General features: G+C 72.8%; 100 protein-coding genes, 3 tRNA genes, 1 other RNA gene, 4 pseudogenes and 1 riboswitch (2 of these 109 running past the window's edge). Of the genes and pseudogenes, 66 read left to right on the top strand and 42 right to left on the bottom strand.

The annotated features are described in order from the left end of the window. Both lepA and hemW read left to right on the top strand, forming a co-directional pair. Positions 1–384 (top strand): annotated as a pseudogene (gene lepA, locus BN3788_RS14560) (translation elongation factor 4); it begins 1,444 nt to the left of the window's first position. Between the two features lie 6 nt (positions 385–390). Beyond that, a complete protein-coding gene (hemW, locus tag BN3788_RS14565) occupies positions 391–1,623 on the top strand; it encodes a radical SAM family heme chaperone HemW (RefSeq protein WP_066587702.1) in 1,233 nt (410 codons plus the stop codon). Here hemW and BN3788_RS14570 read toward each other — a convergent pair. The 3 genes from BN3788_RS14570 to BN3788_RS14580 all read right to left on the bottom strand — a co-directional run bounded on the left by BN3788_RS14570 (position 1,613) and on the right by BN3788_RS14580 (position 3,259). Further along, positions 1,613–2,200 (bottom strand): dihydrofolate reductase family protein, encoded by a 588-nt coding sequence (locus BN3788_RS14570; protein WP_066587705.1) that lies wholly within the window; start codon positions 2,198–2,200, stop codon positions 1,613–1,615. The genes hemW and BN3788_RS14570 overlap by 11 nt on opposite strands. Before the next feature lie 215 nt (positions 2,201–2,415). Then, positions 2,416–2,751, bottom strand: a complete 336-nt coding sequence (locus tag BN3788_RS14575; protein WP_066587707.1) for a DUF4870 domain-containing protein — start codon at positions 2,749–2,751, stop codon at positions 2,416–2,418. A gap of 115 nt (positions 2,752–2,866) precedes the next feature. Continuing rightward, entirely contained in the window at positions 2,867–3,259 is a 393-nt protein-coding gene (locus BN3788_RS14580) for a DUF4870 domain-containing protein (protein WP_066587708.1), read from the bottom strand. Between the two features lie 353 nt (positions 3,260–3,612). Here BN3788_RS14580 and BN3788_RS14585 point away from each other — a divergent pair, with 353 nt between their 5' ends. Then, a complete protein-coding gene (locus tag BN3788_RS14585; protein WP_066587709.1) occupies positions 3,613–4,278 on the top strand; it encodes a hypothetical protein in 666 nt (221 codons plus the stop codon). A 22-nt stretch (positions 4,279–4,300) separates the two neighbouring features. Here the strand turns inward: BN3788_RS14585 and BN3788_RS14590 are convergent, their stop codons facing one another. After that, positions 4,301–5,164: a DUF3097 domain-containing protein gene (locus BN3788_RS14590; protein WP_066587710.1), complete on the bottom strand. Its 864-nt coding sequence runs from the start codon at positions 5,162–5,164 to the stop codon at positions 4,301–4,303. Between the two features lie 63 nt (positions 5,165–5,227). Here BN3788_RS14590 and BN3788_RS14595 point away from each other — a divergent pair, with 63 nt between their 5' ends. From BN3788_RS14595 to BN3788_RS14705, 23 genes are all read left to right on the top strand, one after another. Beyond that, positions 5,228–6,688 carry an MFS transporter gene (locus tag BN3788_RS14595; protein WP_066587716.1) on the top strand — a complete coding sequence of 487 codons (1,461 nt, stop codon included), beginning with the start codon at positions 5,228–5,230 and terminating at the stop codon, positions 6,686–6,688. A gap of 60 nt (positions 6,689–6,748) precedes the next feature. Continuing rightward, on the top strand, positions 6,749–7,771 hold the full coding sequence (gene hrcA, locus BN3788_RS14600; RefSeq protein WP_066587718.1) for a heat-inducible transcriptional repressor HrcA: 1,023 nt from the start codon (positions 6,749–6,751) through the stop codon (positions 7,769–7,771). A gap of 45 nt (positions 7,772–7,816) precedes the next feature. Beyond that, a complete protein-coding gene (dnaJ, locus tag BN3788_RS14605) occupies positions 7,817–8,941 on the top strand; it encodes a molecular chaperone DnaJ (RefSeq protein ID WP_066587721.1) in 1,125 nt (374 codons plus the stop codon). A gap of 1 nt (position 8,942) precedes the next feature. Then, the gene (locus tag BN3788_RS14610; RefSeq protein WP_066587722.1) at positions 8,943–9,722 is read left to right on the top strand and encodes a 16S rRNA (uracil(1498)-N(3))-methyltransferase; all 780 of its coding nucleotides are present in this window, start codon (positions 8,943–8,945) and stop codon (positions 9,720–9,722) included. Between the two features lie 108 nt (positions 9,723–9,830). Continuing rightward, a complete protein-coding gene (locus BN3788_RS14615; RefSeq protein ID WP_066587724.1) occupies positions 9,831–10,832 on the top strand; it encodes a PhoH family protein in 1,002 nt (333 codons plus the stop codon). After that, positions 10,829–11,281: an rRNA maturation RNase YbeY gene (gene ybeY / locus BN3788_RS14620; protein ID WP_066587727.1), complete on the top strand. Its 453-nt coding sequence runs from the start codon at positions 10,829–10,831 to the stop codon at positions 11,279–11,281. The genes BN3788_RS14615 and ybeY overlap by 4 nt, the downstream gene beginning before the upstream one ends. Further along, the gene (locus tag BN3788_RS14625) at positions 11,278–12,561 is read left to right on the top strand and encodes a hemolysin family protein (RefSeq protein WP_066587729.1); all 1,284 of its coding nucleotides are present in this window, start codon (positions 11,278–11,280) and stop codon (positions 12,559–12,561) included. Before ybeY ends, BN3788_RS14625 begins: the two co-directional genes overlap by 4 nt. 16 nt (positions 12,562–12,577) lie before the next feature. Continuing rightward, a complete protein-coding gene (gene era / locus BN3788_RS14630) occupies positions 12,578–13,489 on the top strand; it encodes a GTPase Era (RefSeq protein WP_108723863.1) in 912 nt (303 codons plus the stop codon). A 64-nt stretch (positions 13,490–13,553) separates the two neighbouring features. Then, positions 13,554–15,050: an alpha/beta hydrolase family protein gene (locus tag BN3788_RS14635; protein ID WP_066587740.1), complete on the top strand. Its 1,497-nt coding sequence runs from the start codon at positions 13,554–13,556 to the stop codon at positions 15,048–15,050. Positions 15,051–15,196: 146 nt separating this feature from the next. Then, complete coding sequence (locus BN3788_RS14640; protein WP_234346669.1) at positions 15,197–15,982, top strand: PP2C family protein-serine/threonine phosphatase; 786 nt, start codon at positions 15,197–15,199, stop codon at positions 15,980–15,982. 2 nt (positions 15,983–15,984) lie between these two features. Beyond that, on the top strand, positions 15,985–17,481 hold the full coding sequence (locus BN3788_RS14645; RefSeq protein WP_066587744.1) for an FHA domain-containing protein: 1,497 nt from the start codon (positions 15,985–15,987) through the stop codon (positions 17,479–17,481). Then, positions 17,478–19,079, top strand: a complete 1,602-nt coding sequence (locus BN3788_RS14650) for a serine/threonine-protein kinase (protein WP_066587746.1) — start codon at positions 17,478–17,480, stop codon at positions 19,077–19,079. Before BN3788_RS14645 ends, BN3788_RS14650 begins: the two co-directional genes overlap by 4 nt. Next, positions 19,076–25,114, top strand: a complete 6,039-nt coding sequence (locus BN3788_RS14655) for an Ig-like domain-containing protein (protein WP_066587753.1) — start codon at positions 19,076–19,078, stop codon at positions 25,112–25,114. The genes BN3788_RS14650 and BN3788_RS14655 overlap by 4 nt, the downstream gene beginning before the upstream one ends. A 70-nt stretch (positions 25,115–25,184) precedes the next feature. After that, positions 25,185–26,141 (top strand): AAA family ATPase, encoded by a 957-nt coding sequence (locus BN3788_RS14660; RefSeq protein ID WP_066587756.1) that lies wholly within the window; start codon positions 25,185–25,187, stop codon positions 26,139–26,141. A 2-nt stretch (positions 26,142–26,143) separates the two neighbouring features. Continuing rightward, positions 26,144–27,289, top strand: a complete 1,146-nt coding sequence (locus BN3788_RS14665) for a DUF58 domain-containing protein (protein WP_108723864.1) — start codon at positions 26,144–26,146, stop codon at positions 27,287–27,289. Continuing rightward, on the top strand, positions 27,286–29,685 hold the full coding sequence (locus tag BN3788_RS14670; RefSeq protein WP_082812954.1) for a transglutaminaseTgpA domain-containing protein: 2,400 nt from the start codon (positions 27,286–27,288) through the stop codon (positions 29,683–29,685). The genes BN3788_RS14665 and BN3788_RS14670 overlap by 4 nt, the downstream gene beginning before the upstream one ends. Further along, positions 29,682–31,034 (top strand): RDD family protein, encoded by a 1,353-nt coding sequence (locus tag BN3788_RS14675; RefSeq protein WP_066587759.1) that lies wholly within the window; start codon positions 29,682–29,684, stop codon positions 31,032–31,034. The genes BN3788_RS14670 and BN3788_RS14675 overlap by 4 nt, the downstream gene beginning before the upstream one ends. Before the next feature lie 9 nt (positions 31,035–31,043). Then, entirely contained in the window at positions 31,044–32,504 is a 1,461-nt protein-coding gene (locus tag BN3788_RS14680) for an outer membrane protein assembly factor BamB family protein (RefSeq protein ID WP_082812955.1), read from the top strand. Between the two features lie 173 nt (positions 32,505–32,677). Beyond that, a complete protein-coding gene (gene leuA / locus BN3788_RS14685; protein WP_066587768.1) occupies positions 32,678–34,423 on the top strand; it encodes a 2-isopropylmalate synthase in 1,746 nt (581 codons plus the stop codon). Between the two features lie 179 nt (positions 34,424–34,602). Next, the gene (locus BN3788_RS14690; RefSeq protein ID WP_147525137.1) at positions 34,603–36,198 is read left to right on the top strand and encodes a GGDEF domain-containing protein; all 1,596 of its coding nucleotides are present in this window, start codon (positions 34,603–34,605) and stop codon (positions 36,196–36,198) included. Between the two features lie 7 nt (positions 36,199–36,205). Next, positions 36,206–36,937 (top strand): DNA repair protein RecO, encoded by a 732-nt coding sequence (gene recO, locus BN3788_RS14695; protein WP_066587772.1) that lies wholly within the window; start codon positions 36,206–36,208, stop codon positions 36,935–36,937. Next, a complete protein-coding gene (locus BN3788_RS14700) occupies positions 36,937–37,710 on the top strand; it encodes an isoprenyl transferase (protein ID WP_066587775.1) in 774 nt (257 codons plus the stop codon). The genes recO and BN3788_RS14700 overlap by 1 nt, the downstream gene beginning before the upstream one ends. A 66-nt stretch (positions 37,711–37,776) precedes the next feature. Then, a complete protein-coding gene (locus tag BN3788_RS14705; RefSeq protein ID WP_066587777.1) occupies positions 37,777–38,133 on the top strand; it encodes a VOC family protein in 357 nt (118 codons plus the stop codon). A gap of 36 nt (positions 38,134–38,169) precedes the next feature. Here BN3788_RS14705 and BN3788_RS14710 read toward each other — a convergent pair whose 3' ends face one another. From BN3788_RS14710 to BN3788_RS14725, 4 genes are read right to left on the bottom strand one after another with little or no spacing between them, the layout of a single operon-like run. After that, positions 38,170–38,760, bottom strand: coding sequence for a DedA family protein (locus BN3788_RS14710; protein ID WP_066587779.1), 591 nt, complete (start codon positions 38,758–38,760; stop codon positions 38,170–38,172). 44 nt (positions 38,761–38,804) lie between these two features. Next, positions 38,805–39,725, bottom strand: a complete 921-nt coding sequence (locus tag BN3788_RS14715) for a metal ABC transporter permease (RefSeq protein ID WP_066587781.1) — start codon at positions 39,723–39,725, stop codon at positions 38,805–38,807. Next, positions 39,722–40,540, bottom strand: coding sequence for a metal ABC transporter ATP-binding protein (locus BN3788_RS14720; RefSeq protein ID WP_066587783.1), 819 nt, complete (start codon positions 40,538–40,540; stop codon positions 39,722–39,724). The genes BN3788_RS14715 and BN3788_RS14720 overlap by 4 nt, the downstream gene beginning before the upstream one ends. Then, a complete protein-coding gene (locus BN3788_RS14725) occupies positions 40,537–41,505 on the bottom strand; it encodes a metal ABC transporter substrate-binding protein (RefSeq protein ID WP_066589459.1) in 969 nt (322 codons plus the stop codon). The genes BN3788_RS14720 and BN3788_RS14725 overlap by 4 nt, the downstream gene beginning before the upstream one ends. Before the next feature lie 139 nt (positions 41,506–41,644). Here BN3788_RS14725 and BN3788_RS14730 point away from each other — a divergent pair, with 139 nt between their 5' ends. From BN3788_RS14730 to BN3788_RS14740, 3 genes are all read left to right on the top strand, one after another. Beyond that, positions 41,645–43,027 (top strand): glycine--tRNA ligase, encoded by a 1,383-nt coding sequence (locus BN3788_RS14730; RefSeq protein WP_066587785.1) that lies wholly within the window; start codon positions 41,645–41,647, stop codon positions 43,025–43,027. Positions 43,028–43,098: 71 nt separating this feature from the next. Continuing rightward, a complete protein-coding gene (locus BN3788_RS14735; protein WP_066587786.1) occupies positions 43,099–43,638 on the top strand; it encodes a DinB family protein in 540 nt (179 codons plus the stop codon). Positions 43,639–43,644: 6 nt separating this feature from the next. Then, positions 43,645–44,904, top strand: coding sequence for a YibE/F family protein (locus BN3788_RS14740; protein WP_082812956.1), 1,260 nt, complete (start codon positions 43,645–43,647; stop codon positions 44,902–44,904). On the opposite strand, the gene BN3788_RS14745 is transcribed toward BN3788_RS14740, so the two are convergent. Next, on the bottom strand, positions 44,788–46,077 hold the full coding sequence (locus BN3788_RS14745; RefSeq protein ID WP_234346670.1) for a YibE/F family protein: 1,290 nt from the start codon (positions 46,075–46,077) through the stop codon (positions 44,788–44,790). The two genes, BN3788_RS14740 and BN3788_RS14745, sit on opposite strands and share 117 nt — an antisense overlap. A gap of 74 nt (positions 46,078–46,151) precedes the next feature. On the opposite strand from BN3788_RS14745, the gene dusB reads away from it, so the two are divergent. Beyond that, positions 46,152–47,351 (top strand): tRNA dihydrouridine synthase DusB, encoded by a 1,200-nt coding sequence (gene dusB, locus BN3788_RS14750; RefSeq protein WP_066587788.1) that lies wholly within the window; start codon positions 46,152–46,154, stop codon positions 47,349–47,351. Positions 47,352–47,391: 40 nt separating this feature from the next. On the opposite strand, the gene BN3788_RS14755 is transcribed toward dusB, so the two are convergent. The 3 genes from BN3788_RS14755 to BN3788_RS14765 all read right to left on the bottom strand — a co-directional run bounded on the left by BN3788_RS14755 (position 47,392) and on the right by BN3788_RS14765 (position 51,449). Continuing rightward, positions 47,392–48,387, bottom strand: coding sequence for a LacI family DNA-binding transcriptional regulator (locus BN3788_RS14755; RefSeq protein ID WP_066587794.1), 996 nt, complete (start codon positions 48,385–48,387; stop codon positions 47,392–47,394). Between the two features lie 151 nt (positions 48,388–48,538). Then, positions 48,539–50,278 carry a glycoside hydrolase family 13 protein gene (locus BN3788_RS14760; RefSeq protein ID WP_390620153.1) on the bottom strand — a complete coding sequence of 580 codons (1,740 nt, stop codon included), beginning with the start codon at positions 50,276–50,278 and terminating at the stop codon, positions 48,539–48,541. A gap of 88 nt (positions 50,279–50,366) precedes the next feature. Further along, entirely contained in the window at positions 50,367–51,449 is a 1,083-nt protein-coding gene (locus tag BN3788_RS14765) for a LacI family DNA-binding transcriptional regulator (protein WP_066587795.1), read from the bottom strand. Between the two features lie 188 nt (positions 51,450–51,637). On the opposite strand from BN3788_RS14765, the gene BN3788_RS14770 reads away from it, so the two are divergent. The 6 genes from BN3788_RS14770 (at position 51,638) to dnaG (ending at position 60,786) form a co-directional block, all read left to right on the top strand. After that, on the top strand, positions 51,638–52,855 hold the full coding sequence (locus BN3788_RS14770) for a sugar ABC transporter substrate-binding protein (RefSeq protein WP_066589464.1): 1,218 nt from the start codon (positions 51,638–51,640) through the stop codon (positions 52,853–52,855). Positions 52,856–52,979: 124 nt separating this feature from the next. After that, entirely contained in the window at positions 52,980–54,623 is a 1,644-nt protein-coding gene (locus tag BN3788_RS14775) for an ABC transporter permease subunit (protein ID WP_082812959.1), read from the top strand. Between the two features lies 1 nt (position 54,624). Continuing rightward, entirely contained in the window at positions 54,625–55,536 is a 912-nt protein-coding gene (locus BN3788_RS14780) for a sugar ABC transporter permease (protein ID WP_066587797.1), read from the top strand. A gap of 3 nt (positions 55,537–55,539) precedes the next feature. Continuing rightward, positions 55,540–57,393 carry a glycoside hydrolase family 13 protein gene (locus BN3788_RS14785; protein WP_066587798.1) on the top strand — a complete coding sequence of 618 codons (1,854 nt, stop codon included), beginning with the start codon at positions 55,540–55,542 and terminating at the stop codon, positions 57,391–57,393. A 76-nt stretch (positions 57,394–57,469) separates the two neighbouring features. Continuing rightward, the gene (locus BN3788_RS14790) at positions 57,470–58,744 is read left to right on the top strand and encodes a deoxyguanosinetriphosphate triphosphohydrolase (RefSeq protein ID WP_066587799.1); all 1,275 of its coding nucleotides are present in this window, start codon (positions 57,470–57,472) and stop codon (positions 58,742–58,744) included. Positions 58,745–58,797: 53 nt separating this feature from the next. Further along, the gene (gene dnaG, locus BN3788_RS14795; protein ID WP_066587800.1) at positions 58,798–60,786 is read left to right on the top strand and encodes a DNA primase; all 1,989 of its coding nucleotides are present in this window, start codon (positions 58,798–58,800) and stop codon (positions 60,784–60,786) included. 43 nt (positions 60,787–60,829) lie between these two features. Here the strand turns inward: dnaG and BN3788_RS14800 are convergent, their stop codons facing one another. From BN3788_RS14800 to BN3788_RS14815, 4 genes are all read right to left on the bottom strand, one after another. Continuing rightward, on the bottom strand, positions 60,830–61,627 hold the full coding sequence (locus BN3788_RS14800; RefSeq protein ID WP_187138393.1) for a transglutaminase-like domain-containing protein: 798 nt from the start codon (positions 61,625–61,627) through the stop codon (positions 60,830–60,832). A gap of 147 nt (positions 61,628–61,774) precedes the next feature. Next, positions 61,775–61,957 carry a hypothetical protein gene (locus BN3788_RS14805; protein ID WP_066587802.1) on the bottom strand — a complete coding sequence of 61 codons (183 nt, stop codon included), beginning with the start codon at positions 61,955–61,957 and terminating at the stop codon, positions 61,775–61,777. A gap of 221 nt (positions 61,958–62,178) precedes the next feature. Next, complete coding sequence (locus tag BN3788_RS14810) at positions 62,179–62,460, bottom strand: hypothetical protein (protein WP_066587803.1); 282 nt, start codon at positions 62,458–62,460, stop codon at positions 62,179–62,181. A 641-nt stretch (positions 62,461–63,101) separates the two neighbouring features. Then, positions 63,102–63,770: a hypothetical protein gene (locus BN3788_RS14815; protein ID WP_147525138.1), complete on the bottom strand. Its 669-nt coding sequence runs from the start codon at positions 63,768–63,770 to the stop codon at positions 63,102–63,104. 573 nt (positions 63,771–64,343) lie between these two features. On the opposite strand from BN3788_RS14815, the gene BN3788_RS14825 reads away from it, so the two are divergent. Further along, positions 64,344–65,006, top strand: a complete 663-nt coding sequence (locus BN3788_RS14825; protein ID WP_066587809.1) for a hypothetical protein — start codon at positions 64,344–64,346, stop codon at positions 65,004–65,006. Between the two features lie 74 nt (positions 65,007–65,080). On the opposite strand, the gene BN3788_RS14830 is transcribed toward BN3788_RS14825, so the two are convergent. Further along, positions 65,081–65,153: transfer RNA gene (locus BN3788_RS14830), tRNA-Asn, on the bottom strand. Between the two features lie 91 nt (positions 65,154–65,244). Continuing rightward, complete coding sequence (locus BN3788_RS14835) at positions 65,245–65,754, bottom strand: hypothetical protein (RefSeq protein WP_066587814.1); 510 nt, start codon at positions 65,752–65,754, stop codon at positions 65,245–65,247. A gap of 89 nt (positions 65,755–65,843) precedes the next feature. Here BN3788_RS14835 and BN3788_RS14840 point away from each other — a divergent pair. Then, positions 65,844–65,917, top strand: a tRNA-Ile gene (locus BN3788_RS14840). A 326-nt stretch (positions 65,918–66,243) separates the two neighbouring features. Then, positions 66,244–66,318, top strand: a riboswitch (cyclic di-GMP riboswitch). A gap of 59 nt (positions 66,319–66,377) precedes the next feature. Beyond that, the gene (locus BN3788_RS14845) at positions 66,378–66,566 is read left to right on the top strand and encodes a BldC family transcriptional regulator (RefSeq protein WP_108723892.1); all 189 of its coding nucleotides are present in this window, start codon (positions 66,378–66,380) and stop codon (positions 66,564–66,566) included. A 75-nt stretch (positions 66,567–66,641) separates the two neighbouring features. Here the strand turns inward: BN3788_RS14845 and BN3788_RS14850 are convergent, their stop codons facing one another. From BN3788_RS14850 to BN3788_RS14860, 3 genes are read right to left on the bottom strand one after another with little or no spacing between them, the layout of a single operon-like run. After that, positions 66,642–67,247, bottom strand: a complete 606-nt coding sequence (locus BN3788_RS14850) for a TetR/AcrR family transcriptional regulator (RefSeq protein WP_082812960.1) — start codon at positions 67,245–67,247, stop codon at positions 66,642–66,644. A gap of 13 nt (positions 67,248–67,260) precedes the next feature. Next, entirely contained in the window at positions 67,261–69,396 is a 2,136-nt protein-coding gene (locus tag BN3788_RS14855) for a YhgE/Pip domain-containing protein (protein ID WP_066587818.1), read from the bottom strand. Positions 69,397–69,445: 49 nt separating this feature from the next. Then, positions 69,446–70,243 (bottom strand): AAA family ATPase, encoded by a 798-nt coding sequence (locus tag BN3788_RS14860; protein WP_187138394.1) that lies wholly within the window; start codon positions 70,241–70,243, stop codon positions 69,446–69,448. 192 nt (positions 70,244–70,435) lie between these two features. Here BN3788_RS14860 and def point away from each other — a divergent pair, with 192 nt between their 5' ends. Beyond that, on the top strand, positions 70,436–70,924 hold the full coding sequence (gene def, locus BN3788_RS14865) for a peptide deformylase (protein WP_066587820.1): 489 nt from the start codon (positions 70,436–70,438) through the stop codon (positions 70,922–70,924). A gap of 163 nt (positions 70,925–71,087) precedes the next feature. Next, positions 71,088–71,588, top strand: a complete 501-nt coding sequence (locus BN3788_RS14870) for a DUF3145 domain-containing protein (protein WP_066587822.1) — start codon at positions 71,088–71,090, stop codon at positions 71,586–71,588. Between the two features lie 69 nt (positions 71,589–71,657). Here BN3788_RS14870 and BN3788_RS14875 read toward each other — a convergent pair whose 3' ends face one another. From BN3788_RS14875 to BN3788_RS14895, 5 genes are all read right to left on the bottom strand, one after another. After that, complete coding sequence (locus tag BN3788_RS14875; RefSeq protein WP_066587825.1) at positions 71,658–72,902, bottom strand: beta-ketoacyl-[acyl-carrier-protein] synthase family protein; 1,245 nt, start codon at positions 72,900–72,902, stop codon at positions 71,658–71,660. Positions 72,903–73,014: 112 nt separating this feature from the next. Continuing rightward, positions 73,015–73,263 carry an acyl carrier protein gene (locus tag BN3788_RS14880; RefSeq protein WP_066587827.1) on the bottom strand — a complete coding sequence of 83 codons (249 nt, stop codon included), beginning with the start codon at positions 73,261–73,263 and terminating at the stop codon, positions 73,015–73,017. Between the two features lie 76 nt (positions 73,264–73,339). Further along, complete coding sequence (locus BN3788_RS14885; RefSeq protein ID WP_066587831.1) at positions 73,340–74,344, bottom strand: beta-ketoacyl-ACP synthase III; 1,005 nt, start codon at positions 74,342–74,344, stop codon at positions 73,340–73,342. Further along, positions 74,341–75,321, bottom strand: a complete 981-nt coding sequence (locus BN3788_RS14890; RefSeq protein WP_066587834.1) for an ACP S-malonyltransferase — start codon at positions 75,319–75,321, stop codon at positions 74,341–74,343. The genes BN3788_RS14885 and BN3788_RS14890 overlap by 4 nt, the downstream gene beginning before the upstream one ends. Before the next feature lie 107 nt (positions 75,322–75,428). Beyond that, positions 75,429–76,691, bottom strand: a complete 1,263-nt coding sequence (locus BN3788_RS14895) for a PucR family transcriptional regulator (protein ID WP_082812961.1) — start codon at positions 76,689–76,691, stop codon at positions 75,429–75,431. Between the two features lie 242 nt (positions 76,692–76,933). Here BN3788_RS14895 and BN3788_RS14900 point away from each other — a divergent pair, with 242 nt between their 5' ends. Next, positions 76,934–77,497: a hypothetical protein gene (locus tag BN3788_RS14900; RefSeq protein WP_108723866.1), complete on the top strand. Its 564-nt coding sequence runs from the start codon at positions 76,934–76,936 to the stop codon at positions 77,495–77,497. A 98-nt stretch (positions 77,498–77,595) separates the two neighbouring features. Here the strand turns inward: BN3788_RS14900 and aceE are convergent, their stop codons facing one another. Further along, a complete protein-coding gene (aceE, locus tag BN3788_RS14905) occupies positions 77,596–80,340 on the bottom strand; it encodes a pyruvate dehydrogenase (acetyl-transferring), homodimeric type (RefSeq protein ID WP_066587838.1) in 2,745 nt (914 codons plus the stop codon). Positions 80,341–80,641: 301 nt separating this feature from the next. Here aceE and BN3788_RS14910 point away from each other — a divergent pair, with 301 nt between their 5' ends. The 7 genes from BN3788_RS14910 (at position 80,642) to BN3788_RS14940 (ending at position 85,799) form a co-directional block, all read left to right on the top strand. Beyond that, a complete protein-coding gene (locus BN3788_RS14910; protein ID WP_066587841.1) occupies positions 80,642–81,064 on the top strand; it encodes a DUF3052 domain-containing protein in 423 nt (140 codons plus the stop codon). Positions 81,065–81,066: 2 nt separating this feature from the next. Next, a complete protein-coding gene (locus BN3788_RS14915) occupies positions 81,067–81,540 on the top strand; it encodes a peroxiredoxin (protein ID WP_066587845.1) in 474 nt (157 codons plus the stop codon). A 61-nt stretch (positions 81,541–81,601) separates the two neighbouring features. Further along, positions 81,602–81,675: transfer RNA gene (locus BN3788_RS14920), tRNA-Val, on the top strand. 63 nt (positions 81,676–81,738) lie between these two features. Beyond that, a complete protein-coding gene (locus BN3788_RS14925) occupies positions 81,739–82,563 on the top strand; it encodes an MOSC domain-containing protein (RefSeq protein WP_066587847.1) in 825 nt (274 codons plus the stop codon). A gap of 64 nt (positions 82,564–82,627) precedes the next feature. Next, positions 82,628–83,848: a Nif3-like dinuclear metal center hexameric protein gene (locus tag BN3788_RS14930; RefSeq protein ID WP_066587849.1), complete on the top strand. Its 1,221-nt coding sequence runs from the start codon at positions 82,628–82,630 to the stop codon at positions 83,846–83,848. Further along, a complete protein-coding gene (locus BN3788_RS14935) occupies positions 83,845–84,585 on the top strand; it encodes a zinc ribbon domain-containing protein (protein ID WP_066587851.1) in 741 nt (246 codons plus the stop codon). The genes BN3788_RS14930 and BN3788_RS14935 overlap by 4 nt, the downstream gene beginning before the upstream one ends. Further along, a complete protein-coding gene (locus BN3788_RS14940; RefSeq protein ID WP_066587852.1) occupies positions 84,585–85,799 on the top strand; it encodes a bifunctional RNase H/acid phosphatase in 1,215 nt (404 codons plus the stop codon). Before BN3788_RS14935 ends, BN3788_RS14940 begins: the two co-directional genes overlap by 1 nt. Positions 85,800–85,842: 43 nt before the next feature. On the opposite strand, the gene BN3788_RS14945 is transcribed toward BN3788_RS14940, so the two are convergent. After that, entirely contained in the window at positions 85,843–86,619 is a 777-nt protein-coding gene (locus BN3788_RS14945; RefSeq protein WP_066587854.1) for a YaaA family protein, read from the bottom strand. A gap of 95 nt (positions 86,620–86,714) precedes the next feature. Between BN3788_RS14945 and rnpB the strand changes: the two genes are divergently transcribed. The 3 genes from rnpB to BN3788_RS14960 all read left to right on the top strand — a co-directional run bounded on the left by rnpB (position 86,715) and on the right by BN3788_RS14960 (position 88,214). Beyond that, positions 86,715–87,098, top strand: an RNA gene (gene rnpB, locus BN3788_RS14950) — RNase P RNA component class A. 104 nt (positions 87,099–87,202) lie between these two features. Next, positions 87,203–87,760 carry an isochorismatase family protein gene (locus tag BN3788_RS14955; protein WP_066587856.1) on the top strand — a complete coding sequence of 186 codons (558 nt, stop codon included), beginning with the start codon at positions 87,203–87,205 and terminating at the stop codon, positions 87,758–87,760. Between the two features lie 61 nt (positions 87,761–87,821). Continuing rightward, positions 87,822–88,214, top strand: coding sequence for a RidA family protein (locus tag BN3788_RS14960; RefSeq protein ID WP_066587858.1), 393 nt, complete (start codon positions 87,822–87,824; stop codon positions 88,212–88,214). Between the two features lie 3 nt (positions 88,215–88,217). Here the strand turns inward: BN3788_RS14960 and BN3788_RS14965 are convergent, their stop codons facing one another. After that, complete coding sequence (locus BN3788_RS14965) at positions 88,218–88,628, bottom strand: VOC family protein (protein WP_066587860.1); 411 nt, start codon at positions 88,626–88,628, stop codon at positions 88,218–88,220. Between the two features lie 111 nt (positions 88,629–88,739). Here BN3788_RS14965 and BN3788_RS14970 point away from each other — a divergent pair, with 111 nt between their 5' ends. Beyond that, positions 88,740–89,252, top strand: coding sequence for a hypothetical protein (locus BN3788_RS14970; RefSeq protein ID WP_066587865.1), 513 nt, complete (start codon positions 88,740–88,742; stop codon positions 89,250–89,252). Positions 89,253–89,386: 134 nt separating this feature from the next. After that, positions 89,387–89,566: an Rv0909 family putative TA system antitoxin gene (locus BN3788_RS14975; RefSeq protein ID WP_066587867.1), complete on the top strand. Its 180-nt coding sequence runs from the start codon at positions 89,387–89,389 to the stop codon at positions 89,564–89,566. 65 nt (positions 89,567–89,631) lie between these two features. On the opposite strand, the gene BN3788_RS14980 is transcribed toward BN3788_RS14975, so the two are convergent. The 3 genes from BN3788_RS14980 to map all read right to left on the bottom strand — a co-directional run bounded on the left by BN3788_RS14980 (position 89,632) and on the right by map (position 92,372). Next, complete coding sequence (locus BN3788_RS14980; RefSeq protein WP_066587869.1) at positions 89,632–90,420, bottom strand: MBL fold metallo-hydrolase; 789 nt, start codon at positions 90,418–90,420, stop codon at positions 89,632–89,634. 243 nt (positions 90,421–90,663) lie between these two features. Then, positions 90,664–91,503, bottom strand: a complete 840-nt coding sequence (ppgK, locus tag BN3788_RS14985) for a polyphosphate--glucose phosphotransferase (protein ID WP_082812963.1) — start codon at positions 91,501–91,503, stop codon at positions 90,664–90,666. After that, positions 91,500–92,372: a type I methionyl aminopeptidase gene (gene map, locus BN3788_RS14990; protein ID WP_390620154.1), complete on the bottom strand. Its 873-nt coding sequence runs from the start codon at positions 92,370–92,372 to the stop codon at positions 91,500–91,502. The genes ppgK and map overlap by 4 nt, the downstream gene beginning before the upstream one ends. Before the next feature lie 56 nt (positions 92,373–92,428). On the opposite strand from map, the gene BN3788_RS14995 reads away from it, so the two are divergent. Then, positions 92,429–92,608, top strand: a complete 180-nt coding sequence (locus BN3788_RS14995; RefSeq protein ID WP_066589488.1) for a hypothetical protein — start codon at positions 92,429–92,431, stop codon at positions 92,606–92,608. Between the two features lie 37 nt (positions 92,609–92,645). Here the strand turns inward: BN3788_RS14995 and panB are convergent, their stop codons facing one another. Continuing rightward, a complete protein-coding gene (panB, locus tag BN3788_RS15000; RefSeq protein WP_066587875.1) occupies positions 92,646–93,458 on the bottom strand; it encodes a 3-methyl-2-oxobutanoate hydroxymethyltransferase in 813 nt (270 codons plus the stop codon). 71 nt (positions 93,459–93,529) lie between these two features. Beyond that, positions 93,530–95,182 (bottom strand): NAD+ synthase, encoded by a 1,653-nt coding sequence (locus BN3788_RS15005; RefSeq protein ID WP_066587878.1) that lies wholly within the window; start codon positions 95,180–95,182, stop codon positions 93,530–93,532. A 97-nt stretch (positions 95,183–95,279) separates the two neighbouring features. On the opposite strand from BN3788_RS15005, the gene glnA reads away from it, so the two are divergent. Continuing rightward, positions 95,280–96,617 carry a type I glutamate--ammonia ligase gene (gene glnA, locus BN3788_RS15010; protein WP_066587880.1) on the top strand — a complete coding sequence of 446 codons (1,338 nt, stop codon included), beginning with the start codon at positions 95,280–95,282 and terminating at the stop codon, positions 96,615–96,617. Positions 96,618–96,648: 31 nt separating this feature from the next. Continuing rightward, positions 96,649–99,687 carry a bifunctional [glutamine synthetase] adenylyltransferase/[glutamine synthetase]-adenylyl-L-tyrosine phosphorylase gene (locus tag BN3788_RS15015; RefSeq protein WP_066587883.1) on the top strand — a complete coding sequence of 1,013 codons (3,039 nt, stop codon included), beginning with the start codon at positions 96,649–96,651 and terminating at the stop codon, positions 99,685–99,687. A 37-nt stretch (positions 99,688–99,724) separates the two neighbouring features. Here BN3788_RS15015 and BN3788_RS15020 read toward each other — a convergent pair whose 3' ends face one another. Both BN3788_RS15020 and BN3788_RS15025 read right to left on the bottom strand, forming a co-directional pair. Further along, complete coding sequence (locus BN3788_RS15020; protein WP_066587886.1) at positions 99,725–100,948, bottom strand: AI-2E family transporter; 1,224 nt, start codon at positions 100,946–100,948, stop codon at positions 99,725–99,727. 95 nt (positions 100,949–101,043) lie between these two features. Beyond that, a complete protein-coding gene (locus BN3788_RS15025) occupies positions 101,044–102,201 on the bottom strand; it encodes an AI-2E family transporter (RefSeq protein ID WP_082812964.1) in 1,158 nt (385 codons plus the stop codon). 209 nt (positions 102,202–102,410) lie between these two features. Here BN3788_RS15025 and BN3788_RS15030 point away from each other — a divergent pair, with 209 nt between their 5' ends. Together BN3788_RS15030 and BN3788_RS15035 are read left to right on the top strand one after the other, a co-directional pair. Beyond that, positions 102,411–103,610, top strand: coding sequence for a methyl-accepting chemotaxis protein (locus tag BN3788_RS15030; RefSeq protein ID WP_082812965.1), 1,200 nt, complete (start codon positions 102,411–102,413; stop codon positions 103,608–103,610). A 117-nt stretch (positions 103,611–103,727) separates the two neighbouring features. Beyond that, on the top strand, positions 103,728–104,273 hold the full coding sequence (locus tag BN3788_RS15035) for a hypothetical protein (RefSeq protein ID WP_147525139.1): 546 nt from the start codon (positions 103,728–103,730) through the stop codon (positions 104,271–104,273). 18 nt (positions 104,274–104,291) lie between these two features. On the opposite strand, the gene BN3788_RS15040 is transcribed toward BN3788_RS15035, so the two are convergent. From BN3788_RS15040 to BN3788_RS20215, 4 genes and pseudogenes are all read right to left on the bottom strand, one after another. Then, positions 104,292–105,209 (bottom strand): universal stress protein, encoded by a 918-nt coding sequence (locus BN3788_RS15040; protein WP_159066906.1) that lies wholly within the window; start codon positions 105,207–105,209, stop codon positions 104,292–104,294. A 123-nt stretch (positions 105,210–105,332) separates the two neighbouring features. Beyond that, positions 105,333–106,850 carry a DUF4153 domain-containing protein gene (locus BN3788_RS15045; RefSeq protein WP_234346672.1) on the bottom strand — a complete coding sequence of 506 codons (1,518 nt, stop codon included), beginning with the start codon at positions 106,848–106,850 and terminating at the stop codon, positions 105,333–105,335. Between the two features lie 196 nt (positions 106,851–107,046). Then, positions 107,047–107,415: a GAP family protein gene (locus BN3788_RS20010; protein ID WP_066587902.1), complete on the bottom strand. Its 369-nt coding sequence runs from the start codon at positions 107,413–107,415 to the stop codon at positions 107,047–107,049. A gap of 88 nt (positions 107,416–107,503) precedes the next feature. Continuing rightward, positions 107,504–107,938, bottom strand: a pseudogene (locus BN3788_RS20215) (hypothetical protein); the annotation flags it as partial. On the opposite strand from BN3788_RS20215, the gene BN3788_RS15055 reads away from it, so the two are divergent. The 6 genes and pseudogenes from BN3788_RS15055 to BN3788_RS18760 form a co-directional block, all read left to right on the top strand. After that, positions 107,937–108,512, top strand: a complete 576-nt coding sequence (locus BN3788_RS15055; RefSeq protein WP_066587903.1) for a GNAT family N-acetyltransferase — start codon at positions 107,937–107,939, stop codon at positions 108,510–108,512. The pseudogene BN3788_RS20215 and the gene BN3788_RS15055 overlap by 2 nt on opposite strands. 140 nt (positions 108,513–108,652) lie before the next feature. Then, on the top strand, positions 108,653–109,789 hold the full coding sequence (locus BN3788_RS15060; protein ID WP_234346673.1) for a YihY/virulence factor BrkB family protein: 1,137 nt from the start codon (positions 108,653–108,655) through the stop codon (positions 109,787–109,789). A gap of 45 nt (positions 109,790–109,834) precedes the next feature. Next, the gene (locus BN3788_RS15065) at positions 109,835–111,064 is read left to right on the top strand and encodes an alcohol dehydrogenase catalytic domain-containing protein (protein WP_066587904.1); all 1,230 of its coding nucleotides are present in this window, start codon (positions 109,835–109,837) and stop codon (positions 111,062–111,064) included. Positions 111,065–111,115: 51 nt separating this feature from the next. Beyond that, on the top strand, positions 111,116–111,361 hold the full coding sequence (locus BN3788_RS15070) for an acyl carrier protein (RefSeq protein ID WP_066587906.1): 246 nt from the start codon (positions 111,116–111,118) through the stop codon (positions 111,359–111,361). A gap of 167 nt (positions 111,362–111,528) precedes the next feature. Then, positions 111,529–112,566: an NAD-dependent epimerase/dehydratase family protein gene (locus BN3788_RS15075; RefSeq protein ID WP_082812966.1), complete on the top strand. Its 1,038-nt coding sequence runs from the start codon at positions 111,529–111,531 to the stop codon at positions 112,564–112,566. Positions 112,567–112,568: 2 nt separating this feature from the next. Next, positions 112,569–112,685: pseudogene (locus BN3788_RS18760) on the top strand (3-hydroxyacyl-CoA dehydrogenase NAD-binding domain-containing protein); the annotation flags it as partial. Between the two features lie 29 nt (positions 112,686–112,714). On the opposite strand, the pseudogene BN3788_RS15080 reads toward BN3788_RS18760, so the two are convergent. Beyond that, positions 112,715–114,037, bottom strand: a pseudogene (locus tag BN3788_RS15080) (carbamoyltransferase family protein); the annotation flags it as partial. A 127-nt stretch (positions 114,038–114,164) separates the two neighbouring features. Here BN3788_RS15080 and BN3788_RS15085 point away from each other — a divergent pair. After that, on the top strand, positions 114,165–114,818 hold the full coding sequence (locus BN3788_RS15085; RefSeq protein WP_199824794.1) for a glycosyltransferase: 654 nt from the start codon (positions 114,165–114,167) through the stop codon (positions 114,816–114,818). 235 nt (positions 114,819–115,053) lie between these two features. Here BN3788_RS15085 and BN3788_RS15090 read toward each other — a convergent pair whose 3' ends face one another. Next, positions 115,054–115,343, bottom strand: partial view of a DUF6766 family protein gene (locus BN3788_RS15090; RefSeq protein ID WP_066587910.1) — the final stretch only. It continues 391 nt past the right edge of the window; the window shows 290 of its 681 coding nt (coding positions 392–681); its start codon lies beyond the right edge, outside the window; the stop codon is at positions 115,054–115,056.

A 115,343-nucleotide genomic window follows, 5' to 3' on the forward strand; every position in this document is an offset into this window, starting at 1 on the left:
GCTGCCGACCTGGTCAAGGTCGACATCCTGCTGCAGGGCGAGCAGGTCGACGCGTTCAGCGCCATCGTCCACAAGGACAAGGCCTACGCGTACGGCGTCATGATGACGGGCAAGCTCAAGGACCTGATCCCGCGCCAGCAGTTCGAGGTGCCGATCCAGGCCGCCGTCGGCGCGCGGGTGATCGCGCGCGAGACGATCCGCGCGATCCGCAAGGACGTGCTGGCCAAGTGCTACGGCGGCGACATCTCCCGTAAGCGCAAGCTCCTCGAGAAGCAGAAGGAGGGCAAGAAGCGCATGAAGACCATTGGTCGCGTGGACGTCCCCCAGGAGGCGTTCATCGCCGCGCTCACCTCGCAGCAGACGGAGACCAAGGACAAGAAGTGATCGCCCGTGCCACCTGCTCTTCCTGACGGCGACACCCCGCCGGACGACGGCGCCCTGCCGGCCTCAGCGGCCGTGGGCGCGCAGGACCGGGCGTTCGGGGTGTACCTGCACGTGCCGTTCTGCACGGTGCGCTGCGGGTACTGCGACTTCAACACGTACACCGCCACGGAGCTCGGCGGCGGCGCGAGCCAGGCGTCCTACGCCGAGACGGCGCTGCGCGAGATCGAGCTGGGCGGCCGCGTACTGGCCGGGCTGCCCGGGCGTCCGGTGTCCACGGTGTTCGTCGGCGGCGGCACCCCGACGGTGCTCCCTCCCGGCGACCTGGCCCGCATGCTCGACGGAGTGCGCTCCACGTGGGGGCTGGCGCCGGGCGCCGAGGTGACCACCGAGGCGAACCCCGACTCGGTGACCCCCGAGTCGCTGGCCGCGCTCGCGGCGGCGGGCTTCACCCGCGTGTCCTTCGGGATGCAGTCGGCGGTGCCCCATGTGCTCGCGACGCTGGAGCGCACGCATGACCCGGCGCGGATCCCGGACGTGGTCCGCTGGGCGCGCGAGGCGGGGCTCAAGGTGTCCCTCGACCTCATCTACGGCACTCCCGGCGAGTCCCTCGACGACTGGCGGGCCAGCGTGGAGGCCGCCCTGGCGACGGGGGTCGACCACGTCTCGGCGTACGCCCTCGTGGTGGAGGCCGGCACGAAGATGGCCGTGCAGGTGCGGCGCGGGCTCCTGGACCTGCCCTCGGAGGACGACCAGGCGGCGAAGTACGAGGTGGCCGACGACCTGCTCACCGCCGCTGGGCTGCGCTGGTACGAGGTGAGCAACTGGGCGCGCACCGACGCCGACCGCTGCCATCACAACCTGGCCTACTGGCGCGGCGACGACTGGTGGGGCATCGGCCCCGGAGCGCACAGCCATGTGGGCGGCGTGCGGTGGTGGAACGTCAAGCACCCGCGCGCGTACGCGACGCGGCTCGAGGCAGGGCTCAGCCCGGCGGCGGGCCGTGAGGTCGTCGCGGGCGAGTCGGCTCAGCTCGAGCGGGTCATGCTGGGCGTGCGCCTCGCGGAGGGGCTGCCCCTGGAGGACTTGAGCGCGTCCGCCCGGTCGGCTGTGGCCGGCCTGGTGGCTGACGGGCTGCTCGACGGCGCGGCGGCGGTGGGCGCACGCGGCCCCCGGCGGGCGCTGCTGACCCGGCGCGGCCGGCTGCTGGCCGACGCGGTGGTCCGGGCGCTCACGGACTAGGGCGCGCCTCCTCGTCCACGCGCGTGGGCCGGTATCGCACGGCGACCGCCCCCGACGCGAACTCCTGGCGGTCCACGAGCTCGAGCTGGATGCGCTCGCGCAGACCGGCGAGCAACGTCGGCCCGTGCCCGGTGAGGACCGGCTGCACCAGGAACTCGTACTCGTCGATCAGTCCCAGGTCTGCCAGCGCCAGGGGGAGCGTCACGCCTCCCACCCACAGACCCTCGCCTGGCTCCTCCTTGAGCCGTTGAACCGCCGACCCCACGTCGCCTCGCACCAGCTCGGCATTCCAGTCGACGCCGTCCAGCGTGCTGGAGACGACGTGCTTCTCCGCCCGGTCGATGGCCTCAGCGAAGGGGATCTGCCACTCATCCATCCAGTCGGGCCACGTGCCCGAGGCCGGCTTCCGCCACGCCGACTCCATCATCTCGTAGGTCACCCGGCCGAAGAGCAGGGCGTCGGCTCGCTCCATCTCAGCGGTCCAGTACCGCATGGACTCCTCGTCCGGGGGGAGCCCTGCCTCGTGATGGCAGCAGCCGTCGAGCGTGACGTTGATCGAGTATCGAAGTGGTCTCATCTCGTTGCCCCCTTGATGCGCCCCGCGCTCATCGGACCGTGCGTCGATGCACGGCGCCACGTCGCCTGCCGGCTCAGGGTCGACGACGAATGCCGCCTACGCTGCCCGACGCGGTAGTGGCCGTCCAGTGCAATCGCCATCGATGTGGCGACGGCGCGGGTCCTCCGGGACAGGAAGCGCTGTGGGCCCCCACCGATCGGCGGGGGCCCACAGGCTCAGGAGACCAGGCGGATGTTCACCGGGTAGCGGTACCACTGGTACCGGTTGGCGGCGACGGCCGCGAGGATCATGAAGACGAAGCCGGTGATGCTGACGCCCGCGACCAGCGGGCTGCCGAAGCCGAGGGTCACCATCGCGATCACGATCGATACCGCGTACGCGATGGCCAGGGTGATCTGGAAGTTCAGCGCCTCCTTGGCCTGGTTCTCCAGGTAGGGGCCGCGGCCCTTGAAGACGAGCCAGACCACGAGCGGGGCGATGAACCCGAGGACGATGCCGCCCAGGTGGGCGAGGATCGCCCAGGTCCGCTCCTCGTCGGGGCGCAGGGGGATGGGGCCGTAGTGTGGGCTGAGGCCATGACTTGTAAGAAGATGGGCACTCCGGGGTCGGTCGCGGCTAGGCTCGTGGGCGGCGTCGGATGTGTATAAGGGATCGGCTGGGGGGCGCTCATCGGACCAGTGTCAGGGAGAAGGGGTAGTGGTAGCGGTCGCCACGCTGCACCGCCACGAACGCCAGGATCGAGAACACCAGGCTGAGGATGCCCAGCGCGATCTGGCCGAGGAAGCCCGCCAGCCCGATGAGGGGCATCTGGCCGACGACCCAGCACACCACGAGGCCGATGAGCAGGGTGAGCTGGAAGTTCAGCGCGACCTTCGCCTCGACGGCGATGTGGTTGCTGCGGTCCCGGTACACCAGCCAGATGACCAGCGCCGGGAGCCACCCGATGAACAGGTAGGCGAAGATGCCGCCCAGGTGGGCGAGGGCCGACCAGGTGCGCGCCTCGCTCTCCGAGACGCCTCGGGGGGTGGCCTGCGGCGGTGGGGGATAGTCGCTCGTCATGGTTGCTCCTGCGGTGGCCGGGCGGTCCGGCGTCGGGGGGATCGGGGGCCGTGCGCACCCGGCGCGAGGACTCTACCGAGAGGGCCGCGCCGACGCGGGCGGTTCGTCACGGTGTGGGCGCCTCACGCGGCCGGGCACGACCCGACCGGGCACGACCTCAGGACTCGGCGTACGTTGAGGAACCCGGACGGATCGCTTCCCGGGCCCGTTGCCACGATCCGGCGAGACCACCCGGAGGCCGACGTTGAGCGAGAACACCCCGAGCACCCCGGACGAGACCCCCGCCGACGAGCCGGGGACCCACCGCCCGCGCGGGCAGCCAACCGGGCTACGGCGGCCCCCCACCGCCGACGGTGGGCGACGCGTACGTGTGGGGCTGGCGCTCGTTCGGCGCGAACCTCGGCCCCATCCTCGTCACGGTGATCGCCTACCTGGCCCTGGGCCTGCTGATCTCGATCCTGTGGAACGTGGCGATCTCTATCGGCGACGTCGGGGTCGATTGGAGGGACTACCGCGGGATCGGCGTGGTGGGCGGAGTGGGCGCGTACCTCAGCAGCCTGCTGCTGACGCTCATCGTGCTGTTCGTGACGTATGTGCTGCAGGCGGCGATCGTGCGCGGGGCGCTGGCGATCAGCTACGGGGAGCGGCTCGAGCTGCGCACGATGTTCTCGTTCCCGAGCCTCGGCGACGTGCTGCTCGCGGCGCTGCTGGTGAGCGTGCTGACGTCCCTCGGGTCGTTGGTGTGCGGCATCGGCGCCGTCATCGTGTGGTTCTTCCTGCAGTTCACGCTGTTCTTCGTCATCGACGTGCGGCAGAACGCCATCGACGGCCTGCGCTCGAGCGCGCGGCTCATCACCAAGAACGCCTCGACGATGGTGCTGTTCACCCTCGCGGCGCTGCTGACCCTGCTGATCGGGGCCCTGCTGTGCGGAGTGGGCCTGGTCGTGGCGATCCCGCTGGTGGTCCTCGCGCAGACCTACCTGTACCGGCGGCTGCTCGGCGAGCCGGTCGCGGGCTGACCAGGTCGCGCGGCCCAGGAGGTCAGGGCGCCGTCACGAAGTCGATGAGCTCCTCGACGCAGCCCAGCAGGGACGGCTCGAGGTCGGCGTAGGACCGCACCGACCGAAGGATGCGCTGCCATCCCCGGGCGACGTCGGCCTGCTCCTCCGCGGGCCAGCCCAGCTCGCGCAGGATGCCGAGCTTCCACTCGGTGCCGCGCTCGATGACCGGCCACGCGCGGAGCCCGATCCGCTCGGGGCGCACCGCCTGCCACACGTCGATGTACGGGTGGCCCAGCACCAGCACGGTGCCGGCGGGGACAGTGCGCAGCGCGGCGTCGGCGATCCGCCGCTCCTTGGAGCCGGGCACCAGGTGGTCGACCAGCACGCCCACCCGGCGCCCCGGCTCGGGCGCGAAGTCGGCGAGGGCGTCGGCGAGGTTGTCCACCCCGTCGAGCAGCTCGACCACGACGCCCTCGAGGCGGAGGTCGTCGCCCCACACCTTCTCGACGAGCTCGGCGTCGTGCTTGCCCTCGACCCACAGGCGGCTGCCGCGGGCCACCCGGGCCTGGGCGCCGTGCACCGCCACGGAGCCAGAGGCCGTGCGGGTCGGGCGCGTGGCGGCGCGTGCTGTGACGGGCGCGGTCAGCTCGACGGGCGCGCCATCGACCCAGAACCCCGGGCCGAGCGGGAATGTGCGGGTGCGGCCCTTGCGGTCCTCGAGCACGACGACGTGCTGGCCGCCGGACTTCTCGACCCGGACCACGGCGCCCACCCATCCGGTGGTGACCTCCTCGACGACCAGGCCGAGCTCGGCGGCCTGCGGCGTCGAGGCGCGCGGAGCGCGGTGGTGGGCCGAGCGCTGGGTGCTCGCGAGGACGTCCTGGCCATAGCGGTCGTGAGTCACGCGCTGAGCCTACGGGCGCTGCGGGGCGCTGTGCCGTGCGACCCGTTGTGGTGCACTGGGCGAGTGACGCCCCCTGCCGCCGGCGAGTTCGTGCCGGACCCCCGCCGATGGCGCGCCCTGCAGGTGTGCCTGGCTATCGGCTTCATGACGATGCTCGACGTCTCGATCGTCAACGTGGCGCTGCCGTCCATTGACGCGGCGCTCGGCGCGAGCTCGAGCCAGTTGCAGCTCGTCGTGGCCGGCTACACCCTCGCCTTCGGGCTGGCCCTGGTCCCGGCGGGCCGGTGGGGCGACGCGCGCGGCAGGCGCCGGTTGATGATCGCGGGGCTGGGCGGCTTCGCGCTGACGAGCCTGGGCGCGGGGCTGGCGCCGACGGGTGGCGCGCTCGCCGTCATGCGGCTGCTGCAGGGGCTCAGCGCGGGGGTGCTGAACCCGCAGATCACCGGGCTGATCCAGGAGCTGTTCCGAGGCCCAGAACGGGCCCGCGCGTTCGGGGCGTTCGGGGCGACGATCGGGATCTCCACGGCGATCGGCCCGCTGCTCGGCGGGGTGATCATCCAGGTCGCCGGGAGCGAGACGGGGTGGCGGTGGGTGTTCATCGTCAATGTGCCCGTCATGGCCGTGGTGCTGCCGCTGGCCTTGCGGTGGCTGCCGCGCACACGGCCGCACGGCGCCCCGCGGTCCGACCCCGTCGGGCTGGCGCTGATCGGGCTGACCACTGTCGCGCTGATGCTGCCCCTGGTGACCACCACCGGCCTGGGCGACGACCCCGCGCGCTGGTGGTGGTGGGCCGTGGCCGCGGTGGTGGGGACGGCCGCCGTCGTCTGGGAGCGCCGCTACCAGCGGCTCACCGGCGCCGCGGTGCTCGACCCCGCGGTGCTGGGCCAGCCCTCGTTCCGCAACGGCGCGCTGCTGGGCTTCGCCTACTTCGCGGGCTTCACCGCCATCTTCCTGGTGATCACGCTCTACCTGCAGAGCATCCTGGGGTACACCGCACTGCAGGCGGGGCTCGTCGGCATGCCGTTCGCCATCGCCTCCGCCGTCTCGGCGGCGCTGTCCGGGCGGCTGGTGGTGCGGCACGGGCGGCGCCTCGTGGTGGTGGGCCTAGTCCTGGTGCTCCTGGGCCTGGCCGGGACCGACCTGGCGTTCCGCACACTCGACGCGTCGACTGTCGGTTGGGTGGTGGCCGCCACGCAGCTCGTCACGGGCGCCGGCAGCGGCCTGGTGATCGCCCCGAACCAGACCCTCACGCTCGAACGGGCCCCGGTGGGCTCGGCGGGCGTGGCGGCGAGCATGCTGCAGCTCGGCCAGCGCGTCGGCTCCGCGCTCGGTGTGGCGGTGAACGTCGCCGTGTTCTACGCCACGCTCGCCGCGGGCGGATCGGGCGGCCTCGCTGTGGGGCGCGCGCTGATGGTCACGTCTGCGCTGGTGGCGGCTGCGCTGGTGGTCGCGGTGCTGGACCTGCGCACACGCTCTGCGGGCGCCTCGGAGAGGGGCGGTCCACCGGCTCCGGCGACCGCGTAGAATTGGCACTCGTGCCCCAGGAGTGCTACCCCTGCCACCCGCGAGGCGCCCGGAGGTGAGATGAACGAGGACCGTCGGCTCGACGTGCTGCGCGCGATCGTCGAGGACTACGTCGCCACGCGTGAGCCTGTCGGCTCCCGTGCGCTCGCGGACCGGCATGCGCTCGGCGTCTCGCCCGCGACCATCCGCAACGACATGGCCGTGCTGGAGGAGGGCGGGTACATCGCCCAGCCGCACACGTCGGCCGGGCGGGTGCCCACCGACAAGGGCTACCGCCTCTTCGTCGACCGCCTGTCCACCGTCAAGCCGCTCTCCAGCCCGGAGAAGCGCGCGATCCAGGGCTTCCTCGACGAGGCCGTCGACCTCGACGACGTCGTGGACCGTGCCGTGCGGCTGCTCGCGCAGCTCACCCAGCAGGTCGCGGTGGTGCAGTACCCGTCGCTGCGCCGGTCGTCGCTGCGGCACCTCGAGCTGGTGCCGGTGGGGGAGCGCCACCTGCTCGTCGTCATCATCACGGACAACGGGCGCGTCGAGCAGCGCACCCTCGAGCTCGAGGCCCCCGCCGACGAGGCTGTGGTCGCCCGGCTCCGGATCCGGCTGAACATCGCCGCCGCCGGCCACCGGCTCGCGGAACTCGACGACGTGCTGTCCCAGCTCCCGGACGCGTTCGCGCCCGGTGACGAGAAGCTCGTGCGGGCCGTCGTCAGCGTCGTCGAGGACACCCTCGCCGAGGAGAGCGAGGAGCGCATCGTGCTGTCCGGCGCCGCGAACCTCGCGCGTGCCGGGGGCGCGGACTTCGCGCACACGATCGGCCCCGTCCTCGAGGCGCTCGAGGAACAAGTGGTGCTGCTGCGGCTGTTGGGGGAGATGGCCGAGGACGCCGAGGCGGTCTCGGTGCGGATCGGCCGTGAGACCCAGCACGAGGGCCTGGTCGAGACCAGCTTCGTCACCACGGGCTACGGCGCCGACGGGGCCTCGGTGGCGCGGATCGGCTCGATCGGGCCGCTGCGCATGGACTACCCGGGGACGATGGCGTCGGTGCGCGCGGTCGCGCGCTATCTCTCACGCATCCTGGCCGGCTGACGCCTGGCCGACAGACATCCTCCCGCCTCCCACAGAAAGCGATCAGTGAGCGACTACTACGAGATCCTCGGTGTGCCGCGTGACGCGAGCCCCGAGCAGATCAAGAAGGCCTACCGGCGGCTCGCGCGCGAGCACCACCCGGACGTCGCGGGCGAGGGCGCCGGTGAGGACAGGTTCAAGGAGGTCTCGCGCGCCTACGAGGTGCTGTCGAACCCCGAGAAGCGCCGGATGTACGACCTGGGCTCCGACCCGTCGTCGCCCGGCGGCGGCATGGGCGGCGGCTTCGGCTTCCAGGACATCTTCGAGACGTTCTTCGGCGCCGCGGCCGGGCAGAGCGCGCAGCGGGGCCCGATCCCGCGCGCGCGCCGCGGCCAGGACGCGCTGGTGCGCCTCGAGATCGACCTCGCGGAGGCCACATTCGGCTCGCACCGCGACGTGCAGGTGGACACGGCCGTGCTGTGCCCCACCTGCTCGGGCAGCTGCTGCCGCCCGGGCACGTCGCCGCGCACCTGTGACGTCTGCGGCGGGCGCGGCAGCGTGCAGCGCGTCGCGCGCTCGTTCCTCGGCCAGGTCATGACGTCCCAGCCCTGCGCCGCGTGCCACGGCTTCGGCACCGTCATCCCCGAGCCCTGCCCGGAGTGCTCGGGCGAGGGCCGGGTGCGCTCGCGCCGGACGCTCGAGGTCGACATCCCCGCAGGCGTGGACACGGGCACCCGGATCAAGCTCACCGGCCAGGGCGAGGTCGGCCCCGCCGGCGGCCCCGCGGGCGACGTGTACCTGGAGATCCGGGAGCGCAAGCACGACACGTTCGTGCGGCGCGGCGACGACCTGCATTGCACGCTGCAGGTGCCGATGACCGCCGCGGCGCTCGGCACGATGCTCACGCTCGACACCCTGGACGGCCCGCGCGAGGTGGATCTGCGCCCCGGCACCCAGCCGGCACAGGTGGTCACGCTCAAGGGCCTGGGCGTCGGGCGGCTGCACGTGGGCGGGCGCGGTGACCTGCACGTGCACGTCGACGTCAAGGTGCCCACCGACCTCGACGACGAGCAGGCGGACCTGCTGCGCCAGCTCGCGACGGCCCGCAACGAGGAGCGTCCGGACACCCGGCTCGCCTCCGCGCACTCGGGCGTCTTCGCCAAGCTCCGCGAGAAGCTCGCGGGGCGCTGAGGTGAGCGCACCGGTCTTCCTGGCCTCGCCAGGCGCGCTCGACGACGTCGCCCCCGGGGGCGTGTACGTGCTGGAGGGCGCCGAGGCGCGCCATGCGGGCGTGGTCCAGCGGCGGTCCGCCGGGGAGCGGGTCGACGTGGTCGACTGCGCCGGGGTGCGCCTCGAGTGCTCCGTCGCCGCCGTGGGCGGCGAGGGCGTGCGCCTGGACGTGCTCGACGTGGTGCGCGAGCCCGCCTCCGACGTGCGGCTGGTGCTGGTGCAGGCGCTCGCCAAGGGCGACCGCGACGAGATGGCGATCGAGGCCGCGACCGAGGTGGGCGTCGACGCGGTGCTGCCGTGGCAGGCCGAGCGCTCCGTGGTGGTGTGGCGCGGCGACCGCGCCGCCAAGAGCCGCGCCCGGTGGCTCGGCACGGTGCGCGCCGCCGCGAAGCAGTCACGCCGGGCCCGGGTCCCTGACGTCGGCCTGGCGGTCGACGGGCGCGGCCTGGCCGCGCGCGTCGACGAGGTCGTGGCCGCCGGGGGAGTCGCCCTGGTGCTGCACGAGGAGGCCAGCGCGCCGATCGCCGACGTGCGGCTGCCGCAGCCCGCGGCGCCGGATGGCCCCGCGCCCGAGGTGCTGGTGGTGGTCGGCCCCGAGGGCGGGATCTCCGCCCGCGAGCTCGAGGCACTGCTCGCGGCGGGCGCCAGTGCCGTGCGGCTCGGCCCGCATGTGCTGCGCACCTCCACGGCCGGCCCGGTCGCGCTGGCGCTGCTGGCGCAGCGGCTCGGGCGCTGGGGCTGACCTCAGCCTGGGCGCACGTCGAGCCGTGCGCCGCTCGGTAGGATGGAGGGGTCAGCCGTCACGACAGATCGTCACGACAGAAGGAGCGCAGCGGCGCAAGCCGAGCACATGGCCGAGAGCACATCCGCACCGCGCGCGACCACTGCGGCCGGCGCGCGGGTCGAGCACCGGATCACCATCCCACCCGCCGTGTCGATGGTCGAGCTCCTCGGGCTCCGGGACGAGGTGCTGCGCGCCATCGAGCAGGGCTTCACGACCGTCGACATCCACGTCCGGGGCAACGAGGTCACGATGGCCGGCCCCGCCGGCGACGTCGCGATGGTCGCGCGACTGGTCGACGAGCTGGCCGAGATGGCGCTCAGCGGCACCCCGCTCACCCCCGACGTGGTGACGCGCACCGTCGAGATGCTGACCGCCGGCGCCGTGGGCCGCCCGGCCGACATCCTCTCCTTCAACATCCTGTCCTCGCGCGGCCGCACGATCCGCCCCAAGACGGCGGGGCAGAAGGACTACGTCGACGCCATCGACAGGAACACCGTGACGTTCGGCATCGGCCCCGCGGGCACCGGCAAGACGTACCTCGCGATGGCCAAGGCCGTGCAGGCCCTGCAGGCGCGCGCCGTCACCCGGATCGTGCTGACCCGGCCCGCCGTCGAGGCGGGGGAGCGGCTCGGCTTCCTGCCGGGGACCCTGAACGACAAGATCGACCCGTACCTGCGCCCGCTGTACGACGCGCTGCACGACATGATCGACCCCGAGTCGATCCCCCGGCTGATCGAGGCCGGCACCATCGAGGTGGCGCCGCTCGCGTACATGCGCGGGCGCACCCTCAACGACTCCTTCATCATCCTCGACGAGGCGCAGAACACCTCCACCGAGCAGATGAAGATGTTCCTCACCCGCCTGGGCTTCGGCTCCAAGGTGGTGGTCACGGGAGACGTGACCCAGGTCGACCTGCCCGCCGCGACGGCCTCCGGGCTGCGCACGGTCGAGTCGGTCCTCGCCGACGTGGACGACGTCGAGTTCTGCCGGTTGACGTCGTCGGACGTGGTGCGTCACCGGCTTGTCAGCGACATCATCGACGCGTACGCGCGCTGGGACAGGTCATGAGCATCGAGGTCAACAACGAGTCCGGCGCCGAGGTCGACGAGGCGGAGTTCGCCGCGCTCGCCCGCTACGTGCTGGACGCCATGCACGTCCACCCCCAGACGGACCTGTCCATCCTGCTCGTCGGCACGGACGTCATGTCCGAGCTGCACGTGCAGTGGATGGACGAGCCCGGCCCCACCGACGTCCTGTCGTTCCCGATGGACGAGCTGCGGCCGGGGCGCGAGGGCGAGCAGACGCCCGCCGGGCTGCTCGGCGACGTGGTGCTGTGCCCCGAGGTGGCCGCCGAGCAGGCGCGCGTCGCCGGGCACTCCACCGCCGAGGAGCTGCTGCTGCTGACCACGCACGGGATCCTGCACCTGCTGGGCTACGACCACGCCGAGCCCGAGGAGGAGAAGGAGATGTTCGCGCTGCAACGCCAGCTCCTCCTGACGTTCCTGGCCGGTCGATGACGCAGCCGCCCATCGGGCTGCTGGTCACCCTCGCCCTCGTCGGGATCGTGCTGGCGGCCGCGCTGAGCGCCAGCGAGGTGGCAGTGCTGCGGGTCACGCGCGCCGCGGTCGCGGAGCTCTACACCACCCGGCACGCCGCGGCGGACCGGGTGCGCAGGCTCGTCGAGCACCCCGTGCGCGTCTCGTCGTCGGCGGCGTTCGTGCGACTGCTCGGCGAGATGACGGCCACCGTGTGCCTCACGCTGATCGTCGCGTCCACCGGCTGGCCCTGGTACGTGGTGCTGGTCGTCGCCGGGGTGCTGTGCGCGCTCGTGGCGTACCTGCTGGTGCGGGTGAGCCCGCGCACGCTCGGCCGCCAGCATCCCGTGACGGTGCTGGTGGCGTTCTCGCGGCTGCTGCTGGTGGTCTCCGCGCTGGTCGGCGGCTTCGCGCGCGCGGCGCCGTCGGGCCGGACCGTCGAGGCCGAGGACGAGCTGCGCGACATGGTGCAGCGGGTCAGCGAGTCGGAGGTCATCGAGGAGGACGAGCGCGACATGTTCCGCTCCGTGCTCGAGCTCGGCGACACCCTCACCCGCGAGGTGATGGTGCCGCGCACCGACATGCTCACCACCGGCGCCGACACCACGCTGCGCAAGGCCCAGTCCCTGCTGCTCCGCTCCGGCTACTCCCGGGTGCCGGTGGTCGGCGACTCGGTGGACGACCTGCGGGGCGTGCTGTACCTCAAGGACGTCGTCCGGCGCCTCGCGGACGAGCCGCAGGCCGCCTCGGCGCCCGCCGCGTCGATCGCCCGGCCGCCGGTGTTCGTCCCCGAGTCCAAGCCGGTCGACGAGCTGCTGCGCGAGATGCAGGCCGGCTCGTCGCACATCGCGATCGTCGTCGACGAGTACGGCGGCATCGCCGGGCTCGTGACCATCGAGGACGCGCTCGAGGAGATCGTCGGCGAGCTGACCGACGAGCACGACCGCTCCGGGCCGGTGGTCGAGGAGCTGGGCGACGGCGTGATCCGGGTCCCGGCCCGCCTCGGCAAGGACGAGCTGGGCGAGCTGTTCGGGCTGGAGGTCGAGGACGATGACGTCGACACCGCCGGCGGGCTGCTCGCCAAGGCACTCGGCAAGGTCCCGCTGCCCGGCTCGGTGGGCGAGATCCACGGCCTGCACCTGGTCGCCGAGCAGGCCGGCGGGCGGCGCAAGCAGATCATGACGATCCTCGCCAGCCGCATCGCACGAGACGACGAGCCCGACGAGGCCGACGACCATGACGACTTCCCCTCACGACGCTGACACTGGAGCCACCCGAATGACCTTCCGCTCAGGATTCGCCTGCTTCGTCGGGCGACCGAACGCCGGCAAGTCCACCCTCACCAACGCGCTCGTCGGCCACAAGGTCGCGATCACGTCCGGCCGCCCGCAGACCACCCGGCACACCGTGCGCGGCATCGTCCACCGTGACGACGCCCAGCTCATCCTGGTGGACACCCCGGGCCTGCACCGCCCGCGCACCCTGCTGGGCGAGCGGCTCAACGCCCTCGTCCGGGACACCCTCACCGAGGTCGACGTGGTGGGCTTCTGCCTGCCGTCCGACCAGAAGGTCGGGCCGGGCGACCGGTTCATCGCCGAGCAGCTGCACGAGCTGGCACAGGGGCCGGGCAAGACGCCTGTCGTCGCGATCGCCACCAAGGCGGACCTGGTGGGCAAGCAGCGCCTCGCCGAGCACCTGCTCGCGATCTCCCAGCTCGGCGACTGGGCGGACATCGTGCCCGTCTCCGCCGAGTCCGGGTACCAGGTCGACGTGCTCGAGAACGTGCTGGTGAGCCACCTGACCGAGGGGCCCGCGCTGTACCCCGAGGGCGAGCTCACCGACGAGCCGGTGGCCGTCATGGTCGCCGAGCTGGTGCGCGAGGCGGCGCTCGAGGGCGTGCGCGACGAGCTGCCGCACTCGCTGGCCGTGGTGGTCGACGAGATGCTCCCGCGGGAGGGCTCCACCGACGAGCGCCCCATGCTCGACGTGCGGGTCAACCTGTTCGTCGAGCGGGACAGCCAGAAGGCCATCGTCATCGGCAAGGGCGGCTCGCGGCTGCGCGAGGTCGGCACCCAGGCCCGCCACGGCATCGAGGCGCTGCTCGGCACCCGGGTGTTCCTCGACCTGCACGTGAAGGTTGCCAAGGACTGGCAGCGGGACCCCAAGCAGCTCGGCCGCCTGGGCTTCTGACCAGCGAGTGAGCCAGCACCTGACACCCGAGGCCGACCCACCGGCCGTGCGGGATACTGGGGGGATGCCCTACCGGATCGCAGGGAGCACCGCGGTGGGCATCATCCTCCTCGCCCTCATCGGGGCCATCATGGGCCCGCAGTGGGATCCCGCGCCGATCAGCGACCCGCTGCCGCGGGAGAGCGAGTCCACCGTCATCGGCGGCGCCCAGGCGCGCCACCAGTACGAGGTCCGCACCACCCAGATGCTCGTGCAGCTGGACGGAGCCACGGTCGCGGCCCGCCTGATGGAGCCGATCGGCGCGCCCGACGGGCGACCCGGGGTCGTGTTCATCCACGGCGCCGGCACTGGCCAATCGGAGGAGGCGTTCGGCGCGCAGGCGCAGGCGCTCGCGGAGTCCGGGGTGGTGGCCCTGGTGCCCGCCAAGCGGATGGACACGTACACCACCAGCCACCGCGACTACGAGGCGATGGCGGCGGACTACGAGGAGTCGGTGCGGCTGCTGCGGACTGTGCACGGCGTCGACCCCGACCAGGTGGGCGTCTACGGCGAGAGCGAGGGCGCCTGGATCGCCCCCGTGATAGCGGCGCGCGACCCGCAGGTGGCGTTCGTGGTGCTGGTCTCGGCGCCCGTGGTGCCGCCGCGGCAGCAGGCGGCATTCGCCACCGATGCCTACCTGCGGAACACCGGAGTGCCCGCGGGCGTCTTCCGGGCGATCCCGCGGGCCGTCGGGATGTCATTGCCCGGCGGGGACTTCGAGTACATCGACTTCGATGTGGCGCCCTTCCAGCGGCAGATGACGCAGCCGGTGCTGGTCGTCTACGGCACCGCCGACTTGTCCATGCCGATGGTGCAGGGCGCCGAGCAGATCATCCGGGACACGGCGATCGTCGGGAACACCGACATCACCGTGCGCTACTACGAGGACGCCAACCACGGCCTGCGGGTCGACGGCAAGGTCTCGGCGACGTTCCTGCGCGACCTCTCCGACTGGGTCGGCGGGCTGCCGGCCACCGCGGGGGCCGCGCCGCGCATCGCGGGAGCCGATCCCGTGCAGGTGTACCTGGCCGCCCCGGTGCCGACGCCGCGCTGGCTGGGCGACGGTGACGTGCTGGTCGGCGTCGCGGCCGCGGGGGCGAGCCTCGTCGTGCTCGGACCGTTGGCGATGCTCGTCGCCCGGGGAGTGGAGAGGCTGCGCGGCTCGCCGGCGCGCCGCACGATGGCGCCGGGCGTCGCCGCTCGCGCCTGGACCCTCGGCGTGCTCGCGCTGCTCACCATCGGCGCCCTGATCTGGTACCTGCTGGCCGTCGCGCGGCTCGCGCTCGGCTATGAGCAGAACGTGTGGATCGTGCAGGGCGGGTGGCTGGCCGTGCGGGCGCTGGGCATCGGCGCCGTCGTCGCGGCCGTCCTGGTCTTCGACCGGGTGCGCCGGCTGCGCGACGAGCGGGCGATGATCGCGCGGGGCGCGGTCGCCATCGGGAGCCTCGGCTCGACGCTGCTCGGCTCGGCGGTGCTGCTGGTCGTGCTCGCGTACTGGGGTGTGTACCAACTCGGTATCTGACCTGGTGGGCGGCGGTACGCATCTGCCGCTCAACTAGGGCACGATGTGGGCCGATACACCGAGTCGGGGGGCGTGCTGCCGTCCGGACACATGCTGGGGGTGAGCCGTTGCGCACGTCGTGGGGTTCCGCGACCGATCGTGGGCTGGTGCGCGCGGTCAACGAGGACGCCCTGCTGGCGTACCCACCGGTCTTCCTCGTCGCCGACGGCATGGGCGGCCACGACGCGGGCGACGTCGCGAGCCGGCTCGCCGTGGAGGAGTTCGCCCAGCTCGCCGGGCGCCCCCACGCCACCTCCGACGACGTGCACACGTGCTTCACGCGCACGGCCGAGCGCATCCGCGAGACGCTCGACGGGCGCCCCTGTGGCACCACCGTCGCCGGTGTCGCGGTCGCCGAGCATGAGGGCAGCTCGTATTGGCTGGTCTTCAACGTCGGCGACTCGCGCGTCTACCGCTGGGTCGACGGCGGCCTCCGCCAGATCAGCGTGGACCACTCGGTGGTCCAGGAGTTGCTCGACACCGGCGAGATCGACGCGGGGCAGGCGCGCACCCACCCCGAGCGCCATGTGCTCACCCGGGCGCTCGGCAGCGGGGCGGGCCCCGAGCCCGACTACTGGATGATCCCCGCCGGCCCCCACGACCGACTCCTGGTGTGCTCCGACGGCCTCACCGGCGAGCTCCCCGACGCGGCGATCGCCGCGGTCCTCGGGCAGTTCCCCGACCCGCAGGACGCCGCCCAGGAGCTCGTGCGGCTCGCGGTCGAGGCGGGCGGCCACGACAACGTCAGCACGGTGGTCGTGGACGTCGCGACGGCCGACGAGGGCGACATGCACATGACGGTCCCTCGCGCGGGCGCAGGCCTCGGCGCGAGCGCATGGGACGAGATGCTCGACGGCGCGACAGTGCCGCGTGCCAGGACGAGGGAGATCTGACAGTGATCGTGCCGGAGTACACCCCTGGACAGTGGCACGCCGTCGTCGGCGGGGGCATCGTCGCGCTGCTCGCGCCGAGCACGTCACCCGAGACGGTCCGCGCGGTGTGGGACGCCGCGCCCGCCCAGGGCGGGCTCACCGACCAGCTCGAGGTGCTGCTGCGGGGCGGCATCAGCGGCCTGTTGCCCTTCGCGCTCGTCGACGTCACGGGCGGCCGTGTGCACGCCGCGCTGCGCGGTGACGTCGAGGTCGAGGTCAGCGGCGAGGGCGGGACGCGTGTCCTGGCCGCTGGCGAGGTCACCACGTGGTCCGAGCGCGTCGCCGAGGGCGCCGACGTCATGACCGTGCGCGTCAGCGGGGGCACGCCGTGGCCGGTGTCGACGGCGCTCCCGCTCACCGCTGGAGTCGTGCTCGCGGACGGCGTGCGCGTCACGCTCGCGACCCCCGCCGGAGCCACCGAGCCCCCGGTCGTGGAGGCCGTCGAGCTGGTGGGCGCGTCGGACCCTTCCGAGGATGACGCGACGGCCGCCGAGCCCGAGCCTGCTGCCGAGCCCGTCGCCGAGCCTGTGCTGACGCCTGAGGCGGCAGTGTGGGCGACCGAGCTCGAGGACGTGCGTTCGGAGGGCGAGGCCGAGCGCGACGAACCGGCTGCCAGCGCCGAGAGCCTCATCGTCGGCGCGCCCGCGTGGCGGCTGGCGCCCGTGGACGCGTCTGCCGCGCCCGCAGCGCCTGTCGCGTTCGAGGCTCCGGCCGCGTTCGAGGCGCCTGCCCAGGCCGCCGCCGCGCCCGTCGACGCCCTCGGACACTTCGGCTCCGGCGGCGCCTTCGGCTCGGGCAGCCCGACGCCGTCCGACCCGTTCCGCATCGACCAGCTCCGCGCCGACGTCGAGCGTGTGGACAATGCCGACCTCGACCGCGTCGACTTGGGCGGCGTGTTCGGCTCGACCTATGCCGAGCAGGCGTCCGAGGTCGTGGCCGAGGCGGAGGCCGCGATGCGCGCGGAGCAGGCGCCGGTGGTCGGCGACGCCCTGGCGCCCGATGACCACGACGGCCTGACGATCCTCAGCAGCGACCTCGTGGCGATCCGCGACCAGCTCCCGTCCTGGGCCGGCGACGAGGTGCCCGGCCCGTTCCGGGTCGTCGCCCCGGAGCCCCCGACGACCTCGCGGCTCGTGCTGTCGACCGGCGCCGTGGTGCCGCTCGACCGCGCGGTGCTGCTCGGCCGCGCCCCGCAGGTGCTGCGCGTCACGAACAGCGAGCTGCCGCGCCTGGTGAGCGTGCCGTCGCCACAGCAGGACATCTCCCGCACGCATGCCGAGGTGCGCACGGAGGGCGAGGACGTGCTGGTCACGGACCTGCAATCCACCAACGGCGTGCTCGTGTCACGCGAGGGCGAGCGCGCGCGGCGCCTGCACCCGGGCGAGCCGACGCTCGTGCGGCCGGGGGAGCTCGTCGACCTCGGGGACGGCGTCACGTTCACGGTGGAGCGGGGTACGTGACCGCACGCCGTGTGGCGTCGACGCCACCGCAGATCGCCGGGCACCGCTTCATCCGGGTGCTCGGCCTCGGCGGCTTCGCCGACGTCTTCCTGTACGAGCAGGACCTGCCGCGCCGTCTGGTCGCGGTGAAGGTGCTGCTCGCGGGGTCGCTCGACGACGAGCTCCGCACGGGGTTCCGCACCGAGGCGAACCTCATGGCGCAGCTCTCCCACCACCCGTCCATCGTCACGATCCACCATGCGGACATCGCGTCCGACGGCCGCCCGTACCTGGTGATGGAGTACTGCTCTGGCCCGGCCCTCGCCGAGCGGTACCGGCGTGAGCGCATCTCGGTGCCGGAGGCGCTCCGGATCGCGGTGCGCCTGGGCTCCGCCGTGGAGACGGCCCACCGGGCGGGGATCCTGCACCGGGACATCAAGCCCGCGAACGTGCTGACCACCGACTTCGGCTGGCCGGCGCTCACCGACTTCGGGATCGCCGCCACGACGGGCGCCGGGGCGGGGGCCGCGCTCGGCATGTCGATCCCGTGGTCGCCGCCGGAGCTCCTCGCGCAGCGGCCCCACGGGGACGCCCGCTCGGATGTGTACTCGCTCTCGGCGACGGTGTACTCGCTGCTCGCGGGCCGCACGCCCTTCGAGGCGCCCGGCAGCCCCAACGGCGCCGCCGACGTCGTCGCCCGGATCGAGCGGAGCCCGGTGCCGCTCACCGGCCGCGAGGACGTCCCGGCGTCGCTGCAGGCCGTCCTGGCTCGCGCGATGGCCAAGGACCCTGACCAGCGCTTCGCCACGGCGGCCGCGTTCGCGCGTGCCCTCCAGCAGATCGAGGCGGCCCTCGGCTTCGCGGTGACGCCGCTCGACCTGCCGGACGACGCGCGCCTCAACCCGCCGATGTCCGCCGCCCAGCTCCTCGCCTCGTCGGCCCCGGCCAGCGACGACGCGACCCGGTTGCGCCCCGTGATCAGCATCGACGCGACGGGCCTGCCCGCGCAGATGTCCGCGCGCACCCACGCCGGCGCTCCGCCTCCGCCTGTCGAGCAGTCACAGCCCGAGTCGACGGTGGACCCGTCGCCCGTCGCCCATCCGGCTCCCGCGCTGGGCCTTCCGGCGGGCGTGCAGTCGGCGCGGCCGGTGGCCCCGCTGGGGAAAGCGGTCCGGGAGCGGGGAGCAGACTCCCGCCGGGGCATGCGCCGGGCGATCGGCTCGGTGTCGGCGGTGCTCGTCGTCGCGGTGCTCGCCGGGGTCGCCGCGCTGACCCTGGGCGGCCGTGGCGATGCGCCGCTCGGGCCGGGGTCCACCGCCACCGAGCTGGTCGCGCCCACAGTCGGGGGCGTGTCGGCGGTGGTGCCCGCGCCGTCGGACCTCGTCGGGCGCCGGACCGCGGACGGAGTCGAGTTCACCTGGGCCAACCCCGACCCCGCCGACGGCGACCAGTACCTGTGGGGTGTGCGCACCGCGACCGGCGGCACGGAGCTGGAGCTCGTCGCCGAGCGCCGGGTGTCCGTCCCCGCCGCGCCTGACGAGCCCGTGTGCGTGGAGGTCTCCATCGTCCGGGCGAACCGCGCGTCGTCGTCCCAGCCCGCGGAGGCCTGCGCGCCATGAGCCTCGTCTCCGTCCGTCGTCGCACGGCCCAGGTCGCCGCAGTCGTCACCGTGCCAGCCGTGCTCGCCGTGCTGGCCCTGGTGAACCCGGGCTTCCCGCTCGCGCGCGTCGACCTCAACGACTCCGGCGTGTGGCTGACCGCCACCGAGTCGCTGCGGCTCGGGCGGCTGAACGCGCAGGTGGAGGAGCTCAACGCGGGGCTGGTGACCACGGGCAGCAGGTTCGACGTGCTGCAGGATGGCGCCGACGTGCTGCTGGTCGAGCCCCTCACGGTGGCCGTCGTCGACCCGGCGTCGGTGACGCTCACCGCGCAGGTCGCGACGCCCTCGGGCGCCGAGGTGTCGATGGGCGGCGGCGCCGTGGCCGTCGTCGCGCCCAACGGCGACGCCTGGGTGCGCCCGTTCGCCCAGCTCGGGTCGTTGGCGCCCAGCTCGGACACCCCGGACATGGCCCTCGGCGAGGGTGGCAGGGTCGTCGTCACCGACGCGGGTGTGGCGTACGGCGTGGCGGGGGAGACGGGCGACGTCACCCGTGTGGCGCTGGTCGACGGGCAGCCGCAGGCCGAGCCCGCGGGGACGCTCGGCGCCGGGGTCGAGCAACTGACGGCGGTCGGCGACGAGCCGGTGGGGCTCAGCGAGGGCACGGTGCGCACGCGCCAGGCGGTGATCGACGTCGGCGGCGGTCGTGACCTGGTGCTGCAGCAGCCCGGGCCTGCGGACGACTCTGTGCTGGTGGCGACGCGCGACGCCCTGGTCGAGGCGCCGCTGGGTGGCGGCGAGGCCGTGCGCCACGCGACGGCCGGGCAGGGCGTGCCCGCGGCGCCCGTGCGGCTGGACGGCTGCGCCCACGGGGCATGGGCCACCGGCTCGGGCTCTTACCTGCGCCGATGCGGCGACGGCACGGCCGAGGTGCTCGACCTGGAGGGCATGTCCACGAGCGACGAGCTCGCGTTCCGGGTCAACCGCGGCGTCGTGGTGCTGAACGACACCCTGCGGGGGCGGCTGTGGATGCCCCTGGAGGACACCGAGCTCCGGAAGCCCAACTGGCAGGACATCGTCCCCGAGGACGAGCCGGAGGACAGCGAGGAGGACGCCGAGGGCGCGGCGACGACCCAGGACCTGCTCGCGGAATGCGGCGCCGAGGCGACTGTCCCGCAGGCCTCCGACGACGAGTTCGGCGTGCGCCCGGGCCGGACCATGATCCTGCCGGTCATCGACAACGACTCGTCCTCCGACTGCGGGATCCTCGCGGTGAGCGAGTTCGACTCGCTGCCGGAGGACTTCGGCACGCTGCAGGCCATCTACGGGGGGCGCGCGCTGCAGGTGCGGGTCAACCCGGAGGCCAGCGGTTCCGCGGTGTTCACGTACACGATCTCGGACGGCCGCGGCACTGGCGCGCCGTCGACGGCCAGCGTGCAGCTCACGGTGCGCGACCCGGGCGTCAACGAGGCCCCGACGCAGATCCGCGTCGGCTCGTTGAGCGTCGAGCAGGACGCGCAGGCCCAGTACAGCGCGCTGGCCGACTTCAACGACCCGGACGGCGACGACCTCACGCTCGTCGACGCCACGGCGGACTCCGGCACTGTCCGCTTCCGGCAGGACGGCACCGTCACGTACCAAGCCGACGGCGGCGCCCTGGGCCGCGCCCAGGTCCGGCTGCTCGTCTCCGACGGGCAGGAGACCGCCGAGGGCACCCTCCTTGTGGACGTGCGGGCCGCGGGGTCGCTGGCCCCGCAGATCGACCCCGTGCACGCCGTGACGTATGTGGACCAGCCCGTGCGGCTCCAGCCGCTCGACGCCGTGCGCACCAGCGGCAAGGAGCCGGTGCGCCTCGCCGGGGTCGACGAGCTCGCGGGCGCGAAGATCACCACCGACTTGGCCGCCGGCACGTTCACGTTCAGCGCCCCACGGCCCGGCACGTACTACGTGAGTTTCGTGGTGGCGGCGGCGCCCCAGCAGGCCACCGGCCTGGCGCGGATCGACGTGCTCGAGTGGCCGTCGCAGGTCGAGCCTCCCGTGGCCGTCCGCGACCGGGTCTACCTCGCCCCCGGGCGCGAGGTGACGGTGGCGCCGCTCGCGAACGACTCCGACCCCGCCGGTGGGGTGCTGGTGCTGCAGTCCGTCGACGTCCCCGCCGACTCCGGGCTGCGCGTGGCGATCCTCAACCACGAGCTGGTGCAGATCTCCGCGACGCGCACCCTCACCGGGCCCGTGTCCTTGGCGTACACGGTGTCCAACGGGCCCGCATCGTCGGTGGGGGAGATCTCCGTCCACCCGGTGCCGGCCTCCGCCGTCGCGCAGCCGCCGGTGGTGGAGAACATCGAGGTCAGCGTCCGCACGGGCGGCGTCGTCACGGTGCCGGTGCTGGACCACGCCTACGACCCCGACGGCGACGCCCTCAGCGTGGTGCCCGAGCTCGCCGAGCCGCTCGGCGAGGGCGAGGGCCTGCTCTTCGTCTCCGGCGACGTGCTCCGCTACCAGGCGCCGGCCAAGGCGCTGACCGCGCATGCGACGTTCATCGTCCGCGACGAGACCGGCAACGAGACAGCGGCGACCCTCACCGTGCGCGTGCACGCCTCGGACGCCACGGCCAAGGCTCCGCCGCGCCCCCGCGACCTCACCGCGCGGGTGTTCGAGGGGGAGACCGTCCGCATCGCCGTGCCGCTGGTGGGCATCGACGACGACGGCGACGGGGTCACGCTGCTCGGCGTGGCCGTCGCTCCCGCCAAGGGGCGCGTCGTCGCGTCGGGCGCCGACTGGCTGGAGTACGAGGCGCTGCCCGGCGAGTCCGGCACCGACTCGTTCACCTATGCCGTGGAGGACTGGACCGGGCAGCGCGCCGTCGCGACGATCCGCGTCGGCATCAGCCCCCGGCCCGCCGCGTCCGCGCAGATCACGGCGCGCAACGACGACGTGACGGTGCGCCCCGGGCAGCGGGTCGAGGTCCGCGTGCTCGCCAACGACATCGACGCCAGCGGCGGCGAGCTCCTGCTCTCGGAGACCCTGGAGAAGGCCGATGGGATCGACGCGCGCGTCGAGGGGCGCCGCATCATCGTCCAGGCGCCGTCGAATCCGGGTGTGCTGCAGATCGCGTACACCGTGACGAACGCCCGAGGCGGGCGGGACTCCGCGGTGCTGACCGTCACGGTGCTCGAGGACGCGCCCGTGCTGCCGCCGGTCGCCCGCGACGTCGTGGTGCCCGCCATCGACACCCTCGGGCGGGAGAGCGTCGAGGTGGACGTCCTCGCGGTGGCGCAGAACCCCAGCGGCCCGCTGAGCGACCTCGCGGTGTCAGTGCCCGCGTCGGCGGCCGACGTCGCGACGGTGACCCCCACGGGCAGCGTCGTCATCACGCTGGTGGACCACGCGCAGACAGTGCCCTATCAGCTGACCAACACGACCTCCCGCACCGCCAGCACCTACGCCTTCATCACGGTGCCCGCGCTCGGCTTCTTCCCCCCGACGCCGCGGCCCAAGGCCCCCGAGCTGCGCGTCGCCTCCGGCGAGCAGATCGTCATCCCGCTCGACGAGCAGGTGCAGGTCGCGCCGGGGCGCACCGCGACGATCGCCGACCCGGACGCGGTGCAGGCCACGAAGTCCGATGGCTCCGACCTGGTGCGGGACCCGACGACGCTCGTGTTCACGTCGGCGTCGGGCTACGCCGGGCCGGCGTCCATCACGGTCCCCGTGACCGACCGGACGAGCGCCTCCGACACGACGGGCCGCGCCTCTGTCATCACGCTGTCGATCACGGTGTACGCGGTGGACGACTACCCCCCGACATTCGTCGCGTCGCCGATCGCCGTGGCGCCGGGCGAGGACCCCACAGTCGTCGACCTGCGCACGTTCACCACCGGGCCCGAGGGCGCCACGGGCGCCGCCGACGTGTACTCCTACCAGCTCCGCTCCGCCGTGCCCGCCGGCTTCACCGCGACGCTGGACGGCTCCGTGCTGCGCGTCGCGGCGGGGCGCACCACGTCGAAGGGCACCACCGGCTCACTCGACCTCACCCTCGGCTACGGCAAGGCCGGGTCGATGACGGTGCAGGTGGACCTGCGGGCCACGGCCAGCACGCGGGCGATGCCCCGGGTGGTGGACCGGCTCGTCTCGGACGGGGTGCAGGGGCGCGACACCACAGTGGACGCCCTGGCAGGAGCCCACAACCCGTTCCCCGACACCCCGCTGACCATCGTCGAGGCCGTGGTGGAGACGCCCGGGGCGGGCTCGGCGTCCGTGTCCGGGGGCACGGTGGTCGTGCGGCCCGGCGCGGAGTTCGTCGGCGCGATGGTCGTCCGCTTCGCGGTGCGCGACGCCACCGGCGACCCGGACCGGCAGGTCGAGGGACGCATCACCGTCGTCGTGCGCGGCAAACCGGCCACCCCGAAGGCGCCGCGCGTCGTCGAGGTGCGCGACCGCACGGTGGTGCTGAGCTGGGACGCCCCCGATGACAGGGGCGAGCGGATCACGGGTTATCGGGTCACGGTGCCGGGCAGCCCCGAGCGGCAGTGCGCCAGCACTACCTGCACGATCGACAACCTCACGAATGACGTCGAGTACACGTTCACCGTCGCCGCGAAGAACGCCGTCGACTGGTCCGACCCGAGCCCTGCCTCGGCGACGGCGCGGCCCGACGCGGTGCCGGACAAGCCTGAGCCGCCGATCCTCAAGTTCGGCGATGGTCAGATCACGGCGACATGGAGTGCCCCATCTAGTCCTGGATCGCCCGTGACGAGGTATGAGGTGCAGATTTCGCCAGCGCCCTCCGCCGGCAGCGCGACGCAGTCGACCTCGTCTCTCCAGGCAACTTTCACTGGGCTGCGGAACGGGACCGGCTACACCGTGAGGGTGCGTGCGTTCAACAAGCTGCCGGATCCCGGTGCCTGGAGCGACTTTCAGCTCGAAGGGATGGTCCCGGCGAAGGCTCCGGACGCCCCGGTGCTCAGGGCCACGGGCACGGTCACGGGCTGGTTCGGCACCACCGGCCGCATCGACGTCGACTGGGACGCTCCTGCTGAGAACGGCGCCGCGATCTCCGAGTACCTGGTCTCGGTGGACGGGGCCGCAGAGGTGTCGAACGGGACCTCGACCCGCTTCGTCATCGCCGAGGCCGAGCGTGGCAAGACGTACGACATCCGCGTGCGCGCCGTGAACAAGGCCGGCACGTCCGCGTGGGGCTCCGTCACCGGCACCACGTACAGCGCCCCCGACACCCCCAAGGGGCTGTCGGCGACAGTCTCCGGCAACGCCGCGTTCGGGGCCGGCTCCGTGGTGCTGACGTGGACCCCGCCGAGCGACGCCGGGGGGCGCGGCGTGTCGATCAGCCGGTACGAGATCGAGGGGTACGAGTCCACGTCGTCCACATCCCACACGATCTCGGGCATTGCCGGTGGCACCACGCTGACGCCGCGGATTCGCGCGATCAACTCACGGGACCTGGCGAGCGAGTGGATCGCCTTCCCGCCCGTCACCGTCAGGACCGTCCCCCAGGAGCCACAGCTCACGGTGGCGTCCGGGGCGGTCGACCACGTGACGATCGCCTATGCCGCCGGGTCGGACGGCGGCTCGCCGATCACCCGGACGCAGCATCGCATCAACAGCACGTCGGAGCGGGATTGGGTCAATGGCCCGCCGCCAGCGCAGCACCAGCACACCGGTGCGAGCGTCACTGTCGATGTGCGCGTCGAGAACGCGGTGGGGTGGTCCCAGGTGGTCACCCAGTCCGCGGCGCCCGGCCAGCCGGCCGTCCCCGGCGCGCCGACGGCACTCACCGCCACCTCTCCGCGCGCGGAGGTGGTGGACTTCAGCTGGGTGGCGGCCGTGGCGAACGGACGGCCTGTCACCGGGTATGAGTGGCAGATCGTGCAGGACGGAACGGCCCTGAAGACCGCCAGCGTCAACGCGAACACCCTGAGCGTGGCGGGCGAGACCGTCGCAGGCGGCGGCGCCGTGATCGTCCGCGTCCGGGCTCAGAACTCCGTGGGGTGGGGGCCGTGGGCCACCTCGTCCGAGGTCACCGTCCCGGCCACGAGCGGATGAGCCGTCCCCGACACGGCCCGCGCCACGTCGCCCCGCCCTTGAACCCGCCCCACCCAGAGAGAGCACCCCGATGACACCTGAGCAAGCGACGTGGTTCGCCGAGACCTTCGGCGCGCTCGTGGACAACGTGGGCCGGGCGCTGCTCGGCAAGGAGCACGCCGTGCGCCTCGCCATGACGGCGATGATCGCCGAGGGGCACCTGCTGCTGGAGGACGCGCCGGGCACCGGCAAGACATCGCTGGCCAAGGCCATCGCGGCGACGGTGCAGGGCACCCACCACCGCATCCAGTTCACCCCCGACCTGCTGCCCAGCGACGTGACCGGCGTGACCATCTACGACCAGGGGTCGGGCCGGTTCGAGTTCCACCCCGGCCCGATCTTCGCCTCGGTGGTGCTGGCCGACGAGATCAACCGGGCCTCGCCCAAGACGCAGTCCGCGCTGCTCGAGGTCATGGAGGAGGCGCAGATCACCGTCGACGGGGTGACCCACCCGGTGGGGCGCCCGTTCATGGTGATCGCCACGCAGAACCCGATCGAGCAGGCGGGCACCTACCGGCTGCCCGAGGCGCAGCTCGACCGGTTCCTCATCAAGACGTCCCTGGGCTACCCGGACCGCGCGTCGGCGGTGGAGATCCTGGCGGGCGCGAAGGACCGCACGACGAGCCTCAAGCCGAAGATCACCACGCATGCCGTGGGCGACATGGCGCAGCTCGCGACGACCGTGCACATCGACGCCGCCGTGCTCGACTACGTGGCGCGCCTGCTGGAGGCCACACGCGAGGACGCGCAGACGTCGCTCGGCGCCAGTGTGCGCGGCGGCCTGGCGCTGGTGCGCTGCGCGAAGGTCTGGGCGGCCTCCGAGGGCAGGTCCTACGTGGTTCCCGACGACGTGAAGTCGCTCGCCTCCCCGGTGCTCGCGCACCGCCTCATGCTCGACACCGAGGCCGAGTTCGCCGGTGTGACCACCACGCATGTGCTCGACCGCATCGTCGCCGACACCCAGCCCCCGGCCCTGCGGGCGGTCTGACGGTGCCACGGATCAGCCCCGTCGGCTGGGGCGCCCTCGCCGGCGCCCTGGCCGGCCTCGTGCTCGGCCGGTGGCTCGGCTGGCTCGAGCTCGCGGGCGTCGGGGCGGCGCTGGGCGTGGCTGTCGTGGTGTCGCTGTTGATGACCATCGGGCGCGACAGGTACATCGTGGACCTGTACCTGGCCGATCACCGGGTGCGGGTGGGGGAGCGGGCCGTCGGGCGGCTCACCGTGCGCAACACCGCCCGGCACCGATCGCTGCCGGCCCGGATCGAGCTGCCGGTGGGGACGGGCGCGGCGGAGCTGGCGCTGCCGTCGCTGGCCAGCGGCGAGGAGCATGAGGACCTGTTCGCGATCCCCACGACGCGGCGCGCGGTCGTCGTGGTGGGGCCGGTGCGCTCGGTGCGCGGCGACCCGTTGGGCCTGGCCCGCAGGCGGCTGCGGTGGACCGAGCCCGTCGAGCTGTTCGTGCACCCCGAGATCGTCTCGCTCGCGGGCGCGAGCTCTGGCCTGCTGCGCGACCTCGAAGGGCAGTCCACGCGCGACCTGTCCGACAGCGACCTGTCCTTCCATGCGCTGCGCGACTACGTGGCCGGTGACGATCGCAGGTACATCCACTGGCGCACGACTGCCCGACGCGGCGCGCTGATGGTCAAGCAGTTCGAGGACACCCGCCGCACCCAGACGGTCGTGGCGTTGTCCACCGACCCGCGTGACTACGCCGACGTGGACGAGTTCGAGCTGGCGGTGTCCGCCGCCGCGTCGCTCGGCGTCCAGGTGCTGCGCGAGGAGCGCGACCTCGCGGTGCTCGCGGGGCCGGGACGGCTGCGGGTCGAGACCCCGCCGCGCCTGCTCGACGACTGCGCGGCGCTGGCCCTGGCACTGGGCACCGCGGGCGCGGGGGACCTCGGCCGGCGGATCGCCCGCGACACGCCCGAGGCGTCGGTGGCCCTGCTGGTCGCGGGCTCGGAGCCCACGGTGGCGCAGCTCCGCGCCGGGGTGCGGCACGTGCCGGTCGGCACCCGCACGGTGATGATCACCTGCGCGCTGGGCGCCGAGGTGGAGGTGCGGACGCAGGGCTCGCTGACCCTCGCGACGCTCGGCCGGCTCGACGATCTGCCGCGAGTGCTGCGCAGGGCGCTCGGATGAGCGCCGTGGTCGCGCGCACGGGCTGGCGGGCCGCCGTGGACGTGCTGGTTCTTATGGCCGCCCTGGCCGTGGCGCTGATCCCGGTCATCCCCGTGTATGGCGCCGCAGCCGCGGCGCCGGCCATCGCGGGCGGCCTGGTGCTGGGCGCCGGAGTGGCCGTGCTGGGCGCCCTGCGGCGCTGGTCGGCGGTGACCGTCGTGGCGGGCCTGGTGCTCGCGTACCTGCTGTGCGGTGGCGCGTTCGCCGCGCCGTCGACCACGGTCGCGGGGGTGCTGCCGACCCTCGACACCCTGCTCTCGCTGGTGGCGGGGGCGGCGACGTCGTGGAAGCAGGTGCTGACGCTGCAGCCGCCACTGGGCGCGGCCGCGAACTTCCTCGTCGTGCCGTTCCTCACGGCCCTCGTCGCCTCGGCCGCTGCCACGGCGACGACGCTGCGGACGCGCCGCCCGGCGGTCGCCGCCACGGCGGCCGCCATGCCCCTGGTCGTGCTGGTCCTCGCGGTGCTGCTCGGCACCCGGCAGACGCTCGCGCCGGTCGTCTCCGGTGTGGCGCTGGGCCTGGTCCTGCTGGGCTGGGCGTCATGGCGCGCGGGCCTGCTGCGGGCCCGGCGGATCGTGGCAGTGGTCGCGCTCACGGGGCTGGCCGTCGCCGGGGGCATGGCCGGCGCCCCGCTGGTCGTGGGCGACACCCCTCGATACGTGCTCCGTGAGGAGCTGGCGCCGCCGTTCGACCCGAGCGCGTATCCCAGCCCGCTGTCCGCGTTCCGCAAGTTCGTCAAGGACGAGGACGTCGAGCTGTTCACCGCGCGTGGCCTCCCCGCCGGGGCGCGCGTGCGGCTGGCCACCATGGACCGCTTCGACGGCGTGGTGTGGAACGTCGCGGGGGATGGCTCGGCTGCGGCCTCCGGTGAGTTCCGGCGGGTCGGCGAGACGATCGACACCTCGGCCAGCGGCGAGCGGGCCCGCGTCGAGATCGAGGTGCGCGAGCTCACCGGCGTGTGGCTGCCGACCGTCGGCCAGGCGCGTGCTGTGGAGGTCGAGGGCACGGCCGCCGCCGATCTTCGGTACAACGACGCCACCGGCTCGGCGGTGCTCACCAGCGGGATGCGCTCCGGCCTGGCATACACGCTCGACGTGGTGCTCCCGGACGAGCCCTCGGACGAGGCGATCGGCGACGCCGCCGGGGCGCCCGTGGTCGTCCCGGCCGTCACCTCCGTCCCGGACGCCGTCGCCGTCGCGGCCACCTCGGTGGCCCGAGACGCCGGAACCCCCGTGCAGATCGCCCGCAGCCTGGAGAAGGCGCTCGCCGAGGACGGCTACTTCAGCCACGGCCTCAGTGGCGACTACCCGTCCCTGTCGGGCCACGGCGCCGACCGGCTCACGTCGCTGCTGGGCGGCGACCTGATGGTGGGCGACGGTGAGCAGTACGCGTCGGCAATGGCCCTGATGGCCCGCCAGATGGGGTTGCCCTCGCGCGTCGTGATCGGGTTCGTGGCCTCGGAGGACGGCGAGCCGGACGACGCCGCGACGGACGGCGCCCCGACCGACGACGCCGAGGACGGCGTCGTCACGTTCACCGGCGACGACGTCGAGGCCTGGGTGGAGATCGCGTTCGCCGGGCACGGCTGGGTCGCGTTCGACCCGACGCCGCCGCGCTCGCAGACCCCGCAGGAGGACGCGACCACCAAGCCATCCGACCCGGAGCCGCAGGTTGTGCAGCCGCCGCCGGCCGTGCCGGAGCCGGACTCGCCGCCGGAGGACGACACCGAGCAGCCGCAGGCCCAGGACCCCGAGCCCGAGCCGGACAACCGGCCGCTGTGGTGGCGGGTGCTCCTGGTCACCGGCGCGGCCGCCGTGCCCTTGCTGCTGCTGGCCAGCCCGTTCGTGGTGGTCCTCGCCCTGAAGCTGCGCCGCCGCAGGCGTCGTCGGCGGGACCCCGACGTGGTGGCCCGGGTCGCAGGCGGGTGGGACGAGGGGCTCGACGCGGTGCACGACCTCGGCCGGCCCACGTCGCCGTTGGCGACCCGTCGCGAGACGGCGCACGCCTTGGCGGGCGCGGTCGACGACCGTGCGCCGGGGGCCGGGGCCCCGGGCGCCGCGATCGTGCGCGTCCTCGCCGAGGAGGCGGACGCCGTCGTCTTCGGGCCCGACAAGCCGGGCGACCACGTCGCCACCGCCTACTGGTCGCGTGTCGACGCCGCACTCGCCCGGCTGCGGGCCAGCGTCTCGCGCCGGCGCTGGTGGCGGTCCCGGGTCTCGCTCGCCTCGGGCCGTGAGCGCCGACGCCGGGCCCGACGGGACCGGGCGGGTGGCCGGCCGATGCCGGGCGGCCGCGGCGCCGCACAGCATCAGGCCCAGCGCAGCGCGCATGTCGACCAGGAGGTACGCATCCCATGACCGCCGCTTCGCCGCGTTACCTGGTGCCGGCGCCGTCCGCGCCTCTCGGCAGGCGCTTCCTCGCGGGCGTGGTGGACGCCGCGCTCCTCGCCCCGGTGGCCCTCGTGCCGCTCACGTCGGTGGTCTCGGCCTGGGCGCAGCAGCTCACTGACTCGGGGTGGGACGGGCTCGACACGTCCTCGCGCATGCTCGGCGCGCTGGGCGGGGCGACGGTCGTGGGACTCCTGCTCCTCACCGCGCAGTGGTGGGCGCATGGCGTGCTCGGCTGGACGATCGGCCGCCGCCTGCTGGGGCTGCGCACCGTCGACGTGCGCACGGGCGACCCGATCGGCATGTGGCGGGCCCTGCAGCGCTCGGTGCTCATCGCGGGCGCGGCCCTGGCCTGCCTGGTGGGGCAGTTCGTGATGCTGGCCTCGCCCGTGTTCGACGGCTCGGGCCGCCATCGCGGCTGGCACGACAAGCTCACGGGCACGGAGGTGGTGGACGTCCGCGGTCGCGCGGCGACGCGGCGGCCGGCCTCCCGCGGTGGAGGCGCGCCGGGCCGTCAACGGCCCGAGCGCGTGGAGCTGCTGCCGGTCGAGTCGGCGCCGCCGGGGGCGGGCGGCCCTCCGGCCGTCCTGCCGGCGGAGCCGGACCCCTGGGCGGCGCTCGGCCTCGCCGGGTCGTCGCGGGCGTCACGTGAGGAGGACGCGCATGCCGCTGCCGGGCGGCGGCTCAGCGCGCTGCTGGCCGATCGGCACAGCCCGGCCGCCTCTGGGCTCGTCCTGCCCCCGCTCCGGGAGCCGGGCGTCGCCCCGGACGTCGACACCCGCCTGATGCAGGTGGTCCGCCCGGTGCAGTTCGCCGCGGACGCCGGCGACGTCCGCGCCGTGCGGCCAGAGTTTCGAGCCGGATCACCGGCCGGCGATCCGGTGGACGACGCCCTGGACCCGGAGCTCGAGATGACCCGCCGGTCGCCGGTCCGGGCACAGGAGGCGCTCGACGCGCCGGAGCCCGAAGCCGACCTGCCCGGCGCCGAGATCGAGCTGCATGACGGCCGGCTGGTGCAGGTGGTCGGCACCGCGTTGTTCGGCCGCAACCCGGTCGCCGTCGACGGTGCGCAGGTGGTCCGGGTCGTGGATCCGGGCAGGTCAGTGTCGAAGACCCACCTGCAGATCGGCATCGAGGGCGGCGCCGTCTGGGTGGCCGATCGCGGCTCGACGAATGGCACCCTCGTGACCCTGACGGATGGCCAGCAGATCGTCTGCGGCCCCGAGCAGCAGGTGCGGCTGCCGGTGGGGGCGACCGTCTCGTTCGGCAACTGCGGGCTGCGCCTGGTCCGGGCCCCACGGGTGCGCCTGCAGGCCTAAGATCGCGCCATGGCACTGGCGCCGTTGAGCCGCATGGCGGCGGTCGAGCTCGTCGAGGACGACCTCCCGACCGGCGATCTGGCGCGCGATCCCCATGCCGAGGCTGGAGCCCCCGAGCTCGACGCCGGGACCCTCACACCCCACCCGGCGGGGTCCCGCAGCCTGACGCGGGCAGCCCGTCGCTGGTGGCCCGTCACGGTGCCCCTCGTCCTCGTCCTCGCAGTCGGCTCGGTCATGCAGGCACGGAACGAGGACGCGCGCCTCGAGCGGCTGGCAGGGGTTCCCGGTTTGGCGCGCCCCCTCGACGGGCCGCCAGTCGAGCGGTGGCGCCATCCGGTCGCCGCTGGCGACAAGGCGCTCGCGGCGGGTGGCGCGGTGGCGGTGGTGGGCATCCGCCAAGGCGCCTGGCAGGTCTCCTCGCTGGACGCGCGGACCGGCGCCGAACGCTGGACGACCTCGCTGGGGACCGTGCCCCAGGCCGCGGCGGAGGCGCAGGGCCCCGACTGCCCCAGCGCGGGGGCCGATGTCGGGCCCTACCTGGTGTGCCTGGTGCGGACGCCGCCGCCCGTCTACGCCGAGGCCGGCGACGCGGCGGCCACGCCCGTGCGGGTCGTGGCCCTGGACTCCGCGGACGGCTCGGTGTCTGGCGAGTGGGAGGTCACCGGCGAGGTCGCGCTGATCGCCCGTCGCGGTGACGGCGTGGTGCTGGTCACGCGGGACAGCGAGGGGTACCTCCACGCGGCGCTGCGCGACCCGCTCACGGGCGCCGCCGAGTGGGCGTACAGGAGCCGGCAGTCGAACAGCGCGGACGGCTACATCAGCGCGCCGACCGCAGCGCTCACCGCGGAGCATGTGGTGCTCGGCGGCAGTGGCACGGTGGTCCTCGACGCGGAGGACGGGGCGGAGCTCTACTGGGCCACGCATCTCTCGTTCGTCCAGGCGGGATCGGACGCAGACCGGTTCGGCACGTGGTCCACGGCACGTGGGGGAGCGCTGCACGGACCGTCGGGCCGCCGATTGCGAGATCTTCCCTCCTTGCCGGTCCGGCCGGCCGTCGACGACGGCACTGCGGACGACATCGTCGTGCTCGACGCGGGCCGTGAGATCAGCGCCGCGGCGGCGTTCAGCGGCAAGCAGCTGTGGACACTCGGCACCGACCTCGACCCCGCGGTGATCGTCGACGGCCAGGTGATCCTCGCGGCCCCCGGCCGGCAGGTGAGCGTCGACGCGCACACGGGCGAGGTCGCCTGGGATGTCGAGACCGACCTGACGCTGCCGCCGGTGTCGGACGGCTCCCTGGTCCTCACGGCCGAGCTGGGGCCCGATGGCGCGCCCCAGCTGGTGGCGCGGGGGATCGCCGACGGTGTGCGGTACTGGTCCGCGCCGCTCCCGCACGGGACCTCGCTCGTGTCAGTCGAGGGCGGGAACCTGCTGGCCTGGACTGCGGACGAGCTGGTCCTCCTGGGGTAGCAGCCCACGGCGCGCCGTGGGCGCACCTGGCGCTGACCGCCGGAGTACAGTGGCCACGTGCTGAAGCTCGAGCTGCTCCTCCTTCGTCGCCGCGGCGAGGCCTCGTAAGGCCGCATCCTCGCCGCGGTGTTCGGTGTGCCGGCTGCTTCCCACCGACCAGCGAAGGATCCTCGATGAGCTACCACGACCGCACACCCCAGCAGCCCTCCGGCATGCCCGTCCACAAGTATCGGCCGTTCCACGAGCAGATCACCGTCGACCTGCCGGACCGCACCTGGCCCACCCGCCGCGTCACGAAGGCCCCGCGCTGGTGCGCCGTCGACCTGCGTGACGGGAACCAGGCCCTGATCGAGCCGATGAGCCCCGCCCGCAAGCTGCAGATGTTCGAGCTGCTCGTGCAGATGGGCTTCAAGGAGATCGAGGTCGGCTTCCCCTCGGCGTCGCAGACGGACTTCGACTTCGTGCGGATGCTGATCGAGGAGGGCCGGATCCCCGACGACGTCGTCATCCAAGTCCTCACCCAGTGCCGCGAGCACCTGATCGAGCGCACATACGAGTCGATCGCCGGGGCCAAGCAGGCCATCGTGCACCTGTACAACTCCACGTCCACGCTGCAGCGCGACGTGGTCTTCCGCTCCGACGAGGACGGCATCGTCGACATCGCCGTGTCCGGCGCGCAGCTGTGCAAGAAGTACGAGCAGACGGTGCCCGGAACCGACGTCTTCTACGAGTACTCGCCCGAGTCGTACACGGGCACCGAGCTCGAGTTCGCGGCGCGCATCTGCAACGCGGTGCTCGACGTGCTGGAGCCGACGCCCGACCGCAAGGTCATCATCAACCTGCCCGCCACCGTCGAGATGGCCACGCCCAACGTGTACGCCGACTCGATCGAGTGGATGGGCCGGAACCTGCGCTACCGCGAGAACGTCATCCTCTCGCTGCACCCGCACAACGACCGGGGCACCGGCGTCGCCGCCGCCGAGCTGGGCTACCTGGCCGGCGCGGACCGCATCGAGGGCTGCCTGTTCGGCAACGGCGAGCGCACCGGCAACGTGTGCCTGGTGACCCTCGGGATGAACCTGTTCAGCCAGGGCATCGACCCCGAGATCGACTTCTCCGACCTGGACAACGTGCGCCGCACCGTGGAGCACTGCAACCAGCTGCCGGTGGGCGAGCGGCACCCGTGGGGTGGCGACCTCGTGTTCACGGCGTTCTCGGGCTCCCACCAGGACGCCATCAAGAAGGGCCTGGACGCGATGGAGGCCGAGGCGGTGGCGTCCGGCCGCGAGGTCGACGACCTGGTCTGGGCCGTCCCGTACCTGCCGATCGACCCCAAGGACGTGGGGCGCTCCTACGACGCGATCATCAGGGTCAACTCGCAGTCCGGCAAGGGCGGCATCTCCTACCTGATGAAGTCCGAGCGTGACCTCGACCTGCCGCGCCGCCTGCAGATCGAGTTCTCGCACGTGGTGCAGGCGCACACCGACACGCACGGCGCCGAGGTCACCGCCGACGAGCTGTGGCAGATCTTCAACGACGAGTACCTCCCGGTGGAGCCGGGCGGCCCGCTGGCGGCGTGGGGACGCCTGCGCCTGCGCGGCATGCGGATGACCAGCTCCGAGGAGGGCTCGGTCGCGCTCTCAGTGGACGTCGCCGACGGCGGCGAGCACCGCACGCTCGAGGGGTCCGGCAACGGCCCGCTCGACGCGTTCCTCGACGCGCTGGGCTCGCTGGGGGTCCAGGTCATGGTGCTCGACTACGCCGAGCACGCCCTGTCCTCCGGCGGTGACGCGACGGCTGCCGCCTACGTGGAGTGCGCGGTGGGCGATCAGACGCTCTGGGGCGTCGGCATCGACCCGTCCACCACGACCGCGTCGCTCAAGGCGATCATCTCTGCGGTGAACCGCGCGCAGCGCTGACCCGCACCACCTCGGCCCAGGCCGCCGGACGCCACGTGCGCCCGGCGGCCTTCGCTGTCGGGCGTACCGCGGCACTCATTCGGGTGACGTTCCGCCGAGTCTCTGCAGTGCGGCCCCCGCACGCCGATGAGCACCTGGGAACAACGTGCGCGACGCGTCGGGTGACGCGGGGAGACGGGGTGGGCACCATCGGCGCAGAGGTGGTGGCGACCTCCGAGTTCGGCGTGTTCGACCTCGTGGCCGACCGCGCCTTCTGGGAGTTCCAGCATGGCGACCTGCCCGCGGCGCTGCTGCTGTGCGCCCACGGGATCGCGCTCGCCGAGCTGGCGGGCGATGAGGCGACGGTCAGGTACCTGCTGTTCACGCGTGGGCAGTGCCTGATCGAGCTGGACGAGGTCGACGCCGCCGTCGCCTGCGCCGATGACCTGCTGGCCCGCACGGAGCACGACGAGGAGCCGTACTGGCAGGCGAAGGCACTGGCTGTCCGGGCCCTGGCCCGTATCCGGGCCGGTGCGGCGATCGAGGTCATGGACCTGTTGGCCCGCGTGTGGAGCCTGGTGGGCGTGCCCGACGGCCGCCGGTACAACCAGGCGTCGGCCGTCGCGGTGCTGGCGAACGGCCTGCGGACCGCCGAGCTCTACGAGCAGAGCCATGCGCTGCTGCGCCGCCTGCACCGCCTGGTGCCGTCGGGCTTCGACGCCAACGTGGTGGCCCAGTCGACGCGGAACCTCGCCGAGTGGGGCGCGCGGCTGCTGGTCCTCGGCTATGACCGCGAGGCGTCGGCGACGTTCGCCCAGCTCGCGTCACGGGTGCTCCTGCTGCGCCGGCTGGCCGAGGGCGACGGCGGCTCCGGGCCCGTGGACCATGCGGTCTCCGCAGACGCCGCGGAGATCGTCGCGATGGTCGGACTGGGTGAGCACCGGAGGGCGCTGGCCCTCGCCGAACGCGCCGGGCCGGCCCTCGAGCAGTACCGGGGGCGGCCCGAGTGGGTGGCCGCGATGTGCGCGATCGGCCTGGCCCTGACGACGGTGGGGCGCTACGCCGAGGCGGAGGCCGCTGTCGCGAGGGTCCGTCCCGAGGTCGAGACAAGGGACCGGGAGGTGTGGCTGACAGCCGTCGACGCGGTGCTCCTGGAGGCGGCGCGTGGACGGCACGGCGACCACCCCGCCGCAGTGCAGGCCACTGTGATGTTCCGGCGGGTCGCGCGCCGCACCTGGAGTGACCGCGAGCAGCGCTTCGAGGCCCTGCTCAGCAAGGTCCGCATCCAGGAGCTGGTCGAGCAGAGCGCCCGTGCCACTGCCCTGAGCGCGCTCGACGAGCTCACCGGGATCGGCAACCGGCGCGCCATCCAGGAGTTCGTCGCCGGTGGCGAGGGGCCGATGGCCGGCGTCTTCATCGATGTCGACGACTTCAAGTGCGTCAACGACCAGCACTCCTACGTGATCGGCGATGCGGTGCTGGTGCAGATCGCGGAGTTGCTGAGCGGGCTCGCCCGGGACGAGGACCTGGTGGCGCGATTCGGCGGCGACGAGTTCGTGATCTTGCCGCCGCCCGGCGCGGCAATGAGCGCCGCGCGGCTGGAGCGGCTGGGGCGCCGCATCCTGGCGGGCGCGCACGCCGCGAACTGGGACGCGATCGCGCCAGGGCTCACGGTGACCCTCTCGGTGGGCGTCGCGCAGGTGGGCAGCGGCGACGACCTGTTCGACGGCCTGGGCCAGGCCGTGCGGGAGGCCAAGCGTGGCGGACGTGACCAGGTGGTCGTGCTCGGCGGATAATGTCCGGGTGAGCCTCTACCGCGACGAGGCCATCGTCCTCCGCACCCACAAGCTGGGCGAGGCCGATCGCATCGTGACCCTGCTGACCCGCACCCACGGGAAGGTCCGAGCGGTCGGCAAGGGCGTGCGCCGCACCACCTCCCGATTCGGCTCCCGGCTCGAGCCGTTCATGCACATCGACGTGCAGCTCAACACCGGCCGCTCGCTGGACCTGGTCACCCAGGTGGAGACCATCGGCGCGTACGGCCGGCCCATCTGCGAGGACTACGCGCTCTACACCGCCGGGACGGTGATGCTCGAGACCGCGGAACGGCTCGTCGAGGACGAGCACGACCCCTCGGTGCAGCAGTACTGGCTGCTGGTGGGAGCGGTGCGCGCGCTGTCGGCGCGCGACCACGCCCCCGGCTTGGTGCTCAACTCCTACCTGCTGCGCGCGCTGGCGATCGCGGGCTGGGCGCCGAGCTTCGCGGACTGCGCGCGCTGCGGCCGGCCCGGCCCGCACACGTCATTCGCCGTCGCGCAGGGCGGCGCCGTCTGCCAGGCCTGTCGTCCACCTGGCGCCACCTCGCCCGCGCAGGAGACGTTCGCGCTGCTCGCCGCGCTGCTCGCCGGGCACTGGGATGTCGCGGAGGCCAGCGCCGAACGGCACCGGCGTGAGGCGGACGGCCTCGTCGCGGCATACTGCCAGTTCCACCTCGAGCGCCAGCTGCGCTCGTTGCCCATGGTCGAGAGGGTCTGATGCCGATCGCTCCGCCGCCGCACCCCAGCGGCGCCCGTCCCCCTGCCATCCCCGCGGAGCTCATCCCGCAGCACGTCGCAATTGTCATGGACGGCAATGGCCGCTGGGCGAACGCCCGCGGGCTGCCGCGCACCGCGGGCCACGCGGCCGGCGAGGCGTCGCTGCTCGACGTCGTCGCGGGCGCCATCGAGATCGGCGTGAAGCACATCTCGGCGTACGCGTTCTCCACCGAGAACTGGAAGCGCTCACCCGACGAGGTGCGCTATCTCATGGGCTTCAACCGGGACGTGCTGCGCCGCCAGCGCGACACCATGAACGACTGGGGCGTGCGGGTGCGCTGGGCCGGACGGCGCCCGCGGCTGTGGCGCTCGGTCATCAAGGAGCTCGAGACCGCCGAGGAGCTCACGCGCGGCAACGACACGTGCACGTTGACGATGTGCGTCAACTACGGCGGCCGCGCCGAGATCGCCGACGCCGTGCAGGCCATCGGCCGCGAGGTCGCCGCCGGGCGGCTCGACCCGTCGAAGATCACCGAGAAGACCATCGCGCGGCACCTCGACGAGCCCGACCTGCCGGACGTGGACCTGTTCCTGCGCACGTCGGGGGAGCAGCGCACCTCCAACTTCATGATCTGGCAGTCCGCCTACGCCGAGCTCGTGTTCCTCGACGAGCCCTGGCCGGATGTGGACCGCCGGCACCTGTGGCGCGCTGTCGAGACGTATGCGCGGCGCGACCGGCGCTACGGGGGAGCCGTCGACCAGCCTGTCGCGTAGCCGATTGCGGCGATTGCGCCGGGAGGGCTGGACAGGGTGTCGGGGGTGGCCGCTAGCGTGCGGAGGATGACACTCACAGTGGAGATGATCACCTTCGACGCTCTCGACGCCCCGACGCTGGCCCGGTGGTGGGCGGCGCAGACGGGCGGCGTCGTCCAGGGGGCGCCCGACGCGCCCTTCATCGTGGTCGCCCCCGGGCCGTCGGGCGGGCCGAATCTGGGGTTCCAGCAGGTGGCGGTCCCGACGCGTGGGAAGAACCGCGTGCACGTCGATCTGACGACCGCGGACCGTGCGGCGGAGGTGGCCCGGCTCACCGGGGATGGCGCGAAGTTCGTCGCCGAGCACCGGGAGGACGGGCTCGCGTGGACGGTGCTCGCGGACCCGGAGGGCAACCAGTTCTGCGTCTCCGGCTCACACGGCTGAGCCGTCAGACGCCTGAGCCGTCAGGCGCCTGAGCCGTCAGGCGCCTGGGTGGGCTCCCGTGGCCACGGTGTCATGCGTGCGCTCGACGCCCTCATGGCGTGCGCGGCGGGAGGCTCGGCGGCGCCTGGCCCACCAGGCGAGGGCGGCTGCGATCAGGACGCCTGCGGCGGCGAGGCCCCAGGGGGACTCGGCAGCGAGCGCGGCGGCCGCCCACACGGCGCCGAGGCCGACGGTGCCCCAGATGAAGGCCCAGGCGATGGCCCCGGGGATCGACGCGAGCGTGAAGCGCAGGTACGGCATGCGGGCGACGCCCGCGGCGACGAGCACGGCAGTCTGCGCCCCGACGGTGAGGTAGGCGAAGGTCACGGCCAGCGGGCCCCAACGGTGCACGGCGGCGGCGGCGCGCTTCGCGGGCACCGTCGAGCCCCAGGCGGCGGCGCGTGCCCGGGTGGCCGTCCACCAGCGGGGGCCTCGGCCGGTGGCGGCAAGGCGGCCGGCGCCCACGGAGGCGGCCCGGCCCACCCAGTAGGTCATGTGCGAGCGCGCGAGGACGATGACCACGAGGGCGATGATGACGAACCAGAAGGGGCGGCCACCCAGTCCGTACGCTGCGGCGGGGTCGTTCACGAGGGTCCAGTCTACGAGCGGTCGATGGACGTGGCGCCGGGCCGTCAGTCCCTGGCGCTGGTCGCCAGGAGCACGTCGTCCGGCACGTCGGGGTGGGGGTCGCGGTGCGGCGTGGGCCGGTGGATCAGGGGCCGCAGCGTCACCGCGATGGCGTACACCAGGATCGCGAGCACGACGATCGTCGCGCCTGGCGGGTAGTCCTGCCAGTACGTGACGGACAGGCCGACCACGCTCACCGCGACGCCGATCGCGCTCGCCAGCGCCATCGTGCGGCCGAAGGAGCGCGCGAAAACCTGCGCGATGGCCACCGGGACGATCATCAGGGCGCTGACGAGCAGCAGCCCGACGACGCGCATCGCGATGGTGACCGTCAGGGCGGCGACGGTGGCGATCAGCATGTTGAGGAAGCGGACCGGCAGCCCTGAGCCGCGCGCGAACTCCTCGTCGTAGCTCACCGAGAACAGCGCGGTGCGCAGCCCGACCCCGGCGCCCAGCACGACGACGGCCAGCGCGGCGGTCCACCACAGGTCCCCGCCCGAGACCGTCGAGATCGACCCGAACAGGTAGGCCATGAGGTTGGCGTTGGTGCCGCCCGCGACCTTGATCAGCAGGACGCCGCCCGCGATGCCGCCGTAGAACATGATCGCCAGGGCCAGGTCGCCGCTGGTGCGGCCACGCTCCCGGACGAGCTCGATGACCACTGAGCCCACGATGGCCGCGACCACGGCGCCCGGCACCGCCAGTGTGTCGTGCTGGGCGAGGTTCGCCCAGTTGCCCACGAGCCAGCCGAGCGCGACGCCGGTGAGGGCGACGTGGCCGATGCCGTCGCCCATCAGCGCGAGCCGCCGCTGCACGAGGAATGTCCCCACCACGGGGGCCGCGGCCCCGACGAGGAGCGCGGCGAGGAGCGCGCGCTGCATCAGCGGCCACTCCAGCATGGTGATGATCTGGTCGAGCCAGGTCATGGGGTGACCTCGATGGTGATCGTGGGACCGGCGCCGGGCGGCTCCGGGTCTGCGTGTGGGTGGGTGTGCTGGTGCCCGGGCTCGGCGTGCTCGTCGCGGGCGTGCGGCGGGGCGCCGTCGTGCACCAGCCGGCCGTGCCGCAGCACGAGGGCGCGCTGGATCAGGGGGGTGAACGGCCCGAGCTCGTGCAGGATGACCAGGATCGTCGCGCCGTCCGCGTGGAGCCGCTGGACGGTGTCGACGAATGTCTGCTGGGTGGGGATGTCGATGCCTGACGTGGGCTCGTCGAGCACGAGCAGGTCGGGGTCGCGCACCAGGGCGCGCGCGATGAGGACGCGCTGCTGCTGCCCGCCGGAGAGCTCGTGCACGGGCCGTCGGGCCTTGTCGGCGAGGCCGACCTGCTCGAGGGCGGCGCGGGCCCGGTCCCGGGCGTCACGCGGGGGGCGAAGCCGCCGGCCGGTGAGTAGGCCCGAGGTGACGACCTCGAGGGCGTTCGCCGGCACGCCTGTCGCGGCGGGCAGCCGCTGCGGGACGTAGCCGACGCGGTTCCACGGGACGCCGTTCCCCAGTGGCCGGCCGAAGAGGCGCACCGTGCCCGCGTCGGTGGGCACGATGCCCAGCAGCGCGCGCACGAGCGTCGACTTGCCGGAGCCGTTCGCGCCGAGCAGCGCGACGACCTCGCCAGGCCGCACGGTGAAGTCGATCCCGCTGAGGATCTGCTGGCCGCCGAGCGCGACGCCGAGGCCCTCGGCCTCGAGGACCGCTGGGCCGTCAGCCGGCGCCGGGGCGGCCGGGGTGGGCTGTGCGGCGCTCATGCGCAGGCCAGCGCCGTCTGCAGGGCCTGGAGGTTGTCCTCGGCCACGGAGAAGTACGTCTGCGAGCCGCTGACGCCCTCGAGCGGGTCGAGGACGGCGGACTCGATGCCGAGGTCGGCGGCCAGCGTCTGGGCGACCTTGGGGCTGACCAGCGCCTCGAAGAAGATCGTGGTCACCCCTTCACGCTCGACCACGTCGCGGATCTCCACCAGTCGAGCGGGGGACGGCTCCGCGTCGGGGTCGATGCCGGAGATCCCGACCTCTTCGAGGCCGTAGCGGTCGGCGAGGTATCCGAAGGCGGTGTGCGTGGTGACGAAGACGTGGCGCTCGCAGGAGGCGAGGCCTTGCTCGTATTGGCTGTCGAGCTCGCCGAGCCGTGCGGTGAGCGCTGCGGCATTCGCCTCGAACTCCTGGGCGCCGTCGGGGTCGAGCTCGCCGAGCTGGGCGGCGACGGCCTCGGCCACCGGGGCCAGCAGCGTGGGGTCGAGCCAGAAGTGCGGGTCGAGGTCGCCGTGGTCGTGTCCGTCGTCCGCGTGGTGGTGCTCCTCGCCGGCGTGCTCCTCGTGGCCGTGCTCGTCGGCCTCCTCGACGTCCTCTGCGGAGAACGGCACGAGCGTGGTGACGTCGGCGGCATTGACGATGTGCGCGGGGTCGGCGGTGGCGACGGCCTCGTCGACGGCGGGCTGGAAGCCGGAGAGGTAGACGACCAGATCGGCCGAGCGGAGGCTGTTGACCTGGCTGGGGGAGAGCTCGAGGTCGTGCGGCTCGGCGCCGGGCGGGGTCAGGGAGGTCACGTCGACGCGGTCGCCGCCGACCTCCTGGGCGACGAACTGCAGCGGGTAGAACGAGGCGGACACGGCGAGCGGGGCGTCTGCGGCGGTTTCGGAGGCGGCGCAGCCGGTGAGGGCGAGCGCCGCGAGGGACAGGCCGCAGGTGGGGCCCAGGAGGCCGCGTCGGAGTTGCATGATGATCATTCTCATTAGAGTGAGAATCATTGTCAATCTGATGACCGCCCGCGACGCGGTCCCACGCCGCCCCGGTAACCTCGTCCCGGAGCCTCCACCAGCCAGGCGGGGGCACGCGAGAACAAAGTGAGTGTGAGCTGTGGCCCCGTCCCGTCTTGACGCCGTCACCTCCCTGGCCAAGCGCCGGGGCTTCGTCTTCCCGTCCGGAGAGATCTACGGAGGCACGCGCTCCGCCTGGGACTACGGGCCACTGGGCGTCGAGCTCAAGGAGAACATCAAGAAGCAGTGGTGGCGCTCCATGGTCACCAGCCGCGAGGACGTCGTCGGCCTCGACTCGTCGGTCATCCTGCCGCGCAAGGTGTGGGTCGCCTCCGGCCACGTCGGGGTGTTCACCGACCCCCTGGTCGAGTGCCTGAGCTGCCACAAGCGCTTCCGCGAGGACCACCTGCTCGAGGAGTTCGAGGAGAAGAAGGGCCGCGCGCCCGAGAACGGCCTCGGCGACATCGCCTGCCCGAACTGCGGCACGCGCGGCCAGTGGACCGAGCCCCGTGACTTCAACATGATGCTCAAGACGTACCTCGGCCCCGTCGAGGACGAGTCCGGGCTGCACTACCTGCGCCCCGAGACCGCGCAGGGCATCTTCGTGAACTTCGCCAACGTGGTGACGACCAGCCGCAAGAAGCCGCCGTTCGGCATCGGCCAGATCGGCAAGTCGTTCCGCAACGAGATCACCCCGGGCAACTTCATCTTCCGGACGCGCGAGTTCGAGCAGATGGAGATGGAGTACTTCGTCGAGCCCGGCACCGACGAGCAGTGGCACCAGTACTGGATCGACGCGCGCACCGACTGGTACGTCGACCTGGGCCTGCAGCGCGACAACCTGCGCCTGTACGAGCACCCGCAGGAGAAGCTCTCGCACTACTCCAAGCGGACCGTCGACATCGAGTACCGCTTCGGCTTCCAGGGCAGCGAGTGGGGCGAGCTCGAGGGCATCGCGAACCGCACCGACTTCGACCTGAAGACCCACACCGAGCACTCGGGCCAGGACCTGTCGTACTTCGACCAGGCCAAGAACGAGCGCTGGGTGCCGTACGTGATCGAGCCCGCAGCCGGCCTGACGCGCTCGCTCATGGCGTTCCTCGTCGAGGCGTACACCGAGGACGAGGCGCCCAACACCAAGGGCGGCGTCGACACCCGCACGGTGCTCAAGCTCGACCCGCGCCTCGCGCCGGTCAAGGCCGCCGTGCTGCCGCTCAGCCGTAACGAGGCGCTCTCGCCCAAGGCCCGCGACCTCGCCGCCGAGCTGCGCCGCAGCTGGAACGTGGAGTTCGACGACGCCGGGGCCATCGGCCGCCGGTACCGCCGCCAGGACGAGATCGGCACGCCGTTCTGCATCACTGTCGACTTCGACACGCTCGACGACCAGGCCGTGACGATCCGCCACCGCGACGACATGACGCAGGAGCGGGTCTCCCTCGACCAGGTCACCCCGTACCTGGCCACGCGCCTCGTCGGAGCCTGACGCCAGCGGCGGGGGCGCGCCTGAGTGGGCGCGCCCCCGCCCGCGCGATCGGCTGGGGTAGTTTCGCGCGCATGGCAGTGGATGAGCAGGGACGCGTCGAGCCACCGGTGGCGGCCGACGAGACGGCGACCCTGCTCGGATTCCTGGACTTCCACCGCGACACGCTCGCGTGGAAGTGCGCGGGGCTCGACGCGCAGGCCCTGCGCGCCACGGCGGGCGCCTCGTCGATGACGTTGGGCGGCCTGCTCAAGCACCTGGCCTACGTCGAGGACCACTGGTTCTCGCGGTCCCTGCACGGCCACGAGCGCAGCACGCCGTGGGACGAGGTGGACTGGGGCGCCGACCCCGACTGGGAGTGGCACTCCGCCGCCGAGGACACCCCCGAGCAGCTCCTGGCGTTGTGGCAGGGGGCGGTGGGCAGGTCCCGCGAGCTCGTCGCGCTGGCGCTGGCCGACGGCGGCGGCCTGGACACCCCCGCCCGACGTGCCTGGGCGGACGGGCGGACGCCGAGCCTGCGCTGGATCCTGGTCCACATGGTCGAGGAGTACTCCCGCCACAACGGCCACGCGGACCTGCTGCGGGAGTCCGTCGACGGACTCGTCGGCGAGTAGGCCACGTTGCCGCACGAGCCGGGCGCCCACCCCCACACGCATGCCCACGTCCGTGTCGACGGCCGCGTCCGCGCGGTGCTGACCGCTGTGCTGGCGCCAGCCCTGGCCGCCACGCTCCTCGGGGCTTGGCTGCTCTGGCCCGACGCCGAATCGCCCAGCCTGACCACCCTCGCGCCCGGGTCCAGCTATGGCCGTGTCGAGGTCCTCGCGGTGGACCTCGACGCCGCGGCGGAGGACCAGGTCGAGGCCCGCACCGCCGAGGGCGAGACGACCCATGTGCTCGTGCCGCCGGAGCACCTGCCGGAGGTGGAGCCCGGCGACCAGCTCGTGGTGATGCGGCTCCCCGGCGCCACCGCAGACGGCATTCCCGCCACCACGCACGTCTTCGTGGACTTCGTGCGCGGGCCCCCGATGGCCCTGCTCGCCGCGGTGTTCGCGGTGCTGGTGGTGGCCGTGGCGCGCTGGCGGGGAGTGGCCGCGCTCGCGGGGCTCGGCATCTCGCTGGCCGGCATCGGCGTGTTCATGCTCCCGGCGCTGCTCCAGGGCCGTCCCGCCGTGCCGGTGGCGCTGGTCACCGCCACCGGGCTCATGTTCGTGCTGTTGTACCTCGCGCACGGGTTCTCGGCGCGCACGTCCACGGCGCTGGTGGGCACGCTCGGCGGCCTCGTCGCCACCTCGGCGCTCGCCGCCTGGGCCACCGGCGCCGCGCAGCTCACGGGCATCGTCGGGCAGGACGCCCTCGATCTGCAGCACTACGCCCCGCTGGTCACGCTGCGCGACGTGCTGCTGTGCGGCATCGTCCTCGCCGGGCTGGGCGTGCTCAACGACGTGACGATCACCCAGGCGTCGGCCGTGTGGGAGTTGCACGCCGGGGCGCCGGCGATGTCCCGCGTCGAGCTGTTCCGCCGGGGCATGCGGATCGGCCGCGACCACATCGCGTCCACCGTCTACACCGTGGCCTTCGCCTACCTCGGGGCGTCGCTGCCGCTGATCCTGCTGGTGAGCATGTCCGATCGGCCGCTGCTCGCGTCGCTGACCAGCGGCGAGATCGCCGAGGAGGTGGTCCGCACCCTCGTCGGCTCGATCGGCCTGGTGCTGGCCATCCCGCTGACCACGGCCGTGGCGGCCCTGGTGGTCAGCGCTCGCCGCTCAGTGCCCGAGTCCGCCGTGCCCGTGCCCATGTCCGCTGTGGATGTGCCCGTGGCTGTGCCCGCCGGCCCGGCGACGGAGCCGGCGCCCGGCGTCCTCCGCGACGTCGACGGGTGAGGCGCTCACCACCAGCGCCGCCACGGCGGTGGTGAGGGGGATCGCGAGCACCAGCCCGATGGATCCGACCAGCGTCCGCACGATCTCCTCGGCGAAGGAGCCGCTGGTCAGGGTCTGGCCGAGCGAGAGCTGGTAGACCTGCACGAGCAGCAGCACCGGCAGCGCGGCCCCGGCGTAGGCGAAGGCGATCGTGTAGACGGTGGACGCGATGTGGTCGCGGCCGATGCGCATCCCGCGCCGGAACAGCTCCTGCCGGCTGGCGTCCGGCATCGTGGCGCGCAGCTCCCACACCGCCGACGCCTGCGTGATGGTCACGTCGTTCAGCACGCCGAGGCCCGCGAGCACGACCCCGCACAGGAACACTCCGCGCAGCGCGCTGGCGCCCTGGTCGCCGAGCAGCCCCGCGAGTTGGTACGTGTCCTCGCTGATGACGCCCGACAGGTGCGCCCAACGCGCCCCGACGATCCCGAGCCCTGCGGTGACCAGCAGCCCGATGACCGTGCCGAGCAGCGCCGTCGACGTCCGCTCGGAGAACCCGTGGGCCAGGTACAGGACGACGTACATGATCACGCCGGACCCGCACAGCCCCACGACCAGGGCGTCGGATCCGGCGAGCAGCGCGGGCAGCACATACGCGCCCAGCACCGCGAAGCCCAAGGCCAGCCCGACGATGGCCCGCAGCCCGCGCATCCCGGCCACCAGCACCGTGACCAGCGCGAACACCAGTGCCAAGGTCATCAGCGGCAGCGCCCGCTCGAAGTCGTGCCACGCCCACACATCCGGCTCCCCGTCGGCGCCGGGGTAGCGCTGCACCACGATCCGCGTCCCGGCGGGGACGTCGTCGGGAGTCAGCGTGGCGGCGGCCCACACCTCGATCTCGGCGCCGCGCTCGGGTCCGCTGGCCACTGTGGCGCGCACCTTGAGGCAGCTCACCGAGGCCGGCACGGACCCGCCGGGCCGGATGTCCTCGACGGTGCCCTCGCACTGGGCGGTGACGGCCGAGGCCACCGTGGCGGTGGGGTGCTCGACCTCCACGTCGACGACCGACCCGTGCGTGGTACGCGCCTCGCCCGGCCAGGTGAGCAGCATGCCCACCAGTGCGGCGAGGCCGACGGGGACGAGGATGCCGAGGAGGACCAGGGTCGTGCGGCGAGGGCTGCGGAGGGCGGGCACCGGGGAATTGTGGCGGACCGGCGACCCGCTTCGACCGCCGCCGCGCGGTGGGGGACAATCGTCCAGTGCCTTCTGTGACTGAGAACCTCCCGGACGCCGCCGCCGCGGCGCCCGCCGCCCAAGCGGGCCAGGTGCTGCCCCCGCTGCGCATCGGGCCGCTGACGATCGACACCCCCGTGGTGCTGGCTCCCATGGCTGGCGTCACCAACGCGGCGTTCCGTCGGCTGTGCCGCGAGTCCGGCGCTGGGCTGTACGTCGCGGAGATGGTGACGTCCCGGGCGCTGGTGGAGCGCGGCGAGGAGTCGATGCGGATCATCTCCCACGAGCCCGATGAGAAGCCCCGCTCGGTGCAGGTGTACGGAGTCGACCCCGGGACCGTGGGCGCCGCGGTGCGGATGATCGCCTCGGAGGACCGCGCCGACCACATCGACCTGAACTTCGGGTGCCCGGTGCCGAAGGTCACCCGTCGCGGCGGGGGAGCGGTGCTGCCGTGGAAGCGGGACCTGTTCCGCTCGATCGTCAGCGCGGCCGTCGACGCCGCCAGCCCGCATGGCGTCCCGGTGACGGTGAAGATGCGCAAGGGCATCGACGACGAGCACCTGACCTACTTGGAGGCGGGCCTGGTCGCGCAGGAGGTGGGCGCCGCCGCAGTGGCCCTGCATGCGCGGACGGCCGCCGACTACTACTCCGGCACGGCCGACTGGGAGTCGATCGCGCGCCTCAAGGAGGCCGTCACCGACATCCCGGTGCTGGGCAACGGCGACATCTGGTCCGCCGAGGACGCGCTGGCGATGGTCCAGCAGACCGGGTGCGACGGGGTGGTCGTGGGGCGCGGCTGCCAGGGCCGCCCGTGGCTGTTCGCGGACCTCGCCGCAGCCTTCGCCGGCTCGGACGTGCGGGTGCGGCCCGGGCTCGGGGAGGTGGCGGCTGTGGTGCGCCGCCACGGCGAGCTGATGATCGAGCACTTCGGCGAGGAGCAGAAGGCACTGCGCGAGATGCGCAAGCACATGGCCTGGTACTTCAAGGGCTACGTGGTGGGCGGCGAGCAGCGCGCCGCGCTGGGCCTGGTGTCGACGCTCGCCGAGCTCGATGACAGGCTGGCGGCGCTCGACCTCGACCAGCCGTACCCGGGCGAGGCGGCCGAGGGCCAGCGCGGGCGGGCGGGCTCGCCCAAGCGGCCGATCCTCCCCGAGGGCTGGCTCGACTCACGCGACCTGTCGGAGGACTTCCGCCGCGCGCTGCACGAGGCCGAGCTGAGCATCTCCGGCGGCTGACGCGCCGCTCTGCTCACGGCGTCCTCACGGCGTCCAGTTCTCACGGCGCCGGGGCGCTGCTCCCTCGCACGACGATCCGCGGCCGCAGTCGCAGGTCCGCGGGCACAGGCGAGCCATCGAGCAGCGAGCGGACCCGCACCCACGCGTGCTCCCCGATCTCGTCGGCGGGCACGGTGGCGGTGGTGAGCGTGGGGGTGGCGTACCCGCTGAAGGGGATGTCGTCGAAGCCCACCACCGACATCTGCTCGGGCACTCGGACGCCCAGCTCGTGGAGCCCGGACAGCACGCCGAGCGCCACCAGGTCGTTGTAGGCCACCACGGCGGTGCTCCCGCTCTCCCGGGCGGCGCCCGCGGCCGCGTGGCCGTCGGCGAACGACGGGCCGCAGGGCAGCACGTCGAGCTGGATGCGCCCGCCGTCCGCGAGCTCGAGCAGCGCGTTCAGCCGCAGCGCGTTGGAGGCGCTGGTCGCCGGGCCGGAGAGGTAGGCGAGCCGGGAGTGGCCCAGGCCCTCCAGGTGGGAGACCAGGTCGCGGATGCCGGCTGCGTAGTCGACGGTGACCTGGGGTGAGCGGACCTCGGGCACGGCCCGGTTGAGCAGCACCAGCGGCTCGAGCTCGGGCGCGAGCTGGGCCAGCACCTCGGCGGGCATGCGGGGGGCGCACAGGACCAGCGCGTCGCACCGGTGCCGGGCCTCGCGGGCGACCTCGATCTCGGCGGCGACGTCCTCATTGGACTCCGCCACCAGCAGGCGGTGGGAGGCGCGTCCGGCGGCCTGGCCCAGGCTCCGCAGAATCCCCTGGAAGAGGGGGTTGGCCAGATCGGGCACGACGAGCGCCACAGTGGACGTCCGGCCACCCGCGAGGCCCCGCGCGACGATGCTGGGGCGGTACTCGAGGGCCGCCGCCGCCGCGTGGACGCGTGCGGCGAGCTCGGGGGCGACGGAGGCCTTGCCGTTCATCACGCGGGAGACGGTGGCGCGGGACACCCCTGCGCGTGCCGCGACCAGGTTGATCGTCGCGGGTCGCCACGATCCCACGTCCGCCTCCTTTGGCCTGGTGCTGGTGCCGCGAGTGCGACCGGCGCCCGGATCATATCGGGACGATCCCTCGCCGGTCGCACTCTCGCACGCACCCAGGCCCCATGGGGGCGGTTCACGCCTCAGCTGGCCTGGCGTGTCGTGACGCAGGTCAGGACAGGCGCGCCCACACGGTCACGTCGGTCGGCACGACAGTGCGGCCGTCCTCGGTCGCCACGTCGCCGCTGGCGAGCAGCACGGTGGCGCCCGCGGGCAGCTCGACGGGCTCGTCGCCCAGGTTCGCCACCACCAGGACGTCACGGTTCACGAAGGACACCGCGGAGCCCTCGTCGCCGACGCCCTCGACCCAGGCGAGCGAGCCGGTGCCCAGGTGGAACTCGCGGCGGACCCGCAGCGCCTCCCGGTACATCTCGTACGTCGAGCCGTGCTGGCCCTTCTGCGCGTCCAGCGCGTATGCGGCCCACGAGTCGGGCTGCGGCAGCCAGGTGGCGCCGGTCGGCGAGAAGCCGAAGCCCGGCGCGTCCGACTCCCACGGCAGCGGGACGCGGCAGCCGTCGCGGCCACGCTCGGTGTGGCCTGAGCGCCACCACGCCGGGTCCTGGCGCAGGTCGTCGTCGAGGGCGGTGTGCTCGGGCAGGCCGAGCTCCTCGCCCTGGTACATGTAGGCCGAGCCGGGCAGGCCCAGCATCATCAGGCTCGCGGCGCGGGCACGGCGCAGGCCGAGCTCCTCGTCGGGCTGCTCGTCGCCGTCGCCGATGCCGTTGGGCCGCGAGTTCGGCACCAGGAGCCCGAGCCGCGACGCGTGGCGCACGGTGTCGTGGTTGGACATCACCCAGGTGGTCGGCGCGCCGACCGCGTCGTTGGCGGCGAGCGACGCCGTCACGACGGTGCGCAGCGCTGCGGCATCCCAGGGCGTGCTGAGGAAGGAGAAGTTGAAGGCCTGGTGCATCTCGTCGGGTCGGACGTAGCGCGCGAGCCGGGAGAGGGGCTCCACCCAGGCCTCGGCGACGAGGGCGCGGTCGCCGTCGTACTCGGCGAGGACCTTGTGCCAGGCGCGGTAGATGTCGTGCACACCGTCCTGGTCGAACATCGGGCCGGAGTTGCCCGCGCCGGTGGAGCCCGCGTCATCGGTCGAGCCCTCGATCATGGAGACCGAGCCGTCCCAGTCGGGCAGCCCAGGCGCCTTGACCATGCCGTGCGCCACGTCGATGCGGAAGCCGTCGACGCCGCGGTCCAGCCAGAACCGCAGCACGTCCTCGAACTCCGCGCGGACCTCGGGGTGGTCCCAGTTCAGGTCGGGCTGACGGGTGTCGAACATGTGCAGGTACCACTGGCCGGGCTCGCCCGACGGGTCCGTGGTGCGGGTCCAGGCCGGGCCGCCGAAGATCGACTCCCAGTTGTTGGGGGGCAGCTCGCCGTTCTCGCCCTTGCCCTCGCGGAAGATGTAGCGCTCGCGCTCGGGACTGCCGGGCCCGGCGGCGAGGGCCGCCGTGAACCACTCGTGCTCGTCGGAGGTGTGGTTGGGCACCAGGTCGACGATGATCCGCATCCCGCGCAGGTGGGCCCGCTCGAGCAGCTCGTCGAAGTCGGCGAGCGTGCCGAACAGCGGGTCGATCTGGCGGTAGTCCGCCACGTCGTACCCGGCGTCGGCCTGCGGCGACCGGTAGAACGGCGAGAGCCAGATGGCGTCGACGCCGAGCCGGGCCAGGTGGTCGAGCCGCGAGGTGACGCCCGGCAGGTCGCCGATGCCGTCGCCCGACGCGTCTGCGAAGGACCGCGGGTAGACCTGGTAGATCACGGCCTGCCGCCACCACTCGCCGGCTGTCGAGCTGGGCGCGTGGACGAGCGTGGTCGTGGTGGTGATCGTGCCGTGGGGGTCGGCGATTGTCACGTGGGTGCCTCGTTTCAGGACGGGTGGGCTGCCTAGCCCCGGGGGTGCGGGCGCATGCCGATGGGGGCCGTGCGCGGTGCGTGCTGGATCACGTGGTGATGGTGGCGGTGTTGGCTGAGCGTCCAAGGGGGACGAGCGACGCTGCCGGCGCCGCGCCGGTTGAGGAGCGCACGATCAGTTCCGGGTGGAAGAGCAGCTCGGTGCGTGGCGCGTGGACGCCGTTGATCTCGGACACGAGAGCGCTCACGGCCGCATGCCCCATGGCCTGCACGGGCTGCCGCACAGTGGTCAGGGGAGGGTCGGTGAACGCGATCAGGGGGGAGTCGTCGTAGCCCACGATCGACAGGTCGTCCGGCACTGAGAGGCCGCGCTGCCGGGCTGCGCGCACGGCGCCCAGGGCCATCAGGTCGGAGCCGCAGATGATCGCGGTGTGCCCGGAATCGATGAGCTCGCCGGCTGCGGCCTGGCCGCCCTCGACGGTGAAGAGCGTCGTGACGACGTGCGACGTGGGGTCGACCTCGCCGAAGTGGCGTTCGAGGTTCCGCGTGAAGCCCTCGACCTTGCGCTGGGCGGGGACGAACCTGTCGGGGCCGATCGCCAGGCCGATGCGCTTGTGGCCGAGCGAGACGAGGTGGCGGAAGGCCAGCTCCATCGAGGCGAGGTCGTCGTTGGACACGGCGGGGGCGTCGACGCCGTCGGAGTACCCGTTGACCAGCACGATCGGCATGCCCCGGCTGCGCAACCGGTGGTAGCGCTCGGGGCTGGCCGAGGTGTCGGCGTGCAGGCCGGACACGAAGACGATGCCCGCGACCTCGTGCTCGAGGAGCATCTCGACGTACTGGTCCTCCGTGGTGCCGCCGGGGGACTGCGTGCACAGCAGCGGGGTGTAGCCGCGTTGCGACAGCATCGTCTCGATGACCTGCGCGAACGCGGGGAAGACCGGGTTGGACAGCTCGGGGACCACGAGGCCGACAAGGCCTGCGGACCGGGTGCGCAGCTTCTCGGGGCGCTCGTATCCGAGCATGTCGAGGGCGGCGAGCACCGCTTGCCGCGTCTGCGCGGAGACTCCGTGCTTGCCATTGAGCACGCGGGAGACGGTCGCGGTGCTGACGCCTGCTTGCTCTGCCAGGTCAGTCAGACGGGTGCGCACGTGGGGCAGCGTAAGCGACATAGGACCTCCTCGTCCGGGTATGAGCCCACGGAGGTGCCCGCGTAGCCGACCTTGCAACTGTTGCCTGAAAGTTACCGTAACGGTTTGCAAGGTGGCTTGCAAAAGCGTTAGCGTCACGCCACACCAGGCCAGCGTCGGTGGGAGATCCCTCCGATGCGGCATCTCCCCTGTCGATATGGAGAACGATGATGCGACGGAGCATCCCTGTAGTCGCTGCGACGCTCGGCCTCACGCTGACGCTTGCGGCGTGCTCGGGCTCGGCCGAGCCCGCAGCCGACACGACCGCCGGGTCGGGCGAGGACACCCTGACGATCTGGGTCGACGAGACCCGCCAGGACGCAGTGGCCGAGGCGGCGAAGGCCTTCGAGGCGGAGACCGACCTCAAGGTCGAGCTCGTCCTCAAGAACTACGGCGACATCCAGGCCGACTTCATCGCGCAGGTCCCGACGGGCAAGGGCCCCGACATCACCGTCGGCGGCCACGACTGGCTCGGCGCCTTCCTGCAGAACGGCGTCGTGGCCCCCGTGGAGCTCGGCGACAAGACCGAGGAGTTCATCGCGACCTCCACCGAGGCCTTCTCGCAGGACGGCCAGGTCTACGGCGTCCCGTACGCGGTGGAGAACATCGCCCTCATCCGCAACACGGCCCTGGCCGCGACCGCCCCCACGACCTGGGACGAGGCGATCGCCGCCGGCCAGGCCGCGGGCACCCGGTACCCGATCCTCGTCCAGACCGGTGTGGAGGGCGACCCCTACACCTACTACCCGCTGCAGACGTCCTTCGGGGCGCCCGTGTTCGCGCAGAACGCTGACGGCTCCTACACCGACGAGCTGACGCTCGGCGGCGAGGCCGGGGTCGCGTACGCGACGTGGCTCCAGGCCCAGGGCGCCGCAGGCGTGCTGAGCACGGACATCACCTACGACATCGCCGTGGAGGCGTTCTCCAACGGCGAGTCGCCGTTCATCATCGGCGGCCCCTGGATGATCGAGTCCTTCGAGGGCCTGGACCTGGCCATCGACCCCATCCCGTCGGCCGGCGGCCAGCCCGCCGAGATGTTCGCCGGCGTGCAGGGCTTCTACGTCAGCGCGCAGAGCGACAACGCGCTGCTCGCGAACGACTTCCTCGTCAACTACATCGCGACGACCGACGCCCAGGTGACCCTCGCCGAGGCCGGCAACCGCCCGCCGGCGCTCCTGTCGGCCGCCGAGAAGTTCGCCGACGACGCGATCATGACGGGCTTCGCGGCCGTGGGCGCCACCGCTGCGCCGATGCCGTCGATCCCCGCCATGAACTCGGTCTGGGAGTTCTGGGGCGTCACCGAGGCCAACATCATCTCGGGCGCAGCGGCTCCGGCCGACGCCTGGAACAAGATGGTCTCGGACATCGAGGGCGCGATCAGCAAGTGAGCAGTACCCCGCGGTCGTAGCACCGCAGGAGCCGGTGGCGTGCGCCAGCCGCACGCCACCGGCTCACCCGCGAGGGAGGCCCCCCGCCCTCGCCCGTCTGAGCACCTGAGCCCCGGAGGCACTGATGTCCACCCCCCAGCCTGCGGTCGTCGAGCCGGCGAACCCCGGAACCCGTGACGGCGGTGGCACGCCCACGAAGCGACGCCCCCGCCCGATCGACAGGTCCCACGCACGCGAGTTCACCCGGGGCTTCTTCGCCAAGCTCGTGCTCATGGCCGTCATCGACGCGCTCGGGGTCTACGCGCTCTTCGCGGCGTGGAACGCCGAGGCCTGGGGCATCTTCGCCGCGATGGCGGCACTCGTGGTCGTCGCGAACTGGGTGTACTTCTCCCGTCGCGCGCTTCCGCTCAAGTACATCCTTCCCGGGCTGGCGTTCCTGCTGGTCTTCCAGATCTATGTGGTCGCCTACACGGGCTACGTCGCCTTCACCAACTATGGGGACGGCCACAACTCGACCAAGGAGCAGGCCATCGAGGCCCTGCTCATCCAGAACGAGCGCCGCGTCGAGGGCTCGGCGTCCTACCCGCTGACGGTGCTCGCCGACGGTGACGAGCTCGCGTTCGGCGTCCTCACCGACGACGGCGACGTGCGCGTCGGCCGCGCCGACCAGCCGCTCGAGACTGTGGACGACGCGGTCGTCGAGGGCAGCGTGGTGACGGAGGTCCCCGGATACGAGGTGCTCGACCGGCAGGGCGTCCTGGCCCGCCAGTCCGAGGTGACGACCCTGCGGGTCCCGTTCTCCGACGACCCGGAGGACGGCTCGATCCGCACGCAGGACGCCCGCACCGGGTACGCCTACACGTCGACCCTCGTCTACGACGAGGCCGCCGACACGATGACCGACACCACCACCGGCGCCGTGTACTCGCCGAACGACCGGGGTGAGTTCGAGGACGCGTTCGGCAACAAGCTCAATGTCGGCTGGCGTGTCGGCGTCGGCTTCGAGAACTTCACCACCGCGTTCTCCGACAGCCGTTACTCCCAGCCGTTCGTCAAGATCTTGGCCTGGACGTTCGCCTTCGCGATCCTGTCCGTGGTGTCGACGTTCGCCCTCGGCCTGTTCCTCGCCATCGTGTTCAACGACGAGCGGCTGCGCGGGCGCAAGGTCTACCGGACGCTGATGATCCTGCCGTACGCGATCCCCGGGTTCCTGGCCGCGCTGCTCTGGTCCGGGATGCTCAATCGCAGTTACGGGTTCGTCAACCAGGTGCTGCTCGGCGGCGCGCAGATCGGCTGGCTCACCGACCCGGTGCTGGCCAAGGTGGCAGTGCTCGGCGTCAACTTGTGGCTCGGCTTCCCCTACATGTTCCTCATCTGCACCGGCGCGTTGCAGTCGCTGCCAGGGGACGTGCTCGAGGCCGCGAAGATCGACGGCGCGGGCAAGTGGCGGACGCTGCGCTCGGTGACGCTGCCGCTGCTCCTGGTCTCCACGGCACCGCTGCTCATCTCGTCGTTCGCGTTCAACTTCAACAACTTCACTCTCATCTACATGCTCACCGGCGGCGGGCCGCGCTTCGCGGACGCGTCAGTGCCACTGGGGCACACCGACATCTTGATCTCGATGGTCTACTCCGTCTCCGGCATCGACGGGTCGGCGCCGAAGGACTTCGGGCTGGCCAGCGCGCTGTCGATCATCATCTTCATCATCGTCGGCACGGTCTCCGCCATCGCGTTCCGTCGGACCCGCTCGCTCGAGGAGATCAGCTGACATGGCCACCGACATCCTCCCCACCCGCGCCTCGGGCGCCCAGCAGGCCGAGGTCACGCAGCGCATGGGCTTCAAGCGCTGGGCCCGCGAGCTCGGCTGGCGCCACCTCATCGGCGTCGTCGCCGTGGTCTACGCCGGCTTCCCGATCCTGTACATCATCTCCTCCTCGCTGAGCGAGAAGGGGACGCTGACGGGTTCCAACAAGCTGTTCGCGCAGGTGAGCTTCGCCAACTACGGGAAGCTCGGCGAGACCCGCTTCTGGGAGTGGGTCGGCAACACGCTGGTGATCGCCAGCATCACGGCGATCGGCACGGTGCTCATGGGCGCCGCCGCGGCCTACGCGTTCTCCCGGTTCCGGTTCTCGGGGCGCCGGGTGGGGCTGACCACGCTGCTCATCATCCAGATGTTCCCGCAGATGCTCGCCTTCGTCGCGATCTTCCTGCTGCTCATCGCCCTGGGCAACGTGATCCCGGGCCTGGGCCTGAACAGCCGGCTCGCGCTGATCTGCATCTACCTGGGCGGCTCGCTCGGCGTCAACACGTTCCTCATGTACGGGTTCTTCAACACGATCCCGCGCGAGCTGGACGAGGCCGCGAAGATCGACGGCGCCACCCACGCGCAGATCTACTGGACGATCATCCTGCGGCTCGTCGCGCCGATCCTGGCCGTCGTGGGGCTGCTGTCCTTCATCAGCACCTTCGGCGAGTTCATCATCGCCCGCACGGTGCTGCAGTCGGAGGGCAACTGGACCTTGGCCGTGGGCCTCTACAACTGGGTCTCGGACCTGCTCGAGGCCAACTGGGGCCTGTTCGCGGCGGGCGCGGTGATCTCCGCGATCCCGGTGCTGGCGCTGTTCCTCTTCCTGCAGAAGTACATCGTCGGCGGCCTGACCGCAGGCTCTGTGAAGGGCTGACGCGTGGCGGGCCACCTCCTCGACCAGCCGCATCACGACGGGTCGGAGCTGTACGTCCCGCAGGGCGCCCCGCAGCTCGGCGACGTGGTCCCGGTGCGCTTCCGCGTGCCGGCCACGGGCTCCGAGCGGGCGCTGTGGGTGCGGACCGTCCGCGACGCCGAGCCGCGCATGGAGCCCGCCCGGCTCGAGCACGCGGACGAGCATGAGCGCTGGTACGTCGCCGACCTCCCGATGCACAACCCGGTGACGGGCTACCGGGCGCTGCTCGACGAGCCGGGCGGCTACCGCTGGCTCAACGGCGCCGGGACGCATGCGCGGGACGTGGCCGACACGCATGACTTCCGGCTCTCCGTCCATGAGCCGGCGCCGGGGTGGCTGGACGACGCGGTGGTCTACCAGATCTTCCCGGACCGCTTCGCGCGCTCGAGCGGGCACACCGGCCCCCCTCTGGGCGACCTGCCCGACTGGGCCCAGCCCGCGGACTGGTCGGACGAGTCGATCGGCGCGGGACCCGGTGTCGCGACGCAGTTCTATGGCGGCGACCTGCCCGGCGTCGAGCAGCGGCTGGACCACCTGCAGCGGCTCGGCGTGGACACCGTCTACCTGACGCCGATCTTCCCGGCGCGCTCCAACCACCGCTACGACGCGAGCACCTTCGACCATGTCGACCCGCTGCTCGGCGGGGACCAGGCGCTCGCGTCGCTGAGCCGCGCGCTGCACGGCCGCGGCATGCGGCTGATCGGCGACCTCACCACCAACCACACGGGCGCCGGGCACGAGTGGTTCGCGCGGGCGCAGGCCGACCGCGCGAGCGAGGAGGCGTCCTTCTACTACTGGCAGCAGCAGGATCCCGGCTATGTGGCCTGGCTGGGCCACGCCTCGCTGCCCAAGCTCAACTACAACGCCCCCGCGCTGGCGGAGCGCTTGATCGAGGGTCCCGACTCGGTCATCGGGCGATGGCTCCGGGAGCCCGTGAGCCTCGACGGCTGGCGGATCGACGTCGCCAACATGACGGGCCGCCACGGCGCCGACGACTTCACGCATGAGGTGGCCCGCACGATTCGCGCCACGATGCGCGACCTCAACCCGGAGGCCGTGCTCGCCGCCGAGCACTTCCACGACGCGGGCCTGGACCTGCGGGCCGGCGGGTGGCACACCAACATGAACTACTCGGCGTTCACCCGCCCGCTGTGGACGTGGCTCGTGGACCCCGACAACCAGCTCGGCTTCTTGGGGCTGCCGACGTCGATCCCGCGCCGCGACGGTGCCCAGATGGTCGCCACCATGCGGGAGTTCGACGCCGCGGTGCCGTGGTCGATCACCATGCGGCAATGGAACATGCTCGGCTCGCATGACACCCCCCGGCTGCGGACGGTGGTGAAGTCCCGTGAGATGGTCGAGGTCGCCGCGGGGCTGCTGTTCACCTACCCCGGCACGCCCGTGATGTTCGCGGGCGACGAGGGCGGGCTGACCGGGGTCAACGGCGAGCACGCCCGCGTCCCGATGCCCTGGCCGCAGATCGACGCCGGCGGCGGCCCCGGCTGGGACGCCGCGACGTTCGACCTCTACCGCTCGCTCATCGCGTTGCGCCGCTCGTCGCGGGCACTGCGCCTGGGCGGGATGCGGTGGGCCGTCGTGGAGCCCGACGCTGTGGCGTACCTGCGGGAGACCGCCGACGAGCGGGTGCTCGTGCTGGCCTCCCGGGCGCCGTGGGGCGGGGCGACGCTGCCGCGGCATCTGGTGCCACCGGGCGGCGCCGTCGAGAACCTCTACGGCGGCGCGGAGCTGCGCCTGCGCCCGGACGGCGTCGAGCTGCCCGGGGACGGGCCGGGCGTGCAGGTGTGGCGCCTGGCGTGAGCCCGCCGTCGGCTGGTCCGACCCGGCCTGTGGAGCGCATCCGGCCCCGTCAGCCCGGCCAACTAGGGTGAGGCCCGTGACAGCGCAGACCCTGATCGACGGATACACCGAGGTGGACCGCGCGCGCTGGGTCGCCGAGGCGCCCAAGTCGCGTGCCCGCTCCCCGTTCGAGCGGGACCGCGCGCGCCTCGTGCACTCCTCGGCGCTGCGGCGGCTGGGCGCCAAGACGCAGGTCCTCGGCCCGGGCTCGGACGACTTCGTCCGCACCCGCCTGACGCACACCCTCGAGGTGGCGCAGGTGGGCCGGGAGATCGGCAAGGCCCTGGGCTGCGACCCCGACGTCGTGGACACCGCGTGCCTCGCCCACGACCTGGGCCACCCGCCGTTCGGCCACAACGGCGAGCGCGCGCTCGCCCAGATCGCGCGCGGCATCGGCGGCCTCGAGGGCAACGCCCAGACCCGGCGCCTGCTGACCCGCCTCGAGCCGAAGGTCGTCGGGCCGGACGGCCGCGCCGTCGGGCTCAACCTGACCCGCGCGAGCCTGGACGCGGCCACCAAGTACCCCTGGCCGGCGGGGGCGGGGCCGCTCATGCCCGACGGGCGGCCCACCCACAAGTTCGGCGTCTACAGCGACGACGCCCCGGTGTTCGCCTGGCTCCGCGAGGGCGCCCCGGCGGGCCGCAAGTGCCTCGAGGCGCAGGTCATGGACCTGGCGGACGACATCTCGTACTCCGTGCACGATGTGGAGGACGCCGTGGTCGGAGGGCGGCTCGACCTCGTGGTGCTCACCCAGGCCGAGGAGCGCGCCCGCGTCGTCGAGGGCGTGCAGGCCTGGTACGGCGACGACATCGACGGCGACGGGCTGCTCGACGCGATGGACCGCCTCAACGCCGAGCGGCTGTGGGAGCACGGCTTCGATGGCTCACGGGGCGCCCTCGCGATGCTGAAGGACGCCACGAGCCAGCTCATCGGGCGGTTCGCGGGCGCCGCCCAGGCCGCCACCCGCGAGCTCTACGGCGAGGGGCCGCTCACGCGCTACGCCGCCAACCTCGTGGTGCCTGCCGAGACGATGGCCGAGATCCTCGTCCTCAAGGGACTCGCCGTGGCCTACGTGATGGCGCCCCGGGAGCTCGAGCCGCTCTACCACCGCCAGCGCGAGATCCTCGCGGACCTGGTGCACGTCATGGCGGACCGCGCCCCCGTGAGCCTCGAGCCCCCGTTCGCCGCCGACTGGGCGGCCGCTGCCGACGACGGCGCCCGGCTCCGTGTGGTCATCGACCAGGTGGCCTCGCTCACCGACGTCTCCGCCGCCGAGCTGCACGGCCGCCTGGTGCGCCCGCCGCGCCGCTGACAGCCCGGTCGCGGGTGGGCCTGGTGACCAGCCCGCTCGCCTAGACTGCGGGCGTGGCAGGACGGATCCGGCGGGAGGACGTGCAGGCGGGTCGCGAGCGCGCCCACATCGAGGAGATCGTCGGCCAGCACGCGACGCTCAAGTCGGCGGGGGTCGGCTCCGCGAAGGGGCTGTGCCCGTTCCACGACGAGCGCTCCCCGTCGTTCCACGTCCGCCCCCAGGTCGGGCTGTGGCACTGCTTCGGCTGCGGCGAGGGCGGCGACGTCATCTCGTTCGTGCAGAAGATCGACGGGCTGCCCTTCGCCGACGCCGTGGAGTACCTGGCCGGCAAGGTCGGGCTCCAGCTGCGCTACGAGGAGGGCGGCGCCCCCCGCCCCGGCGAGGAGCCCGGGCGCCGGCAGCGGCTGCTCGAGGCGCACCGAGTCGCCGCCGCCTACTTCACCGAGCAGCTCACCACGCCCGGCGCCGCCACCGCGCGACAGTTCCTCTCCGAGCGCGGCTTCGGCCGCGACGCCGCGGAGCAGTTCGGGGTGGGCTACGCGCCGCAGGGATTCGACTCGCTGCTCCGGCACCTGCGCGGGCGCGGCTTCACCGAGGCGGAGCTGACGGCCTCGGGCCTCGTCAGCCAGAACAACCGCGGGCTCTACGACCGGTTCCGCGGGCGGCTCGTGTGGCCCATCCGCGAGGTCACCGGCGACACGATCGGCTTCGGGGCGCGCAAGCTCTACGAGGAGGACCAGGGCCCCAAGTACCTCAACACCCCCGAGACGCCGCTCTACCGCAAGTCGCAGGTGCTCTACGGCATCGACCTCGCGAAGCGGGAGATCGCGAAGGAGAAGCGGGTCGTGGTCGTCGAGGGGTACACCGACGTCATGGCCATGCACCTGTCGGGGGAGGGCACCGCCGTCGCGACCTGTGGCACCGCCTTCGGCCCGGACCACGCCCGGATCGTGCGCCGCCTCGTCGGGGACGCCGGCTCCAGCGGCGGGGTGCAGCTCTCGTCCGGCGCATCCGTCGGCGGCGAGATCATCTTCACGTTCGACGGGGACGCCGCCGGGCAGAAGGCCGCGCTGCGCGCCTTCGGCGAGGACCAGACGTTCACCGCGCAGACCTTCGTCGCCGTCGAGCGCAGCGGCATGGACCCGTGCGAGCTGCGCCAGGCCCAAGGTCCGGAGGCGGTGCGGGCCCTCGTCGCCGGACGCCAGCCGCTCTTCGAGTTCGTGATCCGCGCGACGCTGCGCGCCTACGACCTCGGCACCGCGGAGGGCCGGGTCGGCGCGCTGCGGGCTGCCGCGCCCGTCGTCGCCGGCATCCGCGACACCGCCCTGCGGCCCGAGTACACGCGGCTGCTCGCCGGCTGGCTCGGCATGGACCAGGGATCCGTGAACGACGCCGTGCGGTCCGCCGGACGCCAAGGCCCGGCCCAGCGAGGCCACGACCCCCGCTCCGCCCGGCCCGACGGCAGGCAGCAGCGCGGCGATCAGGCCTCGCCCGGCGCCTCCGAGGGCCAGCATGTGCCCGTCGCCCCGATGCGGCAGCCCGACCAGCGCGACCCCGTGGCCCGCACCGAGCGCACAGTGCTCGAGGTCGTGCTCCAGCACCCCCAACTCGTGCCCGACGAGTTCGACCACCTGCAGGCCGACGCGTTCACCGCGCCCGCCTACCGTGCCATCCACGAGGCGATCAGGGCTGCTGGCGGCCTCCAGGGGGCCCGCGAGGCGCTTGCCAGCTCGGGCTCGGGGAACGCCGCCTCCTGGGTCGCCCGGGTCCAGGAGGAGGCAGCCCAGCCGGTCGCCGGGCTCGTCACCGAGCTGGCCGTGGCTCCGCTGCCCGAGGACCGCCCCGCCGCGCTCGCGGACTACGTGCGCGGTGTGGTGCTCGCCCTCGTCGAGATCGGCTTCACCCGGCACATCGCCGACCTGCGCGGCCGGCTGCAGCGGATGGACGGCGCCCAGGACCCTGCGGGTTACCAGGCCGCCTTCGCCGAGCTCGTCGCCGTCGAGGCCCGGCGCCGCACGCTGCGCGACAGCGCCAACGCCTGACGGGCGGCACGTCCAGCCCTCGCGAGGTCGGCGCAGCGTCGTGTCAGCGCAGCGTCGTGGGGGAGACCCCGTCGTCGGACGGCAGATCGCCGTGGGTCGTGGCCGTCACGGTGAACGCCCGGAGCGTGATCTGCCCGCCGTAGTTCGACAGGAACGCCGTGTCGGCGGCGTCCCGCCCGGTCGCGATGCGGAGCATCGCCGTGCGCGGCGCGAGGCCTGTCGCGTCGACCACAGCCCAGCCGCCGTCCACATAGGCCTCCACGACCGCGTGGAAGTCCATGGGACTGAGCCCGGGGGCGTAGACGGACACGAGCCGCGCCGGCACGTCACGGGCCCGCAGGAGGGCGATGACGAGGTGTGCGAAGTCGCGGCAGACCCCGCGCCGGTTCAGGAGCGTGTCGGTGGCCCCGTCGGTGGGGGCGCTCGACCCCGACTGGTACGACACGTGCCCCTTCACCCACCCCACGATCGTGCCGAGCAGCGCCCTGCCCTCCAGGGGTCCGAACTGGTCCTGCGCGAACGCCAGCAGCCGATCGGACTGCGCGTACCGGCTCGGCCGCAGCGACTCCAGCAGGTCGCCGTCCTCGACGGCGGGCGGATCGGCGAGGCCCGAGACCTGCGCCCGGTAGTCGACCACGACGCGCCCCGGGGGAGCGGTCGCCCGATGCACGCGTGAGCCGTTCGGCCCCTTCATCTCCTCCACGTCGAGCTGCCCGCGCGCATGGGAGACGGTCAGGTGCTCCTGCCGGTCATAGGCGCCGTCGGCCACCGCCACCGCCAAGTACAGGTCGGTGGGGCCGAGCACGTCGAACGAGAGATGGGAGGTGACGGTCCGCAGCACCGACGTCGCGACCTTTCGGGAGGGCCTGGGCATGAGGGGCGACGGGTGAGCTCCCCGCGCAGATGCAGTGTGAGGCCGTGCCCGGGCGCGCGCCAGAGGCCGACGCATACGCCTGGCGCCGGGCCTGGCGGAAGGCGAGGCGGGTCGTCAGGGGAACACTGGGCCGTCGAACACTCCCTCGGCGACGTCGGACCAGAACTCGACCCGGGGTGCCGCGCCGCCTTCGGCGGCTGAGCGGCTGTTGGCGAGGTTGGGCCGTCGAGCGCTGAACTCGTGGAGCGCCCAGTCCGCCAGGCTGCCGCCGTAGGAGATGACGTCGGTCTGGTGCACCGAGAAGACAGGGCTGCTCGCCGGGGATGGCGCTGCGGGAAGGCAGCGATGCCGGTACAGCGGCAGCATCCGCGGAACGCCGGCCATCCGCCAGCGGGCCTCACGCTCGGCGGCGTCAGCGGCATGGGGCCGCGGACCCCAGGACGCTGGCCAGAACGCGTTGTGGAGAACGTCGAAGACGACCCCCTCGACTGGACTCGAACCGGTGGGCGCCCGAATGGCTAGAGGTAAAGCGACCAGATACTTGCGGCCGCACCCGCGGCGAGGCCACCCCCGACAAGGGAGATGTCCCAGACCAAGTCATCTCGCAATCTGGCGAACGGGCGGCGGATGTCTGCGTATTGCTCGTTAAAGTCGTCATAGGTGGCACTCGTACTCCTGCGCTCGTCCACGAGCGCGCTCGCCTTGCGAAGATCGTTCTCAGCGCGAGTCAGTAGTCGGGCGAACCCGGCGAACGGAAGGATGGCGGCCAATATGTAAAGCAGGGCGATAACCGGGACCATGTAAGAAATCTAGCCCCTCCTCCCATCCGAGGCCTCTGATCCATCCCCCGAATCATCTTCTAGACAGCGCGGATAGAATGGAAGGGGTCGCAGTTCATGGCGCGACCGATGTTTAGGGCCGCCAGGCATGGCGACATTGCCATCACGGCGCAGGTTTGTGGGGAGGCCGGTAAACGGTAAGGGCAACGGTCGGAGCGCTGGCATGCTCGGGCCAAGTAACGCGACGCACACAGCGAGGTGCGCGACGCGGAGCGGTTTGCCACGGCCGAAGCCAAGGCGGTGAGGTTGCGGGGAGTGCCTCGCCGAGCGACTGTGCTCGACAGCCGGCATTGCGTTCCCCAGTTCTCGCGGGATGGTCTGAGACCAGAGCGAGATGAGCGGCGCGATGTGGCGCATCCTGGCGGTGCTGGACTTGTCTGGGCTACGTCACACACGCTCCGCCGTTACGGCGGCAACGCTTTGAAATCAGGCGGGCATGAGCGCTCGTGCTATCGCCACCGCGTCGGGCAGTATTAATCCCAGCATGACGATGAACGAGTTCATAGCCCGTGACCTAGGCGACCATAGGACAGCCGCGATGCTCTGAGCGGTCGGGCCATAGGCCCGGTGGCGAGCAGGCCTGCTGATCGAAGTGTGCGCCTCTACGGGTGCCGCTGCGTGAGGAAGAGCGTCACAACGGCAAGAACTAGGCCGACCCCGACTTCAACGATGATCGTGTCGCGGTTTCGAGCCAGCCAACTGGGTCGCTGTGCTCGATCGACAAGCAGCAGCTCACCCCGAGCGGTCCACCCGATTCCGAGCAGTATCCAGGTAATGACCGCATTGATGCCGATCGCCCACATGAGTGGCTCGGGCAAGGGTGACAGAAGCAGCAGAATAGCGGTTGCCACGATGCAAAGGATGCCAAACGGGAGCGAAAGCCAAGAGCGGCAGGCCCAGGCGAACTTGCGACAGTCGGCGTCGATCAGTCGCAAGAGGCGCTCACGAACACCGAGCGCGAGTGCATCTGTTGTCGCACTTACGGCAACATGAGCCGGCCGCAGCGCTATGTAGATGGAACTGCCCGTGTCGCCATTGCGAACGTAGTAGGTCATCTGACTTAGCGAGCGCGCGCCCGCTGTCACAAAGTCATCGACGGTGGTGGCGTCACCTTCAAAGTCCTCGCTTGAGATGCTGACTTGTCCCACCGCGCTGAGTTCATCTTCGATCCGCCGAAGGTCCTCGAGGTCGATGCGAGGGAGGTACCGGATCGTGCTCACCTCTCGGCCGGGCACGGGGCGGCGTCGCAAGGGTCGAGGCTGTGCGGTCACGCGGTTAGCGTAGGGGGTCTCGACTTGCTGCCCACAGTCCGCCTCGCGCGTCGCGTCGCGCGTCGCGCCGATCTCAATGACGGGGCACGAGAGGGCGGCATCCTTGCGCGATGCCGCCCAACGCCCTGACTTGATCGAAAGCTCCCTCGACTGGACTTGAACCAGTAGCCGTTCGAGGCAAGGGAGCCTGTCATTCATTGGTGCTGGGCGTCGACGGGGGCGAGCATCCATGCAGGTCCTGGCCCTGACACACGTCAGGATCGTCATGGCGAGTGGGGGTGTCGTTCTCAAAGTGGAGATCTGAGCGGCACGAGCGCCGCCGCGCGGCGCATCATGGACGATGCGGGACTGAGCTGGGTGACCTCGCACACGTTTCGCCGGACGGCCGCGATGGTCAAGGATCAGGCAGGTATGAGCGCGCGTGCTATCGCCACGGGCCATCGGCATACCAACCCCACGACGACGATGAACGTCTACATGGCCCGTGACCTGGGCGACCAGCAGGTAGCGGCCGTGCTCTGAGTCTTCGGCGTTTCTTGCCGAGAGGCATGAGCGCCCCCATACGCTTGATCCATGACGGCAAACACCGGGGGACTCCGGCTTAGGGCGGAGTCGTCGCGCGCACCAGTCGTTCGGCGTCCGCGCCCTGACATCTTGGACCTGCGGGCGATCCAGACGGAGCTGAGGGCTCTCGGTGAAGTCACGATCACCAGTTCAGCCATAGAGGGGGAGGCTGGCGACATCGATGATGTCGTCGCGCTCGGCATCCAGTCTCTCAATGACTTGAGGATGGTCGGATCCACGTTGGCGCCTCATCGGTGGCTCACCGTCAGTCTTGACCGCGACGTGGCTCGTACCTCCGGGCCCGAGCACGACAGCCTCGTTGCTGGCGTCGAGTTGCGTGTGCTCGGAATCCTCCGTCCTCATCGCAACCGAGTTGCGCAGTGGTGCGACACGTGGGCTCCCCTTGCGGTGATCGGGGTCTCGGTGCTGGCGAGCATCCTGGCTGACCTGGCGTCGGACGGGACGTCTGTGGGGCTCCAGATCACGGCGGTTGGCGTCGTGGTCGCTGTGGCAATGATGATGTTTGGATGGCGGTCCAAGGGCCGGATCATGCTGGTTCGGCGCGACGACGCGCCTTCGTGGCTCGCCCGCAACCGGGACAGTCTGATCGTCGACTCCCTCGTCGGCGTGCTGCTGCTCGTCGGAGGATTCGTACTGGGCAAGGCTGCGTAGCGCCCTGAGCCCGGGGTAAACGGGGAACGGCACCCCTGCCGGGATGCCGTCCACCGCGCTGACCTGCTGTTTTGCTCCCTCGACTGGACTCGAACCAGTAACCGTCCGATTAACAGTCGGATGCTCTGCCAATTGAGCTACGAGGGATCGTGGCGGACAAGACTGTAGCAGTCACGTGAGGGTGACTCGAAATCGGCCGCCGTCCGTGGGACCCGCGCGCGGGAGCGCGCCGCCGGCTCTAGTCGGGAAGCCCTGCGGCTCGCCGGACGCGCAGCTCCGCCGCGTCCACGAGCGCCCCGACGCGAGGCTGTGACAGGTCCACGGAGCCGTCGCCGATCACCTGGGACACCAGGTCGCCCTGCTCGTCGCGGCGCAACGCCACCCGGACCGTCGCCCCGCCGGGCAGCACCACCGTCTCGGAGTGCACCACCGACGACTGGACGCGCTCGCGGAGGGTCTGGGCGAACGCCGGCGCCCCCCGCTCGGTGAGCGGGAGGTCCTCGGTGGTCCCGTCGACCCAGTGCACGGTGATGGTGGAGGTCTCGACGGTGAGCTGTGCGCGGTCCACGTCGATCCACGGGCGCCGCTGCACGGCGTCGGGGCCAGCCAGGCACAGCGCGCGCCGGGTCGCCACGGCCCACCGGCCGTCAGCGAGCTCGACCACGGCGAGGATGCGGTCGCCGGGCGGCAGGGCCAGCTGGGCGCGAACCGGGGCGGGCAGGGACGGGCGGCGCGAGAACAGGGGCACAGGCCCACGGTAGCCGGGTCGAGCCGCTGGGCTGCGTCAAGGCCGGGATCACCAGCCCGACGGCCGGAACCGGTAACCTGTCCCGTCGCGGGCCAGTAGCTCAGCCGGTCAGAGCAGCGGACTCATAATCCGTCGGTCGTGGGTTCAAGCCCCACCTGGCCCACCGTCGCACGGGTGCGTCCATGTGCCCGGCAGCACGAGCCGCCACGAGGCGCCTGACGGGCCTCAAGCGAGACAGGGCGCCTCATCCGCACAGGATGAGGCGCCCTCGCCTGCCGTGGACATCTCGCCACCACGTCCCGCTCGCGCCTGGACGTTGCGCCGAGCATAGAGGGGACTTTGGTCCCGCGCATCGGGGCGTCGCCGATGTCTGCATTCCTCCTGTCTTCGCGCGGAGGACGCCATTACAGACGGATGTTCAGGACACCGCCCGATTTCACCCGGTGGTTTCTTGCACGCTTGTCCAGTTTCCTGCATAGTTCAGGGCGTCAGCGAGAACGGCAAACCCGCCGCGAGGTGGGGACGCAAAGCCACGGGGCCTACACGGTTAGCCGAGCTACCGAACGACAGGAGTCAGAGTCATGGCCATTACCACCCCCAACCGCAACGAGTCCGCCACGCAGATGCCGGGTGCGCTGCTCACGCCCGGTGAGGTGGCAGTCCTGTTCCGCGTCGACCCGAAGACGGTCACGCGCTGGGCCCAGGCGGGCAAGCTCTCGGCAGTGCGGACCCTCGGTGGGCACCGTCGCTTCCACGAGGCCGAGGTCCGCGAGCTGCTGACGGGCGTCCCGCAGCAGCGCACCGAGGGCTGATTCCACAGCACACGTCGACGAAGGCCCCGGGGATGAACCCGGGGCCTTCGTCATGTGCGTGGTGGGTGGGCGTGATCAGTACGCGTCGAGCACCGTCGCGAGGACCGACTGCCGCACGTCGGCCACGGGCCGGTGCGGCTGGAATGCGAGCCATTCGAGGCCGGTGACGAGCGTGGCGCCGAAGATCGCCGCGGCCGTCAGACTCGGGTCCAGGTCGGGGCGGCTCGCGGCGACGGCGTCGGCGAAGATGCCCATGGACTCCTCGCGCACCAGTCGGATCGACTCCTGCCAGTCGCGCCCGGTGCGGAAGATCTCGGCGACCATGAGCTTCGCGAAGTCGGGGTGCGTCCGCACCTGGTCGAGCAGCTCGGACACGAGGGCCTCGATCGCCGCACGGCCCTCGAGGCCGTCGGCGGCGGCCCGCAGGGCGGTCGTGAGGCGGCCCACGCCCTCGACGATCACGGCCTCGAACAGCGCCGTCTTCGAGCCGAAGTTGTAGTAAATGCTGCCCTTGGCCACTCCGGCCTCCGACGCGATGTCGTCGACAGACGTCGCCGAGAAGCCACGGTCGGCGATGAGCGAGACGGCCGCGTCCACGATGACGGCACGGGTCCCGGCCCCGCGGTCGCCGCGTCCGGATCGACGCGGGGGTGCTGCGGGGCCGGGAGGCGTGCTGGTCATGGAGGGCAGCCTGTCAGATCTCGAGGGCGGGGTGCAGCCGCGACAGGCTCCAGGTCCGGAGCCGGCCGGCACGCCACGCGGTCACGGCGAGCGAGCCGATCAGCACCGCGACGAGGTAGGCCACCGCGCCCCAGAGCCGCGCGTCCACCCCGCCCGTGATGACCTCGCGCAGGCCGGTCACGGCGTAGCTCATGGGCAGCAGCGGGTGCACGGCCCGGAAGAACAGCGGAGTGGTCTCCACGGGGTAGGTGCCGCCCGAGGACGCCAGCTGCAGCATCAGCAGCGCGAGGATCGCGACCTTGCCCGCCGCGGGGCCGAGCACCGTCGTGAGCATCTGCTGGAGTGCGAGGAACGCGGCGACGATCAGCAGCGTGAACGCGACGGTCCCCGCGGCGCTGTGCATCTCGAGCCCGACACCCCAGTGGGTGACGCCCAGCATGACGGCGACCTGGCCGACGCCGATGATCATCGCGGGCATGAACCCTGCCAGGGCCACCCGCAGCCCGGACGCACGCGTCGCGAGGGCGCGGGTGGGCAGCGGGCGCAGCAGCAGCCAGGTGATGAGCGACCCGACGAACAGCGCGAGCGGGAGGAAGAAGGGCGCGAAGCCCTCACCGAAGCCCTCGGCGGTCGCGAGGTCGGCCTCCGTGACCGACACGGGCGAGCTGATCATCTCCGCGCGGTCGGTGCGCAGGCTGGCGTCGTCGTGGGGGATCGCGTCCGCGCCGCTGGCCAGTGCGTCGGCGAGCGTCTGTGTGCCCTCGCCCAACTGGTCGCTGCCGTCGGCGACCTGGCCGGCGCCGTCCGCGAGCTCGCTTGTCCCCGCCGCGAGCTCGCCTGCGCCGGAGGCGAGGGTGGAGGCGCCCGTGGCGAGCGTCGAGGACCCGGTGGCGAGCGCCTGGGACCCCGAGGCGAGGGACTGGGCGCCGTCGGCGACCTGAGCGGCGCCGTCGGCGAGGGACCCGGCGCCTGTGGCGAGCTCGTTGGCGCCGCTCGAGAGGGAGCCGAGCCCGCTGCTGAGCGCCGAGGCGCCCTGGGCGACCTGTGCCGCTCCTGCGTCCAGCTGGGCGAGCTGCCCCGACATGGCTGTGAGGGTGGCGCTGCTGGGCAGCTGGGACTGGGCCTTCTGGAGGCCGGTGAGGAGCTGGGACGCCGTGGCGTCACCGGCCGTGGCGCGGGCTCCCAGGTAGCTGCCGATCTGCGTCAGGCCGGACTGGAGCTCGGGGAGGGTCGACGTGAGCGCGCCCACTTGCGTGACGGTGCTGTGCACGCCCGCGGCGACGTCGCCCGCGCCGCTGGCGAGGGTCGTCGAGGAGGAGGCCGCGGTCGCGGCGCCGTCGGCCAGGGATGTGGCTCCGGCGGACAGGCTCGCTGCGCCGTCGGCTGCCGAGGCGGCCCCGGTGGCGAGCGTGCCCGCGCCCGTGGCGACCTGTTGCGAGCCCGAGACGAGGGCCTGCGAGCCGGAGACGAGCTGCTGCGACCCGTCCGCCAAGGCCGCTGCGCCTGCGGCGGCGCTCGACGCGCCGTCCGCCACCTCATGGGCGCCGTCGGAGAGCTGTCCGCCCGCCGCGCGCAGGGTCAAGGCGCCATCGGAGGCCTGGGCGAACCCGTCGCGCGCCGACCCGAGGCCCACGAGCACCTGGTCGACGACCTGCTCGCCGATCGTCGCCGAGACGGCGGACTGGATCTGCGTCATCGCGGACCGGCCGAGCGTCGAGGCGAGGAACGAGTTCGCGTCGTTGTACGTCACGAGCAGCTGCGCGGTGGTGGGCGAGTCGCCCGCCGCCGACGCGATGTCGGCGGAGAAGTCGGCGGGCACGGTGACCGCGAAGTAGTACGTGCCGTCGGAGACGCCGTCGGCGGCCTCGTCGGCGTCGACCTCGACCCAGCCCAGGTCGCCCGACTCGAGCAGTCGGTCGGTCACGTCGGCGCCGGCGTCGAGCCGTTCGCCGTCGACCTCTGTGCCCTGGTCGGCGTTGACGAGGGCGACGGGCAGCCGGTCCATGTTGCCGGTCGGGTCCCAGAAGGCCCAGAGGTAGAGCGCCCCGTAGAGCAGGGGGACGAGGATCATCGCGGCGACGGCGAGCCGGGGGAGCCGGCCGCGGCGGAACCGGCGGAGCTCGGTTCCGGTCGAGGTGAGGGAGAGCATCGGGGTCCTTCGAGGCGGGGGCTGCGCGCGGGCGCGGCGGGGAGGAGGATCAGTCGGCGTGCAGGGCGCGCGGCCCCGTCGCGAGGGTGAGTTGCTCGGGTCGGCGGTTCCAGCGCATGCGCGCGACCTCGTCGAGCGAGGCGACGGAGGCGATGACCGTGACGCCGCCCAGGGCGAGCGCCTCGAGCCGGGTCCAGACGAACTGGCGGCGCACGGAGTCGTGCACCTGGTCGACGTCGTCGACGACGAGCAGATCGGGCTGCTGTGCCATGGCGAGGGTGACGCGCAGGAGCATCACGTCGACCTCGTCGAGGTCCCACACGAGGCTGCCGACGCGCGGCAGCGGTCGCTCGCCGAACACGGGCCGGATGAGGCGCGCCAGCTCGCGCTGGTCCACGCGGGGTGTGCGGCGGTACCAGGGGGAGAGCCAGGCGAGGCGCTCGCGGACCGTCTCGCCGACGGTCACAGACTCGTCGAGCTCGTCGATGCCGTGGAACCCGGCGATGGCCGCGCGCCGCTGGACGGCGGTGCGCCGACTGGGCAGCGGCTCGCCGAGCACCGTCAGCGAGCTCGCCTTGTCGGGCAGCATGCGGCCCGCGAGGGTGAGTAGCAGGCTCGAGCGGCCGCCGCCCTGGGGGGCCTGCACCACCAGCAGCGCGCCGCGCGGGACCTCGAGGTCGAGGGGGCCGTAGACGAGCCCGCGGCTGCCGTGCAGCGCGAGGCCGCGGGCCGTGACGGCGAGATCGGTGGCCTGGCGTGTGCTGGCCGGGGAGCCGGTGTCGGGGTCCAGCTGCTCGGTGGGGAGCGCGGTGGCGCCGTCGTGGCGACCCTGGATGGCGTGCTGCACGGTGTGCCTCTCGCTGTTGGACTGACCGGTCAGTGCAAAAGTAGGACGACTCGTGGCGCGCTGCAAGCGAGATGGCCCCGGCGCGGTGTTCGGTGAGTCACATGGCTCATGCCGGCTCCTGCGGAATCGGCGTTCGCCCCGCCACGCCTGGACCTCGAAACGCATGCCCTCCGCGCATGAAACAATCCGGCCATGGCGATGAGAGAGATCCGCACGGTCGGCGACCCGGTCCTGCGCACCCCCTGTGACCCGATCACCACTGTTGACGAGCGCGTCCGCTCGCTTGTCGCGGACCTTGTCGAGACGGTCGACTACGAGGGCAGGGCGGGACTCGCCGCCAACCAGATCGGTGTGAACCTGCGGGCGTTCTCCTGGAACATCGACGACGAGGTCGGCTACGTGCTGAACCCGACGATCGTGGAACTGTCCGACGACTACCAGGACGGCGACGAGGGCTGCCTGTCCGTGCCGGGCCTCTGGTACCCGACGCGCCGCGCGTGGTACGCCCGCGTGGTCGGCGTCGACCTTGACGGCAACGAGGTCGTCGTCGAGGGAACCGAGCTCATGGCCCGCTGCCTGCAGCACGAGGTCGACCACCTCGACGGGATGCTCTACCTGGACCGCCTCGACCGCGCGGTCCGCAAGAAGGCCATGCGGACCATCCGCGAGCAGCTCGCCTGACCAGCGGTTCTCTCCGATAAATCGGGGCGATTCGCCCGACGGCTGGCGTCACGTCCCAGCCGTCGGGCATGCTGTCCCCAGCACGCCGCGAGACCGTGCGCTACTCCCGGGAACGGGCTGAGGTCGTTGGGGAAGACGAACCTCGATCCGTCAGGAGGGCGACATGGCAGGTGCGATCACCCGCGGTGTACTTTTCGTGCACTCAGCGCCGCGTGCGCTGTGCCCGCACTTGGAGTGGGCAGCAGGGAATCTTCTGGGGACCCGCGTGTCCTTGGACTGGACCCCGCAGCCGGCGGCGCGCGGCATGTACCGCGCTGAGCACTCGTGGCAGGGCGCCCCGGGAACCGGCGCCCGGCTCGCCTCCGCCCTCCGGGGCTGGACCCACCTGCGGTACGAGGTGACGGAGGAGGCCAGCCACGGCTCCGACGGCGCCCGGTGGAGCCACACTCCGGAGCTGGGCATCTTCCACGCGGCCACCGACGTGCACGGCAACGTCGTCGTGCCCGAGGACCGCATCCGCGCTGCGCTCACGCATGCGGCCGACCCGGCGCGGCTGCGCGCCGAGCTGGACCTTGCGCTGGGGCAGGCCTGGGACGACGAGCTCGAGTCGTTCCGCTACGCCGGCGCCGGCGCCCCCGTGCGCTGGCTGCACCGCGTCGGCTAGAGCACACGCACAGCAGAACGGCCCCGACGCGACGAGCGTCGGGGCCGTTCTGCTGTGCGCAGGGCGCGGTCAGGCGCTCGTGACGACCAATGCCACGTTGTGCCCGCCGAAGCCGAACGAGTTGTTGATCGCGGCCACCTGGCCGGTGCGGAGATCTCGCGGCTTGTCCCGCACGAGGTCCAGCACCAGCTCGGGGTCCGGGTCGGTGACGTTGATCGTCGGGGGCGCGGTGCGCTCCGAGATGGCGAGCACGGTGAAGATCGTCTCGAGCGCCCCGGCGCCGCCGAGCAGGTGCCCGGTCATCGACTTGGTGGCGGAGAGCGCCACCTGGTCGGCGTCCGCGCCCAGCACCTCGCGGACGCCGCGCGCCTCGATGAGGTCGCCCACCACCGTCGAGGTGGCGTGGGCGTTGACGTGCACGACGTCGGAGGTGGTGACCTGGGCGTTCGTCAGCGCCTGGCGCATCGCCGCGATCTGGCCGCGGCCGTTCGGCTCCGGGGAGGTGATGTGGTAGCCGTCGCTGCTCAAACCGACGCCCGAGATCCGGGCGTACACGCGGGCGCCACGGGCGGCCGCATGCGCGGCGCTCTCGAGGACCACCACGGCGGCGCCCTCGCCCAGCACGAAGCCGTCGCGGCTCACGTCGTAGGGCCGGGACGCGCCAGCGGGGTCGTCATTGCGCAATGACACGGTGCGCGAGGCGGCGAACGCGGCGATCGGCAGCGGGTGGATCGCCGCCTCGGTGCCGCCGGCCACCACCACGTCGGCCCTGCCGGAGCGGATCATCTCGACGGCGTAGCCGATCGCCTCGGCGCCCGAGGCACAGGCGGAGACGAGGGCGTGGGCGCCCGCGCGGGCGCCGAGCTCCAGCTCGACGTAGGCGGCGGGGGAGTTGGGCATGAGCATGGGCACCGTCATCGGCAGGACACGCCGGGCGCCCTTCTCCCGGAGCGTGTCCCAGCCGTCGAGCGTGGTCCAGATGCCGCCGATGCCCGAGGACACCACGGCGCCGAGCCGGTCCGGGTCGACCTCCGGCTTGCCGGCGTCTCCCCAGGCCTCGCGCGTCGCGATGATCGCGTACTGCGCAGAGGGGTCCATGCGCTTGATCTCCTGGCGCGGGAGCACCTCGGATGGGTGGACCTTGATCTGCGCCGCGAAGGTCACAGGGAGGTCATAGGTCTCGACCCAGTCGTTCTCGAAGGGCCGGGCTCCGGACTCGCCTGCGAGGGCAGCCCGCCAGGTGCTGGCCACATCCCCGCCCAGCGGGGTGGTGGCGCCCAGGCCGGTGACGACGACGTCGGTGACGGGGGTCATGGCTGCTCCAGTTCGGTGGGGTGCGCGGCCAAGACCTGACCGTCAGGGCGCCGGTGGACGGCGCCGCGACGGCCAGGCCTGGACGCGGTCGAGCATGTGGGGCGGGCGAAGATCAGGCCTGCGCCTTGGCGATGAAGGTCACGGCGTCGCCGACCGTCGCGAGGTTCTTGACCTCGTCGTCGGGGATCCGCACGTCGAACTTCTCCTCGGCGAGGGTCACGATCGTCATCATCGACAGCGAGTCGATGTCGAGGTCGTCGGTGAAGGACTTCTCGGGCAGGACGGAGTCGGTGGGAAGGCCGGTCTCCTCGCTGACGATCTCGGCCAGTCCGGCCAGGATCTCCTGCTCGCTGTGCGCCATCGGTGTTCTCCTTGGTTCGGTGATGTGGGGGTGAACGGGGCTGAACGCTACCGGGCGACGCACGCCGCCGGGGCGGTCAGGGCAGGACGACGACCTGGGCGGCGTAGACGAGGCCGGCGCCGAAGCCGATCTGCAGGGCCAGCGCTCCGCTCGACACCTGACCCTCGCGCAGCAGCCGCTCGGTCGCGAGCGGGATGGAGGCGGCCGACGTGTTGCCCGTGTCGGCGATATCGCGCGCCACCGCCACCGACTCCGGCAGCTTCAGCTGCTTGATCATCTGGTCGATGATCCGCATGTTCGCCTGGTGGGGGATGAACGCGTCGATCTGGTCGGCCGTGACACCCGCGGCGTCCAGGGCCTTCTGCGCGACGGGGGCCATCTGCCACACCGCCCACTTGAAGACACTCTGGCCCTCCTGGCGCAGGGTGGGCCAGCCGGCGCCGTTGTCCCGGGTGTCGAGCCAGGAGTGGGTCTGGCGGATCGCCTGGGACTGCGAGCCGTCCGAGCCCCACACCGTGGGGCCGATGCCGGGGTAGTCCGACGCGCCGATGACCACGGCGCCCGCGCCGTCACCGAGCAGGAACGAGATGCTGCGGTCCGTCGGGTCGACGAAGTCGCTCATCTTCTCCGCGCCGATCACCAGCACGTTGCGGGCCGCGCCGGAGCGGACGAGCGCGTCGGCCTGCCCAATGCCGTAGCAGTAGCCCGCGCAGGCCGCCGAGATGTCGTAGGCAGCGGCGGGCGTGGCGCCGATCCGGTCGGCGAGGACCGCGGCGGCGGACGGCGTCTGGTGGAAGTAGGTGACGGTGGACACCAGCACCGCGTCGATGTCGGCGCCGGTGAGGCCGGCGTCCTTGATCGCGGCGTTGGCGGCCTCCTCGGCGAGGTCGAGCACGCCGGTGCCCTCGGCGGCACGGCGTCGCGTGACGATGCCGGTGCGCTGGCGGATCCACTCGTCGGAGGAGTCGATCGGGCCGGCCAGGTCGTCATTCGTCACGACGCGCTCGCCGCGCATGACACCCAGCCCGAGGATGCGGGAGTGCGCCGGTCCGGTGGACTGCGTGAGTGTGGGACGGGTCACGAGGAGGTCTCCTGGCTGATCGGGGCAGCGTGGCGGGCGATGAGGTCGCGGGCGGCCTCGAGATCGGTCGGGGACTTGAGCGCCACCGTCTCCACCCCGGGCAGCGTACGCCGGGCCAGCCCGGTGAGGACCCCACCGGGGGCGAGCTCGAGCAGTCCCGTGACGCCGAGCCGCAGTAGCGTCTCCTGGCACAGGTCCCAGCGCACCGGGGCGACGATCTGCTGCGCGATGCGGTGCAGCACGTCCGAGGCGGCGCCCAGCGGGCCGTGCTCGCCGGGGAGGTCGCCGTAGGCCGCGCCGTCGGCGTCGGAGAGCAGGACCGTCCGGGGGTCGCGCGCCGCGCGGGCGGCGGCCACCGGCGCGAAGCCGTCGAGCGCGGACTGCATGAACGGGGTGTGGAACGCGCCGGCGACCTGGAGCGGGATGACCCGGGCGCGGGCCGGCGGGTCCTCGGCGAGCGCGGCGAGCCCCTCCAGCGAGCCTGCCGCGACGACCTGGCCGCCGCCGTTCACATTCGCGGGCCACAGCCCCGCCGCGGCGATGGCCGCGAGCACCTGCTCCGGGTCGCCGCCGACCACGGCGCTCATGCCCGTGGCCTCCGCGGCCGCGGCCTGGGCCATCAGGGCGGCGCGCACGGTGACGAGGCTGACCGCGTCCTCGTCGGTGAGCACTCCGGCGACGGCGGCCGCGGTGAGCTCTCCGACGGAGTGGCCTGCGGTGACGCCAGCGACAGCCGAGGCGTCCTGGCCGTCGAGGACTGCGCGCAGGGCCACGAGGGACATGGTCACGATGAGCGGCTGCGCGACGGCGGTGTCCCGGATCGTCTCAGCGTCAGAGGTGACTCCGTGCGCCCTCAGGTCCACCCCGGCGGCCTCCGAGAAGGCAGCGACACGCCCGGCTGCGCCCTCGAGTTCGAGCCATGGGGCGAGCATTCCGGGGGACTGGGAGCCCTGACCTGGGCACACGATGGCAAGCACGTGTCGACTATGCCGTCCAGGGACCTTCGGGCGGTCCCCACGACGCGCACCAACCTTCGGTCAGGCCGTTGTGTCGACCCTACAAAGGCCCTGCGGGCTCGCGGTCCTCACCCGTCGGAGCCGAGCCGCCCGAGCGCGAGCGCGGTCTGCAGCACATAGGACTCTCGCGGGTCGAGCGGGTCCCAGCCAGTCACATCGGCGACCCGGCGCAGGCGGTAGCGGACGGTATTGGGGTGGACGTACAGGGTGCGCGCGGCGGCCTCGAGCGAGCGGCCCGCCCCGAGGTACGCCGAGAGCGTCTCCAGCAGCGATCCCGTGCTCGCGGCCAGTGGGACGTATGCCTGGGCCACCAGCATGCGGCGCGCGGTGGCATCGCCGATGAGCACCCGCTCGGGCAGCAGGTCGTCGGCCTGCACCGGGCGCGGCGCCTGCTCCCAGGCCGGAGCCGCGATCAGCCCAGAGAACGCGGCACGGGCCGAGCGGGCCGAGTCGACGACATGCTGCACCGTCGGGCCGATCACCACGGGCCCGGGCCCGAACTTGGGCAGCAGCGAGACCGCCGCCGCCGCGAGGTCCCCCTCGCCGCCCAGGAAGACGACCAGCCGATCGCCCTGTATCCCCACCAGGGCGTCCTCGGCGGCGCGGCGCGTGGCACGGCGCAGGTCGGCGGTGCGGACATCGTCCAGCGGAGACGTCGTGGTGCCCACCATCACCAGCGTCTGGCCGCGTCCCACCCAGCCGAGCGCCGCCACCCGGGAGCGCAACGAGTCGTCCACGTCGCCGCGCACCAGCGCGTCCACGACGAGCGCCTCGAGGCGCGCGTCCCAGGCGCCGCGGCTCTCGGCCGCGCGGGCGTAGACCTCGGCGGCGGAGAACGCGACCTCTCGGGAGTACCGCAGGACGGCCTCCCGCAGGTCGCGCTCGGCCCCCGGCGCCGCGAGCTGGTCGCTGTGCCCTTCGACGACGTCGACCAGCACGCGCACGAGCTGAAGGGTGTGCTGCAGGGAGATGGAGCGCGTGAGCTCGGGCGGCGCCGCCGCGAAGATCTCCCCGACGCCGTGCGGCGGGCTCGACGGGTCGCTGAACCACGTGACGAACGCGGTGATCCCGGCCTGCGCCACGAGGCCCACCGAGGAGCGGTCCTCCGCCGGGAGCGCGCGGTACCAGTCGAGGTCCTCGTCGAGCCTGCGCATCGCTGCGGCCGGGAGGAGCCCGTTCCCATCGCGCACGCGCCGGAGCGTCTCGATGCCGGCCCGCTGCGCGGGCGCCGGACGCTTGCTCGCCGGGTTGTCCGAGACGTCCGAATCGTGATCGCGGGCGGGCGTCGACGCTCCGGCGGAGGGGGTGGGGTGGCGACGCTGCGAGACCATGGGCCGAGCATAAGGGCCGAGTTGTGGGAAGTCGACAAAAGCGTGGTGGGGTGCGAACGTGCGACAACCGGCGCGTGGGGGAGCGCGAGGCGGGGGTGAGCGACTAAGGTCGCGTCATGGCTCTCCTGCCGCGACTCCGTCAGCTCATGCGCCGCCCCTCGTCGGCGTCGCGGGTCGGTGCGCGGCGTCCGACCAAGACTGCGCGCCGGGGGGACACCTTGCACGAGGACGCTCTGCGCTCTGTGCTGAGCGACGACCCGAACAACGAGCGGGCCTTCCGTGCTCTGGCGGAGATCGTCCGCCGTCGCGCGGCCGAGCCCGAGGGGTCCGAGCACGACCCGCTCACGCGGGCGCTGCCCGACGGGGAGCGCCAACGCGCCGCCGACCTGGCGGTCTGGTCCCTCGGCGAGGAGCTCGCCGGGAACCCCCGTGCCTGGTACCCGCTCGTCGAGGTGGCGCGCCTGTCGGTGCGCGACGACCACGAGGGCACCCTGCGCCGGCTGACCACGGCCGCCGAGCGCGACCCCACCGGCCGCGCGCTGGCGGAAGGGCTCAAGGTGCTGCGTGAGGCGGACAAGCCCGTGGACGCGCTCTGGCTCGGCGTCGGCCACTGGCGCCCGCGCGAGCACGACCTCGAGGTCGGCAGGCAGCTCGTCCTGGCCTCGCTCGAGGCGGGCCGCCCGCTCGAGGCCAAGCAGCATCTCGCGTCGCTCGACATGTACCCCGATCCTGACGCCGCGGCCGGGCTCCGGCTCGAGCTCGGCGAGGCCATCGCACATGCGGAGCAGCACTCGCCCGACGCCTGAGGCGCCTCGCCCCGCGAGGACGCCTGGACAACGCTCACAACAGGAAGGCCCCGGACCGCAGATGCGGTCCGGGGCCTTCCCGTTGTCAGGTCAGCGACTCAGGAGTCGCCACCCACGTTGCCGGAGGTGCCGGCGGTGACGTCGTGCAGGCGGTACTGCTCGATCGCCTTGGCGGGAGCGTCCGCGGGGACCTCACCCGTCCGAGCGAGCTGCTGCAGCACCCGGACCGCCACCGACGGACCGTCGATCTTGAAGTGCCGACGGGCAGCCGCACGCGTGTCGGAGAAGCCGAAGCCGTCCGCGCCGAGCGTGGCGTACGTGCCGGGGATCCACGCGCGCACCTGGTCGGGGACGAGGTGGTCGTAGTCCGTCGTCGCGACGAACGGGCCCTCGGCCCCGCGCAGCTTCTGCGTCAGGTACGCCTCGCGCGGCTCCTCGCCGGGCTGCAGGAACGCGTGCGCGTCCGCGGCCAGGCCGTCACGGCGCAGCTCGTTCCAGCTCGTCACAGACCACACCGCGGCGCGCACGCCCCAGTCGTCCGCGAGGAGCTGACGGGCCTCGAGCGCCCACGGCACCGCCACGCCCGACGCGAGGATCTGGGCGCGCGGCCCGTCGCCCTCGGCCGGGGCGATCAGGTGGATGCCCCGCAGGATGCCCTCGACGTCGACGTCCTCCGGCTCGGCCGGCTGGATCATCGGCTCGTTGTACACCGTGAGGTAGTACATGACATCCGGGTCGCGCGGGTCGTCCTGGCCGTACATCCGCTGGATGCCGTCGCGCACGATGTGCCGGATCTCGTACCCGTACGCCGGGTCGTAGTGCACGACGTGCGGCTGGGTGCCCGCGAGCAGCGGCGAGTGCCCGTCGGCGTGCTGCAGGCCCTCGCCCGTGAGCGTGGTGCGGCCTGCGGTGGCGCCGATGAGGAACCCGCGCGTCATCTGGTCGCCGGCGGCCCAGAACTGGTCGCCGGTGCGCTGGAACCCGAACATCGAGTAGTAGAAGTAGAACGGGATCAGCGGCTCGCCGTGCGTCGCATAGGACGTGCCGACCGCCTGGAACGCCGCCGCAGAACCGGCCTCGTTGATGCCGGTGTGCATGATCTGGCCGCTCTCGGACTCCTTGTAGGAGAGCATCAGGTCACGGTCCACCGCGAGGTAGTGCTGGCCGTTCGTGTTGAAGATCTTCGCCGAGGGGAAGATCGCGTCCAGGCCGAACGTGCGGGCCTCGTCCGGGATGATCGGGACGATCCGGTGGCCGAACTCCTTGTCCCGCACCAGGTCCTTGAACAGGCGCACGAGCGCCATCGTGGTGGCGACCTCCTGCGTGCCGGAGCCCTTCTTCAGCAGGTCGTAGGTCTTGTCGTCGGGGAGCTTGACCTGGGTGTGCTTGCTGCGCCGCTCGGGGACGAATCCGCCCAGCGCCCGGCGCCGGTCCAGCATGTACTGGATCGCCGGGTCGTCCTGGCCGGGGTGGTAGTACGGCGGGACGTACGGGTTCTCGTCGATCTGCTCATCCGTGATCGGGATGTGCAGCGAGTCGCGCAGCGTCTTCAGGTCGTCCGACTTGAGCTTCTTCATCTGGTGCGTGGCGTTGCGCCCCGCGAAGCCCGAGCCCAGGCCGTAGCCCTTGATGGTGTGGGCGAGGATGACGGTCGGCTGGCCGGTGTGGGCCGTCGCCGCCGCGTAGGCCGCGTAGAGCTTGCGGTAGTCGTGGCCACCGCGCTTGAGCGCCCAGATCTCGTCGTCGGTCATCTTCTCCACGAGCGCCTTGGTGCGCGGGTCGCGGCCGAAGAAGTGCTCGCGGACGAAGGCGCCGTCGTTCGCCTTGAACGTCTGGTAGTCGCCGTCAGGCGTGACGTTCATGAGGTTGACCAGCGCGCGGTCCTTGTCGGCGTTGAGCAGGACGTCCCACTCGCGGCCCCAGATCACCTTGATGACGTTCCAGCCGGCGCCGCGGAACTGCGCCTCGAGCTCCTGGATGATCTTGCCGTTGCCGCGCACCGGGCCGTCCAGGCGCTGCAGGTTGCAGTTGACGACGAACGTCAGGTTGTCGAGGCCCTGCTGCGCCGCGAGCTGCAGCATGCCGCGGCTCTCGGGCTCGTCCATCTCGCCGTCGCCCAGGAACGCCCAGACGTTCTGCTGGCTGGTGTCCTTGATGCCGCGCTCGTGCAGGTAGCGGTTGGTCCACGCCTGGTAGATCGCGGACGCCGGGCCCAGGCCCATCGACACCGTGGGGAACTCCCACAGCTCCGGGGCCAGGCGCGGGTGCGGGTACGACGGCAGGCCGCCGCCCGGGTGCGAGAGCTCCTGGCGGAACCCGTCGAGCTGCTCGGCGGTGAGCCGGCCCTCGAGGAACCCGCGGGCGTACACGCCGGGGGAGGCGTGGCCCTGGAAGTAGACCTGGTCGCCGCCGCCCGGGTGGTCCTTGCCGCGGAAGAAGTGGTTCAGGCCCACCTCGTACAGCGTCGCCACGGAGGCGTACGACGAGATGTGCCCGCCGACCCCGATCCCGGGGCGCTGCGCGCGCGTGACCATGACGGCCGCGTTCCAGCGGATCCACGAGCGGTAACGCCGCTCGAGGACCTCGTCACCCGGGAAGTAGGGCTCCTCGTGGACACCGATGGTGTTCACGTACGGCGTGTTCAGCGACGTCGGGATCGCGACGTTGCGCTCGCGTGCCCGCTTCAGCAGGTTGAGCAGCACGTAGCGCGCGCGAGGCCCGCCCTTGTCGTCGATCAGGCCGTCGAGTGAGTCCACCCACTCGCCGGTCTCCTCGGGGTCGATGTCCGGTACCTGGCTCAGCAAGCCGTTGATGAGCGGACCTGTGTCCTCGGTCGAAGCCACCTGTGCTCCTCGCCTCTCGTTCGCGGCGAGGCCATCAGCCTCAGCGCGCTCTCTTGGCCCGGCGCCGTCGCGGCACGCTGCTGCGGCTCGACAGGTTCGGGTAGTCGCAGCCATTCTCCGACCTCGCAGCCCACAAAGTCACACCGGACACCGAAAATGGGACGTGACGTCCGCGACAGCGGACGCGGGAACGACACGACCAGCCCTTGCCAGAGCACCGTCCGGTGCGGTGGGCTACGGTTTGCGAGCATCAGCAGGTCGCCCTCCCGGGCGGTCGTGACGGAAGGGAACGGGTCAGGACGTGGCATCCACCGCGGACAACGCGGCTGCACAGGCGGCGGGTCGTCTCGGAATCACCTCGGGTCAGGTGATCCAGGAGTTCGGATATGACGACGACGTCGACGGCGGCCTGCGGGGCGCGATCGAGGAGGCCACCGGGGCCGAACTCGTCGACGAGGACTACGACGACGTCACTGACGGCGTCATCATCTGGTGGCGGGACGGCGACGGTGACCTCACCGACATGCTGGTCGACGCGCAGACCGTGCTCGACGACGGGGGGACCATCTGGGTCTTCACGCCGAAGAAGGGCCGCACGGGGCACGTCGACCACGGCGAGCTCGAGGAGGCTGGCACCACAGCCGGCCTGCACGTGACGAGCACCTTCTCCATCGCCGATGACTGGTCGGCCACCCGTCTGGGCTACCGCGGGCGCGGTCGTTGACGGTGACAGCACAGCCGGCGCCGCTCATCGGCGCCCCGGCTCCAGACTTCACCCTCACCGACACCCACGGGACGCCGGTGACGCTCTCCGCGCTGCGGGGAGCCCCGGTCGTCCTCGTGTTCGTGCCGTTCGCGTTCTCGGGCATCTGCACCGGCGAGCTGTGCGAGCTGCGTGACAACATCGCGGCATTCGAGCAAGCGGGCGTCCGGCTCTTCGCGGTCTCCTGCGACCCGACGTTCTCCCAGCGGGCATGGGCCCAGCAGGAGGGCTACACGTTCGACCTGCTCTCCGACTTCTGGCCCCATGGGGAGGTCGCGCGCGCCTATGGCGTGTTCGACGCCGAGCGGGGCCGGGCGCTGCGTGGCAGTTTCCTCATCGACGCCGACGGGGTACTGCGCTGGAGCGTCGTGAACCCCGCAGGGCAGGCGCGTGACCTGGCCGCCTACCGGGCCGCGCTCGACGGCCTGACAGCCTGAGGACGACGGCGCACACGCCTGCCGGGCCACGACCGGGCCGGTAGGCTGTGCGACCGTCGAGGGGCCTGTAGCTCAGCTGGTCAGAGCGCCGCGTTTACACCGCGGAGGTCGCCGGTTCGAAACCGGCCGGGCCCACCCCCAGGAGTCTGCGCGTCATGCGGCGGAGCGGGCGGCGGAGCCCTGCTAGCGTCGGCGTCCGTGCACGTCGGCGAGTTGAACCTGTTCCCTGTGAAGTCCCTGCGTGGCGTCTCGGTCGAGTCCGCCGACGTCGAGCGTTTGGGCCTGGCCGGCGATCGGCGCTGGATGGTGGTGGACGAGCGCGGTGAGACGCTGACGGCGCGCAAGCTCCCTGCGATGCTCGCGATCACCGTCACCCTCGCGCCGCGGGGCATCGTGCTCCACACCGCCGGGCGCGCCCCGCTGAGCGTCCCCGAGCCCGCGGGCCGCGCTGACACGGCCGTCACCCTGTCGCGTCTCGAGGTGGCCACCGCTGCCGACGCCCGTGCGCATGCCTGGCTGTCCGAGGTGCTCGGCCGGCCTGTGCGCCTGGTGTGGCTTGACGACCCGTCCCGTCGGCCGATGTCGCAGGCGCACGGCGGCGGCCCGGGCGACCCGCTGAGCCTCGCCGATGCTGGGCCGCTGCTGCTCACCACGGCGTCGTCGTTGCGCCAGCTCGACGCGTGGGCGGTGGAGGAGGCCCACGCCCGCGGCGAGGCCCCGGCGCCGATCGTGATGGAGCGGTTCCGGCCGAACCTCGTGGTGGCCGGCGACGACGTCGAGCCCTTCGCTGAGGACGCGTGGGGCCGACTCCGGATCGGCGACGTCGAGTACCGGTTCGCCGAGCACTGCGACCGCTGCGTGCTCACCACCGTCGACCCGCACACGCGGCTGCGGGGCAAGGAGCCGCTGCGGTCCCTCGCCCTGCACCGCCGGTGGGACGGCAAGGTGTGGTTCGGCATCCGGGTGGTCCCCGTCGGCGCGGGGCGCGTGGCGGTGGGCGACGAGGTGGTCGTCACCGGCTGAGCGGGCTCAGCCTGATGCTGACGGCCCGTGCTCGGGTGTCCGGACGCCAGGTAGCGTTCATCCCGTGAGCACCCGCCCCGACCAGCACCCGACCCTGGCCGACGTCGTCCGGGTGCTCGACCGGCACTACCCGCCCGGCACCGCCGAGCAGTGGGACTCCGTCGGCCTCATCACCGGTGACCCGGCCCAGCCGGTGCGCAAGGTGCTGCTCGCCGTCGATCCCGTGGACGCTGTCGTCGACGAGGCGATCGCCTGGGGCGCGGACCTCGTCTTCGTGCACCACCCGTTGCTGCTCAAGGGCGTGCACTCCGTCGCGGCGACGACGTTCAAGGGCGCGCTGCTGCACAAGCTGATCCGCTCGGGCGTGGCGCTCTACAACGCGCACACCAACGCCGACGCGGCCGCCGGGGGAGTCGCGGAAGGGCTCGCGAGAGCCGTCGGGCTCGTCGACCTCGCACCGCTCGTCGCGATCCCGGCGGAGCCGCTCGACAAGCATGTCGTCTTCATCCCAGTGGCGGACGCCGGCCGGCTGGTCGACGCGCTGGCCGCGGCCGGCGCCGGCGCCATCGGTGAGTACGCGCGCTGCGCATGGCAGACCACCGGCGAGGGGACGTTCACACCGTCTGATGCCGCGAATCCGGCGATTGGGCGCGCGGGCGAGGCGAGTGCCGTGGTCGAGGCGCGCGTCGAGATGGTCGCCCCGCGACGCCTGCGTGGCGCCGTCATCGCGGCGATGCGCTCGGCGCACCCCTACGAGGAGCCCGCGTTCGACGTGTGGGAGCGGGCCCGCTGGGACGGGCCCACGGGCACGGGCCGCGTCGGCCGGCTGGCCGAGCCGACGACGCTGCGCGGGTTCGCCGAGCGGGTCGCCCGCGCGCTGCCCCCGACCCCGCAGGGCGTGCGATTCGCGGGCGACCCCGACGGGCTCGTCGAGCGGGTCGCGGTCGTCGGCGGATCGGGCGACTCGCTGTTCGACGCGGTGCGGGGCGCGGGCGTCGACGCCTACCTCACCGCGGACCTGCGCCACCACCCGGCCTCCGAGCAGCGCGAACGCGCCGAGTTCGAGGCCGGACCCGGGCGTCCCGCGGTCCCGTACCTCGTGGACGTCGCCCACTACGCGTCGGAGTGGCCCTGGCTCGCCCAGGCCGCCGCCGACCTCCGCACCTCGCTCGAGATCACCGGGACTACGGTGGAGACCAGGGTCAGCACGCTGCGCACCGACCCGTGGACCGACCGTGTCTCGAGCCCGGACCACGTCCCGCCGTCGGAAGGAACCGCACCGTGACCACAGCACCCCCCGAGGAGCAGCGCCGGCTGCTCGACGTCCAGGAGCTCGACACCCGCCTGGACCAGATCGCGCACCGCCGCCGCACGCTCCCCGTGCTCGCGACCCTCGCCGAGCTGGACGGGCGGATCGCCGATCTCGACACCGCCCTCGTCACCTCGCGCACTGCCGCGAACGACCTGCGCCGCGAGCTGAAGAAGGCCGAGACGGACGTCGAGCAGGTGCGCACGCGCGCCGACCGCGACCAGGCCCGCCTCGACTCGGGCTCCGGCAGCCCCAAGGACCTGCAGGCGTTGCAGCACGAGCTGGTCGCTCTGGGTCGGAGGCAGGCCGACCTCGAGGAGGTCGAGCTGGAGGTCATGGAGCGGCTCGAGGCGCATGAGGGCGCCCTGGCGGGGCTCACCCAGGCGCATGACGAGCTCATCGCGCAGCGCGGCGAGCTCGAGGCCGAGCGGGACAAGGCCCTGGCCGAGTTGGACGCGGAGGCGGAGCAGGTCACCGCGAAGCGCGCCGAGACCATCGCGCCGCTCGACGACAAGCTGGTCGCGCTGTATGAGCGGCTGCGCGGGCGGCTCGGCGGTGTCGCCGTGGCGCGGCTGCGGCATGGGCGCTCGGAGGGCAGCGGACTGCAGGTCCCCGGCACCGAGCTGGCGCGGATCAAGGCGCTGCCGGCCGAGGAGATCGTGTTCTGCGAGGACTCGGGCCGGATCCTGGTGCGGGGCGAGGACGCCTACTGATGGACGCCGCCGGGGGGTCGGGGTCGCGCAGGAGGCTGATCGTCGAGGCGGACGGCGGGTCGCGCGGGAACCCTGGCCCTGCCGGATTTGGCGCGCTCGTGCGTGACGCGCGCACCGGCGAGGTGCTGGCCGAGCGTGCCGAGCACCTGGGGCACACCACGAACAACGTCGCCGAGTACTCCGGCCTCGTCGCCGGGCTGCGCGCCGCCGCGGCGATCGACCCCGAGGCCGAGGTGGAGGTCCGCCTCGACTCGCGCTTGGTCGTGGAGCAGATGTCCGGCGCGTGGCAGATCAAGCACACCGAGATGCGCCGGCTCGCGGATCTCGCACGCGCGGTGCTGCCCGCCGAGCGGGTGTCGTACACCTGGGTGCCGCGGGCGCAGAACGCCGCAGCGGACGCGCTCGCCAACGAGGCCATGGACACCGCACGCTCCATCGCGCGCGACCTGGCGCCTCGGGCCGCCGGTGCGGGCCTCAGTGGCGAGGAGGGGGCGCCCGGCGCCCCGGTCCCCGGCCGTGGCCGCCGCCCGTCGGGCGCCGCGCCCCGGTTTGACGACGCCGAGCCGGTCACCGTGGTCTTGCTGCGGCACGGCGAGACCTCGATGACGGCGGCCGGCGGCTACTCGGGATCGTCCGAGCCGGGCCCGCCGCTCAGCGCGCAGGGCCGCCAGCAGGCCGCCGCCGCCGCCGAGCTGATCGAGCGGATCGGCCGCGACCTCTGGGGCGACATCCCGTACCCGACGGAGATCATCGCGTCGCCGATGGTCCGCACGCAGGAGACCGCCGCTGTCGTCTCCGACCGCCTGGGGCTTCCGGTGCGCACGATGGAGCTCGTCAAGGAGGCGGACTTCGGCGAGTGGCAGGGCCTGACCGCCCAAGAGATCGAGCTTCGCTGGCCGGGGCTCCTGGAGCCGTGGCACACCCAGGCGGACGTGCGGCCCCCGGGCGGCGAGTCGATCGTGGACGTCGGTCGGCGCATCGCGCAGGTCTTCGCCGAGCTGTTGGCGGGGGGCGTCGACCGCACGGTCGTGGTGGTGAGCCACGCGGTCTCGATCCGGGCCGCTGTGGGCGTCGCGTTGGGCGCCCAGCCGTCGTCCTGGAGCAGGCTGCGCGTCGCGCCGGCCTCTCTGAGCATCGTGCGGCTGTTCGAGGATGGGCGCACCGAGGTCGCCGTGGCGGGCGCGCCGAGCGAGGGCTGGGCACGCGGGCGCTGACCGGCGCCACCCCGCAGGATGGGCGCCTGGTGAGCTGGCGCTGCTACCGCACCACGAGGGACAGCACGCGGGCGCCGCGGCCGGCGGGGCCGAGCTCGACGTCGTGCAGTTCGGAGCCGACGAGCTCGCCAGCGGCCGCGGCCAGTTGCTCCGCGTCGACCGGCTCGGGCGCCGCGCGGGCCAGCAGGTGCCGGGTGAGGACCCCACGCGTGTGCTTGGCGTGGTGCGAGACGACCGAGCGCTTGCCGTCGAGCTCGCGCAGCACGCGCACCGCCACCCACTGCGGGGCGCGGCTCGGGCGCCATGCCGCCAGGTACGCGGCAGAGCGGCAGTCCACGACGAGCTCCGCCTCCCCACGCGCGTCGAGCTCGGCGGCGAGCGGGTCACGCCAGGCGCGGGCCAACGGGCCGATCCCGGGCAGGTCCACGCCCATCGAGAGGCGGTAGGCGGGGATCTCGTCGTCGGGCGCGACCAGGCCCCAGAGCGCGGAGACGACCCGCACCGACCGGGAGGCGCGCGCCGCCGCGGCGCCGGACAGCCCGGCGAGGCCGGCGGCGGCGTACAGCACGCCGGTGTAGACGTGCGCGGCCGGGGCGGTGGGCGCGACACGCAGGCTCACGTTGCGCGCGACCTCGTCGGCCAGGCTCGCGCCGACTCCGAGCACCGCGATCGCGTCGCCGCGGGCGCTGGCCTCGGCCAGCGCGTCGAGCACCTTCTCCCGCCACGGGTTCAGGGCCGGGGACGACAGCGCCGCGAGGTCGAGCGGGGAGCCCATGGCCGGCGCGGTCTTGCCTTCGGAAGGTGGGAGCAGCACGAGCACCCCCTGACTCTACGGCTCCGACATGGGGTGCCCAGCGGCGTGCGTGGGCGGTGTGCGCTGCCCGTGGGCAGCAGCGGCTAGGCTGGCGGCGCGGATGAGTCAGTCAGGCGGCCGCGTCGAGCCCTCGGGCTCGCCGAGGAACGTCCGGGCTCCATAGAGCGGGGTGGTGGGTAACACCCACCCGGGGTGACCCGCGGGACAGTGCCACAGAGAACAGACCGCCTCGCACGCTCCTCGGAGCAGGCGGGGTCAGGGTGAAACGGTGGTGTAAGAGACCACCAGCGTGCCGGGTGACCGGTGCGGCTAGGTAAACCCCACCCGGAGCAAGGTCAGACAGGGAGTGCTTGAGGGCTGCTCGCCCGAGCTCCCGGGTAGACCGCTGGAGGCGTGCGGCAACGCACGTCGTAGATGGATGGTCGCCACCCGTGTCCGGGCAACTGGGCACGGGGACAGAACCCGGCGTACGACTGGCTCATCCGCGCTTTCTCCTTCGCCGCCGCACGCGTGTCGGTGGGTCGTTCTAGGGTGATCTTCACCACATGTGAACGCCGCTGTGCTGAACGTCGCTGTGCGAGGAGATCCCATGACCACGCTGACCGGCCGTCCGAACACCGCGCTGCTCGTGATCGACATGCAGAACGGCGTCGTCGACGGGGCGCATGAGCGCACGTCCACCACCGCCCGCATCGCCGCACTGGTCGAGCGGGCTCGCGACGAGCGGGTCCCGGTCATCTGGGTGCGGCACTCCGACGAGGACATGCCGCTCGGCTCCGACTCCTGGCAGGGCATCCCCGAGCTGGTCCGCGACGACGCGGAGCCACTCGTCCACAAGGCCTACGGCGACTCGTTCGAGGGGACCGACCTCGACGACGTGCTGGGCCGGGCGGGCGTCGGGCGGCTCGTGGTGACGGGCGCCGAGTCGGACGCCTGCGTCCGCTCCACCATCCACGGCGCGTTCACGCGCGGCTACGACGTGACCCTCGTCAGCGACGCGCACACGACCGGCGACAAGTCGGCGTGGGGCGCGCCACCCCCCGAGCAGGTCATCGCGCACACCAATCTCTACTGGGGGTTCCAGGCCGCGCCCGGCCGCCTCGCGGCAGTCGTCCCGTCCGCGGACGTGGCGTTCCGGGGCGCCTGACCGCATTCCCCGATCCGACGCACGGTCCAGCAGGCACGCCCGCCCCAGGAAGGACTCGATCATGAGCAGTCATCTCACACCGGTCGACCCACCCGAGCTGCATCAGAACCCAGCCTTCACGCAGGGCATGATCGTGCCCGCCGGGCCGGTGCTCTACGTCGGCGGGCAGAACGGAGCCGACGGCTCGGGCGAGCTGCTCGACGGGCTCGGAGCGCAGACAGAGCAGGCGTTCCGCAACTTGCTGGCCGTCCTCGCGCACGCCGGCACGGGCCCCGAGCACGTGGCGAGGCTGACGATCTACCTCGCCGCCGGGATCGACCCCACCGAGGCCTACGCCGCGACGGCTTCGGTGTGGGGCAACAGGCGCACGGCGGTGACGGTCCTGGCGGTCACCCCGGCGCGACCGGGCGCCCTCGTGGAGATCGACGCGATCGCCGCCGTCCCCGAGGGCTGAGGGTCAGGAGAGCGCTTCAGCGGCGGCCTGGTCGGCGGAGAGGTCCGACGGCGTGGACCGGAGCAGGCAGAACTCGTTGCCCTCCGGGTCGGCGAGCACGACCCATGTCACGTCCGGGCCCTGCCCCACGTCGACGCGCCGCGCGCCCATCGCGAGCAGTCGCTCGAGCTCGGCGGCCTGGTCCGATCCGTCCAGGGGCCGCAGGTCGAGGTGGAGCCTGTTCTTGACGGCCTTCTCCTCGGGGACGCGGATGAACAGCAGGCCGAGTTCCTGCGGGTTCTGCGGCGATGGCGCGAGCCACGCCTCGTCCTCGTCGTCGGACTCCGCCTCCCGCCCCAGCGCCTCGGCCCACCATGCCGCGAGGGCTGTGGGGTCGTGGGAGTCGATCACGAGCTCGCTCAGCAGGATGCCCATGGCGTGGACGATAGGCAGTGCTGTGCGCGTCAGCAAGGGATGAGGGCCTGGCTGAGGCCGCGTTCCGCGCGTCCCGACTGTCCGGATCGCCCCTTCTGGGAAGATCGCGGGATGGCCACATCGCTGATCGCTTGGGGATCCACCGTCGTCGATGCCGCTGTGGACCCCGATTGGCTCGGGTGGGCGGTGGTGCTGGGGCCGGCGGCCACGCTGTGCGCGGGAGCGGTCGCCGGGGTTGTCGCGTACCTCGCCGTCGCGCAGCGCCGTCGTGCGGACGCGAAGGCCGAGTGGTGGCGGCGGACCCAGTGGGCACTTGACGAGGTGCTCTCGGGCGCGCCCGAACGGCGGCGGGTGGGGGTGGCGGTGCTGTATCGACTGGCGGAGAGCGAGCTGGCCGCGCCGGAGGACCTCGAGGTGTTCGACGCGGCATGGGGCCTGCTGCTCGGGGTGGGGGGCCCGGTGGCAGCGGCGGCGCCCGCTCCGACGGTGATCGAGGTGACGGCGGCGCGGGGTCGGCTGCTCACCGACCGGCGACGGGGACGCCCCACGCCCGTGTGGGTGGAACGGCTCGCGTCGGGATCATCCGAGGTGTCGGAGCGGGACGCGGCCGACGACCGGGTCTGAGTGTTGCCGCGCCGGGCGGCGGTGGCGCTGGGCTGCGGCGGGGGATGGCCAGACGCCAGATGCATGCGGGGCAGCCGCGGCGGACGATGGGGAGTGGGCCCGCATGGGCTCAGCCTCGACGGAAGGACGATCTCATGGGGATCGACGACATGAAGGACAAGGCCTCGGAAGCGGCGCAGAGCGAGAAGGCCGAGGGGGTCAGCGACAAGGGCCTCGACAAGGCCGAGTCTGCCGCCTCGAACGTCGCGGAAGGCCATGAGGACAAGGTGTCGCAGGCTCGTGACAAGGGGGACGAGGCGCTCGGCAACGAGTGAGACCCCCCGCCGATCGGCTCCGGGCTGCCTCGGCAGCCTCGGGGCCGTCGCTGTGCCCAGGCCTCTCAGTGGCGGAGGCGTTCGACGTGCTTGCGGTGCTCCTCGGCGAGCCACGGGGTGCGCAGGCGGTCGGCGTCGGGGGTGCGGCCCCGTGCGAGCGCCTCCAGGGAGCGGCGGTCGGCGGCGAGGCGGCGGGCGAGCTCGGCGCCGTCGCCCACGTGGCCGTGTCCGGGGATGACAGTGCGGACGCCGTGGTCGGCGGCGGCGCGCTCCAGGGTGTCGAGGGCTGCGCGGTAGTCGTCCAGCGGGTCGGCCGCGTCGGTGTCCAGCAGGGGGATCTCCAGGTCGGAGAGCATGTCGCCCGCCAGCAGGGTCGCGGCGTGGGGCAGGACGAGGGCGGCGTGGCCAGGCGCATGCGCGCGGTGTCGCACGATGACGGCCTGTGGGCCGTCCCAGGGGAGCTCCGTGGCATCTGCGGGCAGCGCCGTGAGACGGCCGAACAGGGCCGGGTCGTGGCCGGGGGTCGCGGCATCGGCCGCCGCCAGGTCGGCGTCGCGGGTGCGTCGTTGCGCCTCGACGGCCTCCGCGGTCGCCCAGCGCGGGGCGCCGCACCACGCCTGGTGCCACAGCACGTGGTCCCAGTGCGGATGGGTGGCGAATCCGGCGGTGACGCGCCACCCCCGTCGGATCGCCTCGTGGGCCCGCGCGTCCAGCTCGGCGAGGCTGATGCCCGGGTCGATCAGCAGGCAGGCACCGTGGGGCGCGACGACGGCGGTGGTGAGGCTTGTCCAGATGGTGGCCGTCGCCGTCCAGATTCCGTCTGCGACCTGCGTGAACGTCGGAACGGCAGTCATCGCTCGATCGTATGCCCGCCCAGATGAGAACACCCTCATCGGACATTCCACCCAGAAAGCGGTCTCTTCTGAGAGGCTCAGGACAAGGACGTGAGCCGCCGCCTCCCCCCCGCAGCAGGCTCGCGTTGCGGTCGCCCAGCGACCGACAAACGGCGGCATCCCGGGTCAGGGATGCCGCCGTTTGTTGTCTGCCCAGCTTGTTGTCTGCGCACCGCGTCTGCCGGGCGGAGTGGGCGCCCAGCCTCAGTGCGAGGCGTCCGCCGCCAACGACGCGGCGCCCACGATGCCCGCGGCGTTCCGCAGGGTCGCCGGCACGATGGGCGTGCGCAGCTTGAGCAGCGGCAAGAACTTCTCGTAGTGCTTGCTGACTCCGCCGCCCACCACGATCAGGTCGGGCCAGAAGAGGTTCTCCACCACGCTGTAGTAGCGCTGCAGCCGCTCGGCCCACTGCTCCCAGCTGAGATCCTCCCGGTCGCGGGCGCTCTCCGCCGCGCGGCTCTCCGCATCGTGGCCATCGATCTCCAGGTGCCCCAGCTCGGTGTTCGGCACCAGGCGCCCGTCGACCACGAGCGCCGAGCCGATGCCGGTGCCGAGCGTCGTCACCAGCACCACGCCCGAGACCCCGCGCGCCGCGCCGTACAGCGTCTCCGCGTACCCGGCTGCGTCCGCGTCGTTGACCGCCACGACGGTGCGGCCCGTCGCGTCGGCGATGACGTCCTCGACGTCCGTGCCGATCCACGACGAGTCCACGTTGGCGGCGGACTGCGCGACGCCGTGCAGGATGACCGCCGGGAAGGTCACACCCACCGGCACGTCCTTCGGCAGGTGGAAGGCCTCGATGACCTCGGCGACAGTCTTCGCGACAGCGCCCGGTGTCGCGGGCTGCGGGGTGGGGATGCGGACCCGCTCACCCGCGAACTCGCCCTTCGCCAGGTCGACCGGTGCGCCCTTGATGCCGCTGCCGCCGATGTCGATGCCGAACGCGGTGGTGGGCCGCTCGGCGAGCTTGTGGCGGTGCTTGCCGTGCTGGTGGTCGTGCTTGTGGCCGTGCTTGTCAGCGTGGTGATCGTCGTGGTGGTTCATGGCAGCGTCAGCACCTCGGCTCCGGTCTCGGTCACGACCAGCGTGTGCTCGAACTGCGCACTGCGCTGGCGGTCGGCCGTGACGACGGTCCATCCGTCGTCCCACATCTCCCACTCCGGGGTCCCCAGGTTGAGCATGGGCTCGATGGTGAAGACCATGCCGGGCTCCATCACTGTGGCGTAGTTCGGCGCCGCGTCGTAGTGGGGGACCACCAGCCCGGTGTGGAACGCCTCGCCCACCCCGTGGCCCGTGTAGTCGCGCACCACGCCGTATCCGAACCGCTGCGCGTACTTCTCGATGACCCGGCCGATCACGTTGATCTCCCGGCCGGGCTTCACCGCTTTGATGGCCCGGTTGAGCGACTCGCGGGTGCGCTCGACGAGCAGCGCTGACTCCTCGTCGAGCTCGCCGACGCCGAACGTCGCGTTGTTGTCCCCGTGCCCCCCGCCGATGTAGGCGGTGATGTCGATGTTCACCAGGTCGCCGTCCTGCAGCACCGTCGAGTCGGGGATGCCGTGGCAGATGACCTCGTTCACGGAGGTGCACAGCGACTTCGGGAACCCGCGGTAGCCGAGGGTGGACGGGTAGGCGTGGTGGTCCATGAGGAACTCGTGGCCCACCCGGTCGAGGGCGTCGGTGGTGACGCCAGGCGCCACGTGGCGGCCGACCTCCTCCAGGGCCTGGGCCGCGATGCGCGCGGCCACCCGGATCCGCTCGAGGACCTCCGGCGCCGGGATGTCGCTGCCGGTGAAGGGCGTGGGCGCCGGGCGGCCCACGTACTCCGGGCGCGGGATCGACGCCGGGACCTGCAGCTGCGGGCTGATGGTCCCCGGGACGAGGGCGGCTCTCGGCGCGTGCACGGTCGACATAGATGGCAGTCTACGGAGGACGCGCGGCCGAGGTGCGGTCGCACCGAGGAGGCGGCATGTCGGGCAGTGGCGAGTTCTACTTCAACATCGCGACCAAGCAGGTCGAGGAGGGGAAGGCATCCGACTGGAAGGACCGGATGGGGCCCTACCCGACACGTGAGGCCGCCCAGCGCGCGCTCGACATCGCCGCCGCACGCAACAAGGCGTGGGACGAGGACGACGAGCGCCGACGCTGAGCGGGCGCGCCCCAGGCGGCTGGACCGGACGCCAGCCTCAGGACAGGAACGAGTGCGCGTCGTCGGGGAACGCCGCCCCGCGCACGTCCGCCGCATAGGCGCGCGCCGCGTCGCCCAGGGCCTGGCCGATCTGGGCGTACTGCTTGGCGAACCGCGGCGACCAGTCGCCCATCCCCGCCATGTCGAGCCACACCAGCACCTGGCCATCGCACTCGACGCCGGCGCCGATGCCGATGGTCGGCACCCGCAGGATCTCGGTGAGCCGGGCGGCGACGGGCGCGGGGACCATCTCCAGGACGATCGCGACGGCGCCAGCGTCCTGCAGCGCGAGCGCGTCCTCGCTGAGCACCTCCGCGGCGTCCTCCCCGCGGCCCTGCACCCGCTTGCCGCCGAGCGCGTTCTCGGACTGCGGCGTGAACCCGAGGTGGCCGAAGACGGGGATGCCGGCGTCGGTCAGCGCCCGGACCTGTGCGGCGACGCGGCGGCCGCCCTCGAGCTTCACGGCGTGCGCGCCGGTCTCCTTGAAGAGCCGCACCGCGGTGGCCAGGGCCTGCTCGGGGCCGGCCTCGTAGGAGCCGAACGGCAGGTCGACGACCACCAGGGCCCGGCTCACCGAGCGGGCGACCGCGCGGGCCGGCGGGATCAGCTCGTCCACCGTGACGGGGATCGTCGACTCATGGCCGAGCATCGTGTTGCCGATCGAGTCCCCGACCAGCAGCAGGTCGATGCCCGCCTCGTCGAAGATGCGGGCTGTGGGCGCGTCGTAGGCCGTGAGCATCGTCAGCTTCTCGCCGCGCTCCTTCGCCTCGCGCAGGTGGTGGACGCGCACGCGCTTGGGGGTGGTGGTCATCGGGCTCGCTCCTGTGGGTCCGGGGAGCGCACGGCGTGTGCTCCTGCTGTCGGCTGCGGCGTCTGCGCCCGTCAGGGCTCGCGCCAACGCGTGGTGATGGGAAGCCTACGGTCGCGGCCGAAGGCGAGGGCTGTGACCTTGGGGCCCAGCGGGTACTGGCGGCGCTTCCACTCGGCGCGGTCGACGAGGGACAGGACCTTGTCGACCACCTCCGGGTCGTAGCCGCGCGCGAGGAGCTCGGCGCGGCCCTCGGCGTGCTCCACGTAGGCGTCCAGCACCTCGTCGAGCAGGTCGTAGGGCGGCAGCGAGTCCTGGTCCGTCTGGCCGGGCCGCAGCTCGGCCGATGGGGGCTTGGTGATCGAGCTCTCCGGGATGGGCGGGAGCTGCCCGGCGTCGATCGCCGCGTTGTTGCGCCACCGCGACAGCGCCCACACCCGCGACTTGTCGACATCCTTGAGCGGGGCGTACCCGCCGACCGCGTCGCCGTAGATGGTCGAGTACCCGACCGCGAGCTCGCTCTTGTTGCCCGTGGCGAGCACCAGGTGCCCCTCGGCGTTCGACAGGCCCATGAGGATCATGCCGCGCACCCGGGCCTGCAGGTTCTCCGCGGCGACGCCCTCGAGCCCGAGCTGGGCCTCGAACGCGTCGACGATCGTGCCGATGGGCTGCACGCGGTAGTCGGCGCCGATCCGCTTCGCCAGGTCGGCCGCGTCGTCCTTCGAGTGCTCGGAGGAGTAACGGGACGGCATGGACACCCCGACGACGTGCTCGCCGCCCAGGGCGTCCGCGCTGATGGCGGCCACGAGCGCCGAGTCGATGCCGCCCGAGAGGCCGAGGACCACCGACCGGAAGCCGTTCTTGCGCGCGTACCCCGACAGGCCCGTGACCAGCGCCCGGTAGACCTCCTCGTCGGGGTCCAGGTGCGGGGCGATCTCGCCGGTGCGCGGCGCACGCGAGTCGTCCAGGTCCCACACCAGCAGGTGCTCGACGAACTGCGGCGCCCGGGCCAGCAGCGTCCCGTCGGCGCCGACGATGAACGAGCCGCCGTCGAAGACCAGGTCGTCCTGCCCGCCGACCATGTTCACGTAGGCCACCGGGGCGTCGACCTGCCGCGCGCGACGGGCGGCGAGCTCGGTGCGGATATGCCCCTTGCCCTCCTCGAACGGGGAGCCGTTGAGCACCACGAGCAGCGCGATCTCGTTCTGGTCCATCTCGGAGACGGGGCCGCCGTCCTGCCAGATGTCCTCGCAGATGACCACGCCCACCCGGTGGCCGCGCACGTCGAGCACGCAGATGTCGTCGCCGGGCGCGAAGATGCGGAACTCGTCGAAGACGCCGTAGTTGGGCAGGTGGTGCTTGTCGTACCGCCGCACCACCTGGCCGTGCTGCAGCAGCACCGCCTGGTTGGTGGGGCGCGCGGGGGCGCCGTCGTGCTCGCGGACGGCGGTGTCGCCCACCGTGCCGACCAGCACCGCCAGGCCGCCCAGGCCGCGCGCCTCGAGCTCGGCGGCGGTCTGCTCGAGCGCGCGCTCGGCGCCACGCCGGAACGAGGCGCGCAGCGCCAGGTCCTCGATGGGGTAGCCCGTGAGTGTCATCTCCGGGAAGACGACCAGGTCGGCGCCCGCCTCGGACGCGCGCTGCGACCAGTCGAGCACGGCCTCGGAGTTGCCGTCGAGGTCGCCGACGCACGTGTCGATCTGGGCCAGGGCGATGCGCAATGCCATGTCCCGAGCCTAGGCCCCGGAACGGGATGGCCCGCGTGCAAGGAATCGCCTGCGCGTATGTCACCAGCGGCAACACGCATCGGGCAGGATGTACCGCATGGACAGGCAGCAGGAGTTCGTGCTCCGCACGGTCGAAGAGCGGGACATCCGCTTCATCCGCCTCTGGTTCACCGACGTGCTCGGGATCCTGAAGTCCGTCGCGATCGCCCCGGCCGAGCTCGAGGCCGCGTTCTCCGAGGGCATCGGGTTCGACGGCAGCTCCATCGAGGGGCTCACCCGGGTGTACGAGGCGGACATGATCGCCAAGCCCGACCCCACGACCTTCCAGATCCTGCCGTGGCGCGGCGAGCGGCACGGCACCGCGCGGATGTTCTGCGACATCCTCACGCCAGGCGGCGAGCCGTCGCTCGCCGACTCGCGCAACGTGCTCAAGCGCGCGCTCGCGAAGGCCAGCGCGCAGGGCTTCACCTTCTACACGCACCCCGAGGTCGAGTTCTACCTCTTCGAGGCGCCTGCGGACCCGCTGCGCCCGTTGGTGCCCGTCGACCAGGGCGGCTACTTCGACCATGTGCCGCGCGGCACCGCGCACGACTTCCGCCGCGCCGCCATCACGATGCTCGAGTCGATGGGCATCTCGGTGGAGTTCTCCCACCATGAGGCCGGCCCGGGGCAGAACGAGATCGACCTGCGGTACGCCGACGCGCTGACCACAGCCGACAACATCATGACGTTCCGCACGGTGGTCAAGGAGGTCGCCCTCGAGCAGGGCGTCTTCGCGTCGTTCATGCCCAAGCCGCTGCCGGACAAGCCCGGATCGGGCATGCACACGCACCTGTCGCTGTTCGAGGGCGACCGCAACGCGTTCCACGAGCCCGGCGCGCACCTCGAGCTGTCGAAGGTGGCCCGCAGCTTCATCGCCGGCATCCTCACCCACGCCGCGGAGATCACCGCCGTGACGAACCAGTTCGTCAACTCCTACAAGCGGCTGTGGGGCGGCGCCGAGGCGCCCAGCTACATCTGCTGGGGCCACAACAACCGCTCCGCGCTGGTGCGCGTGCCGATGTACAAGCCGGGCAAGGGCAACTCGAGCCGCGTGGAGTACCGCGCCGTCGACGCCGCCACGAACCCGTACCTGGCGTTCGCGGTGCTGCTCGCGGCCGGCCTCAAGGGCATCGAGGAGGGCTACGAACTGCCCGAGGGCGCCGAGGACGACGTGTGGGAGCTCACCGACGCGGAGCGCCGGGCGCTCGGCATCGAGCCGCTGCCCACCTCCCTCGACGCCGCGATCGCCGTGATGGAGAAGTCGGAGCTCGTCGCCGAGACCCTCGGCGAGCACGTCTTCGACTTCGTGCTGCGGAACAAGAAGCAGGAGTGGGACGAGTACCGGGCGCAGGTCACGCAGTACGAGCTGCAGCGGTTCCTGCCCGTCCTGTGAGCACGCTCGCCCACGCCGGTAACGTGACGGCGTGAGCACAGGACGACGGGGGGTCTCCCTCGCGGGGCGCCTGACCCGAGCAGGATTCGAGGACGCCGCCCGCGCCGAACGGCTCTTGCAGGACCCCGGCCTGCTCGCGATCGTCCCGGACGCCGAGGAGAGGCTGCTCGGCCCGCTCGCGGAGGTCGCGGACCCGGACCAGGCGCTGCTGGCCCTGGCCAAGATCGCCGGGGCCGTCGCGGGCGACGCCGAGCAGCGCGCGCTGCTCACCGGCCTGCTCGCCGAGGGCGCCGGCCGCGCCCGGCTGCTGGCCGCCGTCGGCGCGTCGGGGGCGCTCGGCGACACCCTCGCCGCCCACCCGGACCACCTGGCCGTGCTCGCCGACCTGGCGCCCGGCCCCGGTGTCCCCGCCGCAGAGGTCCGCGCGGAGCTGCTCGAGGCCGTCGGCGCCGACCCGGCCGCCGACGTCCCCGTGGCCGATGACGGGGGAGCACGGGCGATCGACGCGATGCGCCGCGCGTACCAGCGCCGGATGCTGCGGATCGCCGCCACGGACCTGTGCTGCAAGGAGCCCATCTCCCAGCTGCCGGCGGTGGGCGCGGCGCTCGCGGACCTCGCGGCGGCGGCGCTCGAGGCGTCGTTGGCGATCGCGCGCGCCGACCTCGACGACCATGGCGCGGGCGTGCGCCTCGCGGTCATCGGGATGGGCAAGTGCGGGGGTCGGGAGCTCAACTACGTGAGCGACGTCGACGTCGTGTACGTCGCGGAGCCAGCCGAGGGCGCCACCGAGGACGAGGCGCTCGCCACGGGGGCGAGGCTCGCCGCCGGGCTCGCCCGGGCATGCTCCTCGACCTCGTCCGGCGAGCCCGCGCTGTGGCCGGTGGACGCGGCGCTGCGCCCCGAGGGCAAGAACGGCCCGCTGGTGCGCACGCTCGCGAGCCACAAGGCCTACTACGAGCGCTGGGCCAAGACGTGGGAGTTCCAGGCGCTGCTCAAGGCGCGCCACCTCGCGGGGGACGCTGAGCTGGGCCGCGCCTACGTGCAGACGGTCAACCCGATGGTGTGGGCGGCCGTGCAGCGGGAGAACTTCGTCGAGGACTCGCAGGCCATGCGCCGCCGGGTCGAGGACAACGTGCCCGCCGCGGAGGCCGACCGGCAGCTCAAGCTTGGCAAGGGAGGACTGCGCGACGTCGAGTTCACCGTGCAGCTCCTCCAGCTCGTGCACGGGCGGGCCGACGAGTCGATCCGCAGCCCGCACACCCTGACCGCCCTGGCTGCGCTGGCCGCGGGCGGCTACGTGGGCCGCGAGCACGCCGCCCAGCTCGCGGTCTGCTACCGGTTCCTACGCGCGCTGGAGCACCGGATCCAGCTCTACCGGATGCAGCGCACCCACTTGATGCCCACCTCGGAGGCGGGTCTGCGCCGGCTGGCCAGGTCGGTGGGGATGCGGGCCGACGGCGCGCAGGGGCTCACCGACCGCTGGCGCCTGGTCCGTCGCGAGGTCCGACGGCTGCACGAGGAGCTCTTCTACCGTCCGCTGCTCCCCGCCACCGCACAGCTCTCCGCCGAGGAGGCCAGCCTGGCCCCGGAGGCGGCACGCGCGCGCCTCGCCGCGATCGGGTACCGCGACCCGGCCGGCGCCGTGCGGCACATCGCCGCACTGACCGAGGGGGTGTCCCGCCGGGCCGCGATCCAGCGCCAGCTCCTCCCGGTGATGCTGGGCTGGTTCGGCGACGGCGCCGACCCGGACGCGGGACTGCTCGCATTCCGCAGGCTGTCGGAGGAGCTCGGCACGACGCACTGGTACCTCAAGCTGCTGCGCGACTCCGGGCTCGCCGCGCACCGCCTGGCGCGTGTGCTGTCGACGTCGCGCTACGTCTCCGACGCGCTGTCCCGCTCCCCGGAGTCGGTGACGTGGCTCGCCGGCTCCGCCGAGCTGGCGCCGCCCACCCGGGAGGCGCTCACCGCCGAGGCGGACGCGATCCTCACCCGTGCCACCGAGCCGGCCGCCGCGGTCACCGCGCTGCGGGCGCTGCGCCGACGCGAGCTGGCGCGGGCCGCCGCGGCGGACGTGCTCGGCGTCCCGACCGGGACGCGCTCGTCCGCGAGCCTGACCGGGGCCGCCGACGTCGTCCTCGCGGGGGCGCTGCGGGTCGCGGCCGCCCCGACCCGGCTCGAGCGCGGGCTCGACGCCGACCCACCCCGCCTGCTCGTCGTCGCCATGGGGCGCCTGGGCGGCCAGGAGATGGGCTACTCCTCTGACGCGGACGTGCTCTTCGTGCACGACCCGCTCCCCGGCGCCGAGTCCGGCGTCGCGCAGGACTTCGCCCTCGCGGTGATGACCCGCCTGCGCAGGCTGCTGGGCGAGATGGGCCCCGAGCCGGCCCTCGAGGTCGACGCCGACTTGCGGCCCGAGGGCCGGAACGGGCCGCTCGTGCGCTCCTTCGACTCGTACGCCGAGTACTACGACCGCTGGTCCTCGCCGTGGGAGAGCCAGGCGCTGCTGCGCGCCCGGCCCGTCGCCGGCGACGCCGAGCTGGGTCGCCGGTTCACCGACCTCGTGGAGCCGCTGCGCTACCCGGCCGGAGGGCTCGACGCCAGCGTCGAGCGGGAGGTGCGGCGGATCAAGGCCCGGGTGGAGTCCGAGCGGCTGCCGCGCGGCACCGACCCCGCCCGGCATCTGAAGCTGGGCCGTGGCGGGATCTCCGACGTGGAGTGGACGGCGCAGCTGCTCCAGCTCCAGCACGCGCACGCCGTGCCGGGCCTGCGCACCACCTCGACGCTCGACGCGCTCAGCGCGGCCGTGGGCGCCGGCCTGCTCGACGCCTCCGACGCCGCGACGCTCACCGACGCCTGGGAGCTGGCCTCCCGGCTCCGGGACGCGATCGTGCTGTGGACCGGGCGGATCGGCGGCGCCCAGGCCGATGTGCTGCCGCATGACACCCAGGCGCTGTCCGGGATGGCGCGCATCCTGGGCTATCCGTCGGGGTCGGCCGGCGAGCTCGAGGAGGAGTACCTGCGCACGTCACGGCGCGCGCGGGCCGTGGTGGAGCGCGTCTTCTACGCCTGACGCGCTCCGGCGGGCGGCGGGCCGCCCGCCGGCGGGGTCAGGAGCGCGCCGCGACGGTGTCCGGCTCGGTGGCGTCCGGCGCCTCGTCGGCAGCGACATCGTCGGCGGTCGCGGCGGTCGCGGCGGACCCGGCCGTCTCGCCGCTCTCGGCTGCCGCGTGCGGGCGGCGGGCGGCGGGTGTCGCGCCATCGGCCAGGAGCTCTGAGTCCACCAGCTCGTGGCGCTTCAGATAGGCGCCGGAGATGGCCTTGATCGTCGCGGCGACGGGCAACGCGAGGAACGCGCCGAGCGCCCCGAACACGGCCCCGAACGCCAGCACCGAGATGAACGCGACCGCCGGGTTGAGCTCCATCGTGTGCGCGGAGATCTTCGGGGCGAGCACCAGGTTCTCGACCTGCTGGTAGACGACGATGAAGATCACCACGCCGAGCCCGGTGAGCGGGCTGACCGTCAGGCCCACGACCACCGGCAGCGCCCCGCCGATGTACGTGCCGATCGTCGGCACGAACTGCGACACGAGCCCGGTGAACACCGCGAGCGGCACCGCGTACGGCACGTGGACGACCGTCAGGAAGACGAAGGTCGCGAGGGCTGACACCACGGCCAGCAGGATCCGCGAGCTGAGGAAGTTGGAGACCTGCTCCTGCGAGGCGTCCCACACCCGCAGCACCTCCCGCTGGCGATCGGGAGCGAGGAGGCTGCAGATCGAGGCCTTGAAGCGGGGCCCTTGCGCGACCATGTAGAAGACGACCAGCAGCACCGCGGAGAGCACGAAGAGGCCGCCGAGGATGGTCCCGCCGACGCCGATCACCCCCTGCGCGACGTTGGCGCCCCAGCTGTCGACCACCTGGACGAGGACCTTGTCGGTGGTGGGCAGCTCGTAGCCGAACGCGCCCAAGACGAAGACGGTGAGCTGCTCGTAGAGGTCGGGGACCGACTGGATGAGATCGACGAGCTGGGCGACGAAGAGCTGCCCGAAGAGCGTCAGCATGCCCAGGCTCGCGAGGATGACGCCGAACATCACGAGCCCGGTGGCGACGCCGCGGCGCATCTTGCGGCGCACCAGCCAGCGCACCGGCGGCTCCATCGCCAGCGCGATGAACCAGGCGGTGACGAGGATGGTGATCACCGAGCCGAGCTGGCCGAGCGCCCGCCACGCGAGGACCCCTGCGAAGACGGCGAGCACGGCCATCAGCAGGGCGCGGGGGAGCCACGCGGGCGGGCGGCCGGGGTTCGCGCGCTGGGCTGTCGTCGTCCTCATGGGGGCGCCTCACGGGTCAAGGCCGCACAGGCGCGGCATGGAGGGAAGTTACCCGATGGCGCCCGCGACGCGCGGATCTTCGCGGGTCGTCGCGCTCAGGCATGCTCGTCGTGCTCGTCGTCCGCGTCGCCGCCAGCGGGGCGCCCGTCCGGCTCTGGCCGATCTGCTGACGCCCGGGCCGTGTCGACCAGCAAGTCTGAGTCCACCAGCTCGTGGCGTCGCAGGTACGTCCCCGAGACGGCCTTGATGGTCGCGGCGACCGGCAGCGACAGGAAGGCGCCCACCGCGCCGAAGACGGCCCCGAAGGCGACGACTGCCAGGAACGCGACGGCCGGGTTCAGCGCCATCGTCTGCGCGGCGATGCGGGGCGCCAGGACCAGGTTCTCGACCTGCTGGTACGCGATGATGAAGACGACGACGCCGATCGCGGTGATGGGGCCCACTGACAGGGCGACCGCCACGGGCAGGGCGCCGCCGATGTAGGTGCCGACCGTGGGCACGAACTGCGACACGAGCCCGGTGAACGCCGCGAGCGGCAGGGCGTACGGCACACGCACGATCGTGAGGTACGCGAAGGTCACGACTGTCGCGATGGCGGCCAGCACGATGCGCGAGACGAGGAAGTTCGAGACCTGCTCCTGGGAGACCTCCCAGATGCGCAGCACCTCACGCTGCCGGTGCGGGGCCAGCAGCCGACAGATGGCCGCTCGGAACGCAGGCCCCTGGGCCACCATGTAGAAGGCCACCAAGAGCACGGCGGCCATGATGAACAGCACGCCGATGATCGTGCCGCCCACGCCGATGACGCCCTGAGCGACGTCGCTGCCCCAGCTGTCGACGACCTGCGACAGCACCCTGTCGCTGGTGGGCAGCGTGTACCCGAAGGTCCTGTCGAGGAACTCGGTGAGCTGGGCGTACAGCGCCGGCACGTTCTCGAAGAGCTCGACGAGCTGCACCACGAAGAGCTGCCCGAACACCGCGAACACCGCAGCCGTCGCCGCGATCCCGCCGACCATCACCAATCCGGTGGCCAGCCCGCGGCGCATCCCACGGCGTGCGAGCCACCGCACCACCGGCTCCATCGCGAGGGACAGGAACCACGCGACCACGAGGATCGTCATCGCGGTGCCGAGTTGTGTGAGCGCGCGCCAGGCCAGCACGCCCGCGAACACGGCGACCACGGCCATGAGCAGCGCCCGGGGAAGCCATGCCGGTGGGCGGCGGTCCTCACGGGAGGCCGTCGAACTCCTCATCGCGGTCCTTCGCGGTCGTCGGCCGGGCATCGGCGTCTCACCGCCATCCTGCCTGAGCGGAGCCGGCTTCGCGCCCGGCGATGGCACGCTCGGGGGACGGCATCCCGGTGGCCCGCGCATCTGTGGCCCAGACCCGCTCATTCCTGGCGCTGGGCCGCCGATAGGACGGGCAAGCGTTGTAGCCGGGTCCCGTGACGAAAGAGCCTCCCATGCAGTCAGAGCACACGCCGGACACCGGCGCCTCCTGGTTCGCCCGCATCACGATCCGGGCCAAGATCTTCGGCCTGGTGGCCTTCCTCACGGTCGGCGCGCTGGGCCTCGGAGCCCTGGCGTCCGTGGTCATCAACGACCTGGCCAGCGCGGGCGACGCGGACACGGCGCAGTCTGCGATCCGGCTCATCCTGATCCTGGTGGTCGTGGGGATCGCGGTCATGTGGAGCCTGTCGTTCTTGCTCGTCCGCGGGATCCGGGCGTCGGTCGTCGGCCTCTCCACCCGCCTCGCGGCCATGGCGACAGGGGACCTGACGGTCGACGCGGACAAGCCCCGCCATGACGAGCTGGGGCAGATGTCGTTCTTGCTGACCACCGTGCAGGGCTCGCTGCGGTCGGCCTTCACCGTGGTCGCGGCGACGGCTTCCACGATGGCGGGGTCCAGCGAGGAGATGTCGGTCGCCACCTCGCAGATGGCCGCAGGCGCGGAGGAGACCAGCGCGCAGGCCGGGGTGGTCGCCGCCGCCGCGGATCAGGTGAACAACAACGTGCAGGCGGTCGCGACGGCCGCGGAGCAGATGGGCGCCTCGATTCGCGAGATCGGGCAGAACGCGAACGAGGCGGCGACCGTCGCCTCCCGCGCGACGGGGGTCGCGGCGTCGACCAACGAGAAGGTCGCCAAGCTGGGCGCCTCGAGCCAGGAGATCGGGAACGTGGTCAAGGCGATCACGTCGATCGCGGAGCAGACGAACCTGCTGGCCCTGAACGCGACGGTCGAGGCGGCGCGGGCCGGCGAGGCGGGCAAGGGGTTCGCCGTCGTGGCCGGGGAGGTCAAGGAGCTCGCCTCCGAGACGGCCAGGGGCACGGAGGACATCGCGCGCCGCGTCGAGGCCATCCAGGCCGACACGAAGGGCGCCGTCGAGGCGATCGGGGAGATCTCGCAGATCATCGCGAGCATCAACGACTACCAGGTGACGATCGCCAGCGCCGTGGAGGAGCAGACCGCCACGACCAACGAGATGTCGCGGGGCATCCAGCAGGCCGCGTCCGGCTCGGGTGAGATCGCGTCGACCATCGGCGGCGTCGCTGCGGCCACGCAGTCGTCGACCGCGTCGCTCACCCAGGTGCAGTCCTCGATCGATGAGCTGGCACGCGTGGCGTCCGAGCTCCGGACCAGCCTGAACGCCTTCACCTACTGAGGCGTGCTGGCAGGTCGTCTGAGCGGTCCGATGGCCGGGCGGGTCCATGGACGTCCTGCGGCGTTCATGCCAGGGTGGCTCCCGGCTCGGCTGGCGGGCGCTTGGGACGGGGGAGCGATGGGTCGCGCAGGAGAGGTCGGCGACGCGGCAGTGGTGGGTGTCGTCGGGGTGCTGTGGTACGCGCTGCCCGATCTCGTCACCTCTCGTCGCCGGCGCGTGCTGCTCAAGGCCGCCCTGATCGCCGGCGGGGGCGCCTACGCGTGGTGGCGCGAGGAGTCGACGGCCCCGGACGCCGAGAGGGCGGATGAGCGGGCGGATGGGCGTGGCGCGCGCCAGGGTCCAGGTCCTCAGGCCAGCGCCCCGCCCACCGGCTCCGTCGCCGCGCTCGTCGCTGGCGGCCCGGTGCTGAGCCCCGCCGCCCTCGGCCTGCCGGTGGGCGGCGACGGGCGGTTCCCCGCCCAGGGCGACAGGTCCGCGCTGCGCTACGGGGCGGCCGTCGCGGGGATCGTCCTGCCCGTGCTCGTCGAGAGCGCCGTGCACCGCCTCGGCGCCCATCTGGCCCGCCGCGGGGTCCGCGCCCCGCACACGCGCATCGCGTTGGTCATGGGCCCGCTGGGCGCCGCGGTGACGTCCCTCGCCCAGGCGCGCCGCGACCGGCTGTGATCCCGCACGACCCCAGGCTCAGGCCGGGCTGCCCGCGGCGTGCCGTGTCGGGTCCATCGACTCCCGCAGGACGAGCACCGGGCACGGCGCGCTGCGGAGCACCGCGCGGCTGACCGCGCCCATCACCGTGCCGCGCACTGGGCCGAGGCCACGGGAGCCGACCACGAGCAGCGCCGCGTCCCGCCCCAGCTCCACTAACGAGCGTGCGGGGAGGTCCTCCATGAGCGCCAGGCGCACCTCCAGCCCCGGCTGCTCCGCTCGGATCAGGGCCGCAACCTTGTGGGCGCCGTCATGGGCGGGATCGTCCGGGTCGCTGAGCCGCGGCGCCGCGCCGCGCCGGGGACGGGGCGCGGGACCCGTCGAGGGGCGCGCGTGGGCGAGCAGCAGCGGGACACCGCGCCCCGCCGCAGCCGACGCGGCGGTGCGAGCCGCCGCCACGGACGACGGCGTGCCGTCGACCCCCACGACCACCGGCGTCCACGCGTCCTGGGCGACGGCCCCCGCAGCCGGGACCACCGCCACCGGGCAGTGCGCGTACCGCACGAGGTGGGCGCTGATCGACGCCGTGCCGGGCCGCCCTCGCCGCCCGCGAGCGCCGACCACCAGCAGGCGCGCGTCATGGCTCAGCGCGCACAACGACGCGAGCATCGGGCCGCGCACCAGGCGCGTGGAGACCCGGAGCCCGGGATGGAGCAGCCTCAGCTCGGCGCGGGCCTGGTCGAGGTACTCGGCGGCCTCGGCATCGGGGAGGTAGGCGGCCACGGCGCCAGGCCAGCAGGCGAACGTCCACGCGTAGGACCGGTGCGGGGCGTAGGGGGCCCGCGCGAGCACCACCGGAGCCCCGAGGCGGAGTGCCTCCTCGACCCCGAATTGGAGCGTGCTCGCGCTGTGCGGCGAGCCGTCGATCGCGATGACGACGGGGCCCTCGGAGAACATGACCATCACCTCATTGGGACGAACACTGAGGTCAGTGTACGGACCCCGGGTGAGGCCGCCGCCGGGCCGAAGGTCCTGGAAGGCACATGCCAGCCGCGGGCGCCGCGGCTGCTCGCAGGCCCGTCACGGCGCGCACACGACGCTGTCGGCCGAGGCCGGCCTGGCATCGAGCAGCAGCGCGGCGCGTTCGCGGCCGAGGTTCCACTCCGCCGGGTTCTGCGCCGGGTTGACGTGCCACCCCGACAGGAGGCATGACGCCCAGGGCTCGTCGAGCGCCGCGATCGCCGGCACGGCGTCGGCCGACAGCCCCTGCAGGTACGCCACATCCAGCGGCGGCGCCTCCGGTCCGGCGGCCATGTTGTGGCGGACGATCTGCGCGTCGGGGTTGACCAGGGCCAGGCCGAGCATCGCCACCGCGGCGACCTGCGCCACCGCGCGAGGCAGCCAGCCCGCCCGCCAGCGCACCCCTGCGACCAGCACGAGCACCAGGACCGCGGCCATCACGAGCTCCACGGCCACCACGAACAGCCGCAGGCGGGTCAGGCCGAACGCGTCGACGTACAGGTCCATGCGACGAAGCGCAGAGGCGACCACGCCGAGTGCGCCGACGCACAGCACGCCCAGCCCCGCGCGTGCGATGAGCCGGTCGCGGGCCGTCTCCCGAGGGGCCCACCGCGCGCCGACCGCGACGACGGCGAGCGTCAGCGCGGTCACGGCCATGAGCTGCGCGAAGCCCTCACGGGCGTACTCGGCGTACGTCAGCCCCGCAGTCTCGAGCACGTGCCGGTGGCCGCCGAGGAGGGCGCCGACCTGCACGAGGACGAAGGACAGCACCAGCGCGTCCAGCGCGAGCACAGGCAGCAGCCACTCACCGCGCCGAGCGGCCCGAGCCTGGGGCAGGACTGCCGCCGACCAGGGTGGCGGAGCGAGGGCCAGGTGGGCCAGCGAGGCCGTGACCGCGGCCATCAGGGCGCCCACCACGAGCCGTGCGGGCAGCGACGACAGCTCGACCTGGGGCAGGTAGCTCGCGAAGACCCTGTCGGCGCTCGCGAAGAGCCCGCCGAAGACCAGGAGCAGGACGACAGTGACGCCGATGCTGCGCACCGCCACGCCGAGCTGCCCGCGGCGCCCCTCGCCGATCGCCCTGGCTCCGCGCCCGAGCCACGGCAGGGAGCGCGCCAACCCCGCGGCCCAGCTCACAGGGCCGAGCGCCATGGCGGGCGCCGAGCGAGCGGACGTCACCGCCGCAGCCCCAGCCCACCCGGCGGCGACCGCGCACAGCCCGGTCACCCATCCCGCGTCGCGCACGGCGACCACCGCGAGCAGCGCGACCGACAGCGCCGCCGTCACGAGGTCGGCGACTGAGCGTCGCTGGACCAGTGTCGGGAGCGCCACCGCCCACAGCGCCAGGCCCATGACGGCGACTCCCAGGCCCGGGCGGTTGCCCACGAGCACGATCCCTCCGAGCAGGCCGACGATCGCGCAGGCCACCAGCGCCCGAGGAGGGGCCGTGCGGGGGCCCGCCTCCCAGAACGCGCGCATCGGTGCCGCGAGGGCGAGAGATGGGGCGGCGGAGGACGCCGCTCCAGACATTCCGGGGATCGGCGTCGGACCCGACGCTGGGGCGCTCAACTCGCTCATAGACATGACGCTAGGCAGCGCGCGCGATCGTGTCCGGCGACTTCGTGGGAGCCGCGAGAGGTTCATGTGCAGGTGTGGGCCCAGTCATGGCGGTCCGGTGCGTGCCGTGGAGGAACCGGCGCCGAAGCGTGCAAGGCGGCGTCACGTGACAGGCGGCCCGTCAGGTCGTCGACGAGCGGGCTCGGAGCCTGCGCGCTCAGCCGACGGAGTCGCGTAGGCGTCCGAGCGCGTCGGTCGCCACGAGGAAGCCCACCACGCCCAGCGTCCACGCCAGCACGTCGCCGCTGCGGCGCTCGAACCACTTGCTGAGGCGCACGAGGGGGCGCTCCACCTGGGCGGCGAGCAGCAGTCGAAGTGCCAGCAGCGCCAGTGCGGGCGCCACCATGACCACGCCGTACCCGGCGAGCACCGCGACGCCCGGTGCGAAGCCGACGCCGTTGGCCGACAGCAGGCCGATCGCCCCGAGGTACGGCACCATCGTCGCGACCTCGACGAGTCCGGCGCCCACGGCGGCGAGCACCGCGGTGCGCGCGTGCGTCGGCGTCCGGCCCGACCAGGCCCGCACGCCACCGCTGCCAGCGACTCTGCCTCCCCGACCGCTCGCGTCGTTCGCGTCGCCAACGGCCGATCGGGCCGTCGAAGAGGAAGCTCGCCGCGAACAACAGGACGCCGACGACGAGCTGCGCCCAGTCCAACACCGGGCCGTCGAGCACCTCGAGCCGGTCGAGGATGACGCTCAGGCCAGCGAGCAACGCGGCCCCGAGCAGCCAGTAGAACGCGGCGATCGCGCCGAGGTAGACCAGGACGACCCGCGGCCGGAAGCGCGGCTGCGCCAGCATCCACACCGGTAGCCCGAGTGTCCCCAGGCTCAGGCTGTCGACCAGGGCGAGCCCTGCGAGGACGGCGAGCAGTGTGGGAGTGAGCGCGTCCACATGACCCCCAGATGCCCGGCGGACGCCCCTCGGACCGCGTGCCCACCACGGTAGGGCAGTGCGGCGCGCCCAGTCAGCGCCCCCTCCACGTGGTGGACAGGAGTGTGGGCTGGCGTGTGTGGTGCGTGTCGGCGCGCGGTGGTGTGATCGGTCCATGGCGTGGGACGTGCACCCCGTGACGCCGGACCGTTTCGACGACTTCGCGGACGTCGTGAACCCGAGCCGGCGGGCGGACGCGTGCTGGTGCCTGTCGCACAGGCTGCGCACCAGGGAGGTCGAGGAGCTCGGGAACGGCAGCCGCGAGCAGGCGATGCGCCGACTCTGCGAACGTGCGGACCCACCGGGCGTGGTGGCGTACCTGGACGGCCTGCCCGTCGGCTGGTGCAACATCGGGCGACGTGACGACATGCCGCGCCTGGTGCACTCGAAGGTCATCCGGCCCGTCGATGACGTCCCGGTGTGGAGCATCGTCTGCGTGGTCGTGCGCGGCGGCCACCGCAGGCGGGGCGTCACGACGCCGCTGATCGAGGGAGCCGTCGACTTCGCCCGCTCGCGGGGCGCCCCTGCCGTGGAGGCGTACCCGGTGGACCCGCCAGGCCGGATGGACACCACGATGGCGTTCGTGGGCACGCGGACCATGTTCGAGAACGCGGGATTCGACGTCGTCGGTGTGACGGAGGCACTGGCCGGCAAGATGCCCCGGCTGGTGATGCGCCGCATCCTCGCCTGAGCGCTCCGGAGTGGCGAGAACGTGGGATCGGCATAGTGTCGTAGCAGGTCAGGAAGCGGCTGAGCCAGACGAGCAGCACCGTGTCCGCACGCGCCCCGCCTGCGCCATCGCCGCGCCGCTCGCACCGGAGGAGCACAGCGATGGGTGAAGAGAGCATGCGTTCGGGCGATCGCGATCACGGGCGCAGGGCCGACCGGGCGGCGCGGGCCGAGGGAACCGTGGGCGGGGCGTCGGCTCCGGACGACCGCCGCAAGCCCGACTCACCGACCGATCTGCACAAGCGGTCGTGGACCCACGTGGCCCGCACGACCGTGCGGCAGTTCTCCCGGGACCAGTGCCAAGACGCCGCCGCGGGGCTCACCTACTACGCGGTGCTCGCGTCGGCGCCCGCGCTCTTGGCCCTGCTTTCGCTCCTGGGCCTGCTCGGCGACAGCGAGAAGATCGTCGACCAGGTGATGGGGATCGCGGAGTCCGTCGTGCCCGCAGAGGCGATGGACACCCTCGAGCCGGTCATCCAGGCGGCGGCTGGCAAGAGTGGGCAGGCGGGCTTCGCCCTCATCGTCGGTGTGGTCTTGGCCCTGTGGTCCGCGTCTGGGTACGTCGGCGCATTCGGCCGTGCGATGAACCGCATCTACGAGGTGGACGAGGGCAGGCCGATCTGGAAGTTGCGACCCGTGATGCTCGTGGTGACAGCAGTGGTCGTGGTGCTGGCGGCGCTGGTGGCCGCCGCCCTCGTGCTCACCGGCCCCGTGGCCCGCGCGGTTGGCGACGCGGTGGGGGTCGGCGCCGCCGCGCTCACCATCTGGAACATCGCCAAGTGGCCGGTCGCGCTGGCGCTGGTCGTGGTGATCGTGGCGCTCCTGTACTACGCGACCCCCAACGTGCGGCAGCCGAAGTTCCGCTGGATCAGCGTGGGCGCGGTGATCGCGATCCTGGTGTGGATCATCGCGTCCGTCGGGTTCGGGTTCTACGTGGCCAACTTCGGCTCGTACGGCGCGACGTACGGGGCGTTGGGCGGTGTGATCGTCTTCCTGCTGTGGCTGTGGATCACCAACCTCGCGCTCCTGTTCGGAGCCGAGATCGACGCCGAGCTGGAGCGGGGCCGCGAGCTGCAGGGCGGGATCGCGGCCGAGGAGACGCTGCAGCTCCCGCCCCGGGACACACGGGCGAGCGAGAAGCGCGAGAAGAAGCTCCAACAAGACGTCGAGCGGGGGCGCGAGATCCGCCTGGGGGCCGGGGCGCCGGAGGGCGACGCGAAGGGCCGCAGTGGGAAGTGAGCGCGCCCCGACACGCGGGGCGGGCAGACCGAGGAGAGGATCGCGATGCGAGCACTGACATGGCAGGGGCGGGAGAACGTGGCCGTCGAAGATGTCCCCGACCCACGGATCGAGGAGCCGACCGACGCGATCATCCGGGTCACGTCGACGGCCATCTGCGGCTCGGACCTGCACCTGTACGCGGTGCTGGGCATGTACCTCGACGCCGGCGACGTGCTCGGCCATGAGGCCATGGGCGTCGTGGAGGAGGTGGGGCCAGGCGCCACCCGGCTGAAGGTGGGGGACCGGGTGGTGGTCCCGTCCGGGATCGCCTGCGGCGCCTGTTGGATGTGCGCGCGCGGCCTGCAGTCCCAGTGCGAGACGACGCAGGTGCGTTCCCAAGACAAGGGCGCCGCGCTCTTCGGCTACACCAAGCTGTACGGGCAGGTCACAGGCGGGCAGGCGGAGTACCTCCGCGTCCCGCAGGCGCACTACGGGCCTGTCGTGGTGCCCGAGGACGGGACCGACGAGCAGTACCTCTACCTCTCGGACGTGCTGCCCACCGCATGGCAGGCGGTGGAGTACGCGAACGTCCCGCCCGGCGGGAGCGTTGTGGTGGTGGGCCTCGGGCCCATCGGCCAGATGGCGGCCCGGATCGCACTCCACCGCGGGGCCGGCAAGGTCATCGGCCTCGACCGCGTGCCGGCCCGGCTGGAGATGGCCCGGCGGCACGGCATCGAGGCCGTCGACGTCGCGGGGCTCGACGATGTCGCCGGGGCGGTCAGGGAGGCGACCGACGGGCGGGGCGCGGACAGCGTCATCGACGCCGTCGGGATGGAGGCGCATGGCTCGCCGGGCGCCGCCTTCGTCCAGCGCGCTACGGGGATCCTTCCGGACGCGCTCGCGGGCGCCGCCGTGGAGAAGGCCGGCGTCGACCGCCTGGCGGCGCTGCTGTCCGCGATCTCGCTGGTGCGCCGAGGGGGGACCCTGTCGATCTCCGGCGTCTACGGCGGCGCGAAGGACCCCCTGCCGATGATGGAGCTCTTCGACAAGCAGGTCACCGTCCGCATGGGCCAGGCGAACGTCCGGCACTGGGTCGACGACCTGATGCCCCTGGTGTCCGACGCCGCCGACCCTCTGGGGGTGCTCGACCTGCGCACGCACCGCCTCCCGCTCGAGGACGCGCCACACGCCTACAACCTTTTCCAGAAGAAGGAAGACGGCTGCGTCAAGGTCGTGCTGGACCCCGCGATGCGCGCCCCGGTGCGAGATGCGGGCGCCAGCGCGTCGGCCTAGCGTCGAAGGACCGGCACGTGCTTGATCCCGACGGAGAAAGAGGTGGTTCCCATGGCGACAGGGGAGACCGGTTTCGACGATGTCACCTTCGACCTGATCTCGCTGCAGTACCACTCGCTGAAAGCAGGGCATGACTACGGCCAGTACGTGCGTGACGCCCGGAACGCCGGCAAGGACGACATCGCGGAGTTCTTCGAGACCGTGATGGCGGAGGACTCGCAGCGCGCGCAGCGGTGCCACGAGTTCCTTGCGCAGCTCACCCAGCACGGGACGTCGGCCACTTCGCCCCAGGTGTGACCCGCCCTGACGGCCCCGGCCAGGCCATGCGACCTGGGCCGGGGCCGTCTCCCGCGCGACGCAGTGCCAGCGTGGAACGTGCCGCACCGGCTCGAGCGCGGAGCCGGCCGCCCGAGCGCACCGCAGGAGAGCCATGGCTGTCCGAGGAGGGGATGCGCAAAGGCGCCATGGCGCCGCGCGCACGCCGCCGCCAACACGCCGTGGTCACCGGCGGGGCGGGGTTCGTCGGCTCCCACTTGTGCGCGGCGCTGATCCGGCGCGCGATGGCCGTCACCTGCGTCGACGACTTCTCGTCCGGCGAGCCGGCGAACATCGCGCAGCTCGCCGGGAAGCCCGGCTTCCGGCTCGTCGAGGCGGACCTGGTCAAGCACGGCGCCCTGGCCGCGCTGCGCGACACGGACATCGACGTGGTGTTCCTCCTGGCCTCCCCGGCGTCCCCGGCCGACTACCTGCGGCGCCCGATCGAGACGCTCGAGGTGGGGTCGGCCGGCACCGTCCACGCCCTCGACCTCGCGCAGTCCGCGGGCGCGCGGTTCGTGCTGGCCTCCACCTCGGAGGTGTACGGCGACCCGCAGCAGCACCCGCAACGCGCGGACTACTGGGGGAACGTGAACCCCGTCGGCCCGCGCAGCGTGTACGACGAGGCGAAGCGGTTCGCGGAGGCGCTCACCGCCGCCTACCGACGCTCCCGCGGCGCCAACACCGCGATCGCCCGGATCTTCAACACCTACGGGCCCCGCATGAGGCCGCGCGACGGCCGGATGATCCCCACATTCGTCATGGAGGCCCTCGCCGGGCAGCCACTCACGGTGGCGGGGGACGGGTCGCAGACCCGGTCGGTGTGCTACGTCGACGACGTGATCGAGGGCCTCGTCGCCCTCGCCGACAGCACGTTGCCGGGGCCGGTCAACCTGGGCGGCACGGCCGAGCTCACGGTGGAGCAGGTGGCCCGGGACGTCTTGCGCCTGACCGGGGCCAGCTCGGGCATCCGGTTCGTCGGGCTCCCCGAGGACGACCCGCAGCGACGACGACCTGACACGGCCCTGGCCGAGCGGGAGCTGGGATGGCGCCCGCGGACGGAGTGGGATGCGGGGCGCGGGCGGACGATCCAGTGGCTCAAGGCATGTGACGAGGCGCACAACCGTGCGGAGGCGGTGGGCCAGGCTGGCGCCTCGCCTGCGGGAACCCCCGCGCAGGCGAGCTGACGATGCGCGTCTCCGTCATCGGGTGCGGATACCTCGGAGCGGTCCATGCCGCGGTGATGGCCCACCTGGGCCACGAGGTGGTGGGGGTCGACGTGGACAAGATCTCCGCGGCGCGCTCTTCGAGGAGCACCATGGGCGCCACGGGCCGGAACTGCTCCCTGCCCTTGACGTCGTTGAGCCGCTCCAGGTTGGCCACGGGACCGGGGTGCGCCAGGAGGGAGCGGCGTCCCAGGGCCCGTGGGCCGAACTCCGCCCGGCCGTCGAACCACGCGACGATGCCGTCGTCCGCGAGCGCCTGGGCGACCGCGCCCGGGAGGTCACCGGGGGTCTCGAAGGGCACCTTCGCGCGACGGAGCCACCCCGCGAGCTCCTCGTCCGACCACGAGCGGCCGAGGGCGGCGGTCTGCATCGGCTCGATCGGGTCGCCCGCCTCCGCCGCGACCTGCAGCGCGGCGCCGAGCGCGGTGCCCGCGTCGCCCGCGGCGGGCTGCACCCACACGTGCTCGAACGGCGAGTCCCGCCAGATCCGGGAGCTCGCGACGCAGTTGAGCGCCGTGCCCCCGGCCAGGGCCAGCGCGGTGTCGCCGGTCTGCTGGTGGAGCCAGCCCGCGAGGTCCAGCAGGACCTCCTCCACCCGGGCCTGGAGCGACGCGGCAAGGTCGGCGTGCACGGCGTTCCCACCGTGCCGCTCGCCCCAGGACCCGTCGTCCACGCGCCGGGGAGCCCACCGCTCCCAGTCGGGCGCCTCGGCGACGAACCCGCCGTCGCCCGTGGCGTGGACGAGCTGTCGCAAGTCGTCGAGGAACCGTGGCCGCCCGTAGGACGCCAGGGCCATGACCTTGTACTCGTCGCTCGAGCGCAGGAAGCCGAGGTGCCCGGTGAGCGACTCGTACACCAGCCCGAGGGAGTGCGGCAGGTCCTGGCTGGCCAGCACCTCGAGCTTGCCGTCGGCATAACGCCCGGCGAGGTGGGACGACCGTTCTCCCCGGCCGTCGAGCGAGAGCACGCTGGTGGTGGTGTGCGGCGAGGCGAGCGCGGCCGACGCGGCGTGCGACACCTCATGCGGGACGTGCTGGACGGTCGCCGGGTCCAGCCCGGGGAGCGCCGTGGCGATCATGCGGGGGGCGGCCTCGGCGTAGCGGATCCGCAGCCAGTCCCACGGGTCCGACAGGCCCATGTCCTCCACGGGCCGCGCCAAGGAGGGCGCGAAGGAGTACGCCACCGCGTCGAGGTCTGAGGCGTCCACCCCGGCGGATCGCAGGCACCACCGCATGGACTGCTCGGGCAGCTCCCACGCGGCGAATGGCACGGGCCGCTTGCCGTGCTTGCGGCGGCTGAAACGCTCCTCCTCCGCCGCCGCCACCACGCGCCCGTCCACCACGAGTGCCGCGGCGGGATCGTGGAACAGGGCGTTGACGCCGAGTACGCGCATGAGGTGCGTGCCTTCCTCGCTGGGGCCACGCTCGGTCATGGGGCGGAGCCCACACGAGCACGGCCGCACTGTGCGCCGAAGCGGATCCGCGTCACCCTCTGGAGCGGTCCCTGCGTCTCACCTTGAACCGCTCACGCCCGTTTCGCACCTCAAGAGAGGGTGGCGCATGGAGGACCCGCGGGTCACTGTCGTGGTGATGAGCCGCGACCGGCGCGACGAGCTGCTGGGCTCTTTGCCCCGCCACGCCGCCCCGGTGGTGCTTGTGGACAACGGGTCGACGGACGGCACCGCGCCGGAGGTCCGACGGCGGCTCCCGCATGTCTCAGTGGTCGAGCTGGCGGCGAACCACGGTGCTCTCGCGCGCGACATCGGCGTGGAGCCCGCCCGGACGCCCTTCGTCGCGTTCGCCGACGACGACTCATGGTGGGAGCCCGGCGCCCTCCACGAGGCGGCCGAGCTCCTCGCCGCCCACCCGCGGACGGCCGTCGTGGCGGCCCGCGTCCTGGTGGGCGTGCCGGGGCTCGAGGACCCGATGAACAGCGTGCTGGCCGGATCGCCGCTGCGCCTTGCCGGCGCGCCCGGGCCACGCGTGCTCGGGTTCGTCGCGTGCGCCGCCATGGTCCGCAGGGACGCCTTCTTGTCCGTCGGCGGATTCGACCCGCTCGTGCGCTTCCCTGGCGAGGAGGAACCCGTCGCCCTGCGCCTGGCGGCCGCGGGGTGGGAGGTGTTTACTCCGACTCGCTCGTCGTCCACCATCACCCGTCACCGTCCAGGGCCGACCCAGCCACGCGCGCCGCCGACGTCGCGCGGTCCTCCATGACGACGGCGCTGCTGCTCAGGCCATGGCCCCAGGTGGCGCGCCACGCTGGCGCGCTGTGGCGCGGGGGCCCGGCCCAACGGCGGGGACTGCTCCGCGCCGCCCTCACGATCCTCCCCGCGCTCCGCAGGCGACGCCCGGTTCCGGAGCCGGTGCGGAGGGATCTGGCGCAGGTCGCGGCCGCCCAGACGCGCTCGCGGTGAGCTCGCGCCCGCGCCGTCGCTGATCGCGGGCGCGATCAGCCCTCGACACCGGTGGCGTGGTGCGGTGCGCCCACCGGCTTGGACTCAGGGGACCCGCGTTCGCGCAGGTAGATGGAGAACGCGACCATGCACGCCACGGCCAGGAACTCCGACTGCCAGTTCTGCAGCGTGCGGCTCCAGAAGTCCGGCAGGGCGAGGTACTCCGCCCAGCTGACCGGGTCCTCGAGCTCGCGCATCTGCTCCTCGTTGTACGCCACGGCCCCGGTGATGGACTGCGCGAGCCAGCTCAGCACGAAGATCGAGCCCATCACGAGGCTGAGCGACC

The sequence above is a fragment of the Cellulomonas timonensis genome (assembly GCF_900046455.1).
GTDB lineage: Bacteria > Actinomycetota > Actinomycetes > Actinomycetales > Cellulomonadaceae > Cellulomonas_A > Cellulomonas_A timonensis.

Bases quoted from the DNA above. Each gene is read 5' to 3' on its own strand.
- BN3788_RS14675 (WP_066587759.1), top strand. From the start codon at position 29,682: ATGACCGCCGCTTCGCCGCGTTACCTGGTGCCGGCGCCGTCCGCGCCT.
- BN3788_RS14855 (WP_066587818.1), bottom strand. From the start codon at position 69,396: ATGCTCTCCCTCACCTCGACCGGAACCGAGCTCCGCCGGTTCCGCCGC.
- BN3788_RS14765 (WP_066587795.1), bottom strand. From the start codon at position 51,449: ATGTCGCTTACGCTGCCCCACGTGCGCACCCGTCTGACTGACCTGGCA.
- BN3788_RS15030 (WP_082812965.1), top strand. From the start codon at position 102,411: ATGCAGTCAGAGCACACGCCGGACACCGGCGCCTCCTGGTTCGCCCGC.
- BN3788_RS14980 (WP_066587869.1), bottom strand. From the start codon at position 90,420: ATGACTGCCGTTCCGACGTTCACGCAGGTCGCAGACGGAATCTGGACG.
- hrcA (WP_066587718.1), top strand. From the start codon at position 6,749: ATGAACGAGGACCGTCGGCTCGACGTGCTGCGCGCGATCGTCGAGGAC.
- panB (WP_066587875.1), bottom strand. From the start codon at position 93,458: ATGACCACCACCCCCAAGCGCGTGCGCGTCCACCACCTGCGCGAGGCG.
- BN3788_RS14780 (WP_066587797.1), top strand. From the start codon at position 54,625: ATGGCCACCGACATCCTCCCCACCCGCGCCTCGGGCGCCCAGCAGGCC.
- def (WP_066587820.1), top strand. From the start codon at position 70,436: ATGGCGATGAGAGAGATCCGCACGGTCGGCGACCCGGTCCTGCGCACC.
- BN3788_RS14670 (WP_082812954.1), top strand. From the start codon at position 27,286: ATGAGCGCCGTGGTCGCGCGCACGGGCTGGCGGGCCGCCGTGGACGTG.
- BN3788_RS14845 (WP_108723892.1), top strand. From the start codon at position 66,378: ATGCCGGGTGCGCTGCTCACGCCCGGTGAGGTGGCAGTCCTGTTCCGC.
- BN3788_RS14850 (WP_082812960.1), bottom strand. From the start codon at position 67,247: ATGACCAGCACGCCTCCCGGCCCCGCAGCACCCCCGCGTCGATCCGGA.
- BN3788_RS15035 (WP_147525139.1), top strand. From the start codon at position 103,728: ATGGGTCGCGCAGGAGAGGTCGGCGACGCGGCAGTGGTGGGTGTCGTC.
- BN3788_RS14735 (WP_066587786.1), top strand. From the start codon at position 43,099: ATGGCAGTGGATGAGCAGGGACGCGTCGAGCCACCGGTGGCGGCCGAC.
- BN3788_RS15025 (WP_082812964.1), bottom strand. From the start codon at position 102,201: ATGAGGAGTTCGACGGCCTCCCGTGAGGACCGCCGCCCACCGGCATGG.
- BN3788_RS14680 (WP_082812955.1), top strand. From the start codon at position 31,044: ATGGCACTGGCGCCGTTGAGCCGCATGGCGGCGGTCGAGCTCGTCGAG.
- BN3788_RS14895 (WP_082812961.1), bottom strand. From the start codon at position 76,691: ATGGTCTCGCAGCGTCGCCACCCCACCCCCTCCGCCGGAGCGTCGACG.
- BN3788_RS15060 (WP_234346673.1), top strand. From the start codon at position 108,653: ATGGGTGAAGAGAGCATGCGTTCGGGCGATCGCGATCACGGGCGCAGG.
- BN3788_RS14775 (WP_082812959.1), top strand. From the start codon at position 52,980: ATGTCCACCCCCCAGCCTGCGGTCGTCGAGCCGGCGAACCCCGGAACC.
- BN3788_RS14720 (WP_066587783.1), bottom strand. From the start codon at position 40,540: ATGAGCGCCGCACAGCCCACCCCGGCCGCCCCGGCGCCGGCTGACGGC.
- ppgK (WP_082812963.1), bottom strand. From the start codon at position 91,503: ATGAACCACCACGACGATCACCACGCTGACAAGCACGGCCACAAGCAC.
- BN3788_RS14700 (WP_066587775.1), top strand. From the start codon at position 36,937: ATGCCGATCGCTCCGCCGCCGCACCCCAGCGGCGCCCGTCCCCCTGCC.
- BN3788_RS14810 (WP_066587803.1), bottom strand. From the start codon at position 62,460: ATGGTCCCGGTTATCGCCCTGCTTTACATATTGGCCGCCATCCTTCCG.
- BN3788_RS14625 (WP_066587729.1), top strand. From the start codon at position 11,278: ATGACGCAGCCGCCCATCGGGCTGCTGGTCACCCTCGCCCTCGTCGGG.
- BN3788_RS14635 (WP_066587740.1), top strand. From the start codon at position 13,554: ATGCCCTACCGGATCGCAGGGAGCACCGCGGTGGGCATCATCCTCCTC.
- BN3788_RS14580 (WP_066587708.1), bottom strand. From the start codon at position 3,259: ATGACGAGCGACTATCCCCCACCGCCGCAGGCCACCCCCCGAGGCGTC.
- BN3788_RS15070 (WP_066587906.1), top strand. From the start codon at position 111,116: ATGGCGACAGGGGAGACCGGTTTCGACGATGTCACCTTCGACCTGATC.
- glnA (WP_066587880.1), top strand. From the start codon at position 95,280: ATGGACAGGCAGCAGGAGTTCGTGCTCCGCACGGTCGAAGAGCGGGAC.
- BN3788_RS14965 (WP_066587860.1), bottom strand. From the start codon at position 88,628: ATGGGCATCCTGCTGAGCGAGCTCGTGATCGACTCCCACGACCCCACA.
- BN3788_RS14725 (WP_066589459.1), bottom strand. From the start codon at position 41,505: ATGCAACTCCGACGCGGCCTCCTGGGCCCCACCTGCGGCCTGTCCCTC.
- BN3788_RS15085 (WP_199824794.1), top strand. From the start codon at position 114,165: ATGGAGGACCCGCGGGTCACTGTCGTGGTGATGAGCCGCGACCGGCGC.
- BN3788_RS15020 (WP_066587886.1), bottom strand. From the start codon at position 100,948: ATGAGGACGACGACAGCCCAGCGCGCGAACCCCGGCCGCCCGCCCGCG.
- BN3788_RS14570 (WP_066587705.1), bottom strand. From the start codon at position 2,200: ATGAGACCACTTCGATACTCGATCAACGTCACGCTCGACGGCTGCTGC.
- BN3788_RS15040 (WP_159066906.1), bottom strand. From the start codon at position 105,209: ATGTTCTCCGAGGGCCCCGTCGTCATCGCGATCGACGGCTCGCCGCAC.
- BN3788_RS14715 (WP_066587781.1), bottom strand. From the start codon at position 39,725: ATGACCTGGCTCGACCAGATCATCACCATGCTGGAGTGGCCGCTGATG.
- BN3788_RS15065 (WP_066587904.1), top strand. From the start codon at position 109,835: ATGCGAGCACTGACATGGCAGGGGCGGGAGAACGTGGCCGTCGAAGAT.
- BN3788_RS14660 (WP_066587756.1), top strand. From the start codon at position 25,185: ATGACACCTGAGCAAGCGACGTGGTTCGCCGAGACCTTCGGCGCGCTC.
- BN3788_RS14940 (WP_066587852.1), top strand. From the start codon at position 84,585: ATGGACGCCGCCGGGGGGTCGGGGTCGCGCAGGAGGCTGATCGTCGAG.
- map (WP_390620154.1), bottom strand. From the start codon at position 92,372: ATGTCGACCGTGCACGCGCCGAGAGCCGCCCTCGTCCCGGGGACCATC.
- BN3788_RS14655 (WP_066587753.1), top strand. From the start codon at position 19,076: ATGAGCCTCGTCTCCGTCCGTCGTCGCACGGCCCAGGTCGCCGCAGTC.
- BN3788_RS15055 (WP_066587903.1), top strand. From the start codon at position 107,937: ATGGCGTGGGACGTGCACCCCGTGACGCCGGACCGTTTCGACGACTTC.
- BN3788_RS14970 (WP_066587865.1), top strand. From the start codon at position 88,740: ATGGCCACATCGCTGATCGCTTGGGGATCCACCGTCGTCGATGCCGCT.
- leuA (WP_066587768.1), top strand. From the start codon at position 32,678: ATGAGCTACCACGACCGCACACCCCAGCAGCCCTCCGGCATGCCCGTC.
- BN3788_RS14955 (WP_066587856.1), top strand. From the start codon at position 87,203: ATGACCACGCTGACCGGCCGTCCGAACACCGCGCTGCTCGTGATCGAC.
- BN3788_RS15045 (WP_234346672.1), bottom strand. From the start codon at position 106,850: ATGAGCGAGTTGAGCGCCCCAGCGTCGGGTCCGACGCCGATCCCCGGA.
- BN3788_RS14975 (WP_066587867.1), top strand. From the start codon at position 89,387: ATGGGGATCGACGACATGAAGGACAAGGCCTCGGAAGCGGCGCAGAGC.
- BN3788_RS14880 (WP_066587827.1), bottom strand. From the start codon at position 73,263: ATGGCGCACAGCGAGCAGGAGATCCTGGCCGGACTGGCCGAGATCGTC.
- BN3788_RS14875 (WP_066587825.1), bottom strand. From the start codon at position 72,902: ATGACCCCCGTCACCGACGTCGTCGTCACCGGCCTGGGCGCCACCACC.
- BN3788_RS14825 (WP_066587809.1), top strand. From the start codon at position 64,344: ATGACGGCAAACACCGGGGGACTCCGGCTTAGGGCGGAGTCGTCGCGC.
- BN3788_RS14995 (WP_066589488.1), top strand. From the start codon at position 92,429: ATGTCGGGCAGTGGCGAGTTCTACTTCAACATCGCGACCAAGCAGGTC.
- ybeY (WP_066587727.1), top strand. From the start codon at position 10,829: ATGAGCATCGAGGTCAACAACGAGTCCGGCGCCGAGGTCGACGAGGCG.
- BN3788_RS15005 (WP_066587878.1), bottom strand. From the start codon at position 95,182: ATGGCATTGCGCATCGCCCTGGCCCAGATCGACACGTGCGTCGGCGAC.
- era (WP_108723863.1), top strand. From the start codon at position 12,578: ATGACCTTCCGCTCAGGATTCGCCTGCTTCGTCGGGCGACCGAACGCC.
- BN3788_RS14770 (WP_066589464.1), top strand. From the start codon at position 51,638: ATGCGACGGAGCATCCCTGTAGTCGCTGCGACGCTCGGCCTCACGCTG.
- BN3788_RS15075 (WP_082812966.1), top strand. From the start codon at position 111,529: ATGGCGCCGCGCGCACGCCGCCGCCAACACGCCGTGGTCACCGGCGGG.
- BN3788_RS14960 (WP_066587858.1), top strand. From the start codon at position 87,822: ATGAGCAGTCATCTCACACCGGTCGACCCACCCGAGCTGCATCAGAAC.
- BN3788_RS14615 (WP_066587724.1), top strand. From the start codon at position 9,831: ATGGCCGAGAGCACATCCGCACCGCGCGCGACCACTGCGGCCGGCGCG.
- BN3788_RS14705 (WP_066587777.1), top strand. From the start codon at position 37,777: ATGACACTCACAGTGGAGATGATCACCTTCGACGCTCTCGACGCCCCG.
- BN3788_RS14870 (WP_066587822.1), top strand. From the start codon at position 71,088: ATGGCAGGTGCGATCACCCGCGGTGTACTTTTCGTGCACTCAGCGCCG.